This is a genomic window from Streptomyces sp. NPDC048258, from assembly GCF_043201995.1.
In the GTDB taxonomy this organism is placed as follows: Bacteria; Actinomycetota; Actinomycetes; order Streptomycetales; family Streptomycetaceae; genus Streptomyces.
In genome coordinates this window covers 110,226-222,548 of sequence record NZ_JBICZH010000009.1, presented here as the reverse complement: position 1 = coordinate 222,548, position 112,323 = coordinate 110,226, and the positions used below count along the sequence as shown (strand labels likewise).

General features: G+C 72.2%; 96 protein-coding genes and 2 pseudogenes (2 of these 98 running past the window's edge). 47 read left to right on the top strand and 51 right to left on the bottom strand.

The features are described from left to right. Positions 1–182: the 3' end of an FAD-dependent oxidoreductase gene (locus tag ACGFYQ_RS21895; protein ID WP_393746323.1), read on the top strand. 1,459 nt of this gene lie to the left of the window's left edge; the window shows 182 of its 1,641 coding nt (coding positions 1,460–1,641); its start codon lies off the left edge, out of view; it ends in the stop codon at positions 180–182. A 96-nt stretch (positions 183–278) separates the two neighbouring features. On the opposite strand, the gene ACGFYQ_RS21890 is transcribed toward ACGFYQ_RS21895, so the two are convergent. Then, positions 279–815: a type 1 glutamine amidotransferase domain-containing protein gene (locus tag ACGFYQ_RS21890; RefSeq protein ID WP_393746321.1), complete on the bottom strand. Its 537-nt coding sequence runs from the start codon at positions 813–815 to the stop codon at positions 279–281. Between the two features lie 369 nt (positions 816–1,184). Here ACGFYQ_RS21890 and ACGFYQ_RS21885 point away from each other — a divergent pair, with 369 nt between their 5' ends. Both ACGFYQ_RS21885 and ACGFYQ_RS21880 read left to right on the top strand, forming a co-directional pair. Then, a complete protein-coding gene (locus ACGFYQ_RS21885) occupies positions 1,185–2,300 on the top strand; it encodes a glutamate--cysteine ligase (RefSeq protein ID WP_393746319.1) in 1,116 nt (371 codons plus the stop codon). 49 nt (positions 2,301–2,349) lie between these two features. Then, positions 2,350–4,767 carry a SpoIIE family protein phosphatase gene (locus ACGFYQ_RS21880; RefSeq protein ID WP_393746317.1) on the top strand — a complete coding sequence of 806 codons (2,418 nt, stop codon included), beginning with the start codon at positions 2,350–2,352 and terminating at the stop codon, positions 4,765–4,767. On the opposite strand, the gene ACGFYQ_RS21875 is transcribed toward ACGFYQ_RS21880, so the two are convergent. Together ACGFYQ_RS21875 and ACGFYQ_RS21870 are read right to left on the bottom strand one after the other, a co-directional pair. Beyond that, positions 4,764–5,372 (bottom strand): TetR/AcrR family transcriptional regulator, encoded by a 609-nt coding sequence (locus ACGFYQ_RS21875; RefSeq protein ID WP_393746315.1) that lies wholly within the window; start codon positions 5,370–5,372, stop codon positions 4,764–4,766. The genes ACGFYQ_RS21880 and ACGFYQ_RS21875 overlap by 4 nt on opposite strands. Before the next feature lie 24 nt (positions 5,373–5,396). Next, a complete protein-coding gene (locus ACGFYQ_RS21870; protein WP_393746313.1) occupies positions 5,397–7,472 on the bottom strand; it encodes a discoidin domain-containing protein in 2,076 nt (691 codons plus the stop codon). 167 nt (positions 7,473–7,639) lie between these two features. Between ACGFYQ_RS21870 and ACGFYQ_RS21865 the strand changes: the two genes are divergently transcribed. Both ACGFYQ_RS21865 and ACGFYQ_RS21860 read left to right on the top strand, forming a co-directional pair. After that, positions 7,640–7,882, top strand: a complete 243-nt coding sequence (locus ACGFYQ_RS21865; RefSeq protein ID WP_393746311.1) for a hypothetical protein — start codon at positions 7,640–7,642, stop codon at positions 7,880–7,882. Between the two features lie 96 nt (positions 7,883–7,978). Next, on the top strand, positions 7,979–9,382 hold the full coding sequence (locus ACGFYQ_RS21860; RefSeq protein WP_393746309.1) for an NADP-dependent succinic semialdehyde dehydrogenase: 1,404 nt from the start codon (positions 7,979–7,981) through the stop codon (positions 9,380–9,382). Here the strand turns inward: ACGFYQ_RS21860 and ACGFYQ_RS21855 are convergent. From ACGFYQ_RS21855 to ACGFYQ_RS21825, 7 genes are all read right to left on the bottom strand, one after another. Continuing rightward, complete coding sequence (locus ACGFYQ_RS21855) at positions 9,379–10,452, bottom strand: iron-containing redox enzyme family protein (RefSeq protein ID WP_393746307.1); 1,074 nt, start codon at positions 10,450–10,452, stop codon at positions 9,379–9,381. The genes ACGFYQ_RS21860 and ACGFYQ_RS21855 overlap by 4 nt on opposite strands. Beyond that, positions 10,367–10,702 (bottom strand): CDGSH iron-sulfur domain-containing protein, encoded by a 336-nt coding sequence (locus ACGFYQ_RS21850; RefSeq protein ID WP_393746305.1) that lies wholly within the window; start codon positions 10,700–10,702, stop codon positions 10,367–10,369. Before ACGFYQ_RS21850 ends, ACGFYQ_RS21855 begins: the two co-directional genes overlap by 86 nt. Beyond that, positions 10,686–11,372, bottom strand: coding sequence for a HemK2/MTQ2 family protein methyltransferase (locus ACGFYQ_RS21845; RefSeq protein WP_393746303.1), 687 nt, complete (start codon positions 11,370–11,372; stop codon positions 10,686–10,688). Before ACGFYQ_RS21845 ends, ACGFYQ_RS21850 begins: the two co-directional genes overlap by 17 nt. 43 nt (positions 11,373–11,415) lie before the next feature. Continuing rightward, positions 11,416–12,018 carry a hypothetical protein gene (locus ACGFYQ_RS21840; RefSeq protein WP_393746301.1) on the bottom strand — a complete coding sequence of 201 codons (603 nt, stop codon included), beginning with the start codon at positions 12,016–12,018 and terminating at the stop codon, positions 11,416–11,418. A 1-nt stretch (position 12,019) separates the two neighbouring features. Continuing rightward, entirely contained in the window at positions 12,020–12,562 is a 543-nt protein-coding gene (locus ACGFYQ_RS21835; RefSeq protein WP_393746299.1) for a hypothetical protein, read from the bottom strand. A 92-nt stretch (positions 12,563–12,654) separates the two neighbouring features. Continuing rightward, on the bottom strand, positions 12,655–13,005 hold the full coding sequence (locus tag ACGFYQ_RS21830; protein ID WP_393746297.1) for an STAS domain-containing protein: 351 nt from the start codon (positions 13,003–13,005) through the stop codon (positions 12,655–12,657). 89 nt (positions 13,006–13,094) lie between these two features. Then, on the bottom strand, positions 13,095–13,526 hold the full coding sequence (locus tag ACGFYQ_RS21825; protein WP_393746295.1) for an Hsp20/alpha crystallin family protein: 432 nt from the start codon (positions 13,524–13,526) through the stop codon (positions 13,095–13,097). 102 nt (positions 13,527–13,628) lie between these two features. Between ACGFYQ_RS21825 and ACGFYQ_RS21820 the strand changes: the two genes are divergently transcribed. Beyond that, on the top strand, positions 13,629–14,327 hold the full coding sequence (locus tag ACGFYQ_RS21820; protein ID WP_393746293.1) for a hypothetical protein: 699 nt from the start codon (positions 13,629–13,631) through the stop codon (positions 14,325–14,327). Positions 14,328–14,333: 6 nt separating this feature from the next. On the opposite strand, the gene ACGFYQ_RS21815 is transcribed toward ACGFYQ_RS21820, so the two are convergent. The 3 genes from ACGFYQ_RS21815 to ACGFYQ_RS21805 form a co-directional block, all read right to left on the bottom strand. Then, on the bottom strand, positions 14,334–16,715 hold the full coding sequence (locus ACGFYQ_RS21815; RefSeq protein WP_393746291.1) for a polysaccharide lyase 8 family protein: 2,382 nt from the start codon (positions 16,713–16,715) through the stop codon (positions 14,334–14,336). A gap of 282 nt (positions 16,716–16,997) precedes the next feature. Next, positions 16,998–18,266 (bottom strand): Gfo/Idh/MocA family protein, encoded by a 1,269-nt coding sequence (locus tag ACGFYQ_RS21810; RefSeq protein WP_393746289.1) that lies wholly within the window; start codon positions 18,264–18,266, stop codon positions 16,998–17,000. Positions 18,267–18,341: 75 nt separating this feature from the next. Then, positions 18,342–19,271 carry a LysR family transcriptional regulator gene (locus ACGFYQ_RS21805; RefSeq protein ID WP_393746286.1) on the bottom strand — a complete coding sequence of 310 codons (930 nt, stop codon included), beginning with the start codon at positions 19,269–19,271 and terminating at the stop codon, positions 18,342–18,344. 72 nt (positions 19,272–19,343) lie between these two features. Here ACGFYQ_RS21805 and ACGFYQ_RS21800 point away from each other — a divergent pair, with 72 nt between their 5' ends. Continuing rightward, on the top strand, positions 19,344–20,804 hold the full coding sequence (locus ACGFYQ_RS21800) for an aminotransferase class I/II-fold pyridoxal phosphate-dependent enzyme (RefSeq protein WP_393746284.1): 1,461 nt from the start codon (positions 19,344–19,346) through the stop codon (positions 20,802–20,804). Here ACGFYQ_RS21800 and ACGFYQ_RS21795 read toward each other — a convergent pair. Together ACGFYQ_RS21795 and ACGFYQ_RS21790 are read right to left on the bottom strand one after the other, a co-directional pair. After that, positions 20,779–21,459: a M15 family metallopeptidase gene (locus ACGFYQ_RS21795; RefSeq protein ID WP_393746282.1), complete on the bottom strand. Its 681-nt coding sequence runs from the start codon at positions 21,457–21,459 to the stop codon at positions 20,779–20,781. The genes ACGFYQ_RS21800 and ACGFYQ_RS21795 overlap by 26 nt on opposite strands. Positions 21,460–21,502: 43 nt before the next feature. Next, positions 21,503–25,519 carry a tetratricopeptide repeat protein gene (locus tag ACGFYQ_RS21790; protein WP_393746280.1) on the bottom strand — a complete coding sequence of 1,339 codons (4,017 nt, stop codon included), beginning with the start codon at positions 25,517–25,519 and terminating at the stop codon, positions 21,503–21,505. A 183-nt stretch (positions 25,520–25,702) separates the two neighbouring features. Here ACGFYQ_RS21790 and ACGFYQ_RS21785 point away from each other — a divergent pair, with 183 nt between their 5' ends. The 4 genes from ACGFYQ_RS21785 (at position 25,703) to ACGFYQ_RS21770 (ending at position 31,736) form a co-directional block, all read left to right on the top strand. After that, positions 25,703–26,647 carry a nucleoside hydrolase gene (locus tag ACGFYQ_RS21785; RefSeq protein ID WP_393746278.1) on the top strand — a complete coding sequence of 315 codons (945 nt, stop codon included), beginning with the start codon at positions 25,703–25,705 and terminating at the stop codon, positions 26,645–26,647. A gap of 206 nt (positions 26,648–26,853) precedes the next feature. Further along, a complete protein-coding gene (locus ACGFYQ_RS21780; RefSeq protein WP_393746276.1) occupies positions 26,854–27,981 on the top strand; it encodes a sensor histidine kinase in 1,128 nt (375 codons plus the stop codon). Next, on the top strand, positions 27,969–28,643 hold the full coding sequence (locus ACGFYQ_RS21775) for a response regulator (RefSeq protein WP_393746274.1): 675 nt from the start codon (positions 27,969–27,971) through the stop codon (positions 28,641–28,643). The genes ACGFYQ_RS21780 and ACGFYQ_RS21775 overlap by 13 nt, the downstream gene beginning before the upstream one ends. A 111-nt stretch (positions 28,644–28,754) precedes the next feature. After that, the gene (locus ACGFYQ_RS21770; RefSeq protein ID WP_393746272.1) at positions 28,755–31,736 is read left to right on the top strand and encodes an AAA family ATPase; all 2,982 of its coding nucleotides are present in this window, start codon (positions 28,755–28,757) and stop codon (positions 31,734–31,736) included. On the opposite strand, the gene ACGFYQ_RS21765 is transcribed toward ACGFYQ_RS21770, so the two are convergent. From ACGFYQ_RS21765 to ACGFYQ_RS21755, 3 genes are all read right to left on the bottom strand, one after another. Continuing rightward, entirely contained in the window at positions 31,733–33,253 is a 1,521-nt protein-coding gene (locus ACGFYQ_RS21765) for an ATP-binding cassette domain-containing protein (protein WP_393746270.1), read from the bottom strand. The two genes, ACGFYQ_RS21770 and ACGFYQ_RS21765, sit on opposite strands and share 4 nt — an antisense overlap. Continuing rightward, the gene (gene lanKC, locus ACGFYQ_RS21760) at positions 33,250–35,940 is read right to left on the bottom strand and encodes a class III lanthionine synthetase LanKC (protein WP_393746268.1); all 2,691 of its coding nucleotides are present in this window, start codon (positions 35,938–35,940) and stop codon (positions 33,250–33,252) included. The genes ACGFYQ_RS21765 and lanKC overlap by 4 nt, the downstream gene beginning before the upstream one ends. A 103-nt stretch (positions 35,941–36,043) precedes the next feature. Next, a complete protein-coding gene (locus ACGFYQ_RS21755; RefSeq protein WP_393746266.1) occupies positions 36,044–36,154 on the bottom strand; it encodes a class III lanthipeptide in 111 nt (36 codons plus the stop codon). 287 nt (positions 36,155–36,441) lie between these two features. Here ACGFYQ_RS21755 and ACGFYQ_RS21750 point away from each other — a divergent pair, with 287 nt between their 5' ends. Beyond that, a complete protein-coding gene (locus tag ACGFYQ_RS21750; RefSeq protein ID WP_393746264.1) occupies positions 36,442–37,308 on the top strand; it encodes a YhjD/YihY/BrkB family envelope integrity protein in 867 nt (288 codons plus the stop codon). A gap of 42 nt (positions 37,309–37,350) precedes the next feature. Here ACGFYQ_RS21750 and ACGFYQ_RS21745 read toward each other — a convergent pair whose 3' ends face one another. From ACGFYQ_RS21745 to ACGFYQ_RS21735, 3 genes are all read right to left on the bottom strand, one after another. Next, complete coding sequence (locus ACGFYQ_RS21745) at positions 37,351–38,568, bottom strand: DUF2254 family protein (RefSeq protein ID WP_393746262.1); 1,218 nt, start codon at positions 38,566–38,568, stop codon at positions 37,351–37,353. A 216-nt stretch (positions 38,569–38,784) separates the two neighbouring features. Then, positions 38,785–40,071: a pyroglutamyl peptidase gene (locus tag ACGFYQ_RS21740; RefSeq protein ID WP_393746260.1), complete on the bottom strand. Its 1,287-nt coding sequence runs from the start codon at positions 40,069–40,071 to the stop codon at positions 38,785–38,787. A 124-nt stretch (positions 40,072–40,195) separates the two neighbouring features. Then, entirely contained in the window at positions 40,196–40,786 is a 591-nt protein-coding gene (locus tag ACGFYQ_RS21735; RefSeq protein WP_393746258.1) for a cysteine hydrolase family protein, read from the bottom strand. A gap of 134 nt (positions 40,787–40,920) precedes the next feature. On the opposite strand from ACGFYQ_RS21735, the gene ACGFYQ_RS21730 reads away from it, so the two are divergent. Next, positions 40,921–41,910, top strand: coding sequence for a GlxA family transcriptional regulator (locus tag ACGFYQ_RS21730; protein ID WP_393746256.1), 990 nt, complete (start codon positions 40,921–40,923; stop codon positions 41,908–41,910). Here the strand turns inward: ACGFYQ_RS21730 and ACGFYQ_RS21725 are convergent. The 5 genes from ACGFYQ_RS21725 to rpmG form a co-directional block, all read right to left on the bottom strand. Next, a complete protein-coding gene (locus ACGFYQ_RS21725) occupies positions 41,907–43,451 on the bottom strand; it encodes a flavin-containing monooxygenase (RefSeq protein WP_393746254.1) in 1,545 nt (514 codons plus the stop codon). The genes ACGFYQ_RS21730 and ACGFYQ_RS21725 overlap by 4 nt on opposite strands. 201 nt (positions 43,452–43,652) lie before the next feature. Then, positions 43,653–43,889, bottom strand: coding sequence for a 30S ribosomal protein S18 (gene rpsR, locus ACGFYQ_RS21720; protein ID WP_393746252.1), 237 nt, complete (start codon positions 43,887–43,889; stop codon positions 43,653–43,655). A 28-nt stretch (positions 43,890–43,917) separates the two neighbouring features. Beyond that, on the bottom strand, positions 43,918–45,060 hold the full coding sequence (locus tag ACGFYQ_RS21715; protein ID WP_393746250.1) for a CobW family GTP-binding protein: 1,143 nt from the start codon (positions 45,058–45,060) through the stop codon (positions 43,918–43,920). Then, on the bottom strand, positions 45,057–45,305 hold the full coding sequence (locus ACGFYQ_RS21710; protein WP_254380669.1) for a type B 50S ribosomal protein L31: 249 nt from the start codon (positions 45,303–45,305) through the stop codon (positions 45,057–45,059). Before ACGFYQ_RS21710 ends, ACGFYQ_RS21715 begins: the two co-directional genes overlap by 4 nt. Positions 45,306–45,335: 30 nt before the next feature. Next, positions 45,336–45,500 (bottom strand): 50S ribosomal protein L33, encoded by a 165-nt coding sequence (rpmG, locus tag ACGFYQ_RS21705; protein WP_030718078.1) that lies wholly within the window; start codon positions 45,498–45,500, stop codon positions 45,336–45,338. A 69-nt stretch (positions 45,501–45,569) separates the two neighbouring features. On the opposite strand from rpmG, the gene rpmB reads away from it, so the two are divergent. The 3 genes from rpmB (at position 45,570) to recQ (ending at position 48,375) form a co-directional block, all read left to right on the top strand. Continuing rightward, positions 45,570–45,806: a 50S ribosomal protein L28 gene (gene rpmB, locus ACGFYQ_RS21700; RefSeq protein WP_393746247.1), complete on the top strand. Its 237-nt coding sequence runs from the start codon at positions 45,570–45,572 to the stop codon at positions 45,804–45,806. Continuing rightward, the gene (gene rpsN, locus ACGFYQ_RS21695; RefSeq protein ID WP_393746244.1) at positions 45,806–46,111 is read left to right on the top strand and encodes a 30S ribosomal protein S14; all 306 of its coding nucleotides are present in this window, start codon (positions 45,806–45,808) and stop codon (positions 46,109–46,111) included. Before rpmB ends, rpsN begins: the two co-directional genes overlap by 1 nt. Before the next feature lie 221 nt (positions 46,112–46,332). Next, entirely contained in the window at positions 46,333–48,375 is a 2,043-nt protein-coding gene (gene recQ / locus ACGFYQ_RS21690; protein ID WP_393746242.1) for a DNA helicase RecQ, read from the top strand. A 30-nt stretch (positions 48,376–48,405) separates the two neighbouring features. On the opposite strand, the gene ACGFYQ_RS21685 is transcribed toward recQ, so the two are convergent. The 3 genes from ACGFYQ_RS21685 to ACGFYQ_RS21675 form a co-directional block, all read right to left on the bottom strand. Then, entirely contained in the window at positions 48,406–49,059 is a 654-nt protein-coding gene (locus ACGFYQ_RS21685; protein ID WP_393746240.1) for a DUF4389 domain-containing protein, read from the bottom strand. A gap of 162 nt (positions 49,060–49,221) precedes the next feature. Further along, on the bottom strand, positions 49,222–50,016 hold the full coding sequence (locus ACGFYQ_RS21680; protein ID WP_393746238.1) for a DUF72 domain-containing protein: 795 nt from the start codon (positions 50,014–50,016) through the stop codon (positions 49,222–49,224). 59 nt (positions 50,017–50,075) lie between these two features. Continuing rightward, on the bottom strand, positions 50,076–51,482 hold the full coding sequence (locus tag ACGFYQ_RS21675; RefSeq protein WP_393746236.1) for an MFS transporter: 1,407 nt from the start codon (positions 51,480–51,482) through the stop codon (positions 50,076–50,078). A 503-nt stretch (positions 51,483–51,985) separates the two neighbouring features. Here ACGFYQ_RS21675 and ACGFYQ_RS21670 point away from each other — a divergent pair. Next, positions 51,986–52,549 (top strand): DM13 domain-containing protein, encoded by a 564-nt coding sequence (locus ACGFYQ_RS21670; protein WP_393746234.1) that lies wholly within the window; start codon positions 51,986–51,988, stop codon positions 52,547–52,549. A 60-nt stretch (positions 52,550–52,609) separates the two neighbouring features. On the opposite strand, the gene ACGFYQ_RS21665 is transcribed toward ACGFYQ_RS21670, so the two are convergent. Together ACGFYQ_RS21665 and ACGFYQ_RS21660 are read right to left on the bottom strand one after the other, a co-directional pair. After that, complete coding sequence (locus ACGFYQ_RS21665) at positions 52,610–53,005, bottom strand: hypothetical protein (protein ID WP_393746232.1); 396 nt, start codon at positions 53,003–53,005, stop codon at positions 52,610–52,612. 32 nt (positions 53,006–53,037) lie between these two features. Continuing rightward, positions 53,038–53,838, bottom strand: coding sequence for a hypothetical protein (locus ACGFYQ_RS21660; RefSeq protein ID WP_393746230.1), 801 nt, complete (start codon positions 53,836–53,838; stop codon positions 53,038–53,040). Between the two features lie 329 nt (positions 53,839–54,167). Here ACGFYQ_RS21660 and ACGFYQ_RS21655 point away from each other — a divergent pair, with 329 nt between their 5' ends. The 10 genes from ACGFYQ_RS21655 to ACGFYQ_RS21610 all read left to right on the top strand — a co-directional run bounded on the left by ACGFYQ_RS21655 (position 54,168) and on the right by ACGFYQ_RS21610 (position 63,101). Beyond that, entirely contained in the window at positions 54,168–54,830 is a 663-nt protein-coding gene (locus ACGFYQ_RS21655; protein WP_382728298.1) for a hydrolase, read from the top strand. A gap of 5 nt (positions 54,831–54,835) precedes the next feature. Beyond that, the gene (locus ACGFYQ_RS21650; RefSeq protein WP_393746227.1) at positions 54,836–55,357 is read left to right on the top strand and encodes a DoxX family protein; all 522 of its coding nucleotides are present in this window, start codon (positions 54,836–54,838) and stop codon (positions 55,355–55,357) included. 82 nt (positions 55,358–55,439) lie between these two features. Further along, positions 55,440–56,024, top strand: coding sequence for a Dps family protein (locus tag ACGFYQ_RS21645; protein ID WP_393746225.1), 585 nt, complete (start codon positions 55,440–55,442; stop codon positions 56,022–56,024). Next, positions 56,024–57,451: a dihydrolipoyl dehydrogenase family protein gene (locus tag ACGFYQ_RS21640; protein WP_393746223.1), complete on the top strand. Its 1,428-nt coding sequence runs from the start codon at positions 56,024–56,026 to the stop codon at positions 57,449–57,451. Before ACGFYQ_RS21645 ends, ACGFYQ_RS21640 begins: the two co-directional genes overlap by 1 nt. A 55-nt stretch (positions 57,452–57,506) precedes the next feature. Beyond that, a complete protein-coding gene (locus ACGFYQ_RS21635; protein WP_393746221.1) occupies positions 57,507–58,334 on the top strand; it encodes an alpha/beta fold hydrolase in 828 nt (275 codons plus the stop codon). A gap of 35 nt (positions 58,335–58,369) precedes the next feature. After that, positions 58,370–59,323: an alpha/beta hydrolase gene (locus tag ACGFYQ_RS21630; RefSeq protein WP_393746219.1), complete on the top strand. Its 954-nt coding sequence runs from the start codon at positions 58,370–58,372 to the stop codon at positions 59,321–59,323. Continuing rightward, the gene (locus tag ACGFYQ_RS21625) at positions 59,320–61,206 is read left to right on the top strand and encodes an amidohydrolase (RefSeq protein WP_393746217.1); all 1,887 of its coding nucleotides are present in this window, start codon (positions 59,320–59,322) and stop codon (positions 61,204–61,206) included. The genes ACGFYQ_RS21630 and ACGFYQ_RS21625 overlap by 4 nt, the downstream gene beginning before the upstream one ends. A gap of 16 nt (positions 61,207–61,222) precedes the next feature. Beyond that, positions 61,223–61,963 (top strand): acetate uptake transporter family protein, encoded by a 741-nt coding sequence (locus ACGFYQ_RS21620; RefSeq protein WP_393746215.1) that lies wholly within the window; start codon positions 61,223–61,225, stop codon positions 61,961–61,963. A gap of 44 nt (positions 61,964–62,007) precedes the next feature. Continuing rightward, entirely contained in the window at positions 62,008–62,322 is a 315-nt protein-coding gene (locus tag ACGFYQ_RS21615) for a GNAT family N-acetyltransferase (RefSeq protein WP_393746545.1), read from the top strand. A gap of 53 nt (positions 62,323–62,375) precedes the next feature. After that, entirely contained in the window at positions 62,376–63,101 is a 726-nt protein-coding gene (locus ACGFYQ_RS21610; protein ID WP_393746213.1) for an alpha/beta fold hydrolase, read from the top strand. 115 nt (positions 63,102–63,216) lie between these two features. Here the strand turns inward: ACGFYQ_RS21610 and ACGFYQ_RS21605 are convergent, their stop codons facing one another. From ACGFYQ_RS21605 to ACGFYQ_RS21595, 3 genes are all read right to left on the bottom strand, one after another. After that, the gene (locus tag ACGFYQ_RS21605) at positions 63,217–64,176 is read right to left on the bottom strand and encodes a helix-turn-helix domain-containing protein (RefSeq protein ID WP_393746211.1); all 960 of its coding nucleotides are present in this window, start codon (positions 64,174–64,176) and stop codon (positions 63,217–63,219) included. Positions 64,177–64,572: 396 nt separating this feature from the next. Beyond that, the gene (locus ACGFYQ_RS21600) at positions 64,573–65,559 is read right to left on the bottom strand and encodes an alpha/beta hydrolase (protein ID WP_393746209.1); all 987 of its coding nucleotides are present in this window, start codon (positions 65,557–65,559) and stop codon (positions 64,573–64,575) included. A gap of 58 nt (positions 65,560–65,617) precedes the next feature. Beyond that, the gene (locus ACGFYQ_RS21595) at positions 65,618–68,455 is read right to left on the bottom strand and encodes an AAA family ATPase (RefSeq protein ID WP_393746207.1); all 2,838 of its coding nucleotides are present in this window, start codon (positions 68,453–68,455) and stop codon (positions 65,618–65,620) included. 206 nt (positions 68,456–68,661) lie between these two features. On the opposite strand from ACGFYQ_RS21595, the gene ACGFYQ_RS21590 reads away from it, so the two are divergent. The 6 genes from ACGFYQ_RS21590 to ACGFYQ_RS21565 all read left to right on the top strand — a co-directional run bounded on the left by ACGFYQ_RS21590 (position 68,662) and on the right by ACGFYQ_RS21565 (position 77,471). Beyond that, complete coding sequence (locus ACGFYQ_RS21590) at positions 68,662–71,442, top strand: AAA family ATPase (RefSeq protein WP_393746205.1); 2,781 nt, start codon at positions 68,662–68,664, stop codon at positions 71,440–71,442. A 171-nt stretch (positions 71,443–71,613) separates the two neighbouring features. Continuing rightward, positions 71,614–72,450, top strand: coding sequence for an alpha/beta fold hydrolase (locus ACGFYQ_RS21585; RefSeq protein ID WP_393746203.1), 837 nt, complete (start codon positions 71,614–71,616; stop codon positions 72,448–72,450). Between the two features lie 161 nt (positions 72,451–72,611). Beyond that, positions 72,612–73,709, top strand: coding sequence for an LLM class flavin-dependent oxidoreductase (locus ACGFYQ_RS21580; RefSeq protein ID WP_393746201.1), 1,098 nt, complete (start codon positions 72,612–72,614; stop codon positions 73,707–73,709). Beyond that, entirely contained in the window at positions 73,706–74,320 is a 615-nt protein-coding gene (locus tag ACGFYQ_RS21575) for an FMN reductase (protein WP_393746199.1), read from the top strand. Before ACGFYQ_RS21580 ends, ACGFYQ_RS21575 begins: the two co-directional genes overlap by 4 nt. Positions 74,321–74,983: 663 nt before the next feature. Continuing rightward, positions 74,984–76,498 carry a DHA2 family efflux MFS transporter permease subunit gene (locus tag ACGFYQ_RS21570; RefSeq protein ID WP_393746197.1) on the top strand — a complete coding sequence of 505 codons (1,515 nt, stop codon included), beginning with the start codon at positions 74,984–74,986 and terminating at the stop codon, positions 76,496–76,498. A gap of 289 nt (positions 76,499–76,787) precedes the next feature. Continuing rightward, positions 76,788–77,471, top strand: coding sequence for a hypothetical protein (locus ACGFYQ_RS21565; protein ID WP_393746195.1), 684 nt, complete (start codon positions 76,788–76,790; stop codon positions 77,469–77,471). A 19-nt stretch (positions 77,472–77,490) separates the two neighbouring features. Here the strand turns inward: ACGFYQ_RS21565 and ACGFYQ_RS21560 are convergent, their stop codons facing one another. From ACGFYQ_RS21560 to ACGFYQ_RS21535, 6 genes and pseudogenes are all read right to left on the bottom strand, one after another. Continuing rightward, positions 77,491–78,606, bottom strand: coding sequence for an AI-2E family transporter (locus ACGFYQ_RS21560; protein WP_393746193.1), 1,116 nt, complete (start codon positions 78,604–78,606; stop codon positions 77,491–77,493). A gap of 150 nt (positions 78,607–78,756) precedes the next feature. After that, on the bottom strand, positions 78,757–80,265 hold the full coding sequence (locus tag ACGFYQ_RS21555; RefSeq protein ID WP_393746191.1) for a DUF4246 domain-containing protein: 1,509 nt from the start codon (positions 80,263–80,265) through the stop codon (positions 78,757–78,759). Between the two features lie 142 nt (positions 80,266–80,407). Beyond that, positions 80,408–80,539 (bottom strand): annotated as a pseudogene (locus tag ACGFYQ_RS21550) (aldehyde dehydrogenase family protein); the annotation flags it as partial. A gap of 87 nt (positions 80,540–80,626) precedes the next feature. Beyond that, positions 80,627–81,004, bottom strand: a complete 378-nt coding sequence (locus ACGFYQ_RS21545; protein WP_393746189.1) for an FKBP-type peptidyl-prolyl cis-trans isomerase — start codon at positions 81,002–81,004, stop codon at positions 80,627–80,629. A 294-nt stretch (positions 81,005–81,298) separates the two neighbouring features. Then, entirely contained in the window at positions 81,299–82,822 is a 1,524-nt protein-coding gene (locus ACGFYQ_RS21540) for an aldehyde dehydrogenase family protein (RefSeq protein ID WP_393746187.1), read from the bottom strand. A gap of 53 nt (positions 82,823–82,875) precedes the next feature. Then, the gene (locus ACGFYQ_RS21535) at positions 82,876–84,204 is read right to left on the bottom strand and encodes a GAF domain-containing protein (protein ID WP_393746185.1); all 1,329 of its coding nucleotides are present in this window, start codon (positions 84,202–84,204) and stop codon (positions 82,876–82,878) included. Positions 84,205–84,664: 460 nt separating this feature from the next. Here ACGFYQ_RS21535 and ACGFYQ_RS21530 point away from each other — a divergent pair, with 460 nt between their 5' ends. Further along, positions 84,665–84,847, top strand: a complete 183-nt coding sequence (locus ACGFYQ_RS21530; RefSeq protein WP_215150480.1) for a hypothetical protein — start codon at positions 84,665–84,667, stop codon at positions 84,845–84,847. 200 nt (positions 84,848–85,047) lie between these two features. Here the strand turns inward: ACGFYQ_RS21530 and ACGFYQ_RS21525 are convergent, their stop codons facing one another. Beyond that, positions 85,048–85,827 (bottom strand): hypothetical protein, encoded by a 780-nt coding sequence (locus ACGFYQ_RS21525; protein WP_393746182.1) that lies wholly within the window; start codon positions 85,825–85,827, stop codon positions 85,048–85,050. 135 nt (positions 85,828–85,962) lie between these two features. Here ACGFYQ_RS21525 and ACGFYQ_RS21520 point away from each other — a divergent pair, with 135 nt between their 5' ends. Beyond that, positions 85,963–86,877, top strand: a complete 915-nt coding sequence (locus ACGFYQ_RS21520; protein WP_393746180.1) for an oxygenase MpaB family protein — start codon at positions 85,963–85,965, stop codon at positions 86,875–86,877. A 66-nt stretch (positions 86,878–86,943) separates the two neighbouring features. Here the strand turns inward: ACGFYQ_RS21520 and ACGFYQ_RS21515 are convergent, their stop codons facing one another. Continuing rightward, a complete protein-coding gene (locus ACGFYQ_RS21515) occupies positions 86,944–87,543 on the bottom strand; it encodes a class I SAM-dependent methyltransferase (protein WP_393746178.1) in 600 nt (199 codons plus the stop codon). 179 nt (positions 87,544–87,722) lie between these two features. On the opposite strand from ACGFYQ_RS21515, the gene ACGFYQ_RS21510 reads away from it, so the two are divergent. From ACGFYQ_RS21510 to ACGFYQ_RS21490, 5 genes are all read left to right on the top strand, one after another. Further along, positions 87,723–88,502 carry an MHYT domain-containing protein gene (locus tag ACGFYQ_RS21510; protein ID WP_393746543.1) on the top strand — a complete coding sequence of 260 codons (780 nt, stop codon included), beginning with the start codon at positions 87,723–87,725 and terminating at the stop codon, positions 88,500–88,502. Positions 88,503–88,582: 80 nt separating this feature from the next. Beyond that, positions 88,583–91,204 carry a nitrate- and nitrite sensing domain-containing protein gene (locus ACGFYQ_RS21505; protein ID WP_393746176.1) on the top strand — a complete coding sequence of 874 codons (2,622 nt, stop codon included), beginning with the start codon at positions 88,583–88,585 and terminating at the stop codon, positions 91,202–91,204. Continuing rightward, complete coding sequence (locus ACGFYQ_RS21500) at positions 91,204–91,647, top strand: roadblock/LC7 domain-containing protein (protein WP_393746174.1); 444 nt, start codon at positions 91,204–91,206, stop codon at positions 91,645–91,647. Before ACGFYQ_RS21505 ends, ACGFYQ_RS21500 begins: the two co-directional genes overlap by 1 nt. Positions 91,648–91,664: 17 nt before the next feature. Then, complete coding sequence (locus ACGFYQ_RS21495) at positions 91,665–92,045, top strand: DUF742 domain-containing protein (protein WP_328924407.1); 381 nt, start codon at positions 91,665–91,667, stop codon at positions 92,043–92,045. After that, positions 92,045–92,743 (top strand): ATP/GTP-binding protein, encoded by a 699-nt coding sequence (locus ACGFYQ_RS21490; protein WP_393746172.1) that lies wholly within the window; start codon positions 92,045–92,047, stop codon positions 92,741–92,743. The genes ACGFYQ_RS21495 and ACGFYQ_RS21490 overlap by 1 nt, the downstream gene beginning before the upstream one ends. A gap of 46 nt (positions 92,744–92,789) precedes the next feature. On the opposite strand, the pseudogene ACGFYQ_RS21485 reads toward ACGFYQ_RS21490, so the two are convergent. Continuing rightward, positions 92,790–93,226 (bottom strand): annotated as a pseudogene (locus tag ACGFYQ_RS21485) (PPOX class F420-dependent oxidoreductase). Between the two features lie 105 nt (positions 93,227–93,331). Between ACGFYQ_RS21485 and ACGFYQ_RS21480 the strand changes: the two are divergent. Together ACGFYQ_RS21480 and ACGFYQ_RS21475 are read left to right on the top strand one after the other, a co-directional pair. Next, positions 93,332–93,730: a roadblock/LC7 domain-containing protein gene (locus ACGFYQ_RS21480; protein WP_328924404.1), complete on the top strand. Its 399-nt coding sequence runs from the start codon at positions 93,332–93,334 to the stop codon at positions 93,728–93,730. Between the two features lie 271 nt (positions 93,731–94,001). Next, a complete protein-coding gene (locus ACGFYQ_RS21475) occupies positions 94,002–94,769 on the top strand; it encodes a DUF6397 family protein (RefSeq protein ID WP_393746169.1) in 768 nt (255 codons plus the stop codon). Here ACGFYQ_RS21475 and ACGFYQ_RS21470 read toward each other — a convergent pair. The 3 genes from ACGFYQ_RS21470 to ACGFYQ_RS21460 form a co-directional block, all read right to left on the bottom strand. Then, a complete protein-coding gene (locus ACGFYQ_RS21470) occupies positions 94,733–95,134 on the bottom strand; it encodes a YchJ family protein (RefSeq protein ID WP_393746167.1) in 402 nt (133 codons plus the stop codon). The genes ACGFYQ_RS21475 and ACGFYQ_RS21470 overlap by 37 nt on opposite strands. Before the next feature lie 68 nt (positions 95,135–95,202). Further along, a complete protein-coding gene (locus tag ACGFYQ_RS21465) occupies positions 95,203–96,111 on the bottom strand; it encodes an acyl-CoA thioesterase (RefSeq protein WP_393746165.1) in 909 nt (302 codons plus the stop codon). A 106-nt stretch (positions 96,112–96,217) separates the two neighbouring features. Then, complete coding sequence (locus tag ACGFYQ_RS21460) at positions 96,218–98,740, bottom strand: DEAD/DEAH box helicase (protein ID WP_393746163.1); 2,523 nt, start codon at positions 98,738–98,740, stop codon at positions 96,218–96,220. A 145-nt stretch (positions 98,741–98,885) separates the two neighbouring features. On the opposite strand from ACGFYQ_RS21460, the gene ACGFYQ_RS21455 reads away from it, so the two are divergent. Then, positions 98,886–99,677 (top strand): metal-dependent hydrolase, encoded by a 792-nt coding sequence (locus ACGFYQ_RS21455; protein WP_393746161.1) that lies wholly within the window; start codon positions 98,886–98,888, stop codon positions 99,675–99,677. Positions 99,678–100,055: 378 nt separating this feature from the next. After that, positions 100,056–100,583, top strand: coding sequence for a hypothetical protein (locus ACGFYQ_RS21450; protein ID WP_393746159.1), 528 nt, complete (start codon positions 100,056–100,058; stop codon positions 100,581–100,583). A gap of 87 nt (positions 100,584–100,670) precedes the next feature. Here the strand turns inward: ACGFYQ_RS21450 and ACGFYQ_RS21445 are convergent, their stop codons facing one another. The 4 genes from ACGFYQ_RS21445 to ACGFYQ_RS21430 all read right to left on the bottom strand — a co-directional run bounded on the left by ACGFYQ_RS21445 (position 100,671) and on the right by ACGFYQ_RS21430 (position 107,870). Beyond that, positions 100,671–102,452, bottom strand: a complete 1,782-nt coding sequence (locus tag ACGFYQ_RS21445; protein ID WP_393746157.1) for an ABC transporter ATP-binding protein — start codon at positions 102,450–102,452, stop codon at positions 100,671–100,673. Next, positions 102,449–104,287 (bottom strand): ABC transporter transmembrane domain-containing protein, encoded by a 1,839-nt coding sequence (locus tag ACGFYQ_RS21440; protein WP_393746155.1) that lies wholly within the window; start codon positions 104,285–104,287, stop codon positions 102,449–102,451. The genes ACGFYQ_RS21445 and ACGFYQ_RS21440 overlap by 4 nt, the downstream gene beginning before the upstream one ends. Positions 104,288–104,435: 148 nt before the next feature. After that, a complete protein-coding gene (locus ACGFYQ_RS21435) occupies positions 104,436–107,372 on the bottom strand; it encodes an FAD-binding and (Fe-S)-binding domain-containing protein (RefSeq protein ID WP_393746153.1) in 2,937 nt (978 codons plus the stop codon). 39 nt (positions 107,373–107,411) lie between these two features. After that, complete coding sequence (locus tag ACGFYQ_RS21430; RefSeq protein WP_393746151.1) at positions 107,412–107,870, bottom strand: MarR family winged helix-turn-helix transcriptional regulator; 459 nt, start codon at positions 107,868–107,870, stop codon at positions 107,412–107,414. A gap of 95 nt (positions 107,871–107,965) precedes the next feature. Between ACGFYQ_RS21430 and ACGFYQ_RS21425 the strand changes: the two genes are divergently transcribed. From ACGFYQ_RS21425 to ACGFYQ_RS21415, 3 genes are all read left to right on the top strand, one after another. Then, positions 107,966–109,825, top strand: a complete 1,860-nt coding sequence (locus ACGFYQ_RS21425) for an ABC transporter ATP-binding protein (RefSeq protein WP_393746149.1) — start codon at positions 107,966–107,968, stop codon at positions 109,823–109,825. Positions 109,826–109,888: 63 nt separating this feature from the next. Beyond that, positions 109,889–110,755 (top strand): endolytic transglycosylase MltG, encoded by an 867-nt coding sequence (mltG, locus tag ACGFYQ_RS21420; RefSeq protein WP_393746147.1) that lies wholly within the window; start codon positions 109,889–109,891, stop codon positions 110,753–110,755. A gap of 177 nt (positions 110,756–110,932) precedes the next feature. Continuing rightward, positions 110,933–111,754, top strand: a complete 822-nt coding sequence (locus ACGFYQ_RS21415) for a hypothetical protein (protein ID WP_393746145.1) — start codon at positions 110,933–110,935, stop codon at positions 111,752–111,754. A gap of 16 nt (positions 111,755–111,770) precedes the next feature. Here ACGFYQ_RS21415 and ACGFYQ_RS21410 read toward each other — a convergent pair whose 3' ends face one another. Next, positions 111,771–112,323, bottom strand: the 3' portion of a protein-coding gene (locus ACGFYQ_RS21410) for an FAD-dependent oxidoreductase (protein ID WP_393746143.1). 530 nt of this gene lie beyond the right edge of the window; only the last 553 of its 1,083 coding nucleotides appear in the window; its start codon lies beyond the right edge, outside the window; the stop codon is at positions 111,771–111,773.

Here is a 112,323-nt window from a genome sequence, read left to right as displayed (position 1 = left end):
GCCCGGAGGCCGATCTGGCCACGGAGGAGGGCGCCGACTGGGCCGAGGTCCACGGCACGACGAAGACCGGGGCGGTCGTCGTCCGCCCGGACGGCTTCGTGGCCTGGCGCTCGGCGGAAGCCGTGGCCGATCCGGAAGCCGTCCTCCACGAGGTCCTGAGCGCGCTGCTGTACCTGTCCTGACCGACCGGCACCCGGCCCTCCGCACCGCCCCCGGCGGTGCGGAGGGCCGGTCTCCTTTCGCCGGTCGGGCTCCGCGCCGACCCGCGTGCGTGGTGTTCAGCCGGCGCCGAACTCCTCGACGAATGTGCCGCAGAAGGCGTTCAGGTCGCCGGGCTTGCGGCTGGTGACCAGCGTGGCCGGCGCCTCGCGGCAGACGTGCACCTCCTCGTCCACCCAGGTGCCGCCCGCGTTGCGGATGTCGGTCGCCAGGCTCGGCCACGAGGTCAGCGTGCGGCCCCGTACGACATCGGCCTCCACCAGGGTCCAGGGGGCGTGGCAGATCGCGGCGACGGGTTTGCCGGCCTCGAAGAAGCTCCGCGTGAAGGCGACGGCCCGCTCGTTCAGCCGCAGGGCGTCGGGGTTGGCGACCCCGCCGGGCAGCACGAGCGCGTCGAAGGCGTCCGCCGTGCCACCGGCGAGGACGTGGTCGACGGGATAGGTGCCCGCCTTTTCGAGATGGTGGTAGGCACGGATCCGGCCGGCCTTCGTGGAGACCAGCTGGGGGTTCCAGCCGGCCGTCAGTACGGCTTTCCAGGGCTCGGTGAGTTCGATCTCCTCGACGCCTTCGGGCGCCATGAGAAAGGCGATGCGCACCGGGTTCATCTCCTTCAGTCGGGGGGTTCCGGGACCGCCGGCGGCTCGCCGGGAGCCGGGCGGCCGGGAGCCGGGCGCGGTCCGCGGGGCTCAGGTCCCGGGTCGCCCGGCGGCTCGGGATCGCGGGGCACCGGATCCGGGCTGCCGGGGGTGGGACCGGGTCCCTCGGGTTCCGGTTCGCTCGACCAGTCCATGCGGCTCACCTCGGGGTTTCCTCGGGATCCAGGCCGTACGCGCTGCCCGTACGGCGACTGCGGTACCCCTTGCCCCTGCCCGGCTCCGGGCGGCTCATGTGCGGACGGGCCGACCGGGCGGTGTACTGGGGGGACGGGCGGGTAGGCGCCGGGCACCTTCTGCAGAGGAGAGCCGATGGACGTTCTGACCATGGGTGTCGAGGAGGAGTACCTGCTGGTCGACCGGGTCGGCAGGACGCCGGTGAACCGGGCACCCGAGGTGATCGGCGCCGTTACGGCCCGGCTGGGCGACCAGGTCCAGGCGGAGTTCTACAACGCGCAGGTCGAGGTCTGTACGCAGCCGACCGCCGACCGCGCCGACCTGCGACAACAGCTGGTGCGACTGCGGGGGACCGTCGCGCGGAGCGCGAGCGACGCGGGCTGCCTGCTGGTGGCCTCGGCGGTCCCGGTGATCGCACCGCAGGAGCCGCTGACGGTCACCGACTGTGAACGCTACCGCCGCATGGCCCGCCGTTTCGCCTCCCTCGTCGGCCCCTCCCGCCTGGTCTGCGGATGCCACGTCCACGTCGGCGCCCTGGAGCGGGGGCGGGCGCTGACCCTCTCGAACCACATGCGCCCGTGGCTGCCGGTGTTCCAGTCGCTGACCGGGAACTCGCCCTTCGCCTGCGGCCGGGACACGGGCTTCGACAGCTGGCGGTCGGTCGCCTTCTCCTGCTGGCCCACGGTGGGGCCGCCCCCGCTGCTCGACGAGCCCGGGTACCTCGAATACGTCGACGGCCTGGTCGGCTCCGGAGTGCTGCTCGACCGCCGCATGCTCTATTGGTACGCCCGGCCCTCCGAGCACGTGCCGACGCTGGAGTTCCGGGTCGCCGACGTCAACGCCGACCTGGACACGGTCGTCCTGCTGGCCGCACTCATACGAGGCCTCGCCGGGACGCTCCTGGCCGAAGTCGACGCCGACGTGCCGCCGCCCGAACCGGCGACGGCCATGCTGCGCAGGGCGCACGAGCTGGCCGCGGCGCACGGCATCGACGGACCGGGCCTCGACCCGGTGAGCGGCCTGGAGCACCCCGCCGCCGTGCTCGTCGAGCGGCTGCTGGAGCGTGCCGCGCCCGGGCTGGCAGCGGCCGGCGACCTGTACGCCGTGCACTCGCTGTGGGACGGGCTGCGGCGCCAGGGCACGGGCGCGAGCCGTCAGCGGGCGGCCCTGGAACGCACGGGCAGCCTGCGGGGAGTCGTGGACAGCCTCGCGGTGTCCACGGCCACCGCCGCCGCCCCGCTCGCCCACTGATCCCGCGGCCCGAGCCGTGGCGGGCCCCGAGCCGTGACATGCTCAAAGGATGACGAGCGATTCCGCGCTTCCCGGCGGCGGCGCCGCACCCGAGGTGCTCGCACTGGCCAAGGTCGTGGCCAAGCTGCGCGCGGAGGTCGTGGGCCTGGAAGGCCTCGCTTCGACCACGGCCGTCCTGGAGCGGGCCAAGGGCGTGCTGATGGCCCAGGAGGGCCTGTCGGAGGACGCGGCGTACGAGACGCTGCTGCGGCGCGCCAACCGGCGCGAGCGGACGCTCATGGAGGAGTGCTGGATCACGCTGGGCCGGATCCCCTCGCGTCCCGCGTCACCCCCCGGCCCCGCCGCGCAGGCCTGCCCACCCCCGGCGCCGGGCCTTACGGGCCTGTCGGCCTTCGGCCCCGACGGCCACCCGGCCGGCTTCCGCCGCGGCGGAAGCCGGCCGATCCTGGCCCGGCTGGCCGACGGCCTGGCCGGCGCGCACGACCCGGACGACGTCGCCGAACTGCTGCGGTCCTCGCTCGGCGACCCCGTGGGCGTGGACGGTGTGATGATCTACGCCGTGGCGCCCGCCGGGAGCCTCGAACTGGCCGGACACGCCGGCGTCGGCGAGGAACTGGCCGCACAGTGGCGCCATGTCCCGCCGCTGAGCGGGTTGGCCGCCCTGGAGGCCATCGACGGCGGACAGCCGCTCTGGCTGGAGGATCCGGCGCGGGACGGCATCCGCTACCACCTCATCGGGGATCCGCCCGAGCGGTGGCCGACGCGTGCCTGGCTGCCGGTACCCGGCCACCGGCCGGTGACGGCCGCCATCGGGTTCTTCCGGACCCGGCAGGCCCCCTTCGACGCCGACACCCGCACCCTGCTGCTCCGTGCCGTACGGCTGTGCGCGGCCCCCCTGCGCCACCTCGGGCGCCAGCCGGACCCCGACGAGCCGGGCGAGGTGGAAGCCGTCCAGCGGATCCTGGACGCGTTGTCCGGAACCGCGATACTGCTCACCCCGTTGCGCTCCGCGACGGGGGAGGTGGAGGACTACCGGATCGACGCGGCGGCGCCGGCATCGGTCGACGTGGCCGGACGGCGGGGCAAGGAGCTCGTGGGCCGCCGCATCCTGGAGACCTATCCCACGGTGGCGGGAACGGCCCTGTGGGAGGGCTACCTGGACACGCTGACCACCGGAACCGTCTACGAGGGCGAGCCGTTCACCTACGAGGAGGTCACCGCCGGAGTTCCCCGCCATTCCTCCTACTCCGTCCGGGCCACCCGGCTGGGGGACCGCCTGATCGTGTCCTGGGTCCGGCACGACTCCAGCGAGCGCGAGGTCCGGCGGCTGGACGACATGCAGCGCCTGGGCAACCTCGGGTGGGCCGGCTGGCATCTGGCGACGGACACCATCACCTGGTCCGAGCAGGTCTACGCCGTCTTCGGCCGTGACCCCGCGCTGGGCCCGATCGGGCTGGAGGAACTGCCACGGCACGTCGTCCCCGACGACCTTCCGGGGCTGGGCGCGGCCGTGCGGCGGCTGCTGCGCGACGGAACCGCCCTGGACCAGCCCTTCCGCGTCACCACCACCGAGGGGGTACGGCACCTGCGGCTCGTCGCCGAGGCGCAGTCCGACGCGGACGGCACCCCCGTCGAGGTACACGGCTTCTTCCAGGACGTCACCGCGCAGCGGGACGCCGAACTCGCCCTGCACGAGAGCGAGCGCGCCGTCCTCGTGGAGCGGGGCATGCTCCAGGCCGAACGCACCCTCGCCGCCCGGCTCCAGCACGCGCTGCTGCCGATCCCCGAGCAGTCCCTGGAACTCGCCGGCCTCTGCATCGATGTCGCCTACGTACCCTCCGAGAGCGGGGTCAACGTCGGCGGCGACTGGTACAGCGCCATAGAACTCCCCGACAAGAGCGCGCTCTTCGTCGTCGGCGACGTCGCCGGCCACGGCCTCGACGCGGTCGCCACCATGGCCCAGCTCCGCTTCACCACCAAGGGCATGACCATCACCGGCTCGGCGCTGCCCGACGTACTGAGCAGGCTCAACACCCTCCTGCTGCACACCGCTTCGGACACCTACGGCGCCACCGCCACCATGATCATGGGCCGCTACCAGCCCTGGGACCGCCGTCTGACCTGGGTACGGGCCGGACACCTGCCGCCCCTGCTGATCCGCGGCGGCGAGGCACGGTTCCTCCCCCTGCCCACGGGCAGCCTCCTCGGGGCCGGCTTCGACTCCGTCTACACGCAGGACGTCCTCGACCTGGAACCCGGCGACCACCTGGTGCTCTACACCGACGGGCTCGTCGAGGAACCGGGGGAGGAGCTCGACGCGGGCCTCGCCCGGCTCGCCGCGACCGCCCTGCGGTTCCTGGAGGAGGGCCGGGGCGAAACCCTGGCCCGCACGCTGGCCGCCCAGCGCCAGGGGCACCGGGACGACATCTGCGCCCTGGACATCCACGTCCCGGACGACCCCTCCTAGGGGATGTGGGCCTCGTCGCCGACGAGGCCGGCGACGTGGTCGGTGATGGTGTCGAGGACGGCCGCCGACGCCGCGTCATGGCCGAGGACCAGGAGGCTCAGCGTCAGCCCGTCGGTCATGGCCGCCAGGTAGCGGGCCAGCGCGGGGACCGGGACGCGCAGTTCGAAGCCCATGGTGCGGCGCAGCTCTTCGAGGAGTCCGGTGTAGGTCTCGGTGTACAGCTCGTACTGCCGCCGGGCCAGGTGCTCGAAGCCCGGCTGGCGCAAGGCGTACTGGGTGAGTTCGTACGTGAGCATGTGCTCGCCCGGGTGGGCGGCCACGTGGTCCCAGTACGCCTGGAACCCGGCCCGCACGGTCTCCCGGAGGGTGGCCTTCGGCCGGATCGCCTCCTTCACCACGGCGATGTAGTGAGCGGTGATCGTCTCGATGACCGATTCGAGCAGGACCTGCTTGGAGTCGAAGCAGTAGTGGAAGACGCTCAGCGAAACACCGGCCTCGGCGGCGATGGACCGCGTCGTCGTCCGGGCGACGCCGTCCCGGGTCATGGCACGGATGGCCGCTTCGGTCAGCTGCCGGCGCCGCTCGGCCGAGGCCATCCGTGCCATGGGGTTCCCTCCGGTTCCGTGCCGTCAGCTGCTGTACACGCCGACCTCGTGCAGGGAGTAGCCCCACTGGGTGCCGCGCTGCAGCCCGTGGACGCGTACGTAGCGGGCGGGGGTGCCCGCGAACAGCGCCGTGTCCAGGCCGCCGTCACCGGTGGTCGTGGACCACGCGGTCTGCCAGTTCGCGCCGTCGGCCGAGAGCTCGACGCGGTACGACTTCCCGTACGCGCGCTCCCAGTCGAGGGTGACGCGCTTGACCAGGCTCGCCGTCCCGAGGTCGATCCGGAGCCACTGGTCGTCGCTCCAGTCGCTGGCCCAGCGGGTGCCCGTACTGCCGTCCACGGCCCGGCCGGGTGCGTAGCTGGTGAACGGGTTCCACTCCGCGGAGGAGGCCGAGGCGGCGGAGCCGGCCGCGAGGTTCACGCCGGCCTTGTGCTTCTCGGACCCGCCCCAGGTGGTCAGGTAGGACTCGGCGCCCTTGAACAGGTCGTCCACCACGTCCTGGCCGCCGACGATGCGGACGTCCTCGATCCAGTCGGGGACCAGGCCGTAGTGCGCGGCGCCGTCGGTGTTGAGGTCCCAGGTGCGCACGCCGGTGGTCTGCCGGTCGATGACGGAGCCGCCGTCGGTGCTGCGGAAGGGGTAGCGCACCGGGTTGGGGGTGTCGGCGCCGCGCGGGCCGGGCCAGCCGCCGACGCCGTTCATGTCGGTCCCGTAGCCGTAGCCGACGTTGTACTTGTCGCGCAGGGCGTCCGTGCGCTCGGCCTCCGCGCTGAACGCCTCGGCGCCGCTCATGTACTGGGCGACGAACCCGCCGAGGCGGTACACCCGCTCGGTCCAGTCCAGGTCCATCCAGCTGTGCGAGGAGATCACGCCCGGGTACGACTCGGACTCCAGGATGTCGAAGGCCTGTCCCGCGGCCTTGACGCCCATGTGGTCGATCTCCAGCATCATCTTGCGTTTCATCATGCCGCGCACCGCGTACTCGCCGAGCTCGGTCAGACCGCGGGTGTTGCACTGCGCGTCCGCCGCGTACGAGGGGACCGTCACCCCCGCCGGGAGCTCCTTCTGGGCCGAGGGCGCCGCCGCGAGGCCGATGGGGTTGTCGTGCTGCGGGCCGGCGCACTTCTCGGTCTTCCAGAACGTGCCGGTCGACAGGAACTGGCCCACGTTGATCGCCGTACCGAGGGCGCCCTGGTCGAAGCGGACCCCGCACAGCGCGTTGTCGAACTTGTGGCACAGGAACATGCTGCGCACGCCCAGCTTGTGCAGCTCGTCGAGGCCGCGGTCGATGTCGGCCTTGCTGCACTGCGCGATGTCCAGGATCTGCTTGCAGCCGAACGGCTCGGAGGTCTCGACCCCGAGGACGACGGCCAGCTTGCCCTGCCGGATGACCTCGCGGGCCTGCGCGGAGTCGGTGACGATCCGGAACCAGCCCTTGCCCGGGCCGCCGTACATCTTGTCGACGTAGGCCTGCATGTCGTACGACTTCTGGGCCTCCAGGCGGATGGCGGTCATCTCGTCGCAGCCGCGGTCCTTGAAGAAGTAGACCGAGCAGATCACGCCGTTGGTGACGAGGTCGTTGACGAGCACGCGCTGGCCGCCGCGCCAGGCCCGTTCGACCCAGGCGTAGTAGTTCTGCTGGTGGGTCAGCGAGTCGTGGGCGGGCCAGTCCTTGAAGGTCGGCCAGCCGTTCGGGTCGTGCTTGCCGTCGCCGCCCTTGGTGATGAAGTCGAAGATCGCGAGCGAGCCGTCGGGGTAGTGCTCGGGGCAGTCCTTGAGCGCGTCGGCGACCCCCAGGTCGGAGAACGGCTTGCCGCAGATGAGCCGGCCGCCGAAGCCCTCGTTGGACATCAGGTGGTCGTGCGCGTCGACGAAGCCGCGGACCCGCCCTTGGGCGTCGGTCCCCTGGAAGGGCTCGCCCGTCACGTTGATCTCGGAGTCCGGCGCGGGCCGCGCGACCGGGTTCCACCAGCCGGGGTCGGCCGAGGAACTGGCCGCGGGGCCGAGCACCATGGCCACCACGGCGAGGAGCAGCGACAGCACCGCGAGGGGCCTGCGCCTGTTCCCGTGCCTGTGGTGCGGGTGTGCAGTCATGGTCATCACTCACGTCTTCGTGGTCGGCGGAAACGGCGCCTGACTTGTCATGGCCCGCCCAAGCATGGGGACGAGAATCGCCACTGCCGCATGCAGAGTCAAGAGTCCGGGACACTTGACCTGATGAATCGTCAGAACGCGCGTGCCGCCGCCCGGCCGCCTACCGTCGAGGTATGAGCGGGAATGTGGTCGTGTACGAGGTCGGCCAGCCGGAGGCGTCCGTCCGACGCGTGCACGCGGCGCCCGCCGCCCCCGGCACCACCAAGGTCCCCGGGCCGAGGACCTTCTGCGGCAAGGACACGTTCGCCATGGAAACGGCCTCGTGGACGCCTTCCGGAGACCCCGGTTCCGCCTGGTACCCCGCGCAGTACGCGGACCGGGTCTGCGCCGCCTGCGAGGACGTGGTGGGCGGCTAGGGTCCTGTTCCGGGAGCCCGGCGGCGCCTCGCGTTGCGCTGCCCCGGCCCACGGGGCAGGGTCGAGGGGAGGCGGCCCCTGCAGGAAGGTCCGACCATGCCCATCGCCACCGTGAACCCCACGACCGGCCAGACGCTGCGCACCTTCGACGAGCTCGACGCCGCGGGCATCGAGCGCTGCCTGGCGGACGCCGCCCGGGCGGCGTCCACGTACCGCCGTACCGCGTTCGCGGAACGGAGCGACCTGCTGACCCGCGCGGCCGCGCTCCTGGAGGCGGAGACCGAGGACATCGCGCGGACCATGACCACGGAGATGGGCAAACCGCTGGCGGCGGCCCGGGCCGAGGCCGCCAAATGCGCGAAGGCCATGCGCTGGTACGCCGACCGCGCGGAGTCCCTCCTCGCCGACGAGCACCCCGCCGCCGGCGACGTGCGCGACGCGGGCGCCGCGGCCGTCCGGGTGGCCTACCGGCCGCTCGGGGTGATCCTCGCCGTCATGCCGTGGAACTTCCCGCTCTGGCAGGTCGTACGGTTCGCAGCGCCGGCGCTCATGGCCGGCAACGTGGGCCTGCTCAAGCACGCCTCGAACGTCCCCCAGACCGCGCTCTACCTGGGCGAGCTCTTCCACCGGGCCGGGTTCCCCCGCGGCTGCTTCCAGACCCTGCTCATCGGCTCGGCGGCGGTGGAGGACGTACTGCGCGACCCGAGGGTGGCCGCGGCCACCCTGACGGGCAGCGAGCCCGCCGGGCGCGCGGTCGCGTCCATCGCCGGGGACGAGGTCAAGAAGACCGTCCTGGAGCTCGGCGGCAGCGATCCGTACATCGTGATGCCCTCGGCCGACATCGACAAGGCCGCCCGTACCGCCGTGACCGCCCGCGTGCAGAACAACGGGCAGTCGTGCATCGCCGCCAAGCGCTTCATCGTCCACACCGACTGCCACGACGAATTCGCCGAGCGCTTCACGGCCGGTATGGCGGCGCTCACGGTGGGCGACCCGATGGAGGAGTCCACCGATGTCGGCCCCCTGGCCACCGAAGCCGGCCGGGAGGACCTGGAGCAGCTCGTGGACGACGCCGTACGGCACGGCGCCACGGTCCGGTGCGGCGGCCGGCGCCCGCCGCACCGCGAGAACGGCTGGTTCTACGAGCCGACGGTCCTGGCCGACGTCACCCCGGCCATGCGCATCGACCAGGAGGAGGCGTTCGGGCCCGTCGCCACCCTCTACCGGGTCGGGAGCCTGGAGGAGGCCGTCGAACGGGCCAACAACACCCCCTTCGGGCTCAGCTCGAACGTCTGGACGCGCAGCGAGGAGGACATCGCGCACGTCGCGCGCGACCTGGAGGCCGGCGGCATCTTCGTCAACGGCATGACCGCCTCGCACCCGGCCCTGCCCTTCGGCGGCGTCAAGCGCTCCGGATTCGGGCGCGAGCTGTCCGGGCACGGAATCCGGGAGTTCTGCAACATCACCACGATCTGGCAGGCGGCGGACGGCGCGCCTTAGGTCCCGGACAGGGCCTGGGCGGTCCGCGTCGACGGGAGGGGCGTGCGCAGGGCGGAGCGGTCCTGGTCCCAGGCCGCCCCGATGTGGGCGGCGAGCCGCTCCTCCAGGAGGACCGTCGCAGCGCAGCCGAAGGCGACGTCCGGCTCCAGGTCCGGTTCGTCTTCGAGCAGCCCGCCGACGACCTCGCGGCGTACGACTTGCTCGTGGACGGCGTCGGCCTCGACGTGTTCGGCGTAGAAGTGCTCGGCCGCCGGACCCGCACCGCACCTGCGCATCGCCGCGGCGAGGCGGCGGGAGCCGGGGGAGGAGGTGACCTCGACGCAGGCGAAGTGCCCGACCAGCGCCCCGCGCAGCGCCCGGTGCAGGCCGAAGAGGGACATCAGGTTCACGGTGGCGAGCAGGGCGGCCGGCGCCTGGTCCAGGTACCTGCCGTACGCCGGGTCCAGGCCGAGGTCCGTCATGAGGTCGGCGAAGAGCCGCGCGTGGATGTCCTCGGCGCGGCCGGCGCCGAACTCGTCGTACTCGACGGCCACCATGCCCGCCTTGGCCCGGCCGTACAGGCGCGGGAGCACCCAGGCGTGCGGATCGGCCTCCTTGAGGTGGTACAGGGAGCGCAGCGCGGCGTACTCGCGCAGCTGCCACAGGGCGCCCCCGGTCTCCAGACGGTGGCTGAGGCTGCCCGTCAGGTCGACCGGTTCCACGAGCAGCGGGGCGAAGGCGTCCTCGACGGTCCGGGGCGCGTCGGCGAGCTCGGCCCGCAGGGCGCTCAGCACCTCGGCCTCCACGGCCCGGCGCAGGCGCAGCAGGTCGGGATCCCACTCGCGGTCGTCGGCCACGCCGGCGAAGCCGCGGTAGTGGAGTTCGTACAGCAGGTAGAGCGCGAGCTGGAGGTCCTCGCCCCACGGATCGGCCGCCGGGACGGACGCGGCGCGGTAGGCGGGCGGCCGGGCGGCACGCAGGGCTTCCACGACGGCGCCGGACAGCTCACCCCGTGCCCGGGGGAGGCACGGGCCGGTGCCGCTCGGGCCGATCCTGCCCGGGCTGCTGCTGTTCGGGCCGGCCGGGGGCATCGGGGACTCCTTCCTGGGGGCGCGCGACGGCGCGCCGGCGGGGGCGGTGACTGGTGTCGCACCAGGGATACGTACGGCTGCGGCGGCAGGTGCAGAGCGCGACCACGAAGCGGTCGGAGCGGGCCACCGTCCCGTCGTCCAGGACGATCTCCACGGGCCCCTCGACCAGGACCGGGCCCTGCGGGTCCACCGCCACGCGCCGGGCGCGGCCCGGGGTGCCGCCCGCGGTGCCGTCAGAGGCGCTGGGCACGGATCACCACCAGCTCTTCCCATTCCTCGCCCTCGTGGGCGAGGCCCCGGCTCTCCAGCCAGTCACGCCGGGAGCGCAGGACGGGACCCCAGGGCACGGACGCCCTCATCCGCACCTGCGCCGACATTCCGGCCCGCTCCAGGCGGTCCACCGTGGTCCGGGGGCCGCACATGGCGGAGTGCACCATGAGCAGGACGCCGCCGGGACGCAGCCGGGCCGAGGCCCGCGCGCAGATCCGGTCGATGACGGCGCGGCCCGCCGGGCCGGCGTCCCAGGCCCGCTCCGGGCCGTGCGAGGGCAGCCGGGCGTGCGGCGAGGGGACGTACGGCGGGTTGGCCAGGATCAGGTCGAAGCGGCGGCCGCGGGTGCGGGCCGCGAAGTCCCCGTGGAGCACCCGCAGCGGCAGCCGCCGCCGGAAGGCGTTCACGCGGGCGGCGAGCACGGCGGGCCAGGACACGTCCACCGCGGTGACCCTGGCTCCGCGTACCGCCGCGCGGAGCGCGAGCGCACCCGAACCGGTGCCGATCTCCATCACTTCCGCGGCCGGTCCCAGCTCCTCGTGGGCGAGGGCCTCCGCCAGCAGCCTGGTGTCCGCCTGGGGGCGGTAGACACCGGGCGGGACGAAGAGCCTCGCCGGGGCCGTCGCGACGGTCAGGCCCGTGCTCGTCATCTGCTCACCTCCTGGCTCGGCCGGGTGCGCCCGTCCGTACCGCTCACGTCTTGAGCAGCCGGTTGAAGAACGAGCGGTAGTGCTGCAGCGCCAGCCGCAGGTCCTCGGTGGCCACCTGCTCACCGCGGTCCCACTGGCCCTCCAGCCCCTGCTTGTGCGTGGCGAAGGTGCCGGCGAGGTTCTGCATGACCTCTGCCACCAGCGAGTCCGCGGACCTGACCGCGTCCTGCGGGTCGTCGACGAAGCGGCCCTGGATCTCGCTCCACTTCGTGCGGTACTCCTCCGCCTCCGCGCTGCCGAGGAGCGGCTCGGTGGCGCCTTCCTCCGTGTCGGTTCCGGCAGTGCGGCCTTCCGCCGTGCCGCCTTCCAACGTGGTGTCTTCGGCCGTGGTGTCTTCGGCCGTGGTGCCTTCGGCCGTGGTGTCGGCGGGCGTGGTGTCCGCGGGCGTGGTGTCCGCGGCCGTGCCGCGTTCACCGGCGTCGGCCTCGACCGCGCCGCCTCCGACCGCGTCGTCGTCCTCCGTGGGGAAGGCCTCCCCCGGGTAGACCGCCGAGCCGCGGTCACCGGCCGCGTCCGTGCGGGCGAGGTCCTCCGTGGTCAGGCCGGGCTCGCGGGCGGGGTCCTCCCTGTCGTCGTGGGTCTGCATGTCACCGGCTCCTCTGATCGGTGAGCAGCTCCTCGAACAGGGCGCGGTAGTGCACCATCGCCCCGCGGAGCTCCTCTGTCGTCGCCTGTCCGCCGCCGCTGCGTTCCTGGACGTGATGGGCGGCGCGGTAGTGCTCCAGCGTGCGTCCGTGCTCGACCGACAGGTCGCGGAGCTGCCCGCTGTAGCCGTCGGTGGGGTAGCCGCGCTCGCGCATCAGCCGGGTCACCAGTTGGTCGGCCTCGGCGACGGCACCCTCCGGCCGGTCCACGAAGTGCTCCTGGACACCGCTCCACTCCTCGGTGTAGTGGCGCCGGCGTTCGGGCGGCAGTTCCTTGATGTCGAGCTCGTCGTGCCGTTCCTCGCGGGCCCGCAGGTCGCGCTCGGCGGCCAGCTTCCCGCCCTTCTCCTCGACCGTGCGCTCGTACTCGGGCCCGAACCGACTGCGAAGGTGCCGTCGGCGCGCCATCATCCACAGCATCAGGCTGAGCGCGAGCACCACGATTGCCGCCACGACGATCACGGCTATGAGGGTGGTTGTCGACATGTCCGGCCTCCGTTCCGGGGCCTTTTCCTGTGTGCTCAGGCGGCTGCCCGCGCTGCCGCCGGACAAACCCGCGCTCCCGCAAAGCCGCGACGTCAGGCCGGGGGCGAGGGGTCGATCCGGAAGAGGTGCTCGGACTCGGTGAGCTCCAGCAGGCGGCGGATCTGCCGGGTCGGGGCGGCCAGCCGCAGCGTGCGGCCGGATTCACCGGCGATCATCCGTCCTCTGAGCAGAGCGTTCAGTCCGGCGGAATCGCAGAACGTGAGACCGCTGAGGTCCACGACGATGTCCGTGGGACCGCCGGCGTGCGTGAAGGCGGTGAGCAGGGCCGCCCGCAGTTCCTCGGCGTGCTCGATGTCCATCGCGCCGGTGGGGCGGACCGTGATCACATCCGGCCCGACATCGACGGTGACGGGCGGGGCGCCGACGGTGGATTCCTCGCTCATCACAACGCTCCTTCGTTTCGCGCTGCGGGAGGGGGTGCGCAGGACGGGGCGCGCCGGAGGGGTTCGGGTCCCCGTCCTCCGCGGCCGGTTCAGGCGTCGATCTGCTTGCGGTCGCCGACGGGGCCGATGCTGATCTTGCGGGGCTTGGCGCGCTCGGCGATCGGGATGCGCAGGGTCAGGACGCCCGCGTCGTAGTCCGCCCTGATGCGCTCTGTGTCGAGGGAGTCGGCCAGCACGATCTGTCGGGAGAAGACGCCGAGCGGACGCTCGGAGAGCTCCATCTGCACGGTGTCGGCATGCTCGACGGGGCGCCGCTCGGCCTTCACGGTCAGCATGTTCCGTTCGACGTCGATCTCGATCGCCTCGGGGGTCACACCGGGCAGGTCGAAGGCCACGACGTACTCGTCGCCCTCGCGGTAGGCGTCCATCGGCATCGCCGTCGGCGCGGACCATGTGCCGGGGCCCAGCAGCTCGCGGCTGATCCGGTCGAACTCGCGGAACGGGTCGGTGCGCATCAACATCGCGAAACACCTCCAGTCGCTTCGGGCAGTCATTGCCAATGCGCTGCAACTCGACACCGTTGTAACATGTCATCGAAACGATGACAAGCAGGAAGTCGCCTGATGGATGACAGCGAATTCCAGGAGGTCCCCGTGGCCCCGGACGCCCCGCACGGCTCCCTTTCCGCTCCCGCGGCGGCCGCCGCCCTGGGGGCCGTCGAGGACGCCCTGAACACCGCGCGGTCCCGGTCACGGGACGGCGGGCCGTACCCCGCCGACGGCGACGGAGCTGCGGACCCCAGCGAGGCCTTGGCCGCCCTGTTGCTCCTGCGCCAGGTCCGCGAGCGGCTGGCCGGCTGGGAGAGCGGGCTCATCGAGGCGGCCCGGGACGCGGGAGCGAGCTGGGCCGACCTCGCCCACCCCCTGGGCGTCGCCAGCCGGCAGGCCGCCGAGCGCCGCTACCTCCGCCTGCGCCCGGGAGCCGCCGGGAGCACCGGCGACCAGCGGGTACGGGCCACGCGCGACCACCGCGCCGCCGAGCGGACCGTCACCGCCTGGGCCCGCGCCAACGCCGCCGAACTGCGCCGGCTCGCCGCGGCGATCACCGCCGCGACGGGCCTGCCCGGCGCCGCCCGCGAATCCATCGCCCGCCTGGACGAGGCCCTCGGCGCGGACGACGCCGCCGGCATGGTCGGCCCGCTCGTCGATGCCCGGCCCCACCTCCGGCCCGGCCACCCCGAACTCGCCGCCCGTATCGACGAGCTGACCCGGCACACCGACCGGCTCCGCAAGGACAGCCACGACCAGCGCAGGTCCGGCTGAGGCGGCTCAGCCCAGGGCGACCCTGATCCGCTGGGTGGCTCCGGCCTGGCCGGTGAGGTCCGCGAACGTGAGGGAGAGGGCGGAGCCGGTGGTGGCGGAGGTGACCGTGACCGGCGTGGAGAGCACCGAGGCGACGGGACGGTTCCATGTCACCGTGAGGCCCGTCCGCATCCGCATCGGGTCCGAGACGCAGACGGTGGCAGTGCCGTCGCCGTGCTCCCGGACCAGGACGCAGGCGGGTCCGTCGGCGGTGAGGGTGCCGGCCGTCCCCGCGAACCAGAAGTTGACGGCGGTGACCCCGAGCGAGCCGACCCTGACGCCCTGCTGGTTGTTGTCGTTCGCCAGGACCGTCAGCCAGCCGGTGTCCGCGGCCCGGGCGGCCGTGGCGCCGGCGGTGGCGCCGGGCATCAGGAGGTAGGAGCAGGCGGCGTCCACCGGGTCGACGCCGTGGTCGAACCACAGCGTCAGGTAACGGCGGGTGATCGGGTCCGTGGTGCCCCCGGTGTTGATGTCGTGCCAGGAACCGGTCCGGGCCTCCCGCAGCGCCTTGACCGTGGCCCCGCCGGGGAACACGTACCCCCCGTGCCCGGCGATCTGCGCCCACCTGGCTCCGCTGAGGGTGGCGGACCAGCCGAGGGCGGTGGGCTGGGCGGCGCCGTTCACGGTGAGGGCCTGGGTGCCGGTGGCGCCGAGGTTGCGGTTCTCGACCACGGTCTCGACCGCGGCGCCGTCGGTGCTCCGCACGGCACCCGCCAGGCAGACGACCGCGTCGGCCAGGCAGAACCAGGACTTCTTCGCGTACAGGGAGCTGGACAGGCCGCGCAGGAACTGCCCCAGGGCGGCGTACTCCCCGTCCGTGGCGCCGCCGACCCAGTTGGCGTCCGGCCTCGGCAGGCCCCAGGCGCCGCCCTCGGCATCGGCGAGCACCTTGCGGGAGACGGTCGTGCCCGGCAGCCGGTACGGGTCGACGGTGGGCCAGAAGCCGTCGGTGTACTGGCCGTTGGCGTACGTGTCCCCCCACCACTGGAGCATGCCGGCCCCGGCGTGCCAGCCGCGGAGGTTCTCGCCGTTGCCCGTCTCGTAGAAGCCCATCCGTTTCGAGGCCATGCTGAACGAGGCGGCCCAGCCGGGGCGTCGGTGCACGGCGCGGTCCATGCTCGGGAACAGTCGGTGGCCCGTCGGCTCGGGAAGGGCTATGACAGCGTTGTCGTCCAGTACGGCCTTGATCCGGGCCAGCGCCGCGACGCTCAGGTCGGTGTCCGTGAGCACCGGGCTGTAGTAGTCCCGCTGCGTCCAGCCCTTCACCAGAGCGCGCCAGCGCTGGTTCTCCGCGCCGCTCGCGGCCGTGCCCAGCAGGGCGATGGAGGCGAGGACGCCGTGGCCGCGGCCGTGGTCACCGCCCTGGAAACCGTACGAGTTGGTCCTCGGGTTGCCCCGGCTGGTGGAGCGCCCGGAGACCGCGTCCATCATCAGGCCGTTGTGGAGGAAGGGGGCGTAGGACTTCTCCACCGAGTCGAGGACGATCTGCCGATGGGGGTCGGTGACTGCCCAGGTCGATCCGCTGAGCAGGGAGAAGAGGACCGCCAGGCCGCCGAGCAGTACCGCCCCGTAGGAGCCGGTGTAGGAGAGGTAGGTGTGCTGGACGAAGGACCCGTCGGCGTAGAAGCCGTCCCCGCTGCTGACGAAGGGGAAGACGGGGGAGAGCGCGTCGCGGGCGAGCGCGATCTTGGCCGCGTTCTTGCCGAGGACGCCGCGCAGGGCCAGCGAGCGGCACAGGTCGACCCGGTTGGCGCCCGTGCTGGTGCCGGTGTAGTGGGCGACCGCGGAGTCCGGGACGAACCGGTCGACGGCGGCGAGGTAGTTGGCGAGCCGGGTGGCCGACAGGTGGTCGTGGAGGAGCGTGCTGATGTCCAGCAGGAGCTGCGGGGAGCCGATCTGGAAGTCCCACCAGTTGCCGAACTGGCTCTTCGCCGGGTTGTAGGCCTGGTCGTAGAGGTGGTCGAGGCCGGTCCTGATCTCGGCGGCCAGCGCGGTGTCGCCGGTCAGGCCCGTGCCGGGCTGGGCGTACGCCTGGGCCATCGTGGCGAGCCGGGCGTAGCTGCCGGTGATCGAACTGGAGACGGTCAGAGGCAGGTCCGGCCAGAGCGACCCCGCGACGGCCGCCATGGCCGAGCGGTGGTCGGCGGCCTGACTGCCCAGCAGCGCCAGCTTCCCGGCGAAGGGGGCGGCGGCCGGGTCGAATCCGCTGCCCAGCAGCATCTTCCGCCACGTGCCGCGGAGGGTGTCGAACTCGTCGCCCGCGGCGAAGGCGAGGGAGGGGATCGCGGTCAGCAGGGCGGCGTTGCCGGAGAGCCGGAGGAAGGAGCGGCGGGACCATGGGGTGGACATGGAGCCTCCTGAGCTGGGGCGCGGACCGGCTCGTCGGGCAGCGGGCCGCGGCGTGCACGCGTTCGTGCGCAGCAGGAGGCGACCGCTCGGCAGTGAGGCGGCGACGCGCGTGGGGGGCGGGGTGGGAGGATGGCCCGTTGACCGGTTTGTAGCACGCGCGTGATTGAACGCTCAAGAGATACGACACGGATCGATACGCTCAAACAGACAGGCTGAGTGGAAGTCATATCGCCTTGCTGTCACCATGGTTGAGCGTATTGATCGATCGATCGATCGCGACGTTCATGGCTGGACGGTCTCGACGGTGCCGTCGCGCCGGGCGCGTTCGGCGGCGAGCACGGTCAGGTGACTGGTGAGGGATTCGCGCGGGCCGGACTTCACCAGGCCGGGGTTCCCGGTCGCGACTGCCCCGACGAAGGTGTCCATCAGGCCGGCGTCGCCGCCCCCGTGGCCGCCCGCGGCGTCCATCGACCCTCCGCCGCCGAGTCCGCCGCCGAGTCCGATGACCTCCTCCGTGCGGGTCAGGAAGTCGTAGACCCGCAACTGGCTGCCGTCCCCCCGCAGTTCCCCGCGCGTGCCGAAGATCCGGGTCTGGCGGTCCGCCTGCTCGGTGAACGCGGTCATGGTGAAGGTGGCCGTCGCTCCGGAGGCGAACTCCATGGCCACCACCTGGTGGTCGACCACGTCGTTGTCGCAGGCGTACACGCAGCGCCCGTACGGGCCCTCCCGCAGCGCGGTTTCCAGGGCCCGCGGGGTGAAGTCCTCGATCAGCACGCTCAACGGCCAGCCGTGCCTGCCCTGGGCGAGCCGGTCGCCGTAGTCGCGCTTGGCGGAGTAGGGGCAGGTTGCCTCCACCGCGCAGTCCAGACAGCGGTCGGCTGCACCGGCGGGCTTGTTCCCGGGCCGGAAGTGCGACAGCCGCCCGAAGCTGGAGACGCGCACCGGCGGCCGGCCGAGCACGTACTGCAGCCAGTCCAGGTCGTGGCAGGACTTCGCCATCAGCATGGAGGTCGCCTCGTCCTCGCGCCGCCAGTTGCCGCGTACGAACGAATGGGCCTGGTGCCAGAAGCCGACCGGCTCCAGGTGCTGGACGCTGACGACGTCGCCGATGCGGCCGGAGTCGAGGACGCGCTTCAGTGCCCGCGTATACGGGGTGTACCGCAGGACGTGGCCGACGGCGAGGATCACTCCGGCCTCCTCCACCGCGGCCACGATGCGCCGGCACTCGTCCTCCGTCAGCGCCATCGGCTTTTCGAGCAGGATGTGGTGGCCGAGCGCGGCGAACGCCAGGACCGGCTCCAGGTGTTCCCGGTCCAGCGTGCAGACCAGCACCGCGTCCGCGACGCGGCCACGCGCCGCCAGCGTCCGCCAGTCGTCCACCGCGGCCCCTGCATCCAGGGCGTGGACGGCCGCGAACCGGTCCCGCCGCACCTTCCGCGGCTCGGCCACCGCGACGACCGTGGCCCGCTCCGGATGGGCGAGCGCCCAGCGGGCGTACCCGGTCCCGCGCTCCCCGGCACCGACGACGGCAAGTGTGATTCCAGAGGCCATCAGCTTTCCCTACGTGGGGGTGACGTGCCGGACCCGCGCGGAAAGCGCTCGGAGCGCGAGGCTAGCGATCCCGTATCACCGGGGCAAGACCCCCTGGGCCCACTGCGCCGTGATGCGTGCGGCCTGCCGGGTCAGGGCGGTGACCAGGTCGTGGGCGCTGCGGGACGCGGTCGGGCGCAGTACGGCGACACTGATCTCCCGGGCCAGCGGCGGACCCTCCAACGGGCGTACCACGAGGTCCTCGCGCGGCGCTCCTAGTGCGAGCCGGGGCACCAGCGCCACGCCGGTGCCGGCGGCGACGAAGCCCTGGACCACGGCGTAGTCGTCGCTGCGCAGCACGTGCACCGGTTCGAAGCCGTACTGCGCGCAGGCCCACGACAGCAGCCGGTCGCAGGGGTCGCGGGAATCGGCCGCGCCCACCCAGTCGTCGTCGCGCAACTCCTCCAGCGGTACCCGCTCCAGCCGCGCGCAGCGGTGGTCCTCCGGCATGACGAGCAGCAACGGATCGGTGAGCAGCGGATGCAGCTCGAACTCGTCCTCCAGGTCGAGCCGGTCACCCGGCTGGGAGAACACGAGCGCGGCCTGGAGCTCGCGTGACCGCAATCCGCTCAGCAGCGCGGGCAGTTCGCCCTCGGTCAGCGAGACGTGCACTCCGCGCTGGTGCAGGGCCTTCACGGCGGGCGGCAGCAGCAGGGCCCCGGCGGTGGGGAAGGTGCCGATGTGCAGGGTGCGGGCGCCGCGCTCGGCCAGACCGCGCACCTCGCGTTCGGCGAGCTGCAGCCGGGACAGCACGGCCTCCGCGTGCGGCAGCAGCGCCTCGCCCAGCTCGGTGAGCGCGGCGCCGCGCGGTCCGCGCTGAACCAGCCGGGCGTCGAAGTGGGCTTCGAGGACCGTCAGGTGGTGAGTGATCGTCGGCTGCGCGTAGTGCAGGGCACGGGCGGCGCCCGCCAGGGACCCCTCCTGCGCGATGGCCCTCAGGACGAGGAGGTGACGGAGTTCGAGCATATAGACACAGTATGGAGGTACCCAGAGAACTGCAGTATTCCTCGATGATCCGGGCGCTGCCACTCTGACGCGGTGAACAGCACCGCACAGCTCCGCGCCCCGTACGCCGACGCCCTGCGTTCCCACGCCGGGCGGGGCTGGCTCCGGCTCAACGTCCCCGGCCACGCCGCCGACACCGCCACCACCTCACCCCTCGTACGGGCCTTCGGAGCCGACGTACCGCTCCTGGACTTCCCGCCGCTGCTCGACGGGATCGACCTCGGTACGGACACGCCGATGGACGAGGCGCTGGCCCTGGCCGCGGCGGCGTGGGGAGCCCGGCGTACCTGGTTCCTCACCAACGGGGCCTCGCAGGGCAACCAGATCGCCTCGCTCGTCGCCCCGGCCCTCGGGCGCACCCTCGTCGTCCAGCGCAGCGTGCACTCCAGCGTCATCGACGGCCTGGTGCTGTCCGGGCTGGAAGCCGCCTTCGTCCACCCGTCCGTCGACACGGAGCAGGGCATCGCCCACGGGGTGACGGCGGCGGATCTGGCCGGCACCCTCGCCCGGCATCCCGACGCGGCCGCGGCGTACGTCGTCTCCCCGAGCTATTTCGGCGCGGTCGCCGACATCCGCGCCCTCGCCGACGTGGCCCACGCCGCGGGTGTGCCGCTGATCGTGGACGAGGCCTGGGGCGCGCACTTCGGATTCCATCCGGACCTGCCGGGCGGCGCGCTCGCCCAGGGCGCGGACCTGGTGACCTCCAGCACGCACAAGCTGGCCGGCAGCCTCACCCAGTCCGCGATGCTGCACCTGGCGCACGGCCCGTTCGCCGAGGTGCTCGAACCCCTCGTGGAGCGTGCCCACCGCCTCGTGCAGTCCACCAGCGCGAGCGCCCTGCTCCTGGCCTCCCTGGACCTCGCGCGGAGGACCCTGGTGAGCGGCCGTGAGGCCATCGGGGCCTCCGTCGGGGCGGCCGACAAGATCCGCGGAGTGATCCGCGCCCTCGGCCGGTTCGCCGTCGTCAGCGACGGCTTCGGCCGGTTCCCCGACATCGTGGCGGCCGATCCGCTGCGCATCGCCATCGACACCCGCGTCGGCGGGATCCCGGGCCACGAGGCCAGGCGACGGCTGTCGCGCGACCATCGGATCATGGTCGAGGTAGCCACCGATTCGGCGGTCGTCGCGGTGGTGGGAGCGGGCGCCTTCCCCGACGCGGACCGGTTCGTCGAGGCGCTGCACAGCCTGCCGTCCCCGCTCGGGGGCGCCACGGACGAACCGCTTCGGCTCTCCCTGCCCCGGCCCGGGCCCACGCGCCTCACCGCCCGGGAAGCCTTCATGAGCCCCACCCGGCTGGTGCCGGCGGCCGAGGCCGTGGGCCTGGTCTCCGCCGACACCCTGGCCGCCTACCCGCCGGGCATCCCCAACGTGCTGCCGGGCGAGGTCGTCACCGCGGAGACGGTGCGCTTCCTCCAGCGCACCGCGGCGGCGCCGGGCGGGCACGTCCGCGGCGCCGCCGATCCGGGTGTCACGCGTCTGCGGGTCGTCGGCTGAGGGGCGGCGGGGACGCGGGGCCGTAGAGAGCCGCGGGTGAGCCGGTGGTGAGGGCCCAGTAGCGGTCCCCGTAGGACCAATGCCACCACTCCGTGGGGTAGTTGACCAGGCCGGCGGCGGTGAGGGCGGCGCCGAGGATCTCCCGGTGCGCGCGGGCGGCGGGGCCGATGTCCGTGGCGTGGGTGTAGCAGGCGCCCGCGCTCTCCTCCGGGTCGGCGTTCACGCGGGTGCCGAGGTCGAGTTCCTTCCCGTACCCATCGGCGAGGGTCAGGTCCACCGCCGCGCCCGCGCTGTGCGGGGCGATCTCCGGAGGGGACACGTAGCGGCTCGCCATGGCGTACAGCTCCGCCTCCGGAAGGCCGGGGCGCTCGGCACGCAGTCCGCCGAGGTACTCCTCGAAGTACCGGCGCTGGAGGGCCGGCGGCCGGTACCCCTCGACGAACAGCAGGCGCAGGCCGCCGGGGAGCAGTTCCTGGGCGTGCAGCAGCCGTTGGAGTACGCCTTCCCGCAGCAAGGCGTAGGAGCCCGCCTCGTCGGCCTTGCGGGGGTCGACCAGCAGGAGCCCCTCGTCCCGTACGTCGACGAGGGGCTCGCCGCGCTCCCGGACGGCTATCGCGGACACCTTGGGGTCCGCCATCAGGATGATCTCGTTCATGGCCGGATCGTCCCACCGTCCGGATCCGGCGCGGGTAAGGGCTTCAGTCGGGCCGGCGGATTCCCCAACGCCTCCGAGTCTTGGGCCCGGTGGCCCGGCCTGTCGCGAACAGCGGGCCGCGGAGCACCTCGACGGCGTCCGTGTCGCCCGCGGCCGCGGCGCGCCGGTACCACTCCTCGGCCTCTCCCCGCCGGCCGGTGCGCAGCAGCACCAAGCCCAGGTTGACCATGGAGTTGACGTCGCCCGCGTCTCCCGCGCGCCGCAGCCACGGTTCGGCCTCGCGCAGCCGGCCGGCCTCGCAGAGCAGGCCGCCGAGCGGGCCCGCGGCCTTGACCTCCCCGGCTTCGACCGCGCGCCGCAGCCACGACTCGGCCTCCCCGGACCGGCCGGTCCTGTCCAGCAGGAGCCCCAGGTTGATCATCGAGCCGGCGTTCCCGGCATCGGCGGCGCGCCGCAGCCACGGTTCGGCCTCCTGCAGCCTGCCGCTCTCGCACAGCCGGGTGGCCAGGGCGGCGGTGGCGAGGAGATGACCGGTTTCGGCGGCGCGCCGGTACCACTGCTCGGCCTCGTCCGCCCGCCCGGTGTTCTCCAGCAGGACGGCGATGTCGTACAGGGCGCGGTCGAACCCGGCGTCGACGGCACGCCGGTACCACTGCTCGGCCTCCTCCATCCGGCCGCCCCGGTACAGCAGGGTGCCGAGGTTGCTCATCGAGGCCGCGTCACCGGCTTCGGCCGCGCGCCGCAGGAACTGCTCGGCCTCTCCCGCCCGGTTGCCCTCGTACAGGATGACGCCCAAGGCGCTGGCGGCCCGGAGGTGGCCCGCCTCGGCGGCGCGCCGGAACCACTGCTCGGCTTCGTCCGCCCGGCGGGTGGATTCCAGCAGGACGCCGAGCTCGTACAGGGCGGCGACCTCACCCGCGTCGGCGGCCCGCCGCAGCCAGGGCTCGGCCTGGCCCTTCCGGCCGGTCCTCGCCAGTTGTTCGCCGAGCCGGCCCATGGCCCTGACGTCGCCTGCCCGGGCGGACCGCTCCAGCCACGACTCGGCTTCATCGGCCCGGTCCATGAGCAGCAGGGTTCCGGCCAGCAGGGCGATGCCCGTGGGGTGGCCCGTTTCGGCGGCGCGCCGGTACCACGGCTCGGCCTCCTCCAGCCGCTCGGCCTTCGCCAACAGGTACCCGAGGTCGATCATCGCGGGTACGTGACCGGCTTCGGCCTCGGCCCGGAAGACCCGTTCGAGCTCCTCGGTCTCGCGCGGGCCCCCGCCTCCCGCCTTAGCCCGCTGCTTGGCGGCGCGGATTCGGTACTCGCTCGCTTCGTCGGTACGGCCGAGCCGCGCCAGCAGGTCGGCGAAGATGTCGTAGCCGCCGAGCAGGTCGTCGGTGAACTCCTCCGGATCGTGCTCGGAGAGATCGCGGTAGATCAAGGCCGCCCGGGCGGCCGCCACGAGCGCGTGGTCGAGATCGGTGTCCAGTTCGCTCCTGACCAGCGCGAAACCCGTCAGGGCACGGGCCAGGCCGGGGAGATGGGCATCGCGGTCGGCCTGGACCAGCTCCTCGCACAGGTCGACGGCCCATCGGGAGTGGTCCAGGGCCTGCGCCCGCCTCCCGGCTCGTGCCAGGTCTCCCGCGTGGTTGCGCTGTGCCACCGCCAGGCCGGGCAGGTGGATGCCGGGGTCTGCGGCGCCCTCCGCCGCCTTGTGCCACACCTCGATGGCGCGTCGGGACCACTCCAAGGACTCCGACCCGCGCTTCCCGGCCTTCCACAGGTGGCCCACGTGGGTGGTCAGTGCCTCGGCCAGGTCGGGCAGGTAGGCGTGGCTGGTCTCGGCCAGCATGCGGAAGTTCTCGACGGCCAGTTCAGAGCTTTCCACGGCTTCCGACGGATGCCCGGCGGACGACAGCCGGATCGAGTCGTTGTACAACAACCGGGTCATCATGGGCCAGTAGGCCTCCGGATCGGCCTCGGCCAGGGTCCAGTAGTGGTCGCCGGCCCGCCTGGAGTGGTTCCGGGCCTCCTCGTGCCGTCCGGCTTCCGCCAGCAGGGTGGCGTGGTTGGCCAGTGCCCCCGCCAGCGACGTGCGGTAGGTCTCCGGGGCGTCGCGCGACAGCGTCTCCAACAAGTCGACGGCGCGCTGGGAGGCGTCCTGAGCCTCCGCCCGACGCCCGGCGTGCACCAGCCTGTTCGCGTGATTGGCCAGCGCCTCGGCCAGGAGCGGCAGGTGTGCCTCGGGGTCGGCCCGGGCCAGTGCGCCGTAGCGGTCGACGGCCTTTTGGGAGTGGTCCAGGGCATCCTCGTGCCGCCCGGCGTGCGCCAGATCGATCGCGAGGGCGGACAGCGTCCCCGCCAGATCGCGCGAGTGGGTCTCCGGGTCGGCCCGGGCCAGTTCGCCGTAGAGGTCCGCTGCCCGCTGTGCGTAGTCCAGGGCCTCCGCCCGCCGCCCGGCGTTGCGCAGTTTCATCTCCAGGTGCCGGTACAGCCGGGCCCGTTCGGCGTCGGTGGAGCCGGGCTCGGTGAGGGCGGCGAAGCGCATGGCGACGGCGGCGAGGCCGGCGTCGAGGTTGATGTGCGGCAGCACGCCCACCTTGGCGAACGCGGCGGCTTCGATGGCCCTGAGGACGTCCCTGTCCGCCCCGTCGATACCGGCGACGGCCACCAGTGCGGCGCTGCCGGCGTCGATGGCTATGTCCGCCCTCTCCCGCAGCAGGGGGAAGAGGACCTTCTCGCCGAGGTGGGGCCACCGGTCGGCCGCCGAGGCCAGCAGGGTGACGGCGCGCGGGGCGCACGCGGCGGTGCCGGGCGAGGTCAGCAGCGCCTTCGCAACCCCCGTCGCCCAGGGGTCCGCGCGGTATCCGGTGACAGCGTGGCCCGGCACGGTCAGGGCCAGGAAGTCCTCGGCCAGCCGGTCGGGATAGAGCGGTTCGAGCACGCTCTGCGGGTCGAGTGGCGGGTAGCAGCGCGCGTGGTCGCGCAGCAGGGACCGTACGGTCCCGGGCGCGGTGGCCACGGCGGCCCGCTCCAGCGCCGCCGCACCGTCCTCCCAGGTCGACGCCCCGGTCAGGGAGGCGACGAACGCCACGCTCGCCATGTCGTCCGGTGAGGTACGGAAGTCCAGCCCGGCCGCGGCGTTCTCGTACAGCCGTCTCCAGTGCTCGTGTTCCCGTTCCAGCAGATAGGCCGACAGGCCGGCCGTGTCATGCGGTGGCCTGCGGCCGTGGACGTGCGCGTCGACGGCGACCAGGGCGGCCATGTGCACGGTGAGGGTGAGCCCGAAGGCGGGGTGTTCCAGAGGGAGGGACGAGGGGGCCGTGGCGGCGTCGGGCCGCCGGTACAGCTCGGAGAACCTGGCACGGGCGGCGGCGAACACGTACTCCCGTCCGCCGGGGTCTCCGGGCAGGGCCGCCAGCTCCCGGTCCGAGGTCGCGGCCCGGTCGCCGATCATCGACTTCACCGCGGGCCACGCGTGGGCGGTGCGGGCCAGCAGCAGCACGCGCACCGGTGTCCGCCGCCCGGAGCCGCCGCCGAGCACGCTGTTCGCGAACAGCCAGGCCAGGTCCCGCAGGGGCCAGCGGTCGGCGTAGTCCACCAGGACCAGGAGCCCGCGGCGGTCCCCGACGCGGCCGTCATGGCTGCCCCCGGACTCCGGGACCACCGCGCCGCCGTGCCGGGCGACGATCGTCTTCCAGCCGCGCCGGGCGGAGGTCGCGGCCAGCTCATCGGCCAACCGGGTCTTGCCCCGCCCGCCGGGGCCGTGCAGCCAGCGGACCGCCAGGCCCCCGTCGCCGCCGTCGCGCCAGTCGGCCAGCTCGCGCAGTTCGGCCTCGCGGCCGGTGAAGGGCACGACCGCGTTGCCCGCGTTGAGCAGCCGACTGGGCTGCCCGGCCCACGCGGGGTCGGGTTCCCCGGCCGGCGGCTGGTGCTCCGTCAGGAGGTACACCGGCCGGCCGTCGCCGTACACGTGCACGTCCGCGTGGATCGCACCGTACGCGAACCCGCCGAAGGCGTAGACGTTCTGGACGATCGTGGCCTGTCCCTCACCGTCCGGTAAGCCGGGAGCGGTCACCTCTGCCCTCCGTGTCCTGTCGGGGGAGCGGCCTAGGCGGCCACCTCCTGCCCGACGCTACGAGGCCGCCCCGCCGCGACGCAGCCGGATCGGCAAAAGACCCGCGAAGATCGACCGGAGTACGCGGCGCGGGGCGAACGGGCAGACTGGTGGCTCGAATGCCCGAGATGTCGAGGAGTGAGCGTGCCCGTTCCGATCATCATCGACTGCGATCCCGGCCACGACGACGCCCTCGCGATCATGCTGGCGGCGGGCGATCCCGCGGTCGACCTGCTCGCGATCACCACGGTCGCCGGCAACCAGACGCTCGCCAAGACGACCTTGAACGCGCGCCGCGTCTGTACGGTCGCGGGCATCACCGGCGTGCCCATCGCGGCAGGCTGCGACCGCCCGCTGCTCCAGCCGCTGGTGGTCGCCGACGACGTCCACGGAGAATCGGGCCTGGACGGGCCGCGGTTCCCCGAACCCACCGTGGACGCGGTCCCCGGACACGCGGTGGACCTCATCCACCGGATCCTGACCACGCATCCGGAGCCCGTCACCCTCGTACCGACCGCGCCCCTGACCAACATCGCCCTGCTGCTGACCCGGTATCCGGACGTGGTCCCGCACATCCGCGAGATCGTCCTCATGGGCGGTTCCACCGAGCGCGGCAACCGGACCCCGGCCGCCGAGTTCAACATCCGGACCGACCCCGAGGCCGCGGACATCGTCTTCCGCAGCGGTGTGCCGATCACCATGTGCGGCCTCAACGCGACCCACCAGGCGCTCGCCACCCCCGAGGTGCTGGCGCGTTTCGAAGGGCTCGGTACGGATCTCGGGCGCGTCTGCGCCGAGTTGATGACCTTCTTCGCCTCCACCTACCGCCGGCTGTGGGGCTTCCCGAGTCCGCCGCTGCACGACCCGGTCGCCGTCGCCCGCGTCATCGATCCGGACATCGTGCGCTGCGTCCCGGCGGGCGTGGTCGTGGAGCTGCGCGGGCAGTACACGCGCGGGGCGACGGTCGTCGACCTCCACCGGTCCCTGGATCTACCGGAAAACGCGCAGGTCGCGGTGGCCGTGGAGGCCGGCCTGTTCTGGGACCGGATGCTCGCCGCGGTGGCGGCGCTCGGCTCCCGGACCGCCTGAAGCGGTTTCCGGATACCACTCTCCGCATGTACATGCTGGGGCACAATGCGTGACGTCAGTGACCATTTGTGGGCAGCGTGGCCCCCCACACCGTTTCGCACGGGATGACTCCGGGGTCCTGCGGTGCCCCGGTTCGGGGAGGCGTGGTTGTGGCGGTGGGTTCCTTACCGATACGGCGGTTACGGGTACGGCGGGGGACGACGGAAGTGGGGTCGGGACTGCAGCGCGCCCAGTCCTTCATGATCGTGGCCACCTCGCTCTACCGGGCGAGCCATCTGACCGTCGGCGTCCTCGCGGTGGCCCAGCGCCAGCGGGACCTTCCCCTGCAGTACGTGGGGCTCGCCACTGCCCTGGGGCTGAGCGCGCTGGGCTACGGCACGGCCCGGAGGCGAGGCTGGTTCGACCGGCGGCACGTCTGGGCGGACGTCCTGGTCGTCGGGTGCGCGCTGCCGTACGCCCTCATCGCGTGGGGCGGTGTACGGGAGCCCGCCCTGCTCGCCTGGGCGATGCTGCTCGGCGGGTCGGCGAGCGCCGTCGCGGCCATCGCCCTCGAACGGTCCCACGCCCTCGCCGCCATCGCGCTCCTCGTGGTGACCCACTTCCTCGGCTACCGGGCGGTGAACGCGAACCCCGCGATCGTCGTCGGCCACATCAGCTCGCTGCTGTCCTCGGCCGTGATGGTCTGGGTCTTCTGGTGGTACCTGCGCCGCCAGGGACGTCTCCTCGACGAGGCCAACGCCCGTGCGCTGGCCGCCGAGGCGCACAAGGCGCGCTACGCCGAGCGGCTGGAGCACCACCGGGCGCTGCACGACACCGTCCTCGCCACGCTGACCACCCTCGCGGCCGGCGGGGTCGACGCCAACGCCCCCGAGGTGAGGGAGCGGTGCGCCCGCGAGGCCGCGTACCTGCGCCGGCTGATCCAGCAGACCGCCGACGAGGTCCACCACCGGGAGATCGGTGCCGCCTTGGAGGAGGCGGTCGGGTCCGTGGAGAGCCTGCAACTGCGGGTCACCGCCCAGTACCACGACCTGCCGAAGGTGCCGCCCGAGGTCGCCGCCGCGTTCGGGGACGCGGCGCGCGAGGCCCTCAACAACGTACGGCGGCACGCGGGCACCGGGCACGCCTACCTCACCGCGACCGGGGACACCGACGGGCGTGGGGGAGCGGTCGTCACCGTCGTCGACCAGGGTCCCGGTTTCGACCCCGAGCGGTGCGTGCCCGGCCTCGGGCTGCGCGGTTCGGTCCGCGGCCGGATGGCGGAGGTGGGCGGCCGGGCGACCGTGGACACCGCCCCCGGCGAAGGGGTAAGGGTGGAGCTGAGATGGCCCGGGTGATCGCCGTCGCGGTGGTCGACGACGACCGGATGCTCCTCGACGGCATGCGGGCCTGGCTGGGCGGGGTCCCGGAGCTGCGGCTGGTGGCGACCGCGGCCACCGTCGGGGAGCTGCTCGGGACGCCGGACACGGAACCCCCGTACGGGCCGGGCGGGTCGGCGTACGACCCGCCCGACGTGGTCCTCCTCGACCTCGCGCTGCGCGACGCCTCCGCCCCCGCCGACAACATCCGGCGGCTGTTGCGTTCCGGAAGCCGGGTCCTGATGATCAGTACCGTCCCGGACCGCTCCCGGATCATCGAGTCGGTCCGGGCGGGCGCCGACGGCTACCTGACCAAGGACAACGACCTGCCGACCCTGGTCGCCGCGATCAAGGACGTCGCGGCGGGCCGGGGCGCCCACTCCGTGGAACTCGCCTTCGCCTGCGCGCACGACAACGGTCCCGCCCGTCCCCGGCTCTCCCCCCGGGAGCGGCAGATCCTGCTCGACTACGCCTCGGGGCTGACCCTGAAGTCCGCCGCCCGGCGCGCGGGCATCACGGTCTACACGGCCAAGGACTACCTGGACCGGGTCAAGGCCAAGTACCAGCAGGCGGGCCGCCCCACGCACACCAAGGTGGACCTGGCCCGGCGGGTACGCGAGGACAGCCTCGAAGGGGGCTGACCACCCGGCGCAAGCCCCCCAAACGGGCGGCTGTCGGCAAGGACCGCCCCCTCCCTATCGTCGTCCCCGGCGGCGTCGGGGAAGGCCCGCCGGGGGTGGGGGGATGAGCCGGTGTCCGACTTCTGGCCGACCTTGACGGACGACGTGTTCCGCACCGCGACGGGCCCCGACGGCCGTCAACCGGGACGGGGGGAACTCCTCGGCCGGGAAGCCGAGATGGGGGAGGTGGCAGCCTCGCTGGCCGCCGCCCGGTCGGGGCGGGGCGGAGCGGTCTTCGTCACCGGCGAGCCGGGCGTCGGCAAGACCCGGCTCGCCGCCGAGGCCGTCGCCGCCGCGGGGGAGGCGGACATGGTCACGGCGCAGGGGCGGGCGAGCACAGTGGGCTCGCCCGTCCCGTACCGGCCGCTGGTCGAAGCGCTGCTCTCGCTGGCCCGTGCCGGCCTGCTGCCGGACCCGGCCGAGCTGGGCCGCTACGGGCCGGTCGTCGCACGCCTGCTGGCCGACACCGGGGGCCCGGGAGGCGCCGCCGCGTCACACCTCGTGGTCGCCGAGGCGGTGCTGCGCCTGATCGCCGTCATCGGACACCGGCGGGGCTGCCTGCTCGTCCTCGACGACCTGCACGACGCCGACGCCGGGACGCTCGCCGTCGTCGAGTACCTGCTGGACAACATCGGGCAACAGCCCGCCGTGCTCCTGCTCACCGCGGGGCGCGAATCCTGCGTGGCGACCGAGCTGGCCGCGCGGGCCCGCCAGCGCGGGGCGGCGGCGATCCTCGACCTGCGCCCCCTCGGCCGCGCCGACGTGCACGACCTCGTCGCGGCCGAGCTGGGACTCGCCCCGGCCGAGGTCGGCCCCGAGCTCGTCGAGCGCGTGCTGGGCGGCAGCGCCGGGATCCCGTTCGTGGTCAAGGAGCTCGTCCAGGACCACGGCCCGATGGACGGCGGCGCCGTCGGCGGCAGCCGGACGAGCCGGACGCGGACCGTCCCCCTCGCCGTCCCCGCCTCCGTCGCGGACAGCGTCCGGCGCCGGGCCGAGCAGCTCGGCCCGCCCGGCGTGGAATTCCTGGGCATGGCCGCCCTGTTCGGGCAGCGCTTCCCGCTGCCGGTGCTGCAGCACGCGCTCGGCTGTCACCACAGAGAGCTGTCCGCGATCCTGCGCGCGGGGGCCGCGTCGTACCTGATCGTGCCGGACGGGTCGAGCGCGCACTGGTACGCGTTCCGGCACCGGCTGGTCGCGCGGGCCCTGCTGGACGACCTCGGACCGGGTGAGCGCGCCGGGTACGCGACGAGGGCGGCGCGCGCCCTGGCCGAGCTGCACCCGGGGCTGCCCGGAGCGTGGTGCGCGCACGCCGCCGGGCTGTACGGGCACGCGGGCGACACCCCGGAGGCCATCCGCCTGTACTGCGAGGCGGCGGGGCGGGCGATGACCGAGGGCTCGGTGGAACGGGCGGTGGCGCTGCTGACCCGGGCACACCGACTCGTCGACCCGGGTACCGCACCCGAACCGCACGCCACGGTGCTGGAGCAACTGCTCGACGCCGTCACCTGCTCGGCCCGGTTCGACCGGGTACCGGCGCTGGCTGCCGGCCTGGAAGCCCTGGGCGGCGACCACGGCGTACCCGCGCAGCGCCGGGCCGGGCTCCACGCACGACTCGCCGACATCGCCACCCTGATGGGGCGGCCGGCGGAAGCCCACCGCCACGTCGACATCGCCCGCTGGCTGCTCGGCGGCAGCCCGGCGCCCGCCCACGCCGCCCTCGTGGACCTCGCCGCGGCGCACGTGGAGCTGAGCCGGTTCGCGCCCGACCGGCTGGCCACCGCAGCCGGGTTCGCCCGCCGGGCGGCGGACGCGGCCCAGCGCGCCGGTCTGCCGGACGTGGCCTGCAGAGCTCTGCTGGTGCTCGGGGAACTGGCCTGGGAGCGGGACGAGCCGACCGCGACGGCACACTTCACGCGTGCCTGTGCGATCGCCCACGCGCGCCGGCTCCCCGTACTCAGGGTGTCCGCCGAGACGTACCTGGCCAGGATCGCGGCACGGCGCGACGGCCGGTCCGCCCGGGTCGAGCAGGCCCGGCAGGAGGCCCTGCGGATGGGCGTACTGCCCCTGGCGCAGGAGACCGGTTTCGTCCTCGCCCTGGACCAGATCCAGCGCGGCGCGTTCGAGGCGGCCCGGGACCGGATCCACGAGGGACTGGCCGAAGCGACGCGGCTGCGGCTGGGCCGGGCCCAGTCCCTGCTGCGGCTGGCCGACGCGGTGCGCTGCGCCCACCAGGGCCGGCGCGCCGAGATGCAGGAGGCGCTGGAGCTGCTGGCCCCGCTCATCGACGCCGCGCCGGGCCTGCGGTCCATGGCGTACGGGCTGGCGCGGGCGTTCTGTTCACTGCTGGAGGAGAGACACGACGCCGCCGAGCAGGAGTTCGCACAGGCCCTCGCGTACGACGCGGAGAATCCGGCGACCGGCGAGTTCGGCAAGCACGGCGTCATCCTGCTGCTGGGGGTGCTGGCCGGGCGCATGGGCCGACGGCACTACACGGGCGTGGTGGAGGCCGACGTCAGCGGTACCCGCTGGAACCGCCAGTTCACCGGCCTGGCACACGCCGTACTGCTGGGCCGCGAGGGCCGCTCCGGCGAGGCGACGGCCGCCGCGGCCGGGGCGCTGGAGGCGGCCGAGCTCTACCCCGTGGCGCGCCACCTGTGTCTGCGTCTGGTCGCGCGGTCGGCGTACGAGGACGGGTGGGGCGCGCCGGTCGACTGGTTGCGCGAGGCGGAGGAGTACTTCCACGGCGCCGGCCTCCCGGCGGTCGTCGGCGCCTGCCGGGCCCTGCTCCGCGGGATGGGCGCGCCGGTCCGGCAACGGCGCACGGGCACCGAGCAGGTGCCGCCGGACCTGCGCCGGTGCGGCATCACCGTCCGCGAGTTCGAGGTGGCCCGGCTGCTCGCCGAGCGGATCGGCAACAAGGACATCGCCGGCCGGTTGCACATCTCGCCGCGCACCGTGGAGAAGCACGTGGCGAGCCTCCTCCAGAAGACCGGCCACCCCAACCGGTCGGCCTTCGCCTCGGCCGCCCGCGACCTGGTCATGCGACCCGTCTAGGACAGCGCGGGCGTCCCCGCCAAGGTCGCCACCCGGTCGAAGCGGCCGTCGAGATCCTCGTCCCCGTGGTGCACGACGAGCAGGGCGCGGCCCTCGGTCCGCTCCCGCAAGGTGCGGAGCACCAGGTCCCTGCCGTTCTCGTCGAGGTTCGAGAACGGCTCGTCGGCGAGGTACACGTCCGCGTCCTCGCACAGGAGCGCGGCGACCCCGACACGTTGGCGCTGGCCGGACGACAGCTCCGAGGGCAGCTGGGCGGCCAGGGCGTCCAGGCCCATCGAGGTGCGCACTCGCTCGTCGGCGACCAGTTCGCGCACCGGCAGCGGCGGCAGGTTCACCGGACTGGTCAGGCTCACCACCCGGGGCGGCAGGATCACCGCGCCGGCGTCGGGGGCGAGCGTCCCGGAGATGATGTGCAGGAGCGTGGTCTTCCCGCAGCCGTTGGGGCCGCGGAGCAGCACGTGCTCGCCGGCGCGCAGCTCGAAGTCGTCGATCGACACCTCGGCGCCGTCGCCGTACCCGACCCGGGCGCCGCGGACCAGCACCACGGATCCCTCGTCGTGGTACGGCGCCCGGCGCGAACCGCGCAGCGTCTCGATCCGCTTGAGGACGGCGGAGTTCCGGCGGACCTGCGGAATCATGTTGATGAGGTCGAAGATCCCGGTGACGGCCCGCCACAGCGAGTTCACGAACGCGAGGAAGCTGCCGAAGGACATCCTGCCCGAGAAGACGAAGAAGGCTCCGATGACCATCGAAGCAGTGTCCGACAGGTTCATGACCAGGTCGCTGAGGGTCCGCTGCTTCAGCGACAGCCGGTAGTTGACGAAGGTGATGCCCAGGAATCCGCGCAGCGCGTCCTGGTTCGCCGCGCGGGTGCCGGGCAGCAGCGACGGCAGGCCGCGCAGCGCGTGGAAGGACTCCAGCGTGCGGGTCAGCTTGTTGATGTACCGCGCCTCCGCCTCGCGTTCGGGTTCGGTGTTGTCCTCGATCCGCTTGGCCAGCCGGTTGCTCACGAGCACCAGCGGCGGCACGATGACCAGCAGGATGAGGCTGGCCTGCCAGGACAGGTACAACAGCACGCCGAGGAAGACGACCGACGCGACCGTCTGCCGGGCGATGCGGATGCAGACGTCGACGGCCGGCAGGACGCCCTCGGAGACGTCGTTGTGGATGCGGCTGACGTAGGAGGCGTTGCCCGCCTCCGACACCGTGCGGCCGTCCAGGCCGAGCGTGCGGCCCAGCAGCTCCGTCTCCAGCACCAGCGTGAACGCGTTCTCGTACCGCTTGCGCCACCAGGAGACCCAGTAGCCAGCGAGGTTGAGGGTCAGGCCGAGCAACAGGTAGCAGGCGCCCAGCACGAGGAACCTGCGGAAGTCCGCGGTCAGGATCGCCTGGTCGAACAGGGCCTTGAGCAGGAGCGGGTGCAGCAGGGCTTCGAGCCCGCCGGTGGCGGCCTCGGCGGCGAGGATCACGACGAACGGCGCCCGGTGACCCCGCAGGGTGCGCCACAGCTGGTTCACCGGGCCGCCTCGTCGAGCAGGAAGTCGGCCGGACCGCCGCTGTTCACGCGGTGGAGCACCCGCAGCACGCCCGCCGAGCCCGTCAGGTAGTCGGTGGAGCAGCGCAGCAGCCCCTCACCGGGGACGCCCAGCAGGGTCTGCCCGTCGCGGCGCGGCACCGCGAAGTGCTCGGCGGGTTCGAACAGGAACACCTTCCGGACGAAGTCGAGCTGGCGCAGCGCGGTGTCGCGGTACGAACGGTCGCCGGTGAACCGGGCCGCGTCCAGCAGCGCGTCGGCGACCCCGCTCATGCCGAAGGCGTATCCCGGCAGCACCGAGTGCCTGACGTCCAGCCCGCGCAGGACCGTTCGCGCGGAGTCGAGGTCGCCGTAGCGCAGCAGCACCTGCACCACGCCCGCGGACCCCACCTCGATGTACGGCTCCATGGTCCCTTCGTGCTCGAACATGATCGGGCTGCCCTCGACATCGGCGTCCAGCGGCTTGGCATGGGCCATCTCCCAGGCGAGCGCGTCCCGCCCGAGCCGCAGATAGCGTTCCTCCCCAGTGACCTGGTGCATCCGCAGCAGGAACATCGCCACACCGGCCTGGCCGAAGCCGAGGCCCGTCAGCGGTTCCTCGGTCGCGAACTCGTTCAGCCAGTAGGCCTGTCCGCCGTCACGGTGCGCGGAGTCGCACAGCGCACGCGCGCACCCCGTCGCGGCGGCGAGATCGCGCGGGTCGCGGCCGTGCAGGAAGAAGCGCAGATTGGCCATCCCCAGCCCGGAGAGGCCGTAGTAGAAGGTGTGGTCGCCGGTCTTGGGCGCGCGCCGGTTGGCCTGTGCCAGCAACTCCCTGGCCTGGGTCCGGAGCCCGAGCGAGTCGGCCGCCCAGGCGATGCCGGCCAGACCGTTCATGAGGCCGTCCGGGTACTCCGCCACGTCCATGCCGGCCAGCTTGTCGCGCAGCCAGTCACGCCATTCGGGCCGGATCGGGACACCGGAGGCGTTCAGCGACCACAGGACGCCGCTCGCCCCGAAGCCGAGGCTCAGCGGGTTGGTGACGTGCGCGAACGGGTCCACGGGGAAGAGCGATTCCCGGTCGGGGTCGGCGACGGCGCCGACGAACGCGGCCACCCCGGCCTCGGCCTCCACCAGCCCGAGCCGCTCCTTGACGACCGGTCGCGGCGGTGCGTCCCGGACCTGCCCGAGCAGCTCCTCCTCGTCGTCCAGGGCTTCGAGTACCTCGTCGAGGGTGATCCGCGCCTGTGCCAGGTCGGTGAGCAGCCGGTGGATCCGCTCCGGCCAGCCCAGACCGTCGATGAAGATCCGGTACGCGTCGAGGACGTCCTCGCGCAGGTACGACATCGCCGCGATCGGGAAGATGAAGTACGCCATGGTGTTCGCCAGGCCGTACAGGTCGCCCTCGGTTCCGAACGCCTCGAAGCGGCTCCGGGACAGGCTGAAACCCGGTGTGAAGAGCTCGACCGGCTTCTCCAGCGACGCCTCGCCGCCCCCGCCCCCGGCCAGTCGGCACGCCTCCAGGTCGACGATGGTCACCGCGTAGGTGTCGGGGTCGATGAGGAGGTTCGCGGGGGTGAAGTCGCCGAGGATCACCTGGCGCTCGTGGGCGGCCCGGATCGCACGCGCCAGCCCGCGGAAGACGGCGATGAAGATCTTCAGGAACTCCCGCGACTGCTCGATGTCGAACCCCGGCCGCGCGAGCGGATTGCGTTCGAGCAGGACCGAGCGGATGTCGGAGCCGTCGATGAACTCCTCGGCTATGTAGTGGTGCTCCCAGTGCTGGAACAGGGCGATCGGAGCGGGATACGAGCCGACGTCGGCCAGCCGGTTCAGGAACATCCACTCCCGGGCGAGGATGTCCACGGCGTCGTGGTCCTGACGCGGGTTGATGTTGGTGTGCGGGCGGGCCTCCTTGAGCACCACCGGCCGGTCGCCGTCCGCCGTGTCCTCGGCCGTGTACACGCCGCCGCTGTTGGAGAACTGGAGCGCCCCGGTCACCCGGAACCGGCCCCCGAGCAAGCCGTCCTCCTCACCGTCGTCGGCGGGCTTCCAGTCGGTGAACGGCCAGGGCACCCACCACGGCTGTGCGGAACCGGGGCGCCGGTCGTCCGGGACGGCTCCGTCCGGTCCGTCGATGTGCGGCACCCGCCGGCCGAGGACGTCGACGGTGTGGGCGGGGAGGAACTGGCCGTACCGGAAATAGAGCGCCTTGTTGTCGCGGTACCGCAGGTCCGACAGGACGTAAGCGCCCTCGGCGCCCTCCAGGATGCGGGCCAGGTCGGCCAGGCACGCCCGGAACTCGTCGTCGTCGCGCGGGTAGACGGTGACGAGCTTGCCGCCGCTGCCCCGGGACATGGCCTTGGAATTGAGCATCTCGAACACGTTGAGGTCGAGAGCGATCTTGAAGTCGATCTCGTGTGCCACGAGATGTCCGATCACCGAGGAGGCGACCTCGCGCACGTTGTGCTGACTCGCCGACACGTGGATCTTCCAGCCCTGCGCCGGCAGGGCCGGGTTGTGCCGATGGCTCCACCAGATGCCGCTGCGGACGAATCGCGCCCGCACCCGCTCGTCGAGTTCGGCGAGGAAGTGGTCGGCCCTCGGCTCGTAGTCGACGTCGAGCGGGTCGAAGAACAGCGTGTCGTTCCAGGCGAAGAGGAATCGGTAGACCCATCGTTCGTTGCGCATCTCAGCCTCTGTGTTCGTCCGGGGGCCGCCGCCGGCAGCGGCTGATGAGAATGGCGGATCCGTGCGGGGACGCAGCGCGTCCTCGCACGGATCGCCGTCAGGGTTACACCGGCTTGCTGTCGCAGCAGGTGCTGCTGCTGCTCGTGATGCTGAGGACGGCAGTGCTGCTGGTCGTCGCCACGGGCTGCAGGTTCTGGAGCTTGAGTACGCTCATCGGGGTCACCTCCTCGGAGGTCGAGTGGAGTCGGGTTCCGTACCGGCCGGCCGATCGGCATGCCCGAGTCAACGCCATGCACCTGACACGCACATGGGAGTTCCGCCCCCATAATTTCCGCGCGCGGCCCCCAGACAAGGGCCGGCCCGGGCAGGGGCGAATGGTGGTGGTCCCACCCTGCGCGCCCTCCGGCGCGGCGGAAATGCCGGACATTCCCCTCTCCCGCATTCTTCTCATGGAGAGGTAGCCGCAGCCGGCCGGCGCCGCCCACGGAAGGAGCCGCCACCGTGCCCGGACCGCAGGCCCCACGGCGCCGGTTCGTCGTGCCGGGCTGGATGCGCAAGTACACGCCGATCCTGGGCCGGACCCTCGAACAGCTCACGGCCGTCAACGTGCTGGACTGCGCCACCCGGATGGCGGCGCAGGCCTTCCTCGGCGCGATCCCCGCCATCTTCGTCATCGGCGCCGTCGCCCCCGACTGGGTCCAACAACAGCTGATCTCGACGATCAGCACGACCCTGGGCCTAACGGACCCCGCGCTGGACGAGGTGCGCGAGGTGTACGACGCCGGCAGCGCCACGGCCGTCGCGAGCACCGGAGCCGTGGGCGTCGTGGTGACGCTGCTGTCCGCCACCGCGTGCAGCCGCGCCCTGCAGAAGACGTGCGAGCGGTCCTGGCACCTGCCCAAGGCCGGAGCCCGGCTCACCGCCTGGCGGTGGGTGGCCTGGCTCGCCGTCTGGCTGGCCGCCCTGATCTTCCAGGGACCGATCCAGGACGCCTTCGGCGTCGGCCGTGCCCTCGGCGCCGTCATCGCGCTGGTCAGCGGCACACTGCTGTGGTGGTGGACCCAGCACCTGCTGCTCGGCGCCAGGGTTCCGTGGCTGCCGCTGCTGCCCGGTGCGACCCTCGTCGCCGTCGGGGCGCAGGCGGTCACCTGGGGTTCGAGGTACTACGTGCCCCGCGCCGTGGACCACAGCCTGGAGCAGTTCGGCGGCCTCGGGCTGGTCTTCGTCCTGCTGTCGTGGCTGATCGGGTTCTTCATCGTCGTCACGGTGGGCATCGCCGTGGGCTACGTACTGGTCCACGAGCCGCTCCCGGCGCGCTGGCTGGGAACTCCCGCCGACGCGCCCGAAGGGACGGACACCCGGCGGTGAGCCGGAGGTGACCCGGCGGCGACCCGGCGGGGGAGGACCGGCTCATCCGGCAGGGGGCGACGCCTCGTTCATCTCCTGCCACAACGAGGAGAAGCGGCCGCTCAAGCCGTCCTCCACCCACGTCAGCCGACGCGCCAGCAGCGCGTGACAGCGAGGGTGGACCCGGGCCCGCAACCGCCCCAGCAGCGTCCGGACGCGGATCAGCACCATCGGGGAGCCCATGGCGGCGTGGATGACGTCGTCCACGCCGGTCCGGAGGAAGTCCTCCCAGCCCGGCAGCGGGACCACGACCCGTACCGCGCCGTCGGCGTCGCCGATGTGCCGCGGGCCTCCCCGCGCCCCGGCGGACCGGCTGAGCAGGTCCTCGATGCCGTCGAGAGCCTGGACCGCGGTGGCGGGATCGTTCACCGCGGGGGAGAGCGCCCTCAGGGCGATGTCGGCGAGCAGCCGGAAGGCGAGCATCGGGTCCTGGTCGAAGGTCCGCTCGTCCCCGGCCACGAGGCCGCGGAGTACGGCGGAGGCCGGGAGCTCCCCCTCGTGCACATCGGCGAGGGCGGTTCCGTGCCGCAAGGTGGCGCCCGGGATCTCACGCAGCACGATGACGGCGTCCGCGGCCCGCGCGACGCCGAGCAGCAGCTTCACGTCGACCTGCTGCAGCACGGCCGGAGCGTGCGGCCAGGTGACCGTCGAGCGGACCGGGGGCAGGGGCGCCGAGGAGGGCGCCCGGCTGCCCGCCGGGTAGAGGGAGTCGAGGATGACGCGGCCCCGTTCGGTCACCGAGTAGAGGACCGGTCCCAGCTGGATCGAGGCGAAAGCCCTCAGCAGCAGGTTCCGCAGCATGACGAGCATCGTGAGCAGCAGCAGTCCGGCGATGGCGGGTACGGCCACCGGGACCACCGTACGGGTGCCCATGGTCAAGGCCGCCGTGACACAGAATGCGGCCAGGCCGAGGGCCGAGGCGAAGGTCCGCCAGACCACCGGCGCGTCCCGGAACAGGGTCAGGCGCGGAGTGAACGTGGTCGCCGCCCACTGCACCACCAGGAACAGCATCGAGAAGATGATGGTGGTGGCGCCCAGCAACCCGAGGCCGACCGCCATCAGCAGGTCCACCACCGGCTGGCTCGCCGTGACCGGGCCGGTGCCGATGTGGGGGACCGCGAGCCCCAGGCCCAGCCCGATCAGCACGAAGAGCAGCTGGGTGAGGCCGGCACGCAGGCGTCGCCGTCGAGGGGGGATCGAGTGGGCCACGGCGGGGGTCATCGTCCCTCCAGGAGCGACAGCGCACCGGCGGCCGAGAAGCCGAGCACGGCGTACGGGCCGGCGAGCCTCCATTGGACACGCACCGCGGCGACCTCCGCACCTTGGACTGCGCTCACCGGACGAGCCGTGATCACCCTCTTCGGGTGATCACGACCGTCGTCCCCCCGTCACTCGTGGGCGGCTGCCTCCGGGGCGGGCGCGAGTACGGCCCCGGTCTCAGGGCCGGACGGCGGCGCGTTCGAGGACCGCGCGGACCTCCGAGGCGATGGCGCTCTCGTTGCCTTCGAACTCCGGGCCGGTCAACAGCTGCGGATCCGTCGGCAGGCCGGTGAGTACGGGGGTGTGCAGATGGCCGCCGGGCAGCCGCGGGGCGAGTTCGCCGCGCAGCCGGTTGGAGCGGTAGGCCACCTCGTTGGACAGGTAGCCGCCCCCACCGCCAGCCACGGCCCGCGACCCGGGGGTCGGGCCGTCCTCCCGGTCGACCGGCTCCGTCCCGCCGGCCGGTATCTCGGTGACGGCGGTGTTCAGCAGCACCGGGTACGGCGTTCGGACAGTGTCCGTCACCGCGTCCGCGGGCAGCGTGGTGCGGATGAACTCGGGGCCCGCGCCGAGGCCGGGGGCGGCCACCGGGTGGCTACGGGTGCCCCCGGAGAGGGAGCCGGTGTTGTCGGGGTAGGGATCCGCCGACCGGGCCCGGCCCGCCCACGCCTCCAGGGTGAAGATGCCGGGGTAGCCCTGGCTGACGGTGGTGATGAGGTCCGCCGATCCGGGACCGCCGGCCGTCAGGCGGGGGGTGAACGCCCGCTCCACGATGCCGGCGTCGAAGTCGGCGTACCGCACGGGGAGGACGACCGCGCGTATCTCGGCCGCGCTGCCGTCGGCGAGGGTCACGCGCCTGCCGTTCAGCTGGAGGGCGGCCGAGCCGGAAGGATTGGCGCGGCGGATCTCGGTGTCGAGCCCGAAGGGGTCGAAGCCGCTGATGAAGACGCGCCGTACGCCCGGCGCGCTGGTGAAGCCGTTGTCCGTGAGGCCGCGGGAGGCGTCCTCGAAGCGGGCGCGCAGCGCGGGACGGTCGACCGGGAATCCCGGTTCCCAGCGGGCGAGTGCGGCGGTCATGGCCAGCCGCGCCCAGTACAGCGGCCGGTCGTCGCCGGTCGCGAGATCGCCGCCGGGCCGCCGTCCCTGGGCCCGACGTACGGATGCCTGCCACAGCGCCTCGCCCCACACGTCGAGCAGCCGGGCGGCCTCGGCGGGTCCCCGGGCGCCGCACAGCGCGGCGGGAAAGCGCTGTACGAAGCTCGCCAGCCCGCCCCGCTCGACGAGCGCCGAGGTCCGGGGATCGGCGAGCCGTGCCTGCTCGGGGTCGAGGGCTACGGAGGTGGAGGTGGACGGGGACGTGGAACAGGAGGAACCGTCAGCCGCGTGCGCGGGGGCGGCGATTGCCGTCGGAAGGAAGGTGGCGAGGAGGACCGCGGCCGTCGCGGCACGACGTAAGAGCATCATGCGATGTGACATTACATAGCCGTTATGGGCCCCACCAGGCGTCTTTTGCCCATTGCCCATCACGGCTCGCCGCCGCCGGAACCGCCGCCGCCACGCCCACGAGCTGTTCCGGTTCTGCCGGTGCTCAGCTCATGGACGACCCGGACGGCACGACGACCCCGTACAGATCGGCGATCGTCGCGAGCGCACTGTGGTGGATCTGTTCGGCGGTCAGGTCGGCGACCGCCGACCGCAGAGGCCGGGTCGCGCAGGCGTCGGCGACCACCGTGGGCCGGTTGCCCCGCAGGAACGCTCCTTCCGCCGTGAAGGTCACACACATGTGGGTCATGAACCCGACGACGATGACGTTCTTGTTGCCGGCGGCGTCGACGTGCTCGCCCAGGTCGGTGTCGACGAACGCGTTGGGAACCGTCTTGACGACGACGGGTTCGCCCTCCACGGGAGCCACGTCGGGGTGGATCCGGCCGATCTCGGTCTGGATGTCGTACGGGGTTCCCACGCCGCCGTCGTTCACGACATGGATGACCTTCGCGCCGGCCTCCCGGGCCCGGGCCAGCAACGCGGCGGCGGATTCGAGGGCCGGCTGCCATCCCGTCAACTCCATCACGCCACGGGTGTAGGTGTTCTGGTAGTCGACCAGGATCAGCGTGGCGTCGGCCGGCGAGGCCGGAGTCTGATCGAAGCCGTTGAGCTCACGCAGGGTTGTCGTAGCCATGGAAATACCCTCCACGGGCGTCGTATCGAAAGGGGGCGGCCATCACGCGGTGGCTGTGTATGGAACGCTACGACCCACCAGATGTGTCGGCAATGTCATCCAACTTGCAGATACGGACATCCCGTGGAGATCACTTGAGTACCGTCAAACGCTTCATCGTCGTCATCCTCTTCGACGGCGTCGACCTGCTGGACGTCACCGGCCCTCCGGAAGTGTTCTCCCTGCTGCAACGCGAGGTGGACGACGCCACGGGTTACGACGTGGTCCTGGCAGCCGAGACCAAGGACCCCGTCACCACCTCCGCCGGGGTGCGCGTCCTCCCCGACCTCACCTTCCAGGAGGTGTCGGGGAGGAGCATCGACACCCTCCTGGTGCCCGGCTCGGTCGAAGTCGACGGCCAACGGCGCGTACGCGCCGTCACCGATGCCGCCGTGGTCGACTGGGTGAGGACGCTCGCCGGCACGTCACGGCGTGTCGCATCCGTCTGTGTCGGGGCGCACATCCTCGCGGCCGCCGGGCTGCTGGACGGCAAGCGCGCCACGACCCATTGGTCGACCGCGCAGCAACTCGCCGCCGATCACCCTTCGATCGAGGTCGACGCCGATCCGATCTTCATCCGCGATCAGGACGTGTGGACCGGCGCGGGAATCAGTGCCTGCCTCGACCTGTCACTCGCCCTCGTCGCCGACGACTTCGGCGAGGTCGTCGCGCTCCGTGTCGCCCGGCAGCTCGTGATGTACCTGAAACGGCCGAGCGGGCAGAGCCAGTTCAGCGTCCCGCTCGAACCCGTCTCGACGACCCGGCGCATCGAAGACCTCCGCCTCCACATCACGCGGAACATCGCCGAGCAGCTCACGGTCACCGATCTCGCCGGGCACGCCCACGTGAGTGAACGCCAGCTCACCCGGATCTTCAAGACCGAACTCGGTATGACCCCGGCCGCGTACATCGAATCGGCCCGTGTCGAAGTGGCCCGCAATCAGCTCGAATCCACGGACGCCACCCTGGAACGCATCGCGTCCACCTGCGGTTTCAACACGACCGACACCCTCATCCGCGCGTTCCGCCGGAAACTCGACACGACACCGACGGAATACCGCAACCGATTCCGGTCCCCCGTCTAACGCTCCCCGTGCGCCGGAGCCACGCGCTCCTCGCTGGGCGGTCCCGGTTGAGCGGGCAGGGACACGGGGTGGACCGGCGGGCCCCAGGTGTACGACGCCGGGTCGAGGCGGCTCAGCCGGCGGACCAGGCGTCCGGTGGACCAGGGCCAGGCGAAGGTGTTGCGTCCGCCGGAGGAGAAGTAGTAGCTGGTGCAGCCGCCGGAGTTGTACACCGTGGTCGCGAGCGCCTCCTGTACCGAGGCGTTGTGCGCGGCCTGTGCGGCGTGGTGGACCTCCAGGGAGCGGTGTCCGCCGCGGTCGAGGTGGGCGAGGGCGGAGACGAGGTAGTCCAGTTGGGCTTCCAGGACGGTGATCGCGGAGGTGGAACCGCCGAGCAGGTTCGGCCCCAGCAGCAGGAAGAGGTTGGGGAAGCCGCTGACGGTGGTGCCGAGGTAGGCCTGCGGCCGGCCTCCCCAGGCTTCGTCCAGGGTCCGGCCGTCCGTGCCGTGCAGGGTTCGGGCCAGCGGCAGCTGACCGACGCGGAAGCCGGTGGCCTCGATGAGTACGTCGGTCCGGACCGCGGTGCCGTCGGCTCCGACGACCTCGTTGCCGCGTACGGCGGTCACCGCGGTGGGGTGAAGGCGTACGTGCGGCTGGGCCAGAGCGGGGTAGAAGGTGCTGGACGTCAGCAGGCGCTTGCACCCCAGCCGGTAGTCCGGCGTGAGGTCGCGGCGGAGCGTCCGGTCGGGGACGGCCAGGCGCAGGTGGGCGCGGGCCCCGGCCTCGAGGAGGCGGGCGACACGGGGGTGGCGGAAGGCGTAGCCGAAGCCCTCCTGGAGTGCGTACTGGCCGCCGCGCAGGGCGGTACGGGCGCCGGGCAGGCGGTCGAGCAGCCGGTTGAGCGCGGCGGGGAGCGGCAGGTCGGGCTTGGGCAGCACCCACTGCGGTGTGCGCTGGAAGAGGTGCACGGCCGCGGCCCGGGCCTGGACGGCCGGGACGACCTGGACGGCCGACGCTCCGCTCCCCACCACGGTCACCCGGCGCCCGGTCAGGTCCACGCCGTGGTCCCAGCGGGCGGTGTGGAGCACGGGCCCGTCGAAGTCCTCGATCCCCGGCACGTCGAGGCGGTGCGGGACGTGCCAAGGCCCGGTGGCCACCACCAGCACGGCGGCGCGACAGAGCCCGTCGCTGGTCTCCACCAGCCAGCGGCCCGCCTCCTGATCCCACCGGGCGCCGCGTACCCGGACGCCGCAGCGCAGCATGTCCCCGATCCCGTAGCGCTCGGCCGTCGCCTTCAGATAGGCATGGATTTCCGGCTGCCCGGCGAAGACCCTGCTCCAGGCGGTGTCCGGGGTGAAGGAGTAGCTGTAGAGCGTCGAGGGCACGTCGCAGGCGGCGCCCGGATAGGTGTTCTCCCGCCACGTGCCGCCGAGTTGCGGCCCCTGCTCCAGGATGAGCACGTCGCGGAACCCCGCTTCGCGCAGCCGGATGGCGGCACCGATCCCGGAGAAGCCTGCTCCGACGACCAGGACACGCACGTCCTTCGGCGGACGGACCTGCATCAATGTGTCTCTTCTCCTGTCACGGGTGCACGCTCCCTCGCACCGGGCACCCGATGATCCTGAACGGAGAACACCCGCCGCACATGCACCACCCGCACCATCAGAAGGTGAAGAAACCTCACACGCTGCGGTTCTCCCCCGACTCCGGCCGGGGCACCGTCACTCGAAGGAAGCAGGGCCGTACGTCTCTTTCGAAGGGAACTACCGGCTGCCGTAGGGGAGCAGGGCCATCTCGCGGGCGTTCTTGATCGCTGCGGCGAGGCGGCGCTGCTGCTGGGCCGTGACGCGGGTGACGCGGCGGCTGCGGATCTTGCCGCGGTCGGAGATGAACTTCCGCAGCAGGTCGGTGTCCTTGTAGTCGATGTACGTGATCTTCGCGGCGTCCAGCGGGTTGGGACGGGACGCGAGCGGCTTGTGGGGGGTCCGGCGGCGGGCCATGTGGGTTCCTTGTGGGTCGTGGGGCGGGTCAGGAGACGGGGTCGAGGAGGGAGTCGAAGGCAGCGGGGAGCGTTCTCCACGCCTCGGGTCCTGCCGCGTATTCGGCGTCGGTGAGCAGGCAGGACTCGAGGAGGTGCGCCAGGCCCTCGCGGTCGAGGCCGGGTGAGGTGAAGACGAGGTGCTGGCAGCAGTCGCCGTGTTCGGGATGCCAGTCGAGGGAGGCGGCCGCTCTACGCATCGGGGGGACCAGTTCCCAGGCGGCCTCCGGGAGGGAGGCCAGCCAGGGTCCGGCGTTCTCCACGCAGAGGGCGCCGCCCGCGGCGTCCCAGGCGAGCAGGGTGTCGGGGCGGTCGGCGAGCCAGAACCGCCCGCGGCTGCGGGCGGCCGCGCAGCAGAGGTCTTCCAGCGCCTCGTAGAGGCGTTCGGGGTGGAAGGGACGGCGGCGGTGCCAGACGAAGGTGGTGACTCCTGCTTCCTCCGCCTCCTGGGGGAGCAGGGCGCAGGCCGGGTGCTGGGCGGCGGCCGCCGTCTCCACGTCGAAGCCGGCGAAGGCCAGTCGGGCGAGTTCTCCGGATCCGGCGGGCACCTGGCGGGCGGTCGGGTGGAGCTGGGCGAGCAGCGCGCGGTCCTCGTCGTCGGCGTCCCCGCTGTCGACGAGGGCGAGTACGGGGGCGTACTCGAGCTGCCGCGCCCAGGTGTCTCCGACGGTGCGCCGGTCGGTGGCGGCCGCGGCGAGGCCCACCTCGGCCAGGTCGTCGCCGTTGACGAGGTACGGGAGCACGAGCGCCGGGTCGACCGCGGTGATCACGCCGGTGAGGTCGAGGACGCCGGCGCCGTGCGCGGTGACGACCTCGGCCATCGCCTTGGGTTCGACGGAGTCCCACAGCTCGACGACGGCCAGCCGCGTCAGACCGCTGCCGGCCATCCGTTCGAGCTCGGGGACCAGGTCCTCGCGCAGTGCGCAGCAGGCGCAGTCGTCGACGAGGGGCGTCTCGCCCCGGGACAGCTCGCCCGAGGCGTCGCGCACCACGCGCTGGACGGTGCCTGTCGCTGCCGTGGCCAGGTCGTGGTGGAGGGCGACGCTGCCCGGGACGGTACGCAGCAGCCGGTCCACGACCTCTCCGCGGGCGTCGGAGTGGAGCCCGCCGACGATGACGACGGGCAGGCTCATGCCGTGCTCCCGTAGCGGCGCTGGAAGCGCTCGACGCGGCCGGCGGTGTCCAGGACGCGTGCGGTGCCGGTGTAGAAGGGGTGGCTCTGCGAGGAGATCTCGACGTCGATGACGGGGTAGGTGTTGCCGTCCTCCCAGTCGACCGTCTTGTCACTGGTGGCGGTCGAGCGGGTGAGGAAGGCGAAGTCGGCGGCCTTGTCGCGGAAGACGACGGGGCCGTAGGCGGGGTGGATCCCAGGCTTCATGGCGGTGTCCTTCGGGCAGGGGGGCGGGGGTCAGCGCTCTTCGCGGAAGTCGACGTGCCGGCGCGCCACCGGGTCGAACTTGCGCAGCACCATGCGGTCCGGGTCGTTCCGGCGGTTCTTGCGGGTGACGTAGGTGTAGCCGGTGCCCGCGGTGGAGCGGAGCTTGACGATCGGGCGTACTTCGTTGCGTGCCATGCCGCTACTATACGGGAATGGAAATCGTTTCCAATAACGGTTTCGGTTCAGAGAGAGGCAGGTAACACCTTGTCCGCCCACTGCCAGCTGACCGGCGCCCAGCCGGGCTTCGGCAACACCATCTCCCACTCGCACCGGCGTACGTCCCGCCGCTTCGACCCCAACATCCAGAGCAAGCGCTACTGGCTGCCGAGCGAGGGGCGCCACGTGCGCCTGACCCTGAGCGCGAAGGCGATCAAGACCATCGACAGCATCGGCATCGAGGCCGCGGTGGCGCGGATCCGCGCGCGAGGGGTCAAGGTCTGATGGCCAAGAAGAGCAAGATCGCGCAGAACGAGAAGCGCAAGCGGACCGTCGAGCGGTACGCGGCCCGGCGTACCGAGCTGAAGGAGGTCCTCCGGCGGCCGTCCTCGACCGGGGCCGAGCGCCGGGCCGCGCTGGAGGAGCTGCGCAGGCAGCCCCGCGACGCCAGCGCCACCCGGGTGCGCAACCGGGACGGCGTCGACGGCCGGCCCCGCGGACATCTGCGGAAGTTCGGGCTCTCCCGCGTCCGGATGCGCGAGCAGGCGCACGCCGGATTCCTCCCCGGAGTCACCAAGTCCTCCTGGTAGCACCCGCACCCGCACCTGCGGCGAGCACGCACCGGCCCGCATCTCCGGCGGGGTGCGGGCCCGCGTGCCGCCCGGCCGGTGCGAGGCGTGTGGCGGTGTGCGGTGTGCGGTGCGGGGGCGCCGGCGAAGGCCCGGTGCGCTGACGGCCCGGGCCGGGGAGTTGTCCACAGGTTTCCGGTGAGCGGGGCCGGGGTGTCGGCGGGTGACGTTACGCTTCGTGAATGGCCCTTCCGGACGCTTCCCCCGAGATCTCCGATGCTCTGCAGGTGCTCCACCGCGTATTCGGTTACAACTCCTTCCGCGGCGAGCAGCAGCAGATCATCGAGCAGGTCGTCGACGGCGGTGATGCCCTCGTGCTCATGCCGACCGGCGGCGGCAAGTCGCTCTGCTACCAGATCCCGGCGCTCGTCAGAGAGGGCACGGGCGTCGTGATCTCGCCGCTCATCGCACTGATGCAGGACCAGGTGGACGCGCTCACCGCCCTGGGCGTGCGGGCCGGATTCCTCAACTCGACGCAGGCCCCGCACGAACGGCAGGCGGTCGAGCAGGCCTTCCTCGCCGACGAGCTGGACCTGCTCTACCTGGCTCCCGAGCGGCTGCGCACCGAGAGCGCGCAGCGGCTGCTCGACCGGGGCAAGGTGGCGCTCTTCGCGATCGACGAGGCGCACTGTGTCGCCCAGTGGGGTCACGACTTCCGGCCCGACTACCTCGCGCTGTCCATGCTGCACGAGCGCTGGCCGAAGGTGCCGCGGATCGCGCTGACCGCGACGGCCACCGAGGCCACCCACGCCGAGATCGCGGCGCGGCTCGGTCTGGAGGATGCCCGGCACTTCGTCGCCGGCTTCGACCGGCCGAACATCCAGTACCGCATCGTCGCGAAGGACAACCCGCTCAAGCAGCTGCTGGCGCTGCTCCGCACCGAGCACGACGGGGACGCCGGAGTCGTCTACTGCCTCTCGCGGTCCTCGGTGGAGAAGACCGCGGCCTTCCTGGTGGAGCAGGGCATCGACGCCGTGCCGTACCACGCCGGAATGGACGCCCGAGCACGTGCGGCGAACCAGTCGCGCTTCCTGCGCGAGGACGGGGTCGTGGTGGTGGCCACCATCGCCTTCGGCATGGGCATCGACAAGCCGGACGTACGCTTCGTGGCCCACCTCGACCTGCCGAAGTCGGTCGAGGGCTACTACCAGGAGACCGGCCGGGCCGGCCGCGACGGCGAGCCGGCCACGGCCTGGCTGGCGTACGGCCTGCAGGACGTGGTCCAGCAGCGCAAGCTCATCGACGGCTCCGAGGGCGACGAGGCGCACCGCCGCTCCCTGGCCATGCACCTGGACGCCATGCTCGCGCTGTGCGAGACGGTCAACTGCCGTCGGGTGGGACTACTGGAGTACTTCGGGCAGTCGGGCGAGCCGTGCGGCAACTGCGACACCTGTCTGACGCCGGCGGAGTCCTGGGACGGCACGGTCGCGGCGCAGAAGCTGCTGTCGACGGTGTGGCGGCTGGCGAAGGAACGGCGCCAGAAGTTCGGCGCGGGCCAGATCATCGACATCCTGCAGGGCAAGAAGACGGCCAAGGTCATCCAGTTCGACCACGACGCGCTCTCGGTGTTCGGCGTCGGGTCGGACCTGAGCACCGCGGAGTGGCGGGGGGTCGTCCGGCAGCTGCTGGCGCTGCGGCTGCTGACGGTGGAGGGCGACTACGGGACGCTCGTGCTGACGGACGGCAGCGGCGAGGTGCTGGGAGGGCGCCGCAGCGTCCTGATGCGGAAGGAGAAGCCGACTGTCGGCCCGCCCCGGAAGGAGTCCGGGTCGCGCTCCGGCAAGGGCGCCCGCGTGCCCGTCGACCTGCCGGCGGCCGCGGTACCGGTCTTCGAGGCCCTGCGTGCCTGGCGGGCCGCGACGGCCCGCGAGCAGGGTGTACCGGCGTACGTCGTCTTCCACGACGCGACGCTGCGGGAGATCGCGACGCGGTTCCCCGCCACCGTCGAGGAGCTGGCCACGATCGGCGGGGTCGGGGAGGCCAAACTCACCAAGTACGGCGAGGGCGTCCTCGACACCCTGGCGGAGTGCGACGCCCCCGCCTCTGCCCCTGCTGCCGCTGCCGCTGCCGCCGTTCCCGCCCTCCCTGCCGAGTCCGTTCCGCCGTCCTCTGCCGGCCCGGCCCTCGCACCGCCCGTGCCGGGGGCGCGGCCCGCGGCGTCGCACGACGACGAACCGCCTTTCGACCTGGACGAGATGGACCCGCCCTGGGACGACTGGCAGTAGCCGGTCGCGGGGAGCGGCCCGGCCGCGTGGTCAGCCTGGGGCGGTCCGCTCCTCACCGCCCATGTCGAGCCGGAAGGGCGGGTACTCGTCCGTCATGAGAGCGGCGTACGCGGTGACGCGGAGCACCCACCGGTTGAGCCCGACCACAAGGTCGAACAGATCGCGCGGGTACTTCTCGGTGAAGGCGAGCGTGACGACCGCGATGAGCGCGAGGAGACCGATCAGACCGCCACCGCACCACCCACCTCGCGGGGCACCGGTGAAGAAGCCGATCACGAGGTAGTGCGGGATGGCGAGCAGCCACCATTTCACCAGCACCAGCCCTCGGGACAGGCGTTCCGGGTACGCGATGTCGAGCCGGGCCGGGTATCCGGGTTCGGGGCCGAGGCTGAACGGCGGGTACCGGTCGGTACCCAGCGCGCCGTACGCGTAGTACGAGACCCGCCAAGACCAGCGCAGCACCCCGAGGTTGAAGTCGAAGAGCGCTCGTGGGTAGCGCTCGGTGAAGAGGATGGCGAAGAACGCGATCAGGCTGACCACGAGGAAGGCGATCCACAGGAAGAAGAGCACGATGAAGTGGGGGATCGCGAGGATCCACTTGACCAGCCACAGCCAACGCGAGAGCGGCGTGTCCAGTGCGGCTGTCACGTGGACCGGTCTGTAGGAGTCGGCAGCTGTCGTCATGTGACTCACGCTTTCGATGCGTGTGACCTTGCCCTCCTCCATCATCCGCGCTCGAGTCGCCGGTGCGCCCGTGGAGGAACCTCCGTGCTGCGCTACGCCACCGGTCGGGCGCACTCCGTGACGTCCCCAACGTCGGCGTTCCGTGCACCGGTGGGCTCGCTCTCACTCAAGGCGGCCACGTCGACCGGTCCGCGGGGACGGAGGCGTACGGCTCACCGTCCTGCCCATCGCGGCCGCCGTGCGGGCGAATTTCACGGCATCGACGACGGCCGCACCACCGAGGTCGTTGTTGAAGTACACGTACACATCCGCCTCGTCCGGCCAGCCGTCGGCGATGCGTCCTGCCCAGGACTTCAAGGCTTGCCGGCCGTAGCGCGGCGGCGGTTCGGCGATGCCGCCGTGGAATCGGACGTACCCCCATGGCGCGGTACGCCACAGCGGCGTCACCGGGCGGGACCACCTGTCCGCCCAGCACAGCGCGCTGCCATGCCGCTCCAGCACCGCCCGCACCTCCCGCTCCGCCTCCCACCACGAGGCGTGGCGGAATTCGACAGCCACCCGGACCGTGTCGGGAAAGCAGCTGAGGCACGTGTCCAGCGCCCCGACGTCCTCCCGGAAGTTCGGCGGCAACTGCAGCAGGACGGGCCCCAACCGGTCGCCGAGGCCCGCGGCGCGTTCCATCAGCCGGTGCACCGGCTCCTCGGGGTCGTGCAGCCGCTTCAGATGGGTCAGGTAGCGGCTGGCCTTGACCGCCATGACGAACCCGTCGGGTGTCCGCTCCCGCCAGGACCCGAAGACCTCCGTCGTGGGAAGCCGGTAGAAGGCGTTGTTGTTCTCGACGGTGGCGAATTGCCGGGCGTACTCCTCCAGCCACAGTCGCTGCGGCTGCTCGGGCGGGTAGAGAACGCCGCGCCAGTCCTTGTACTGCCACCCCGAGGTTCCGACAAGCATGGGCATGGTCCGATCCCTGCCAAGGTCGACGAGATCGTTCGGAGGACTCAGAACGACAGGACCGCCTAGGGCGGAGAGCCCGCCGCGCCGGGTCCGGCCGGGGCCTTGGGGAGAAGGACCGCGGCAGCGAGTCCGACGAGCCCCAGGGCGGCGAGTGCGATCATGGCGGCGGCGTAGGCGCCCCTGCTGAGTCCGGCGACCAGGATCGTGCCGGCCACGGCGGTGCCCAGTGAGGAGCCGAGGTTCGACATGCTGCGGGACAGGCCGGAGATCTCGCCCTGCCGCTCCTCGGGGAAGCTCGACTGGACGATGTTGACCGATGGGGTCAGCATCACGCCCAGGCCCAGTCCGAGCAGGAGGAGTCCGGGGGCGAAGGCCCAGGCGCTCGGGAAGCTGTCGACCATGGCGATCAGGACGACGATGCCGGCGATCGTGACGACGAATCCCGCCGTGATGAGGGTCCGCTGGGGCCGCCGTTTCGCGAGGCGTTCGGCGGCCAGGGAGGAGGTGAGCAGGCCGAGGGTGGCCGCGGTGAAGATCACGCCGGTCTCGATGGCGTCGTAGCCGCGCACGACCTGCAGGTAGGCCGCCACCGTGAAGGAGGATCCCATGAGCAGCAGCCATTGCACGTTCTGGGTGACGAGGCCGAGGTTGGAGGTGCGGTTGCGGAACAGACTGGTGGACAGCAGCGGTTCCTTGCCGGCCGTCTCGCGGGCGCGTACGTAGCGGAAGAACCACAGCAGCGTGAGCGCGCCGAGCGCGAGCAGACCGATCATCAGCCAGACGTTGTTGTCGGCGGCCAGGATGCCCATGACGACGAGGACGAGCCCGGCGGCCGACAGGACGGCTCCGACGGTGTCGAAGGGGCGTGTCGGATCCGGTGGCAGGGGATCCTCGAGGTGACGGCTCAGTACGATGATCAACGCGATCACCAGGGCCTGGAACACGAAGGCGGCCCGCCAGCTGAGCCACGAGGTGATGAGCCCGCCGATCAACGGACCTGCCGCAGCGCCGATGCCGCCCAACGCCATGATGGTCCCGAACGCGCGGGCCCGGGAGGTCATGTCCGTGAAGAGGAGCGTCGTGAGGATGTACACGGGCGGGATGAGCAGGGCCGTACCGACACCCTCGAGGATCGAGTTGCCGAGGATCAGGACGCCCAGGCCGGGGGCGGCGGCGCTCAGCAGGGCGCCGATCCCGTACACGGCGAGGCCGGCCAGGAAGCAGCGCTTGCGGCCGTAGCGGTCGGTCAGCTTGCCGCCGGGGATCATCAGCGCGGCCATGACGAGCAGGAAGATCGTGATCGCGACCTGCACGCCCTGCACGGTGGTGTCGAGGTCCGTGCTGATGTCGTTGATCATCACATTCATGTTCGAGCCGGCGAAGCTGCAGATGAACTGCGCGAGTGCCAGCGGGGCGAGGACCCGCCGCTGTGCCCTCGACGCATCTCCCGGCGTCCTTGCGTCAGCCACCGGCTTCGCCTCCCCGCCTCGGCGGGCGAGGGCGTCCGGTGCCGGTTCCCGGCCGGGTCTCCGCCGTGCCGACCTGTTCGTCGAGGGCCATGGCATCGGCGATGGGCCGGTAACGGTTCACAAGCTCTCCTTCGCCTTGCCGAAGGGCCCCGGAGGTTCAGGAAGGCCGTTGCCGACTGCGCGAGCCACGCACCCGGCGGCCCTGGGGCCCGCGGCCTCACCGATGGTGGGTGGGGCACCGCGTCACCGGGAGCGGGAAGGACCATCTCGCTCCGGTAGCGCTCCCACGCTCAAGCGTGCGCCGAACGTCAGCACAGCGCATGCGGAGGAGGCGCGTCCCCGGGAGCCATGGACCGCGCCCAGGCTGCGGCCAGGTGCTCCTGTGTCAGTCGGTCGTCGCGTACACGGTGCGCGACGACGTAAGGGTTTCGTCACCGGTGCGGATGTGGCGCCCCCCTGTCTCCACCGCGTTGAATGCGTGTGATGATCCGCGAGGGAGAGGGATGACAGTGCGAAACACGAGGTTGCGAGGCCGGTTGCTGGCCGGAGCGGCGATCGCGGCCGTGGTGGTGCTGGGCGTCGGGCTGTACTGGTTCCAGCCGTGGAAGCTGTGGCAGAACGAGACCGTGCGCGAGGCACTGCCCGCCGCGACAGCCGCACCGACGGCCTCGGCCCGGCCGGGAGCGGGTTCCGCTCCGCCGGCCGCGGCGGGTCCGCGGACGGTCGCCTCGGGCGAGCTGATCAGCCACGAGCACGCGACGACCGGGTCGGTGAAGATCGTCCGGCTGCCCGACGGCTCGCACACGCTGCGCCTGGAGAACCTCGACACCAGCAACGGTCCCGACCTGCGGGTGTTGCTGAGCGATGCCCCGGTCAAGGAGGGCGTGGCGGGCTGGCGCGTCTTTGACGACGGCAAGTACGTCACCCTGGGCAAACTCAAGGGCAACAAGGGCGATCAGAATTACGAGCTGCCCCCCGGTATCGACCTTTCCCAGTTCACCAGCGTGAGCATCTGGTGCGACCGCTTCGACGTCTCGTTCGGAGCCGCAGCCCTCGCGAAGGCGTGAACCGCCCCGCTGCTCCTGGAGGCGCTCACACCCGCTGGCCGCGCGCTCGTGAATTCGCGTTCACGGAGGAGAGATCAGCGTGCTGTGGTGGAAGCCGAGCCGCGGGTCGTGCCTCCAGGAGAGGCCGTCGACGTACTGCCGCAGCTGCGGCATGCGCACCCGCTGCCGGACAGTGTTGGCCGGATAGTCGTAGACGGTGATGGTGTTGAGCCCCCGGTTGGCGGTGAACAGCAGGGTCTGGTCGGCGGAGAGCTGGCAGGCGTACACCGAATCGAGCAGAGTTCCGCGCGAGACCCGCAACGCTGCGAGGAAGTGCCTGCTGCTCGCGGTCGGCGAGCCGCGGGTGAAGGCGTCGGTCACCTGGTGCAGTGCCTGCCGGCCGGCGAGCAGTTGCTCGGGCAGGGCGGGGCGCTCGTCGATGATGCGGTGGGTGGTGAAATCGTCCAGGTCGATCATGACGATGGTGCCGCTGCCGCCGTTGCAGTAGATCAGTTCGCGATCGGAGACGCAGACGTCCGAGTTGATGTGTGCCGGGGTCTCACGGGGGGCCGCCCAGTGGCGCAGGACCTGTCCGTGTTCGGCGTCGATCTCGAAGACGTATTCCTTGAGGTAGGCCATGGCCCATTCGTGCCAGTCATGTCCTTCCTGGGGCAGGACGCGGAAGGAGAGGGCGTAGAACCGGTCTTCGCGGGGATGGACGGCCACGTGCCAGCAGGTGGCCGGTAAGTCGACGCGGTGGCCTCGCCGGTGTGCAGGTCGAAGATGCCGACCTCGCGGGCCTCGCCGCGGCCGGGGTGGTCCATGCCGCCGTAGACGAGATAGCGGCCGGAGGCCGTGGTCTTCATGGCGTGGGGCAGCTTCAGGCCGTGCGGGCCCAGGCGCTCGGGACGGCCGGGCTTGTCGATGTCGAACCGCCACAGGTGCTCGCCGATCGCGCCGACGATGTCCCGGTCGCCGAGCCGGGCGATGTGCGTGGTTCCTTTGATGGACGAGTCGGTGGGCTCGATCCGCAGGGTGGACAGGCGGTCGGCCTCGTCCAGCGTCGCGGCGTCGTAGAAGAGCAGGTGCTGGCCGGTGTTGCCGAGTAACCCGAGCGCGTGGTCCGGGCTGACGCTGACGGCGTGGCCTCCGGCGACGCCGTCGTAGTACTCGATCTTGTACGCGTACCGGCCGGTGGCGGGGTCGTAGCGGAAGACGCAGACGCCCGCCCGGCCTTCCAGGCCGTTGAGACCGTTGCCGTCGAGGGCGATGTGGAAGGCGTACGGATACTCGTGCTGCTGGGTGCCCAACGGGGGCAAAGGGGCTGCCTTTCCGGCCTGAAGTGGCGGAAGCCGGAACTGTCGGTGTACTCGGGCCAACCCCCGGCGATCCGCAGCGCCGCTCCTGCAGCACCGGCGGCCTCGAACCGCCGGGTCTGGTCCTGAATGATGTCGGGGGCGTGCGTGCTGCCGATCCGTCCGGTCCAGCCATCGCCGAGCACCGGCGGGGTAGTGCGCTGTCGTGCCAACTCCTGGGCACAGGGAGCAAAGTCGGTCGGTTGTGCCGGTCGTACTTTCGGGGTGTGCCCGGCCGTGAACGCGGCGGGCGCGATACCGATCGCTCCGAAAGGACACCCCTCATGTTCGACATCACCAAGGTGCAGGCCGCCCCGAGCGCGGACCTCCTCACGCCCGACAACGCCGTCATGCTCTTCGTGGACCACCAGCCGCAGATGTTCTTCGGCACCGGGAGCGGCGACCGCGCCGCGATCATCAACAGCACCGTGGGTCTCGCCAAGGCGGCTCAGGCGTTCGACGTGCCGGCCGTCCTGACCACGGTGGCCGCCGAGTCGTTCTCCGGGCCCCTGCTGCCGCAGCTCGCCGAGGTGTTCCCCAAGCACGAGGTCATCGACCGCACGACGATGAACGCCTGGGAGGACGAGGCGCTCGTGGCGGCGGTCAGGGCGACCGGGCGCAAGAAGATCATCCTCTCCGGCCTGTGGACCGAGGTCTGCTTGGTGCTGCCCGCGCTGTCCGCGCTGGAGCAGGGGTACGAGGTGTACGTGGTCTCCGACGCCTCCGGCGGCGTCAGCCCGGCCGCCCACGAGCACGCGCTCCAGCGGATGATCGCCGCCGGCGCGGTCCCGGTGACCTGGGTGCAGGTGCTCCTCGAGCTGCAGCGCGACTGGGCGCGCCAGGAGACGTACGGCGCGGTCATGGAGATCGTCAAGGCCCACGCGGGCGCCTACGGTCTGGGTGTCGTGTACGCGCAGAGCGTCATCGGCGCACACGCGGCCGGCTGACCTCCGTGGACACCGGCATTCTGATCCTGCGACTGCTGGTGGGCCTGCTCGTCGCCGGCCATGGGGTGCAGAAGATCAGCTCGCACCTGGGCGGCAGGGGACTCGAGGGTGGCACCGAGGAGTTCCGCGCCGACGGATTCCGCGGCGGAGCCCTCACCGCGCTGGCGGCGGGCGGTGGCCAGATCGGATCGGGTCTGCTGCTCGCCTCCGGCTTCCTGACCCCGCTCGCCGCGACCGGGGCCATCGGGGTCATGACCGTCGCCCTCACCGTGAAATGGCACAACGGCCTCTGGGTGCAGAACGACGGCTACGAGTACCCGCTTGTCCTCATCGGCACCGCCGCCGCTCTCGCCGCCACCGGACCCGGTGCCTGGTCCCTCGACGCGGCCCTCGGCCTCACGCCGTACCCGCTGTGGTGGACGGCCCTCGTGCTCGCGTCGGGCGTCGCCAGCGGGCTGCTCACCCGGCTCGTACTGCACGGGCAGGCGCCGGCGGCGCCGCAGACCGTCGCCCGAGGCGAGCGCTGACCGCGAGCCACACAGACCGGGTCCGGCCGCTCCGCGCCCCCCGACCGGACGGCCGGGCCCTCCCACCTTCCAGGAGAACCCGATGGAAGCCACAACCACCACACCCCCACACGGCGGCGGCCAGCCGCTGCTGCACCAGAAGGGCGCCGAGACCCAGGCGTTCGGCTCGCTCAAGCAGCTGCCGATCGGCCTCGGCCACGACACGCGCATGTACGCCTGCCAGCGGCTGAACCGCGTACTCGCCGACACACAGATCCTGTACTCCCTCTACAAGAAGCACCACTGGCTCATGCGCGGGGCGACCTTCTACTCGCTCCACCTCATGCTGGACAAGCACGCGGAGGCCCAACTGGCCATCGTGGACGCGCTGGCCGAGCGGGTCCAGAGCCTCGGCGGCGTCGCGGTCGGAGACCCGCGCCACGTCGCGGAGCTGACTGCCGTTCCCCGGCCGCCGGACGGCGTGGAGCCGGTACCCGTCATGCTGTCGCGGCTCCTCGACGCGCACGAGCGGATCCTGATCGACGCGCGGGACGCCGCCGCCCGGATCTCGGCCGAGGGCGACGAGGGCAGCACCGACCTGCTCGTCTCCGACGTCATCCGCACCGGCGAGGCGCAGGTGTGGTTCCTGGCCGAGCACCTGGTGGACACCCCCCTGGTGCGCGGCTGATGGAGGACACGTACGACGTCGTCGTGGTCGGCGGCGGGCCGGGCGGCGAGGTCGCCGCCGACCGGATCGTCCGGTCCGGACTGACCGCCGTCGTCGTCGAGGCCGAGGCGGTCGGCGGCGAGTGTTCCTACCGGGCATGCGTGCCGAGCAAGGCCCTCTTGCGTCCCGGTGCGGCCAGGGAGGCCGCACGGTCGGTCGACGGGGCACGGCAGGCGGTGAGCGGGGCGCTCGACCCGGCGCAGGTCCTGGCCCGCCGCGACCGTTTCACCGGCCGTGGCGACGACACCGGGCAGACCGACTGGCTGAACGGCGCCGGCATACCCCTCGTACGAGGGCACGGACGGCTCGCCGGAGAGCGCCGGGTGGAGGTGACCGGAGCCGACGGCGCGGTCCGTACCCTGCGGGCGCGGCTCGCGGTCGTCCTCAGCACCGGCACGGAACCCGCCTTGCCGCCGGTCGAAGGGCTCGACCGGATCGGTGTGTGGACCAACCGGCAGGCCACCACGGCCGATGCGGTGCCGGAGCGGCTCGTCGTCATCGGCGGGGGAGTGGTGGCCTGCGAGATGGCCACCGCGTGGCGTTCGCTCGGCTCCTCCGTCACCCTGCTCGTCCGCGATCAGGCCCTGCTGACCGGCTGGGAGCCGTGCGCCGGCGAGGAGGTCACCCGGGGGCTCACCGGCCTGGGCGTCACGATCCGCTTCGGGGTCTCGGCCACTCGGGTCGCCCGTGACGAGACCACCCGTACCGTGACCGTGGAGACCGACGACGGAGCCGCCTTCGTCTGCGACGAGGTACTTGCCGCCACCGGCCGCCGCCCGCGCACTTCGGACCTGGGCTTGGAGACCGTCGGCCTGCCGGCCGGCGACTGGCTCCCGGTCGACGACACCTGCCGCGTCACCGCCCTCGACGGGGACTGGCTCTACGCCGTCGGCGACGTGAACCACCGCGCGCCGCTGACCCACATGGCCAAGTACCAGGCCCGCGCCTGCGCCGCGGCGATCGCCGAGCGGGCCGCGGGCCGCCCCGCCGACACCGGTCGCCGGCAGGCCTGGAGCGCGGAGGCCGACCGCATCGCCGTCCCCCAGGCCGTCTTCACCCACCCCGAGGTCGCGAGCGTCGGTCTCACCGAACGCGCGGCACGCGAAGCGGGAGTCGCGGTACGCGCGGTGGAGTACCGCATCGACGACGTCGCCGGAGCCGCACTGTACGCGGACGACTACCGCGGCCACGCCAAGCTCGTCGTCGACGAGACCCGCGGAGTCGTCGTCGGCTGCACCCTCACCGGCCCGATGGCGACCGAACTCATCCACACGGCCACCGTCGCCATCGTGGGAGAGGTCCCGCTCGAGCGGCTGAGGCACGCCGTCCCCGCCTTCCCGACGGTCAGCGAGGTCTGGCTGCGCCTCCTTGAGGCGTACGGCCTCTGAGGCGACCGCCGCCCGTCCCTCCGCACCAACACAAGCACCCGACAAGGAACCGCACATGCTTCCCACGAAGCGCGCCCTCACGCTCGCCCTCGCCCTGCCCGCGACGCTGGCCTCCCTGATCGGCGCCGCACCCGCGAGCAGCTCGCCCGCCGCCGACACCGACCGGCACGCTCCCAAGCCCACCATCGTCCTCGTGCACGGGGCGTTCGCCGACGCCTCCAGCTGGAGCGGCACGATCAGGCGACTGCGCCGCGCGGGCTATCCCGTCGTCGCCACCGCCAACCCGTTGCGCGGTCTCTCCGACGACACCGCCTACCTCCGCGGAGTGCTCGCCGGCGTCGACGGCCCCGTCGTCCTGGTCGGGCACTCGTACGGCGGCGCCGTCATCAGCGGCGCCGCCGCGGGCGACAGCCGCGTGAAGGCCCTCGTCTACATCGCCGCCTTCACCCCGGACAAGGGCGAGAGCGCTGCCCAGCTGGCTGCCAAGTTCCCCGGCTCCACCCTCGGCGAGACGGTGAACCCGCAGCCGTACCCGCTGCCCGGCGGCGGCACCGGCACCGAACTCGTCATCGACCAGGCCGAGTACCACCGCCAGTTCGCCGCCGACGTCCCCGCCGCCGACGCGGCGGTCATGGCCACGACCCAGCGCCCGGTCTCCACCCTCGCGCTCGAGGAGACGGCCCAGGACGCGGCGTGGAAGACGATCCCGTCATGGGCGCTGATCGCCACCGCCGACAAGAACATCCCGCCGGCGGCCGAGCGGTGGATGGCCCGGCGCGCCGGCTCGCACACCACCGAGGTGGACGCGTCGCACGCCGTGGCCGTCTCCCGCCCGACCGTGGTCACCGACGTGATCCTCGACGCCGCGCGCGCCACCCGCTGAGCACCCGCCCGTACGTCCCAAGAAGGAGAACCCTCATGCCGAACACCCCGACCCTCGAACCCGCCGCCCAGGCATTCGCCGACGCCACCGCCCAGCCGCCGTTCCTCTACCAGATCCCCGTGGCGGACGGCCGCAAGGCCGTGGACGACGTCCAGAGCGGTGAAGGTGTCCCGTTGCCCGCCGTCGACGAGGAATGGGTCACCGTCCACGGTGGTCCCACCGGCGACGTCCGCACCCGGATCGTCCGCCCCCGCGGCGCGACCGGCCTGCTCCCCGTCATCCTCTACATCCACGGTGCCGGCTGGGTCTTCGGCAACGCCCACACGCACGACCGGCTCGTCCGCGAACTCGCCGTCGGCACCGGGGCGGCCGTCGTCTTCCCCGAGTACGACCTCTCGCCCGAAGCCCGCTACCCCGTCGCCATCGAGCAGAACTACAGCGTCGCCCAGTGGATCGCCCGCGAGGGACACCACAAGGACCTCGACGGCACTCGGATCGCCGTCGCGGGCGACTCGGTCGGCGGCAACATGACCGCCGCCCTCACCCTCATGGCGAAGCAGCGCGGCGACGTTCGCTTCACCCACCAGGTCCTCTTCTACCCGGTCACCGACGCCGGCTTCGACACCGACTCGTACCACGCCTTCGCCGAGGGCTACTTCCTGCGCCGCGACGCCATGAAGTGGTTCTGGGACCAGTACACGACCGAGGAGGCCGAGCGCGCGCAGATCACCGCCTCGCCGCTGCGCGCCACCACCGAGCAGCTCACCGGTCTGCCGCCCGCCCTGGTCATCACCGCCGAGGCCGACGTCCTGCGCGACGAGGGCGAGGCGTACGCGGCGAAGCTCCGCGCCGCCGGAGTCCCCGTCACCGCCCTGCGCGTCCAGGGAGCCATCCACGACTTCGTCCTGCTGAACGCACTGCGCGAGACGCAGGCCGCCGAACTCGCCATCGGCGTCGCCACCGACACCCTGCACAAGGCCCTCGCATGACCGGGCCGTCGACCAGCATGCCGGTGGCGGGCCTCGTTCCCGCCCCGCGGCGGGAACACGCGCAGGCCGATCTCCTCGTCCGCAACGCGAAGGTGTTCACCGGTGACCCCGACCGCCCCGAGGCCCGCGCCGTCGCGATCCGCGACGGCCGGGTCGCGGCCCTCGGCGACGACCACGACCTCGCCCACCTCGTCGGGCCGGGAACCAGAGTCGTCGACGCCCTCGGCCGCCGGGTGATCCCCGGGTTGAACGACTCGCACCTGCACGTCATCAGGGGCGGCCTGAACTACGTCCTGGAACTGCGCTGGGACGGCGTGCGCAGCCTCCGCCACGCGCTGGCCATGCTGCGCGAGCAGGCCGGCCGGACCCCCAAGGGGCAGTGGATCCGCGTCGTCGGCGGCTGGACCGCCGAACAGTTCGCCGAGCGCAGGATGCCGACCGTCGCCGAGCTGAACGCCGCCGCCCCCGACACCCCGGTCTTCGTCCTGCACCTGTACCAGTCCGCCCTGATGAACCGGGCCGCTGTGCGGGCCGCCGGATTCACCCGCGACACCCCCGACCCGCGCGGCGGCCAGATCGTACGGGGCCGGGACGGCGAACCCAACGGCGTCCTCCTCGCGGCGCCGAGCGCGCTCATCCTGTACTCGACGCTGGCCAAGGCGCCGCCCCTCGACGAGGCGGACAAGCGGACATCGACACGACACTTCCTGCGCGAGTTGAACCGCTTCGGGCTGACCTCCGCGGTCGACGCCGCTGGCGGGTTCCAGAACTTTCCCGACAACTACGCCACGGTCGTCGACCTCGCCAGGTCGGGGGAGCTGTCCCTGCGGATCGCCTACCACCTGTTCCCGCAGACGGCCGGTCAGGAGCTCGCCGACCTGAAGCGCTGGACCGAAATGGTCAGGCCCGAGGACGGGGACGAGTGGCTCCGCCTGAACGGCGCCGGCGAGAATCTGACCTGGGCCGCCGCCGACTTCGAGAACTTCTCCGAACCCCGTCCCGAGCTCGCCGAGGGGTACGAGGCCGAGTTCGAGCAGGCCGTCCGGCTCCTGATGGAGAACGGCTGGGGCTTCCGGCTCCACGCGACCTACGACCAGACGATCCGCCGCGACCTGTCCGTCTTCGAAAAGCTCGCGGCGGAAGGACTCTTCCCCGGCGGCAACCGCTGGCTCTTCGACCACGCGGAGACCGTCTCGGCCGACAGCCTGGACCGGATCGCGGCCCTCGGCGGCGCCCTGTCCGTCCAGAACCGCATGTCCTTCCAGGGCACCGCCTTCCGCGACCGCTACGGTGCCGAGGCCGCCGCCCACACCCCGCCGGTCCGGGCCATGCTCGACCGCGCCCTGACCGTCGCCGCGGGAACCGACGCCACCCGCGTCTCCTCGTACAACCCGTGGGTCGCGCTCCACTGGCTGGTGACCGGGCGCACCGTCGGCGGCACGGCGCTCTACCCGGCCGGGAACCTGATCGACCGGGCGACCGCTCTCGACCTCTACACCCGTGGGGGAGCCCGGCTCACCGGCGAGCAGGACATCAAGGGAAGCCTGCGGGAAGGCTGGTACGGCGACCTCGCGATCCTGTCCGACGACTTCCTGACCGTGCCCGAGGACGTCATCCCCGAGATCGAGTCCGTGCTCACCGTCGTCGGCGGCCGCGTCGTCTACGCGAGCGCGGAGTACGAGGGACTCGACGAGGCCGTCCCGCCGGTCAGCCCGGAGTGGAGCCCGGTGGCCCACTTCGGCGGCTACCAGAGCGGTGCCCGCCAGGCGACGCTCGTGGCCGAGGCCGTCGCCGAGTCCGAGCAGCACCGCCGGTGGCGCGTCGCCCGAGGCTCCACTCCCGAGACGCCTCCGCCGTTCCTCGACCCCTGCTTCGAGCACTGAACGAGAGATCCCCACGATGAGTACAGACTCCGCCTCCGCCGGCGGCGCCGACGACGGGCCGTCCGGCCGACCGGACGCTCCCCCGGGACGCCGCTTCGAACCGGACCTCCGGTCGATGACCCGCATCAACCTGCGCCCCATCGCCTCACCGATGCCGCTGGGCTTCTTCACGGTGGCGATCGCCTCCGTGATGACGGGATGCATGCAGCTCGGGCTCTTCGAGGCCGAGGCTCGCGGCGCCGTCGCCCTGTGCGTACTGCCCGCCTTCGCCCTGCAGTTCCTGGTGAGCATCCTGGCCTTCGGTGCCCGTGACGTGATCGCGGCGACGCTCATGGCCGTCTTCGCCGGCAGCTGGCTGGCCTACGCACTCGTCATGTTCAGCGGCGCGGCCGACGGCCTTCGGGTGCTGGGCGTGTTCAATCTGGCGCTCCTCTGCTTCGGGGCGCTGATGACCGCCGTGACCCGGCCCAAGCGCGCGCTGTGGCTCGTCCTGGTGGTCTCCCTGCCCCGCTGGGCGGCCACCGGTCTGTCGGGTCTCACCGGCGCCGAATGGCTCACGCGCACGTCCGGGGTCCTCGGCCTCCTGGTGGCGCTCGTCGCGATGTACGCGGCGTTCGCCCTGATGTTGGAGGACATGCGCAGCGAGGAAGTCCTGCCCATCGGCCGCAGTGGCCCCGCCCACGCCGCCGTGGAGGGTGACCTCGCGGTCCAGCTCCGGAACCTCGAACGCCAGGCGGGCGTGCGCCGCACGCTCTGAACACCCACATGCCGACCCACGATTTCCACAACCGCACAGCACCCATGGAACCGCAGGTGGTGGACCGCCCCGAGAAGTCCCGGTACGAGATCCTCGCCGGTGACGACGGCACCGAGACCGCGGGCTTCGCCGAGTACTTCCTCTCGGAGGACGAGATCGCCTTCATCCACACCGAGACCGGTCCCCGCTTCGCCGGCCGGGGCCTGGGCGGGCTGCTCGCCCAGGGAGCCCTCGACGACGCCCGCGCCCGCGGGCTGCACGTCCTGCCGTACTGCCCCTTCATCCGGGGGTGGATCGGCAAGCACCCCGAGTACGCCGACCTGGTGCCCGAGGCGCGCCGCGCACGGTTCGGCCTCTGAAGCACGACGATTCCGCCTTCCACACCGCTACCCACGCACCGAGGAGTTCCCACATGTCCCGATCCGTCCGCCCCACCGTCGTGCTGGTCCACGGCGCCTTCGCCGACGCCTCCAGCTACGCCCGTGTCATCCCCGAACTGACCGCCGCCGGCCTGGAGGTGGTGGCTCCGGCGGTGCCCAACCGCAGCCTCGTCGACGACGCCGCGTACATCGCCTCGGTGATACGTGCCGTCGACGGCCCCGTGATCCTCGTGGGGCACTCCTACGGCGGCGCCGTCATCACCCTCGCAGGCACGGAGGACAACGTCCGTGCACTGGTCTACCTGGCCGGATACGCCTTGGAGGAGGGCGAGAGCCTGGGCGAGCTGCAGGGTCGCTTCCCCGACTCCGGCCTCGCCGACGCGCTCGTCCACACGCCGTTCCCCGTGGCGGGGTCCGACGAGACCGGCACCGACGTCTCGGTGGAGGTCGGGAAGTTCCCCGCCCTGTTCGCCGCGGACGTCGACCCCGAGCTCGCCGCCGTGCTCGCCGTCTCCCAGCGGCCCCTGGCCGCACGGGCCTTCAGCGAGGCGGCGCCGGTCGCGGCGTGGAAGAGCAAGCCGTCATGGGGCCTGGTCGCCTCCTCCGACCGGACCATCAACCCCGATGTGGAGCGCTACGGCTACGAGCGCGCCGGCATGACCACTGTCGAGGTCGACTCCTCGCACCTGGTCATGCTCGCCCAGCCGAAGGCCGTGGCCGAACTGATCCAGGACGCGGTCCGCTCCACCGCCCACTGACCCGCGCCCCGGCCCGGAGCCCGTGCCGATCCCACCCCCCCGGGGCGGGGTCGGCACGCCCGCGCGAGGCAGTCGGCCGGTCGGTACGGTGACGCCGGGCGAGAACCGCCTCGGTTCACGCGTGACGCGTGCTCGACTGCCATTCCCGGGGCGACATCCCGTACGCGGTGCGAAAGGCGCGACTGAAGTGGGACGGGTTCACGAAGCCCCAGCGCTGGGCCACCGCGGAGACGGCGGGTGCGGTCCTCGACTGGCTGGACAGCTCCCGTCGGCACCTCTCCAGGCGCTCGCGATGGATCCAACGGCTCACCGTGGTCCCGTCCGACTGGAAGAGCTTGTGTAGATACCGGACGGACATGTGGTGCGCGCACGCGATCATCTCCGGAGAGAGACCTGGATCGGCCAGGTGTCGCAGGATGTACTCCTTGATGCGGGCCAGCATCCCGCGGGCCAGTTCCGACGCGTGGGGGTTCAGCAGTCCCTGCCGCTCGCGCACCAGCACCGTCAGCAGATCGACGGCGGTCATCGCGAGTTGCCGGCCTGTGTACGGGTCGAATCCGGCCGCCCGGTCCGCCAGACGCTGAAGATGGCCGGCGACCACTCCGGACGTGCCGCAGTGGCTGTCGAAGACGGTCCCTGTGATCGCCCGCAGTTCGGTGTCCGTCACGGCCAGCACCTCCTTCGGCATCCGGATCGACGTGAATCGGTAGATGTCCGGCTGTTCCCTGCCGTAGGGCCGACCGGCGTCGGAGCAGGTGAAAGTGCCCGGGCGGACCAGGGCCTGGCGCCCGTCCTGGGTGAGCCGCCCGGTTCCCTGGTGCTGGAGCGTGATGGTCAGGTACTCCCCTCCGCCCCTGGAGATCAGGGAGGCATGGCGCGACACGCTCGCCGGGCCGCCCTCGACCACCGAGATCTGGAGGGGGCCGAGTGTGTCGATGGTGATCGTCCCCACCGCGGGCTCGCGCTCGCGCAGCGTGACGTCCATGGGAACCAACGTGTCGGAGACAATGCTCTGCCAGTAGTCGGCCCGCTCGGACGGGGGGAGCGGCAGAATGGAGAGTACGACGGACATCATGACCCCTCGTCATGGTCGTGCTGACGCTCCCTGGAGAGCGCCGGAACAGCGGAACGTGCGCCGGCGACCGGTGCGAAGCCCGTTCTCGCGTGGCTCGGGGACGCCGCGGACCGACGGCGGAGGGGCGGGCTGTGTGAGGGCGGTGGTGCGACGAGGACGTCATACGACGACCGGGCGCGACGGCTGTGCCTCACACGAGGCTCACGGGACCTCCGACGGGGATGCGACTGTCTCCTGCGTCCAGTCTCGGACCGCCTGCCGTCGCTGCCATCAGTCACCCGACTGGTGCTCTGTCCGGTACTCCCGCTCAGGTTCCTGCGACGGCGCGCCGGGCCGGTCCCCGCCGGGCGCGTCGGCAGGGACGCGCCTGGCGCCCCCGGCCGCCCGCGGCCGCCCTCACCTCAGGCGAGCGCGCAGGAACCTGCCGCCGAGTCGCACCGCCGCACGTGTCGACGGGCTGTTGCGCAGAGCGGTCAACGACACGAAGTCGTGGACCGTGCCGTGGAATCGTGCCGCGGTCGCGGCGACACCGGCCCGGCGCAGCCGGGCCGCGTACTCCTCCGCTTCGTCCCGGGTGACGTCGGCCTCCGCCGTCACGACCAGCGCCGGCGGCAGCCCCGCCAGCGCGGCCGTACTCGCGCGCAGCGGGGCCGCGGTCGGCTCGTCCCGCCGGCGGGGATCGACCACGTACTCCCGCCAGTAGGACCGGACGGCATCCCGGGTGAGCGGATATCCCGTGGCGAAGAGCCGTTGCGACGGGCTGTCACAACGGGCGTCGGTCAGTGGGTAGTACAGCAGCTGGGCCCGGATTTCCGGACCCCCGCGCTCCCGCGCCAGCAGCGTGAGCGCCGTGGCGAGGGTGGCCCCGGCGCAGTCGCCGGCGACCGCGAGCCGGTCGGTGTCGAGTCCGAGCGGTTCGGCCTGTCCGACCGTCCAGGTCAGCAGGGCGTAGCACTCTTCGAGGGCGACCGGATAGCGACTCTCGGGCGTGCGGCTGTACTCGGGAACGACGGCCGCGACACCGGCTTCGCGCACCAGCTCGCTGACGAGCCATGCGTGCGTCTGCGCGTCGCCCAGCATCCAGCGGCCCCCGTGGAGGTAGAGCATGGTCGGGGGCCGGCCCGTGACACCGGTCGGCCGGAAGACCCAGAAGCCCACCAGACCGGTCGGCCCCACGGGCGCCGCATGGAAGGTGGCGTCCACGTCGAAGTCTTCGATCCGATCGCCCTGGGCCTCTTGCAACGCCTGGCGCGCGGTCTCCGGTTCCAGCTCGTGGAGGAAGGGCGGTGTCGTCGAGGCGTCGACGAGCCGCTGCACCAGAGGATCGAGGATCACCGGCCGCGGCTGCTCGGCGCGCGCCTCCCGGTCAGGCTCCGGCCGCATTCGTTCCGCCTCTCGCTCGGGCCCCTCTGGGTGGTGGTGGGTGGTGGTCGTTCGCACGTCAGACGTCGTGCAGGAGGTCCCGAAGTTGATGGCGGCTGCTGATGCCGAGCTTGGGATAGACGTTGTAGAGGTGCGAGCCCACCGTACGCGGCGACAGGAACAGCCGATCGCCGATCTCGCGGTTCGACAGGCCGACCGCGGCGAGCCGCGCTATCTGTTGCTGCTGGGCGGTCAGCTCGGTCAGCCGCTCGGCCGAGGTGGAAGCGGAGGCGTCGGCGACCCCCGTCGCGCGCAGCTCGCCGCGGGCCGCGTCCGCGAGCGCCCGGGCATCGAGCCGGGCCGCCACCTCGAGGACCGCGGTCAGCTGGGCGCGGGCCTCCAGAGGCCTACGGCGCCTGCGTAGCCAGATCGCGTAGTGCAGACGGGCCTGTGCCCGTTCCATCGGCCAGGTGTCGCCCTCGGGGTTGACCAGAGCCAGCCGGAAGTGGTGCTCGGGGTCCGCTACCTCGTCGACAAGCGCCGTCGCGTGGTGCATCAGGAGCGTCACGCGGGTGGTCGGCCGCTCGCCCAGGCCCGCCCGCACCGCGCCGAGGACGCGTGCCGCCTCCTCCTTCCGGCCGACGCGCTGTGCGGCGGCGGCCAGTTCGCCGACGGAGCGCGGAGACAGGAAGGGGACGAGCGGCGATCCGTCTTCGCCGAACAGGGACCTGAAGTGGCGGAACGCGCGCTCGGCGTCCCCCAGGGCCAGCGCGTGGAGGCCACTGGCGCGCAGCATTCTGGCCCGAGTGGCGCGGTTCTCGCCGAGGTTGACGGAGCGCCAGTGGGGGCTGGTGAACGGAATGTCCGGCAGCCCGTCGCCGCGCAGTGCCCGCAGAGTCGCCTCCAGCGCCTCGAGGTCCATGTCGACACAGGGCAACCGGTGGACGACCGCGTCGGAGCGCCCCTTTTCGATCAGGGCCTGGGCCTGCGGCCATCGGCCCATGGCGATGAGGGCGTCCACGTGGTTCGGAAGCGTCCACACCCGCGAGCCCCACGCCCCGCGGGCGCCGTGCAGGGTGCTCGCCTGCCGGTACATCTCGGCGCACTGCTCCGACTCATCGGTGTAGTACGCCACCGAGGCGTGGGCCAGCAGCCGGGTCGGTGGAGTCGGTCCGTCCAGCGGTTCGGACGGCGGGACGGGCACCCGGCGGGGCGTGCCGCCGCCGTGGGCATCGGCATCGAGACCGACCGACACATAGGCTTCCAGGGCCGCCAGGACTCCGGGCCCGGTGAGCCTGGGGACCTCGCACGGGCCCACGGGTCCGGAGCGTCCGGTGGGTGTGACGCTTCCGGAGATCTCGGCATGGTCGTCGCCCGACCCGGATGTCGCCCGGGCCAGCCGGCGTGCGTGGTCGAGCAGGCGCGGCAACTCCGTGCGGTGCTCCGGCAGACCGGACTGATGGGTGATCGCCGCCGCGAGCGCCGTGAGCGCGAAAGAGGTGGTGGCGGTACGCGGGGGAGCGTGCCGCCACATGTCCAGCAGGAGCCCGAAGGCTTCCCGCTGGAACGAGAGCAGCGACAGCGCGGCGGCCATGGCACAGGCCGCGTCGCATCGCAGGTCCGGGTCGGCGCCGACCCGGGAGAACTCCGCGTACAGGTCGCGGACCCACTCCGGATCCCCGAGAGTGCTCGCCGCCGTCATGGCCGCGGCGAGGCGGCGGGCCCGGTCCACGTCGTTCCCGCTGAGCCGTGCCGCCTGCTCCAGTGCCTTCGCCGAGGCGAAGTGGTCTCCCGAGCGCGCGGCGTGAACGGCGGTCGCCCGCTCCAGGGGCGAAGCGACCTCCTCGTCGGGGCCGATCGCGGCAGCGGCCAGATGCCAGGCCCGGTACGCCGTGCTCTGGCCCACCGCCGCCGCCAGGTCCCGGTGGGCCCGTTGCCGAAGCTTCGCGGGCTGCCGGTGGAAAGCCGCCGCACGCACCAGCGGGTGACCGAACGCGAGACGGCCGTCGGCGATGCCGATCAGGCCGGCCTCCTCCGCCGGGGTCCACACGGTGAGGTCGTCGGTGCCCAAGGCGGCCATCACGATGCGGAGTTCCTCCTCCCGCAGCGCGGCCGAGGCGTAGAGCAACGCGCGCTGCGTGTCCTCCGGGAGAACGTCCAGAACCGACGCGTACACCGGCGGGGCCGAGGCCGGCCCGGCACCGACGCGGGATGCCCGGTGCAGGTCGACGATCGCGAGCGGATTACCCTCCGCCTGCCGGAGCAGGTCCAGCCGGAGCCGCCCCCGAGGCGCGTCGGGCCGCGCGTCCAGCAGCCGGGCTGCTGCCCCGGGGGACAACGGCCCGAGCCTCAGGACGGGAAGATCCGCCGGGACTCCGGGCGGGGGACCTTCGCCGCGTGCGGTGAACAGCATGGTCACCGCCTGGTCGGTGAGCTGCCGCCGTACGGAGAACAAGACATCCAAGGAGGCGTCGTCGCAGTCCTGGGCGTCGTCCACCGCCACCAGCAGCGGGTTCGTCCGGGCGACGCGGGTCAGGAGTGCCAGCGTGACGGCGCCCAGCACACGTCGCTCCTGCGGCCCGGCTCCCGAGCCCGGCTCGAATGCGGTACGCAGCACCGACCACCAGTCCTTCGGAAACATGTCCGGCACGTCCAGCACCGGCAGAAGCAGCCGGTGCAGCGAGGCGAAGGGCGCCGGTTCCTCGCCGCCCCACCCCCGCGCCGACAGGACCCGGGACCCGCGTGCCGCGGCCGACTCCTCGGCGAACCGCAGCAACAGGGACCTGCCGGTGCCGGTCTTCCCGAGTAGGAGCAGACTCCGCGGACCGGAGCGCATGTCCAGGCACCGCAGGATCCGGCCGATCTCCTCCTCACGGCCGATCGGCACAGCCGCGCGTTCCGCTTCGAACTCCGTCATCGCACTCCGACTCCCGGGGCGAGGCGGCTTGTTCCCGCCCCTGCCGAGATGCTGTCAGGAGGGCGGACAGGCCGCTTCTGTCATGTGACCAGTCATGCCGCAAGAGCGCCTGGCAAGATGGCGTCAACGCTGTGAACAGGCATTTCACGGCTGACCCCGCTCCATTGGGCGGTCCGGGGCGGCCGTGGGGGCGGGACGAGGGAGACATGGACGTCGGCGCCGTAGAGGCACGCACGCGGGGCATCCGGGGCAGGGACCGCGAACTGGAGTGGATCGGCAGGCTCGTCGACGCCGCGGACGGCCCCGGCTCGAAGGTGCTCGTGCTGACCGGTCAGCCGGGCGTCGGCAAGAGCACCCTGCTGGACCACGCCGCCGAGGTGGCCGCGGCACGAGGCAGGCGGGTGCTCCGCGTACGTGGCTGCGAGGGGGAGCAGGGCCTCGACTTCGCGGGATTGCACCAACTGCTGCGCCCCGTCCTCCGCGACCTCGACCGGCTGCCGACACGTCAGCGCGACGCCCTGCGGCACGCGTTCGGCACGGACGACGGCGACGGACAGCAGATCCCGGAGCCGCTCGTGATGAGATCCGGCGTGCTCACCCTCCTTTCGGAGGCCGCGACGGAACGGCCCCTGCTCATCGTCGTCGACGACGCCCAATGGCTGGACCTCTGCTCCCTGGACGTGCTGGCGTTCGTCGCCAGGCGTCTCGAGGGCGAACGGATGGCCCTGCTGCTCGCGGCACGGGACGAGTCGGTGCCCGCGCGCTTCGACCGCGACTTCCCCCATCTGCCGACCGGCCCCCTCGACCGGGCGGAGGCGGGCCTTCTGCTGGACGAGCAACCGCGTCCGCCGCGCGGCAAGGCCCGGGCCCAGATCATCGAACAGGCCGCCGGGAACCCGCTCGCACTCATCGAACTCGCTCGGGCGTTCGCCAAGGGACCGGGACTCCAGAGGCCCGGCGCGATCGACGCCCTCCCCCTCACCACCCGGCTCGAGCGGCTGTTCGCAGCCGACCTGCCCGGCCTTCCGCCAGAGACCCGGCATGCGCTGCTCCTGGTGGCAGCCGCCGGCACGGACCGGCTCTCCGACGTCCTGCACGCTGTCCCGGGCCTGGACGATCCCGAGGTCTGGCGGCCCGCCGAGGAGGCAGGGCTCGTGCGGGTCGAGAACGGCGACGTCCGGTTGCGTCATCCGCTGATCCGCTTCGCGATCCACCAGGACGCCTCCTTCGCCGACCGCCGTGAGGCCCATCTGACGCTCGCCGCCGCGCTCGCACACGAACCCGACCGTCGGGCCTGGCACCTAGCCGCGGCCGCGTTCGGGCCGGACCAGGAGGTCGCCGACGCCCTGGCGGAGAGTGCCGAGCGCTCCCGGCGGCGCGGCGGATACGCGGCCGCGGCCACCGCGCTGGAACGAGCGGCCGAACTCACCCCGGACACGGAGCGTCGCGCCGGACGCCTGCTCGCCGCCGCCGTCTCCGCCATGTACGCCGGGTACCCCCAGTGGGTCGGGGAGATCGCGGCCCGGGTGGGCCCCCTGACGCACGATCCAAAGCTGCTCGCCGAGGCCTCTCTGTGCGGAGGCTGGTCGCTGTCCGTCACACTCCGCCATGCGGACGCGCTCGGATTCCTGCTCCCCGTTGCCGAATCCATGGCCACCGCGGCTCCCGCCCTGGCGCTGGACGCGCTGGGAACGGCGGCGACCCCGGCCTACAACTCCGGCGACCCCGCCTACCGCGTCGAACTCCAGCGCGTCGGTGACCTGATCCCCCTGCAGCCGGACCGGAGCGACCGACTGTGGGCGGAGGCGGTCGCCCGCCCCTTCACGGAGCGGGAGAAGGCACTGAAGCGCCTGCGCGACGTGGCGGGCCCGTCGTGGGAAGGGCCGGTCTCGGATCCCACCACCCTCGGCGACCTCACCATGCTCGGCGCCACCGCCTGGATCCTGGACGAGACCGACCTGTCCGTACGTCTTCTCGGCCGGGCCATGGACCACTTCCGCCCGGCCGCCACGGCCGGCACCAACTGCACGGTCACCCAGGCTCTCGCCCTCGCCCTGTTCGACAGCGGAGCATGGACGGCAGCCGGGTCCGCGGCCGAGGACGCCTACTGCCTGGCCGTGGAAGCGGGGGCGGAGAACGTCGCCGTGGGTGCACCGATCCTCCAGGCCACGCTGCGCGCCGTCCGCGGCGACCACACCGGCGCGCGGGAGCGGGCCGCCGAGGCCGTCCGCGGCATCGAGCTGAGAAAGTCCCGCAGTCTGTACGTCCGTCACTGCCAGGCGCTCGGCATGGCGGCGGTCGCCGAAGGCGACCACAGGACGGCGTACGAGCACCTCCGCCGCGTCTTCACGCAGGATTCCCCTCCCGTCCCCGTGCACCACCACGCTTCGCACTACTACCTCGCCGACCTCGCCGCGGCCGCCGTGCGCGTCGGCCGCGCGGACGACGCCCGCGCCGTGCTCCGAGCCGTCGAGGACCTCCTGGGCACGCCCCGTTCCAGCCGTCTGGACGCGATCGTGCACCGTGCCTCGGCCCTGCTGAGCCATTCCGGCGACGCCGAGCCGCACTTCCTCTCGGCGCTCGCCGACCCCGCGGGCGCGCGCTGGCCCTTCGAACGCGCCCTTACGCAGCTGGACTTCGCCGAGTGGCTACGACGCCGCCGACGGGCCGCGGAGGCACGCCCCCTGCTCGCCGCCGCCCTGGAGGTCTTCGAACGGCTGAACGCCCGCCCGTGGATCGAGCGCACCACTGCCGAACTCCGCGCGGCCGGCGTGACCGTGGCGGGCTCCGCCGCCCCGGAGACCGTGGCCGGCCTGACGCCGCAGGAGCTGCAGATCGCCCAACTGGCCGCGGAGGGACTGACGAACCGGGACATCGGCGCCCGGCTCTATCTGTCCCCTCGCACCATCGGCTTCCACCTGCACAAGATCTTCCCGAAGCTCGGCATCACGGGACGCGCCCAATTGCGGGACGCCCTCGGCCCCTGACCTCGAACCGGGCGGGCGAACGGTCAGTGGCCGACCGGGCAGAACGCTGCGCTCACGGGCAAGACGTAGTGCGTGGGGGGACAACAGGCGGCGCTTCCCCGACCGTAGCGTGACGGCGTTCCGTACCGCACAGAGGCGCGGACCAGCCACTTCGCATCGAGGAGACAACCCATGCCGTACATCACCGTGGGCCAGGAGAACACCACCGCCGTCGACCTCTACTACGAGGACCACGGCACGGGGCAGCCGGTCGTCCTCATCCACGGCTTCCCGCTCGACGGCCACTCCTGGGAGCGACAGACCGCCGCGCTGCTCGACGCCGGCTACCGCGTGATCACGTACGACCGCCGCGGATTCGGGCAGTCCTCCCAGCCGACGACCGGCTACGACTACGACACCTTCGCGGCCGACCTGCACACCGTGATGGAGACCCTCGACCTGAACCACGCCGTCCTCGTCGGCTTCTCCATGGGCACCGGCGAGGTCGCCCGCTACGTGTCCGCGTACGGCTCCGCCCGCGTCGCCAAGGTCGCCTTCCTGGCCTCGCTGGAGCCCTGCCTGCTCAAGACCGACGACAACCCGGACGGCGTGGCCCCGAAGGAGTTCTTCGACGGAGTCGTCGCCGCCGTCAAGGCCGACCGCTACGCCTACTACACAGCCTTCTTCAACGACTTCTACAACCTCGACGAGAACCTGGGCACCCGGATAAGCGAGGAAGCGGTCCGCAACAGCTGGAACACCGCGGCCGGCGGCGGCTTCTTCGCCGCGTCCGCCGCACCGTCGACCTGGTACACCGACTTCCGCGCCGACATACCGTCCGTCGACGTGCCCGCCCTGATCCTGCACGGTACGGCCGACCGCATCCTGCCCGCCGAGGGCACCGCGCGCCCCTTCCACAAGGCGCTCCCCTCCGCCGACTACGTCGAGATCGAGGGCGCCCCGCACGGCCTGCTGTGGACCCACGCGGAGGAGGTCAACACCGCCCTCCTCGCCTTCCTGGCGAAGTGACGCCCCGCCCGCCGGTTCACACGGGGTGAGCGCATCGCCGCGCGGCAGCCGGGGGGAACCGGCCCGGCTGCCGCGGTGGGTGGTGCCGAAACCCCGGCGTCACCCCGCCTTCCACGGCCACCGCCGCAGGATCCAGACAGGACCAGGAGAACAGAGACCTCATGCAGTTCGGCATATTCACAGTCGGTGACGTGACCCCCGACCCCACCAACGGCCGTACACCGTCGGAGCACGAGCGCATCAAGGCGATGATCGCCATCGCGCTCAAGGCCGAGGAGGTCGGCCTGGACGTCTTCGCGACCGGCGAGCACCACAACCCGCCGTTCGTCCCGTCGTCCCCGACCACCATGCTCGGCTACATCGCCGCCCGCACCGAGAAGATCATCCTGTCCACCGCCACGACGCTGATCACCACCAACGACCCGGTGAAGATCGCGGAGGACTACGCGATGCTCCAGCACCTGGCCGACGGCCGGGTGGACCTCATGTTGGGGCGCGGCAACACCGGCCCGGTGTACCCGTGGTTCGGGCAGGACATCCGCCAGGGCCTCCAACTCGCCAAGGAGAACTACGCACTGCTGCGCCGGCTGTGGCGCGAGGACGTCGTGGACTGGGCGGGCACGTTCCGCACGCCCCTGCAGGCCTTCACCTCAACACCCCGGCCGCTGGACGGCGTCCCGCCGTTCGTCTGGCACGGATCCATCAGGTCCCCGGAGATCGCGGAGCAGGCCGCGTTCTACGGCGACGGCTTCTTCCACAACAACATCTTCTGGCCGGCCGACCACACCAGGCGCATGGTCCAGCTGTACCGGCGCCGGTACGCCCACCACGGTCACGGCCGTCCGGAGGACGCCATCGTGGGTCTGGGCGGACAGGTCTTCATGCGGAAGAACTCCCAGGACGCCGTACGGGAGTTCCGCCCCTACTTCGACAACGCGCCCGTGTACGGCCACGGCCCGTCCCTGGAGGACTTCACCGAGCAGACCCCGCTGACGGTGGGCTCTCCCCAGCAGGTCATCGAGCGGACCCTGTCCTTCCGGGAGACCGTCGGCGACTACCAGCGCCAGCTCTTCCTGATGGATCACGCGGGGCTTCCCCTGAAGACCGTCCTGGAACAGCTCGACATCCTCGGCGAAGAGGTCGTGCCCGTGCTGCGCAAGGAGTTCGGATACGGACGCCCGGCCGACGTGCCGAACGCGCCGACGCACGCTGCGCGGGTCACCGCCGCCGCGACCCCGCAAGGAGTGATCGCCGCATGAAGCTGATCGCCGTTTCCGCGGGGCTGAGCACCCCCTCCTCCACCCGCTTGCTCGCGGACCGGCTGGCCGAGTCGGTCCACGGCGAACTCGCCGGCCAGGGCCACGCCGTGTCGACCGAGGTCATAGAGCTGCGCGAACTGGCCGGCGACGTCGCCAACCATCTCGTGACCGGCTTTCCACCACCGCGTCTGGCCGCCGCGATCGAGGCGGTGACGGGAGCCGACGGACTGATCGCCGTGACCCCTGTGTTCACGGCTTCCTACAGCGGACTGTTCAAGTCCTTCTTCGACGTGATCGCCCCGGACGCCCTCACCGGGAAGCCGGTCCTGGTCGCGGCGACGGGCGGTACCGCTCGCCACTCCCTGGTCCTGGAGCACGCCATGCGCCCGCTCTTCGCCTACCTGCGCGCCGCCGTCGTTCCCACCGCGGTGTACGCGGCGTCCGAGGACTGGGGATCGGGAGGAGACGAGTACACCGACGGCCTGCCCGCGCGCATCGGGCGGGCGGGCGGCGAGCTGGCCGCGCGCATGGCCGCCCGCCCGCCCCGGGGCGAGCCCGAAGACGAGGTCACCGCCCTCGAACGGCAACTCGCCGACCTGCGCTTCGACTGAGGCCAGACGGTCCTTCAGACTGTTCCGCCGTGCCGCACGCGGAATCGAGTCTCATGCCGTGCGGCCCTGGCCCGCGGTACGGCTGCGCGGCTGACCGGCCGCTGGACGTGCGGATTCCTCTCTTCCCTGGCGTCGTCGGGACGACTGCAGGCGTCCTGACGACGACGATCGGGCAACGGGCCGGCGGGAGATTCGTCCCCTTGTTCGTGCACCCTCGGTAGCCGCTCGTGGGCCAGGAGGGAGGCTTCCCCGCGTACAGGGCGCCGCCGTGGAAGCGTGTGTCGCCGACGCGCTCGGGCAGCGGCAGATGGCCGAGCTCGGCGATGATCAAAGCTTCGGGCCTGCCAAGCAGCGCATGCAGATCTTCCAGCGGCCTTCGAGGGCGGCCTGGTGGCACTTGGCTGGGGGTCCGGCAGTGGGGCCGCATGGGGGCGGCAGTGCGGCCGATGACCCTGGTCCAGGCGACCGGAAGGAAGGGTGTGCTTGCTGCCGGTCGTCGTAGATCTCGGCGCCGGCCTGCTTCAGAAGGCATGTCCTGGCCGTTCCGGGTCGGCAAAATGGTTTGAGCTTGGGCGGCGGCACCGACAGGATCGGGGAAGACCGATGAGTTCTTCCCGGCGCCGCAGTCTGTCAGTGTGACCGCCACGCGCGGAGGACACTCACATGACGGAAGGCACCATGCCCGCACCACACGAAACACCCATCCCCTCGCCCGCCCGCGTCACCGCCGTGCTGCGGATTCTCGTGCTGTCCACGTTCGTCGTCTTCCTCAACGAGACGATCATGGTCAACGCGATCCCGCGGCTCATGCGCGAGTTCGAGGTCACCGCAGCCGCCGCAGGGTGGCTGTCCACGGCCTTCATGCTCACCATGGCCGTCGTCATCCCGGTGACGGGGTGGTTCCTCCAGCGCGTGACGACTCGGACCGCCTTCAGCCTGGCCATGGCGCTGTTCCTCGCCGGCACGGCTCTGGCCGCGGCCGCGCCCGCCTTCCCCGTGCTGCTGGCCGCCCGCGTCATCCAGGCCAGCGGCACCGCCGTCATGATGCCGCTGCTCATGACGACGCTGATGACCCTCGTGCCCGCGCACGACCGCGGTCGTGTCATGGGCAACATCACCCTCGTCATCTCCGTCGCACCCGCCCTCGGCCCTGCGGCCTCCGGTGTGCTGCTGCAGCTGGGGACATGGCGCCTGCTGTTCCTGGCCGTGCTGCCCATCGCCGGAGCCATGGCCGTATTCGGTCGGCGCAATCTGGTCAACATCGGCGAGCCGCAGGCCGGCCCGATCGACTGGTTGTCCGTCCCCCTGGCGGCAGCGGGCTTCGGCGCCCTGGTCTACGGCCTGAGCGGGCTCGGTGCCGGGAACGCAGCCCAGGCCCCCGTGCCCCCGGCGGCCACGACCCTGGCCGGCGCCGTGCTGGTAGGCCTGTTCGTATGGCGGCAGCTGGCACTGCAGCGCTCGTCCACACCGCTGCTGGACCTGCGCGCCCTGACATTTCGTCACTTCTCCGTGGCACTCGGCCTGATGTGCCTGTCTTTCATGGCCCTCATGGGCGCGTTCATCCTGCTGCCGATCTATCTGCAGGAGGTGTGCGGCCTGACCTCACTGCAGACCGGGCTGCTCCTCATCCCCGGCGGCCTGACCATGGGCCTGCTCGGGCCACAGGTCGGCAAGCTCTACGACCGACTCGGCGCACCACGCCTGGTCGTACCCGGAGCCGTACTCACAGCGCTTTGCCTCGCGCTGTTCGCCCTCACAGGCGAAGAGACCTCGCCGTGGTTGGTGCTCGCCCTTTACGTGGCCCTGAGTGCCGGCATGGCGTTCGTCTTCACCCCCGTCTTCACCTCCGGCCTGTCCGTACTGCCGCCGCACCTCTACCCCCACGGCTCCGCCATCCTGGGCTCGCTCCAACAGGTCGCGGCCGCCGCCGGCACCGCCCTGGTCATCAGTGTCATGTCGGGACACGCCGCCACGGCAGCAGCCGATGGCGCCGACACCACCGGCGCCCTCGCCACGGGCATCCGGTGGGGGTTCGGCATCGGCGCCGTGCTCGGCGCCCTGGCCGTGCTGGTCGCGCTGCTGGTCCGCACCCCGCCCGCTCCGCAACAGCCTGCTGCGTCGGAGGCCCAGGACGAAGACGGCACCACGACGAACAAAGGCACCCACACACCCGCCTGACGCCCTGGACGATCGGCCCGGTGCTCGCCGCGACGAAGGGGCAGGGTTCGACTGCGGCCAATGGTTCGTCCGGTAGTACACGGCGACCAGCAGCGCCCGGTCCGCCGGCGGCAGAGCCGGTGCTGCGGCGCCTGCTGCCGCCGGCCAACCCCAGCCTGGAGCCCAGGGCTGTCTGCGGTGCCCTCTTCCCTCGAGCGTACGAGCGCAGGCCATGTGAGTACGCGTACTCACTCCGAGCCCGGTAACCGCACCCATCCGCCGCGCATCCCCGCTCGCATAGTGTCCTCGCATGCCCGACGAGACCGTGCCAAGCGCCGCCACCCCTGACCCGACCCAGTCCAGGGCCTCCTCCTGCCTCCTCGGCGCCCTGGGATGCGGCGGCGCCGCGCTCGTCGGCGTACTCGTTCTGGTCGGCACGCTCGCATGGGGGTCATGGGGGTCGACGGACTTCCCTCGTGTCGCACCCGAGGAGATGGCGAACCGCGCCCTCCAGCGTTCCCAGCAGGCCTACGAGGCCATGGGGTTCAAGCGCACCATAGAACCCGGAGTCGAGGACATCGGCGTCAGCACGGAGAACACGTTCGGCGCCGGCTTCTGTTACGACGGGGGCCTGCTGGGGCTGGAGGACAAGACCGTCGACGGCGCCTACTCGATGAGCCACAACTGGGCACTGGACCACGTGCCGGCGAGCCAGGCGGTCCCCGGCCTCCGCCGACTGCACCAGTTCTTCAAGGACAACGGCTGGAAGGTCACGTCCTACGGCGAAGGCGAGCAGGGCAGGGACTGGGACTTGTTCGTCCAGCGGAACGACGGCGACGAGCGGATGTCCTTCACCTGGTACCCGGACCGGGAGTACTTCACCGGCAGCGCCAGCATGCCCTGCGCCTACGACCCGGAGTGGAAGAACGGCGACGTCGGCCCCGCCGGGGACGACCAGAGGCCACCCGCCTTCGGGCCCGCACAGCGGGACTAGCGGGCGGCCCGCCGTCGGGTCACGACGTGACGGGGACCGGGGTGTGTGCCTCGTCGGGCTCCGGTTCCGGCCTTGCGTCACCGAGCTGCTCACGCAGGTAGTTCCAGAACACCGCGATGAGCGCGGCCAACGGGACGGCGAGCAGACTGCCCACGATGCCGGCCAGGCTGCCGCCGAGCGTCACCGCCAGCAGGACGACGGCCGCGTGCAGGCCGAGTCCGCGACTTTGGATCATGGGCTGGAACACGTTTCCCTCCAACTGCTGTACCACGACGATGATCGCCAGAACGATCAGCGCGTCGGTGACGCCGTTCGACACAAGCGCGATGAGAACCGCGACCAAGCCGGCGAACAGGGCGCCCACGATCGGCACGAACGCGGAGACGAAGGTCAGCACTGCGAGGGGAAGGACCAGGGGGACGTCGAGAATCCACAGACCCAGGCCGATGAACACGGCGTCGAGGAGTCCGACGAGGGCCTGGCTGCGCACGAACGCTCCCAGGGTGTCCCAGCTCCGCTCCGCCACGATCGGGACGTCGACGGCGAGTCGCCCGGGGAGCTGGCGGGTGAGCCACGGCACGAACCGGGGGCCGTCCTTCAGGAAGAAGAACATCAGGAAGAGGGCAAGGAAGGCCGTGACCAGTCCGTTGAATACCGTGCCCACGCCGGTCGCGACCGCGGTGACCATGCTGCCGATGCTGTCCTGGACGCGGGCCATCGCCGTGTCGAAAGCGCCGGAGATCTCGTCGTCGCCGATGTTCAGAGGCGGCCCGGCCGCCCACTCACGCAAGCGCTGGATTCCCTCGACCACGCCCTTGGAAAGCTCCCCGGACTGGGATGCGACCGGCACCGCGATGAGCGCGATGATGCCGGCGACGACCAGCATGAACGAGACGGTGACGACTCCTGCCGCCAACGCGGGAGGCCAGCCGTGCCGCCGCAGGAAACGAGTCGGCGGCCAGGTCAGGGTCGTGAGAAACAGCCCGACGACGAGCGGCCAGACGACCGACCACATGCGACCCACGATCCACAGGGCCACCCCGGCTATCAGCAGGACCAACAACGACTCGGCGGACACGCGAGCCGCCGTGCGCAGAGCGGCGGCGGCTTTCGTGGAACTCAACGTGGCAGACATGGGCCCACCCTACGGACTCCGCACTCCGGCCCGTGCCCGGCACCGGCAGCAGATCCTCCTGCTCCGGACCAGGCCTGTCAGGGAATCCGCGCCATCGTCCAGGCCGTCCACACACCCCCCTGACCTGCACGTATTCCGGATGAGCGGGGTTCAGTGCTCGCAGAGGGAAAATTCTCGTTCGTAGAGCTGCTCGTTGTGTTCGTCGACGAAGAACTTGCGTTCCTGCATGAGTTGTTCGCGGTAGTTCTTTGCCTGTTCGAGCGTCATGGTCGAGGTGTCGGACCATGGTTGTTGCGGTGGTACGTCGGATGTCGAGACGATCCTTTCCGACGGGTCGACCAGGAAGAACGCGAGAATCTTGCGATATCCCGGGCGGGTGGTGTCCGTGAGGCGGAATGAGCCGACGCGGTGTTGCAGGATGTTCGGGAACGCCAGGCAGCGGCCCGCTGGGGTCGATGCCGATCCCAGTATCTGGTTCAGTGCGTCCTCGTCCTCCAGGCCGTAGACCTCACGCAGACCGTTGTCGTCGTTCTGTTCGTAGTTCGGGTCGTCGAGTGCCGCCCGGAAACTCAGCCGGCTTTCGGTGATGTTCTCGCTGTCCCAGTAGTAGATGCCGGTGGAGACGATCCGCTCGTTCATCATCCCCTCGACGTGCCAGGAACCGCCGGGGTACTCGGGCTTGTCCGGGGTGAGATGAATGGTGGCGAGCTTGACGATGACCTGGAGACGGCGACCGCGCAGGTCGACTCGCGCGGATGCATCGGGCAACTCGGGCGGGGTGAAGGCCGGGGCGTCCGGGATGACCGGGCGGCGGTTCTCCCACCAGTCGTCCTGGGCCTGTTCCCACGCGCGAAGGGCTTCCGCGTGGGCCTCATCGTCACTGTAGGAGGATTTGTTCGGATACTCCGGCTCCGAGTCGTACCACCCGTAAGGATCGGCCTCGATCCGCAGCGGCCGGGGGTGGCGCAGATCGGTGAGTACGTTCTCCAGCAGCGGGCGCATGCGCGCGAACAAGTCCGCCAGGGCGGAGACAAGTTCGCGGTGGGTCTCGGGGTGGACGTTGTTGATGTACGAACGGAAGGTGACATCGCCGTCGTCACTGACGCCGACGTCCGTGGGCAGCCACTGGAATTTCTCCGAGAACTCGTACTTCGAGTAGCGGTCCGTCGGGTTCTGCCAGGCCCGCTCGGGCGCGCCGCTCACCTTTCTCACCAGGCAGAACAGTGAGGGATGGACCAGATCCAGTACCTGGCCGTCGGATCCGGGATGCCAGTCCTGTTCTGCTTCGGGGACCTGTTCCAGAACCTGAACCGCCTCGCGCAGCCGGGACCTGAGCTTGTCGTCGACCAGTGTGTCCGACTGCCATACCCCGTCGACGGCGGACACCTCGACGCCGGTTCGTCCGTCCCGCAGCGCGGCGTAATGCTCGAGTTCGGCAAGCACGTAACGAACCTGCGCTTCGGTGAGGCCCTGGGCGACCGCTTCCTGCGTCCACCGGGCGACGATGTCGGCATCGTTCATCTTGTCGAACCACCCCGACTTCGCCCGTATGTGTGAGCTGCACTGCATCATCTCAAGTTCCCGCAGCGTTCGGGGTGTCGCGAACGCCAGGGAACGGGATGCGTGAAACGGCAGCGGGAAAGCAGACAGGCCAGTCAATTCTCTTGGTCCTCCCAGTCGGTGTGCGGTGGCGGGAAGGATACTTCAGCGGACTGACACCCCAGCCGTGGTCCCCGTCATCGACGGACCGGGAGCCAGGGCTTCGACGTGGTCGCGTGATGCCCAGTTCGCGCGAAGACGCTCAGAAGAAGCCGAGCTTCTTCGGCGAGTACGACACGAGCAGATTCTTCGTCTGCTGGTAGTGCTCCAGCATCATCTTGTGGGTTTCGCGGCCGATGCCGGACTGCTTGTAGCCGCCGAAGGCCGCGTGGGCAGAGTTCGACAGAACTCCGTAACCATGGAGGGAGGCTGACCTGGCCTGATGACGGACACAGAGTGGCCGGGGAGAAGCAGGCCTTCTTCAGACTACGGAGAGCAGGTCCACCACGAAGACGAGCGTGGAACCCGCCGGGATCAACGGCGAGGGGGACTGGTTGCCGTAGCCGAGGCGCGGGGGAACGATGATCTCGCGCCGGCCGCCGACCTTCATCCCCCTGAGTCCCCGGTCCCAGCCCTTGATGACCCTGCCACCACCCACGGCGAACTTGAACGGCTGGCCCCGGTCCCAGGAGGCGTCGAACTCCATTCCGGACTCGAAGGTGACCCCGACGTAGTGAACCCGGACAACCCTGCCCGGCTTCGCCTCAGGCCCGTCCCCGACGACGAGGTCCCGGATGGTCAGCTCCTGGGGAGCGTCACCCCCCGGAAGTTCGATCACGGGCTTCGTCAGTTCACTCATCGCAGCCTCATTACTCTCCGCCGGAATCTCTCGTACGGACCAGCCGGGCGCATGGTCACTTCACGCAGTAGATGATCACGCTACCGAGAACGCTGATCGACTGAAGTACATCAGACCCCACGGAGCACGGCGCGGCGTGACCGGGCGTGCTACGTCTTCGGTACGGCGATGGCGAGGCCTGAGCTGAGTCCGCTGAGCCCCCCACGCCACCCGAGCCACGCTGCCCTGGCCCGGGCGAACAGGCTTGGCGATCGCAGCGGAGGGGAGAGTAAGCCGATGTGGCTTCCGAAGACGTTAGAAGAAGCCGAGCTTCTTCGGCGAGTACGACACGAGCAGATTCTTCGTCTGCTGGTAGTGCTCCAGCATCATCTTGTGGGTTTCGCGGCCGATGCCGGACTGCTTGTAGCCGCCGAAGGCCGCGTGCGCCGGGTAGGCGTGGTAGCAGTTCGTCCAGACGCGGCCCGCCTGGATCGCGCGGCCCGCGCGGTAGGCGGTGTTGATGTCACGGGTCCACACGCCGGCGCCCAGGCCGTACGCCGTGTCGTTCGCGATCCGCACCGCGTCGTCGAAGTCCTGGAACGAGGTCACCGACACCACCGGCCCGAAGATCTCCTCCTGGAAGATCCGCATGCGGTTGTCGCCCTCGAAGATGGTCGGCTGGACGTAGAAGCCGCCCGCCAGATCGCCGTCGAGTTCCTGGCGCCGGCCGCCGGTGAGGATCTTCGCGCCCTCCTTCTGGCCGATCTCCACGTACGACAGGACCTTCTGCAGCTGCTCCTCCGAGGCCTGCGCGCCGATCATCGTGTCCGTGTCCAACGGGTGGCCCGGCACGATCAGTTCCGTCCGCGCCACCGCCGCGTCGAGGAAGTCGCCGTACCGGCCCCGCTCGATCAGGGCGCGCGACGGGCTCGTGCACACCTCGCCCTGGTTGAGGGCGAACATGGTGAACCCCTCCAGGGCCTTGTCGCGCAGGTCGTCGTCGGTCGACCAGATGTCGTCGAAGAACAGGTTCGGGCTCTTGCCGCCGAGTTCCAGGGTGACCGGCTTCAGGTGCTCGGCCGCGTACTGCATGATCAGCCGTCCGGTGGCGGTCTCCCCGGTGAAGGCGATCTTCGCCACGCGCGGGCTGGAGGCCAGCGGCTTCCCGGCCTCCTCCCCGAAGCCGTTGACGATGTTCACCACGCCCGGCGGCAGCAGGTCCGCCACCAGGCTCAGCCAGTAGTGCACCGACGCCGGGGTCTGCTCGGCCGGCTTGAGCACCACCGTGTTCCCCGCCGCCAGCGCCGGAGCGAGCTTCCACACCGCCATCAGGATCGGGAAGTTCCACGGGATGATCTGGCCGACCACGCCCAGCGGTTCGTGGAAGTGGTACGCCACCGTGTCGTCGTCGAGCTGGCTCAGGGCCCCCTCCTGCGCGCGCAGGGCTCCCGCGAAGTAGCGGAACTGGTCGACGGCCAGCGGCATGTCGGCCGCCAGGGTCTCCCGTACCGGCTTGCCGTTCTCCCACGTCTCCGCGACCGCGAGCGCCTCCAGGTTCTGCTCCATCCGGTCCGCGATGCGCAGCAGGATCGTGGACCGCTCCGTGACGGAGGTCCGCCCCCAGGAGGGCGCGGCCGCGTGTGCCGCGTCCAGCGCCCGCTCCACGTCCTCCGCCGTACCGCGCGCGACCTCCGTGAAGGTCTGTCCGTTGACGGGGGAGGGGTTCGCGAAGTACTGGCCGCGTGCGGGCTCGACGTACTCGCCGCCGATGAAGTGGCCGTAGCGGGACGCGTACGACATGAGCGCCCCCTCGGTACCGGGCGCAGCGTAACGGGCCATGGTGTCCTCCCTTGCCGGGCGCCGCCCACCGTCGGACAGCGCTCGCCGGGAGGCTAGGAGCGGGCAGGTTGCGGATACGTTGCACGCCCGCGGCCACCGGGGCGAGCGAGCCCCCTTACGTCGGCCCCGCGCGCGCCGAGCTCCCGGTCCAGGGCGTGTACGCGGGCCAGCGCGGCCGGCCGGCCCTCGGGCGGCAGCGCCGTCGCCAGCGCCCGCCACGCCTCCCGGTCGTCCGCGCCCCACGGGCTGCACACCCAGTCGGTCAGCAGCCCGGTGTCCGCGCGGGCGATCACGGCCGCCCGCGCCTGGTCCTCGATCCGCCGGCGCAGCCGGACGATTCCCGGCGCGGTGGAGGCGGGCAGGAGGGGGCCGGAGTAGTGGTGGAGGGCGGCGGAGACCGCACCGGCGGCCAGGTGACGGGTCAGTGCGGTGAAGTCGGCGTCGAGCGGACCGGGTGTGCGGTAGGGCCGTGAGAGCGGGGCGACGGGCCCCAACAGCGCGCGCAGCCGGGAGATTTCGGCGCGTAACGTCACCGGTGACACCGACTCGTCCTCGTACAGCTCGATCGCCAGCTCCTCGCCCGACAGCCCTTCCGGGTGCTGCGCGAGCAGCACCATGATCTCGCTGTGCCGCCGCCCCAACCGCACCTGGTGCCCCCCTGTCACCAGCAGCGCCTCGTCCTGGCCGAGCGCGGTGAGGGTGTCCCGGGCGGCTGGCGGGCCGGAGTCGACCAGGGCCAACTGGGTCTCCGCCGCCCGCGCCACAGCCTGCACGAAGGCGAGGGAATGGGGGTGGGCGAGTCCGTCGCCGCCGGTGATGTCCACCGCACCCAGCACCCTGCCGGTCCGGGGATCGCGGACCGGGGCCGCCGCGCAGGTCCACGGATGGACCCGGCGGCTGAAGTGCTCCGCTCCGAAGACCTGCACGGGCTCGCCGACCGCGACCGCCGTACCGGGGGCGTTGGTCCCCATCGCCGTCTCCGCCCAGCGGGCGCCCGGGACGAAACCGAGCCGTTCCGCCCGCCGCAGCGTGCCCGGTTCGCCCTCCACCCACAGCAGGCTGCCCCGCGCGTCGCACACCGCCAGCAGGTGCGCCCCGTGCGCGGCGAACGCCCCGACGAGGTCCCGGAACAGCGGCATCACCCGGGCCAGGGGGTGCTCCTCGCGGTACGGCCGCAGCTCCGTCTCCGCCAGCTCCACCCGGGCCGCGCAGTCCGGGCTGACCCGAGCCCGGGCACACCGTCGCCAGGACTTCGCGATGACCGCCCGGACCGGCGCCTCGACCCGTCCCTCCAGGGTGAACGCGGCATGGGCCCGCCGCAGTTCCCGTGTCCGCTCGGCGGGATCGGCCCCGCCCGGCAGCGCCACCGAAGGATCGTCCATGTCACCCTCCCGTGGTGCCGCGGTACCCGGAGCGCCCCCATCGTCGTCCCGGCACCGGCCACCGGCAAGCGGTACGTCGGCCACTACGCAGGCCAGTCCGCGCCGAAGCGTTGCCAGGCCGTGCCCGGGCCTCCGGATTCGGAGCTACCAGCTGAAGCGGGGACCGGGGACCGGGGAGCTGGGTGCGGGGTCCGGGGTCCGTCCACGTCCAGCCCGTCCAGCCCGTCCGGCTCGTTCGCCGACGGACGGCGGATGGTGCCGGAGATCTCGGAGAGCACGCGTTCGGCGCACGCGACTACCGGGGGTTACGGGACGGCGCCGAGGCTACCCCGCTGCGCGCGGGCCGGCTCGGGCCGCGTCTGACCCAGGTCGCTTCGCAGCCGTCCGTGCGCTCGGGAACGCGCGGTCGCGGCGGTGCGTTGAGGGGGTAGTGGTCGACGGCAGGAGGAGGTGTCCGCAGATGTCCACGAGCGGAAAGGTCGCGGTTGCCGGAGTAGTGGCAGCCATCGTGTTGTTCTGGGCGGTCGGGTTCTGGGCGGGGCTGCTGGTGCTGATCGGCGTGCCCGCGGCCGCCTATCTTCTGCTGGACTCCTCTCAGCGGCGTCGCCTGCGGGGTATATCCAGGAAGCAGATCGGCCGCTAATGGCGGCCGGCCCGGCCGGGCTCCGCCTTCGGCGCGGAGCCCGGCCGGCCCGAAGGCAGGGCGGGTGACGCGGGCCGGTCCGGGACCGGCGCGATCAGCGCCCCCAGTCGTCGTCGGCCACCTCCGCGCGGCCACCCGCCACCACGCCCACCGGCTGGCACTCCACGGTCACGACTCCCCCTCGGGACTTCCGCTGACGGTCAGGCCGGGCGTACCGCGACGCGGTCCAGCGCCGCCAGCAGCCCCGGCAGATCAGTGTCACCCTCTCGGGGGACCGAAAGCACCTCGCTCGGCTCCTCGTCGAGCAGGACGAAGGCGGCATCTCCGGTACGGGCCACCAGCGACCAGCCCGGCCCGTCCGCCCGCAGGGTCCGCGCCCCCTCACCCGCGAAGGAGGACCGCACCCGCCCGGGCGGCGGCGGGGTGAGCGTGTACTCCTGGGCCTCCTTCAGCGCCCGCGCGAGCCCGGGATGCGCGGCGGCCGCGGCCCCGCCGTCCGTCGCCACGCGCTCGCGCCAGTCGGCCCACTGCCGCGCGATCTGGTCCGCGGCCATCCGTCGCTGCACCGGACCCCAGGCCTCGGCGGAAGGCGGTGCCAGCGGCACCCGTCCCGTGCCGTCCGCGCCCTGCTCCGGATCGTGCGGTTCCGGGATCCCCGACGCGGCCACCGACAACTCCAGCGGCCAGCCGGCCAGCGAGACCACGATCGACCGCTCGTCGGGCGACAGGTCGTACTCCATCCCGCAGTCCCACGAGGCGATGGCCGCGGCCACGAGCGAGACGTCGTCCACGACGACCGTCCAGCGCGCGCCCTCCTCGTCCTGGCCGAGCACCAGCCCGTACCCGTCCCCGGCCGGCTCCACGCCCAGCAGGGAGCAGGCCTCGGGGAAGTCGTCGCCCAGGATGCTGGGGAACTGCGCGGGGGTCAGCAGCACGGCGGTCAGCACGTACAGCGAGCCGCCACCCTCGTCGTCGGACACCTGGCCTCCTGGTAGCTCTTTCGTCGGCGCACCTTAACCAGCGGGTAACCCGCGCGTCGAGAGCTCGCGGCCGACGATTTCCAAGGCCGCTGCCTGCACGTAGAGTTGGGAACCCGCCACAGAAAGGGACACCCGGTGCAGCGTTACGACCGGCTGAGGGAGATCCTCCGTCTCGACCCCGACAAGGATTTCCTCGCCATCTACCGGCTCACCGCCACCTACGAGTTCCCCTGGGACTTCACCCGCGCCCTGGAACTCGCCCTCTTCCGCACCTACGCCGTCCCCTCCATCGGCGGCCTGCTGGCCGATACCGCCGAGTTCACGGACCGCACCCAGAAGCGCTACGACGACACCGCGCTGCTCCTCGACGCGGTCGTGGAGCACGGCTTCGAGAGCGACACCGCGCGCACCGCGATCCGCCGCGTCAACCAGATGCACCGCAGCTACGACATCTCCAACGAGGACATGCGGTACGTCCTGTGCACTTTCGTGGTCATTCCGGCGCGCTGGCTGGACGCCTACGGCTGGCGTCCGCTGACCCACCACGAGCGAAGGGCTTCCGCGAACTACTACGCCACCCTCGGCCGCCACATGGGCATCACGGACATCCCGGGCTCCTTCGAGGAGTTCGAGACCACCCTGAACGCCTACGAGGAGGCCCACTTCGGCTGGGACGAGGGCGCCCGGGAGGTCGCCGATTCCACCCTCGACCTGATGGCCTCCTGGTATCCGGCGCCGCTCGCCCCCGCCGTCCGCGGCGCGAGCCTGGCCCTCCTCGACGAACCGCTGCTGAGCGCCTTCCGTTACGAGCGCCCGCGCCTCCCGGTCCAGCGGCTGGTCCGGGGCGCCCTGCGGCTGCGCGGGCGCGCGGTGCGGCTGCTGCCCCCGCGCAGAGCCCCGCACTACGCCCGCCAGAACCCGGAGATCAAGAGCTACCCCGGTGGCTACGACGTGGGCGAGCTCGGCACGTTCCCCGTGCCCGGCTCGGGCGGCTGCCCCGTTCCCCATCCCCGCCGGCCGGCCGGAGCCGAGGCCCAGCCTCCGGCGTGATCCCGATGGCCTCCGCGCATCCCGAGCGCGGTGCCGACGTACACGCTTTTGTCGCGTTTCGTCGTGTCACGGGTGACGTACGGCCAGCACCAGGAAGCGGGCGTCCTCGTCGGCGTACGAGGTCATCTCCCAGCCCGAACGGGCGAGCAGGGGACCGAGGTTGGCCTCGGCCCGCAAGTCCTCCGGGGTGAGCTCGCGGCCGTGGCGGGCGGCGAGGGCCGTTCGCCCGATCGGGTGAAACAGCGCGAGCCGGCCGCCGGGGCGGACCACCCGGGCCAGTTCGCGCAGGTTCGCCTCCGGGTCGGGCAGGTGGGCGATGAGGCCGGCCGCGAACACCGCGTCCAGCGCCCCGTCGCGCAGCGGCAGCCGGGCCACGTCCGCGAGCAGCAGCGCGCCCTCCGCGGCCCGCCCGGCCCGCTGCGCGGCGGCCAGCATCCCGGGGGTGAGGTCGGCGCCGAGCACGATGCCGGTGGGCCCGACCGCGGCGCGCAGCGGGGTCAGGGCCCGCCCGGTGCCGCACCCCGCGTCGAGCACGCGGTCGCCGGGCCGCAGGCCGACTTCGGCCACGGCGGTCGCGAAGGCGGGCGCGTCCTCGGGGAACTTGCGGTCCCAGTCGGCGGCGCGCGCTCCGAAGAACTCCTGCACGTGTGTGTGGTCTTCGCTCATGCGCCCATGATCCACCACCGCCGCACCCCCGTGCGGGTCTGCGGACCGTGCGCAAGGTGGCACGTGGCGTGATCGAAGATGAACGTATCTCTGTCATATTCCAGCAGTTCCAGCGTCTTTCGAAATGCGCCCCTTGTTCGTGCCCTCACCCGGACTAGCGTCCGGTGGCCATGGGACACCTGGGACATCTGGACCACGCCGCCTATGGCTGGCTGACACCCGCGCTGTCATACGTGATGGCATCGATCGGCGCCGCCCTCGGGCTGCGCTGCACCGTCCGCGCGCTCGCCGCGACCGGACCCTCCCGGCGCAACTGGCTCCTCACCGCCGCCTCCGCGATCGGCACCGGCATCTGGACGATGCACTTCGTCGCGATGCTCGGCTTCGACGTCACCGGCACCGAGATCCACTACAACGTGCCGCTCACCATCCTCAGCCTGCTCGTCGCCATGCTGGTCGTCGGCGCCGGCGTCTTCGCCGTCGGCTACGGCAAGGAACGCGGCCGGGCGCTCGTCCTGGGCGGCCTCACCACCGGCCTCGGCGTCGCCAGCATGCACTACCTGGGCATGGCGGCCCTGCGCCTGCACGGCGACGTGTCCTACGACCCGCTCACCGTCGGACTCTCCGTCGCCATCGCCGTGGTCGCGGCCACCGCCGCCCTGTGGGCCGCGCTCAACATCAAGTCACCGGTGGCCGTGGCCGTCGCCTCCCTGGTCATGGGCGCCGCCGTCAGCAGCATGCACTACACCGGGATGATGGCCGTCGCCGTCAGCGTCAGCCCCTCGGACACCGCCCTGCCCGGTGCCACGGCCATGCAGTTCATCTTCCCGCTCGCCGTCGGGCTGGGCTCCTACCTGTTCATCACGGCCGCCTTCGTCGCGCTCTCCCCGACCGCCGACGAGCGGGCCGCCTCCGCCTCCGCCCGGCACCTGGGGGAGCACGCCGCGGCGGTCCGGTGAGCACGCCGACCGCCCGGACGTTCGAACGCACGCACACCGCACGACCGCACCTGTAGGTACCGCCCCGGAACGAGGAGCCCATGCGCACACCCCGCAGAAACCCGGAAGCAGCGGCGCCGCGGCTGCCCGCGCCTGCGGACGGCCGCGCCCCGGGAACGGGCCGCCGGGCCCACGCCGGGCCGCCGGCCGACGAACCCGCGGAGCAGGTGGTCCCCCAGCCCGCCCCGGCCGCCCCCACCGACCCGCACGCCCGCGGCCCCCGGCTGCGGCTGCGCCCCGCCACCGTCCGCGCGAAGATCGTCTCGCTGCTGATGGTCCCGGTCGTCTCGCTGCTCGCCCTCTGGGCCTTCGCCACTGTCAGCACCGCCCAGGACATCGCCCGGCTCAGCCGCGTCCAGCAGGTCGACACAGAGATACGCACCCCCGTCGCCGCCGCCGTCACCGAGCTCCAGGCCGAACGGCGCGCCGCCGTCCGCCTCCTCGCCGACCCCGCCGCCGACCCGGCCGCCCTGGACCAGCAAGCCCGCCGCACCGACACCGCCGTCGCCCGGCTCCGCCTCGGAGACCGCAACACCATCGCCGACTCCGGCGACTACGGCTCCGACATCGTGGTCCGCCTGGGCGCCTTCGTCGCCGACGCCGAGGCGCTCGCCTCGGCCCGCAAGGACGTCACCGGCCGCCGCGCCACCCCCGAGGCCGCCTACGAGATCTACACCCGCGTCGTCGACTCGGCCTTCGCCGTGGGCGGCGCCCTGACGGGCGGGGGAGACGCCGAACTCGGCCCCGGCTCCCGCGTCCTGCTCGAATTCGCCCGGGCCGGGGAACTCCTCTCCCGGGAGGACGCGCTGCTCGCGGCACCGGGCCCGCGCACCGCTGAAACGCTTCGGCAGCTGACCGGGATCATCGAGACCCGGCGCGCCCTCACCACCACCGCGGCCGGCGACCTCCCCGCCGCGCAGCAGGACGCCTGGCAGTCCGTCGCCAAGAGCGCCGCCTACGCCGACCTCACCGCCGCCGAGGACCGCGCGCTGGCCGCGGGCACGGCCAAGGAGGCCCGCGGGGTGCCCGCCGGATGGGAGGCCGCCCACGCCTCCATCAGCGTCTCCATGCGGGAGATCGAGGGAGCCGCGCACGCCGCGGCCGCCGACCGGGCCGACCCGCTCGCCGAAGGGGCGCTCAGCCCGGCCGGCGCCGCCGTGCTGCTGGGCCTGGCCGCCGTCGCCGCCTCGCTGGTCATCTCCGTCCGTATCGGCCGCGCCCTGGTCGTGGAGCTGGTCTCGCTGCGCAACACCGCCCTGGAGATCGCCCACCGCAAGCTCCCGTACGCGATGGAGCGGCTCCGCGCTGGCCGGGACATCGACGTCGCCGCCGAGACCCCGTCCGGGCCGCCGGCCGACGACGAGATCACCCAGGTGGGCGAGGCGCTCGCCACCGTCCACCGGGCCGCGCTCAGCGCCGCCGTCGAGCGGGCGGAGCTGGCCAGCGGGGTCTCCGGGGTGTTCGTCAACCTCGCCCGCCGCAGTCAGGTCCTCGTCCACAAGCAGCTGACCCTGCTCGACTCGATGGAACGCCGCGCGGACGACCCGAACGAGCTCGGCGACCTCTTCCGCCTCGACCACCTGACCACCCGGATGCGCCGGCACGCCGAGAGTCTGATCATCCTCTCGGGCGCGGCCCCGGGCCGGGCCTGGCGGATGCCGGTGCCGCTCACGAACGTCGTACGGGCGGCCGTCTCCGAGATCGAGGACTACCCGCGGGTGGAGGTCCGCCAGCTCGCGGAGGCCGCCGTGGTCGGGGGAGCCGTCGCCGACCTCACCCACCTGCTGGCCGAACTCATCGAGAACGCCGCCCAGTTCTCCCCGCCGCACACCAAGGTCCGGGTCAGCGGCGAGCCGGTCGGGGCCGGTTACGTACTGGAGGTCGAGGACCGGGGGCTCGGCATGGGCCGCGAGACCCTGAACGACGCCAACCGGCGCATCGAACAGTCCGAGGCGCTCGACCTCTTCGACAGCGACCGGCTCGGGCTGTTCGTCGTCAGCCGCCTCTCGGCCCGCCACGGCGTGAAGGTGCACCTGCGCACGTCCCCGTACGGGGGCACCACCGCCGTGGTGCTGCTGCCGAACTCCATGCTCCAGAGCGCGATCACGGCCGGCGCCCCCGGCCCGGAGCCCCGAGCGGGGACGGGCGCCGCCTCCGAGGCTCCGGCCCCGGTCCCGGTCTCCGCGGCGGCATCGGAGGCGGCTGCGAAGGCTGCGGAGCGGGCGGCCGCGGCGCAGGGGGCCGCACGGACGGAGCAGCAACCCGCCATGACCGTCGTACGGGAGGACACGCGCGGCCCCGTGGGCCGGGACCCCGAGCGCACCCCCGCACCGGAGCAGCCGCGTCCCGCCCCGGTGGCGGCGCTGCGGCCGCGCGCTCCCGGCGGCGCGGTCACCCGTACGCAGGTGGCCGGCGCCCCCACGGCCCCCTCGGCCTCCGCCGCCTCGGTGACGGAACTGCCGCGCCGGGTACGTCAGGCCAGCCTCGTCCCGCAACTGCGCGAGGCCCCCGCCGCCAAGGCCCCGGCCGGCGTACGGCTCCCCGAGGACCCGCCGGGCCGCAGTCCGGAGCAGGCCCGGGACCGGATGGCGGCCTACCGGGCCGGCTGGGTCCGCGGCGCCCAGGAGCACTCCCCTCACGCAGGCAGCGAAGGAGAACTGTGATGATCGAACACCAGAGAATCGACCTCAACGGAGTCCGCAGGTCGGGCGAACTGGACTGGCTGCTGGACGACCTGGTGGTCCGGGTCCGGGAGGTCCGGCACGCAGTGGTCCTGTCCAACGACGGGCTGCCGGTCGGCGCTTCGAGCGCCCTGAGCAGGGAGGACGCGGAGCACCTGGCCGCCGTGGCCTCCGGCTTCCACAGCCTGGCCAAGGGGGCGGGCCGGCATTTCCACGCCGGGGGCGTGCGCCAGACGATGGTCGAGATGGACGAGGGCTTCCTCTTCGTCGCGGCCGCCGGGGACGGCTCCTGTCTGGCCGTGCTCAGCGGGGCGGACGCCGACATGGGGCTGATCGCCTACGAGATGGCCCGGCTGGTGAAGCGCGTCGGTGAACACCTTTACACCCCGCCCCGGTTCGCGGCGCGGCCGCCGGCCGCCGGCTGAGGGCGGCGGTCCGGCACATGAACGGCCAGTGGTACGACGCCGACGCGGGCCCGCTCGTCCGTCCGTACGCCATGACCGGCGGGCGGACGAAACCGGGACCCCACGGGGTCCGCTTCGACCTGATCGCTCTGGTCGTCGTGGATCCGCAGGGCACCGACGAGGCGGCCGAGTCGCTGCTCGGCCCCGAACACCGGGCGCTGCTCGGACTCTGCCGGTCCGAGACCCAGTCGGTGGCGGAGCTCGCCGCCGACGCGGACCTGCCCGTGGGGGTGGTGCGGGTACTCCTCGGCGACCTGCTGGAGGGCGGGCACGTCAAGGTCAGCAGGCCGGTACCGCCCGCGCAGCTGCCGGACGAGCGGATTCTGCGGGAAGTCATCGAGGGATTGCGAGCGCTGTGATGGGACAACACGACAACGGACCGGCCCCGGCCCCTGCCCCGGCCCCTGCCCCGGCCCCTGCCCCGGCCCCTGCCCCGGCCCCGGGCGCGGATCCCGGCGAGGACACCGAACTGGCCTCGCTCGCACTGAAGATCCTGGTGGCGGGCGGCTTCGGGGTCGGCAAGACCACGCTGGTGGGCGCGGTGAGCGAGATCAGGCCGCTGCGGACCGAGGAACTGCTGAGCGAGGCGGGTGAACTGGTCGACGACACCGGCGGGGTGGACCAGAAGACGACCACGACCGTGGCCATGGACTTCGGGCGGATCACCATCCGGTCCGGCCTCTCCCTGTACCTGTTCGGCACGCCGGGGCAGGACCGGTTCTGGTTCCTGTGGGACGAACTGTCGCAGGGAGCGCTGGGCGCCGTGGTGCTGGCCGACACGCGTCGGCTGGAGGACTGCTTCCCGGCGGTGGACTACTTCGAGCACCGGCGCATCCCGTTCGTGGTCGCCGTCAACTGCTTCACGGACGCGCGGCGGTACGGGGCGCACGACGTATCGCGGGCGCTGGACCTGGACCAGGGGACGCCGGTGGTGCTGTGTGACGCGCGGGACAAGGACTCGGGGAAGGAAGTGCTGATCAGGCTGGTCGAGTACGCCGGGCGGGTGCACACCGCACGGCTGCTGGACTCGGTGGAGCCGCAGGCCGACTCGGTGTGAACCCGACCGGTCCGCGGGGGCGTCGGGCGGGTGGTCCTGCTTCCCGTCAGTCCACCACCCCGCCGATGGCGATCACCTTGTCGATGGGGACCCGGACGAGGAGTTCGCCCGGGACGGCATTGCGGCGGCCGAAGGCCTCCGCGCGCCTCTCGCCCATGTAGCGGGCGCCGATCGTCGTCGTCCAGGCGAGCATGTCGTCCTCGTTCCCGGCGTACTCGCTGGTCTCGGCGCGACCCTGGAGCACGACGTAGGCGTACGGCGGCCGGTCGTCGTCCACGCACAGCGCGACCCTGCCGTCACGGGCCAGGTTCCGTCCCTTCACCGTGTCCTTGCCGGTGGTGAAACGAAGGAGTCGCCGTCGAGCACGAACCAGATGGGAGCGATGTGCGGGCCTCCGTCCTCACGGATGGTGGAGAGCTTTCCGGTGCGAGTGGAGCGGGAGACGAACGCCCGCCATTCCTCTTGAGTCATCTTCTTCGTCATGGGGACATCCTCCTTGCCGGAAAGGGGCTGGTGGGGAAGGCTTGCGCCACGACTACGCGGGGTGGGCGCGGCCATGGCGGCCGCGTCTACGGGGAGGGGTTCGCCATGGCACTGGACAAGCAGCTCGACTGGCTGCTGGACGACCTGACGCGCAGGGTCCAGCAGGTGCGGCATGCGGTGGTGCTGTCCAACGACGGCCTGGTGACGGGCGCGAGCGCGGGGCTGGCGCGGGAGGACGCGGAGCACCTGGCGGCCGTCGCCGCCGGACTGCAGAGCCTGGCGAAGGGGTCGGGGCGGCATTTCAGGGCCGGGGAGGTCCGGCAGACCATGGTCGAGTACGACGAAGGGGTCCTCTTCGTCATGGCGGCGGGCGCGGGCAGTTGCCTGTGTGTGCTGAGCGCCTCCGAGGCGGACATCGGGCAGGTCGCGTACGAGATGACGCTGCTGGTCAACCGGGTGGGTGAGCACCTGGGCGTCGCGGAGCGGCGCATCACCGGCGGCTGAGTTATCCACAGGCCCTGCGGGGTGTCGTCGCACTGAGTTACGGTCTTCACGCAGAGTAATCAATGCTCGTGGGGAGACCGTGATGATGATGCAGATGGGGACGACCGTGCTGCGGGACGCCGTGACCACCGAGGCGGGGGCGGAGGCGGCTGCGGATGGCCGTCGGGGCGGGCCGCGGGGCGGGCTTCGGGGCGGCAGTCCGGATGGGTGTCGGGATGGGCGTCATGACGGGCATCAGGACGGCCGTGCGGACGCGCATTCCGAGGTGCTGGTGGGCGGTGTGCGGGCCGCCGGGGAACTGGGGCTGAGCCGGGGCGAGTTCGCCAGGGCCGTTCAGCTGGGGATCGTACGGGCGGCCGGGCCGCCCGTGTCCGGCGGGGCGGCGCGCTACACGCGGGCCGAGCTGGACCGGGTCAGGTCGGCCGAGGACCGGCCGGGCACGGAGTGGCCGGACGCGTTGCGCGAGCGGGTGGCCACCGTGGCCGGAGCGGAGGCGGCGGGGGTGCTGGGGGTCGGCCCGAGCCGGTTCACGCGGCTCGCGCGCTGCGGGCACGTCGTCCCGGTCGGCTACCGGATCAACCGCTACCGGGCGGTGGTGTGGCTCTACCTGGCCGCGGAACTACGGGAGTTCGCGGCGGGGGAGCCGGCGATGCTGCGCGGGATCGCGCCTCCGGCGGACCGGGAGCTGATGGCGGCCAAGGCGGACCTGCGCCCGCGGAAGTGGCGCGGGCGGCATGTCGGGCTGCTGCTGAGACGGACCACCGACCCCTGGGAGCGCGCCGCCGTACTGGCGTCCGTACTCCCGGAGGAAGAGCTGCGGCAGGCCGTGCCCGACCCGGCGGAGCGGATCGTACTGGCCGCCCTCGCGCCGCCCCCGCCGTACGGACACCCGCAGGTTCCGGCGGCCGCGGCCGTGGCGCTGCCGCTGCTGAAGGCCGAGCCGCCGGAGGAGATCCACTGGTACCGCACGAGCCTGGACTTCGCGCTGACCGGGGCGCGTGGTCAGTCGAAGTCGACGGGGGAGAGGGGGCCGACGTAGACCCAGGCCCCGCCCTCGCGGGAGAAGGCGCTGTGCTCGTGCAGGGAACCCGTGTGCCCGCCCTCGCGGTAGTGCGCCCGGAACTCCACCGAACCCTCCGTCTCGAACATCCCGCCGCGCTCGGTGGCGAGGATCTCCAGCCGCTCCCAGCGCTGCCCGGGATCCAGGTCGAGCCGGGCCGGCCGGGTGGAGGGGTGCCAGGAGCGCAGCAGGTAGGCGGTGTCGCCGACGGCGAAGGCGCTGAACCGGGAGCGCATCAGCTTCTCGGCGGTGGGCGCCTGCTGGGCACCGGAGTGGAAGCGGCCGCAGCACTCCGGGTAGGTGGCGGGCAGCCCGCAGGGACAGGGGAGGGCCGGGGTGGGCATGGGTGTGCTCGGTTCCTCGTGGAGGGCGGGGACTACGGGGGTCGCCTGGACCATGGGGGTTGCCTCGACTACGGGGCCGGCGGGGCCGACTCGGCGGGCCGGGGCGGCTTGGCGGGGTACGGGCGGAAGAGACCTTCCTGGACCACGGAGACCAGCAGTCTGCCCTCCAGGTCGTAGATACGGCCCCGGGCCAGGCCCCGGCCGCCGTGCGCGATGGGGGACTCCTGGTCGTACAGGAACCACTCGTCCGCCCGGAAGGGGCGGTGGAACCACATGGCGTGATCAAGGCTCGCCATGTCGAACCCGCGCATCCCCCACAGGGGTTCCACCGGGATGCGCACGGCATCGAGGAGGGTCATGTCACTGGCGTAGGTGAGGGCGCAGGTGTGCACGAGCGGGTCGTCGCCCAGTGGGCCGACCGCCCGCATCCACACCGCGCTGCGGGGATCGGCGTCCTTGAGCTCCTCGGGAGTCCAGCGGAGCCGGTTCACGTACCGGATGTCGAAGGGCTGGCGGCGGGCCATCCGCTCCAGTGCCTCGGGCAGGGCGCCCAGGTGCTCGCGGATCTCGTCCGCGACCTTCGGGAGCGTGTCCGGATGAGGAACGTGGTGAGGAGGCAGCTGGTGCTCGATGCCGCCCTCCTCCGGATGGTGGAAGGAGGCGGTGAGATTGAAGATCGTCTTGCCCTGCTGGACCGCGGTGACACGGCGCGTGGTGAAGGACCGCCCGTCGCGCACCCGCTCCACCTGGTACACGATCGGCACCCCGGGGATGCCGGGGCGCAGGAAGTACGCGTGCAGCGAGTGGACCGGGCGGTCGCTCTCCGTGGTGCGGCCCGCCGCCACCAGCGCCTGGCCGGCGACCTGGCCGCCGAAGACGCGCTGGAGGGACTCCTGCGGGCTGGCGCCGCGGAAGATGTTGACCTCGATCTGCTCCAGATCGAGCAGGTCGACCAGTCTCTCGGCGGGGTTCGTCATCAGAGGTTCTCCACTGTCAGGTCCGGGCGGAGCCGGCGGGAAACATGAGTCGGTGGGTCAGGTGGGTCAGGTGGGTCCGGTGGGTCGCCGGGGGCGGTCGGCGGTCTCAGAGGGCCCCGAGCTCGCCGACCGAGGTGACCCGGATGACGGCCCGGCCCTCCTCGTCGGAGGCCGCGAGATCGACCTCGGCGCTGATGCCCCAGCCATGGTCCCCGTTGGGGTCGGCGAAGGTCTGGCGGACGCGCCACAGGCCGTGCGCCGGGTCCTCCTCGATCTGCAGCAACTTCGGGCCGCGTGCGTCGGGGCCGGTGCCGAGGTCGTCGTACTCGTCCCAGTACCCGTCCATCGCCTCGCCCCAGGCGTCGGCGTCCCAGCCGGACTCGGCGTCCAGCTCCCCCAGCACGTTGACGTGGTCGAGGGCGGCCAGCTCCACCCGGCGGAACATCGCGTTGCGGACCAGGACGCGGAAGGCGCGCGCGTTCGCGGTGACCGGCTTGACCTGGTCGGCCTTCTCCTGGGCCTGCTCCGCCGTCTCCACCTCCGGGTTCGCCAGCTGCTCCCATTCGTCCAGCAGGCTGGAGTCCACCTGGCGGACCAGCTCGCCGAGCCAGGCGATCAGGTCCTCGAGGTCCTCGGACTTGAGGTCGTCGGGGATCGTGTGGTCCAGCGCCTTGAACGCGCCGGCCAGGTACCGCAGCACGATGCCCTCGGTGCGGGCCAGTTCGTAGTAGGAGGTGAACTCGGTGAAGGTCATCGCGCGTTCGTACATGTCGCGGATGATCGACTTCGGCGAGACGGGGTGGTCGCGCACCCACGGGTGGCTCTTGGCGTAGACGTCGTAGGCGTGGAAGAGCAGCTCTTCGAGCGGCTTGGGATAGGTGACGTCCTGGAGCCGCTCCATCCGCTCCTCGTACTCGATCCCGTCGGCCTTCATCTGGCCGACCGCCATGCCGCGCTCCTTGTTCTGCTGGGCGGCCAGGATCTGGCGCGGGTCGTCCAGCGTGGACTCCACGACGGACACCATGTCCAGCGCGTAGGAGGGGGACTCCGGGTCCAGCAGGTCGAAGGAGGCGAGCGCGAAGGTGGACAGCGGCTGGTTGAGCGCGAAGTCCTGCTGGAGGTCGACGGTGAGCCGGATGGTGCGGCCCTCCGCGTCCGGGGTGTCGAGCTTCTCCACCACACCGCCGTCCAGCAGCGAGCGATAGATCGCGATGGCCCGGCGGATGTGCCGCAGCTGGGCCTTGCGCGGCTCGTGGTTGTCCTCGAGGAGGTGGCGCATCGCCTTGAAGGCGTCGCCCGGCCGGGCGATGACCGACAGCAGCATGATGTTGGTGACCTTGAAGCGCGAGGTCAGCGCCTCCGGGTCGGCGGCGATGAGCTTCTCGAAGGTGGTGTCCGACCAGGCGACGAAGCCCTCGGGAGCCTTCTTGCGCACCACCTTGCGGCGCTTCTTCGGGTCGTCGCCCGCCTTGGCGAGGGCCTTCTCGTTCTCGATGACGTGCTCGGGCGCCTGGGCGACCACATAGCCCGCCGTGTCGAAGCCGGCCCGGCCGGCGCGGCCGGCGATCTGGTGGAACTCGCGGGCGCGCAGGGTGCGGACCCGGTTGCCGTCGTACTTGGTGAGCGCGGTGAACAGCACCGTGCGGATCGGGACGTTGACGCCGACGCCGAGGGTGTCGGTACCGCAGATGACCTTCAGCAGACCGGCCTGGGCCAGCTTCTCGACCAGGCGCCGGTACTTGGGCAGCATTCCGGCGTGGTGCACGCCGATGCCGTGCCGGACGTAGCGCGACAGGTTCTGGCCGAACTTGGTGGTGAAGCGGAAGTTGCCGATCAGGTCGGCGATCTTGTCCTTCTCCTCGCGGGTGCACATGTTGATGCTCATGAGCGATTGCGCCCGCTCGACCGCCTGGGCCTGGGTGAAGTGCACGATGTAGACGGGGGCCTGCCGGGTCTCCAGCAGCTCGGTGATCGTGTCGGTGATCGGCGTGGTGACGTACTCGTACGAGAGCGGGACGGGCCGGGTCGCGGAGCGGACCACCGAGGTGGGCCGGCCGGTGCGCCGGGTCAGGTCCTCCTCGAACCGCTTCATGTCGCCGAGGGTCGCGGACATCAGGATGAACTGCGCCTGCGGGAGCTCCAGCAGCGGGATCTGCCAGGCCCAGCCGCGGTCCGGCTCGGCATAGAAGTGGAACTCGTCCATCACGACCTGGCCGATGTCGGCGTGCTTGCCGTCACGCAGGGCGATGGATGCCAGCACCTCGGCGGTGCAGCAGATCACCGGGGCGTCCGCGTTCACCGAGGCGTCGCCGGTCAGCATGCCGACGTTCTCGGTGCCGAAGAGCTTGCACAGGTCGAAGAACTTCTCCGACACCAGCGCCTTGATCGGGGCGGTGTAGAAGGTGACCTTGTCCTGGGCCAGGGCGGTGAAGTGCGCGCCCGCCGCGACCAGGCTCTTGCCGGAGCCGGTCGGGGTGGAAAGGATCACGTTCGCCCCGGAGACGACCTCGATCAGCGCCTCCTCCTGAGCCGGGTACAGGGTGATGCCCTGGTCCTCCGCCCACGAGGAGAAAGCCTCGAAGAGGGCGTCGGGGTCGGCGTTCGGCGGGAGCTGATCAATGAGGGTCACACCCCCCATCTTGCCTGGCTTCCCCCCGGATCAGGGAACCGGCCGACGGAGGGAAGATCATCGACGGTACGCTGTGCCGTCGATGCGGCCCGAACGAAACAGTCGACCGGGCCCGACCAGCACACCACCGGGGCGGGGAACGACCATGATGGGTCCGGCGCATTCACTCTCCGGGGCAGCTGCCTGGCTGGGGGTGGGCGCGGCCACCGCGGCTGCCGGGCACCCCATGCCGTGGCCGGTCCTGGTCGTCGGCGCGCTGATCTGCGCCGGAGCCGCCCTCGCCCCCGACCTCGACCACAAGTCGGCGACGATCTCCCGCGCCTTCGGCCCGCTCTCCCGCGGCCTGTGCGAAGTGGTCGACAAGATCTCCTACGCCGTCTACAAGGCCACCCGCTCGCCGAAGGACGCCCGCCGCACCGGGGGCCACCGCACCCTGACGCACACCTGGCTCTGGGCCGTCCTGATCGGCGGTGGTGCCTCCGTGCTCGCCGTGACCGCCGACCGCTGGGGCGTGCTCGCGCTGCTCTTCGTCCACATGGTGCTCGCGGTCGAGGGCCTCCTGTGGCGGGCCGCCCGGATGTCCAGCGACATCCTCGTCTGGCTGCTCGGCGCGACCAGCGCGTGGATCCTGGCGGGCGTGCTCGACCAGCCCGGCAACGGCGCGGGCTGGCTGTTCACCGCACCGGGCCAGGAGTACCTCTGGCTCGGCCTGCCGATCCTGCTGGGAGCCCTGGTCCACGACATCGGCGACGCCCTGACCGTCTCCGGCTGCCCGGTCCTGTGGCCCCTCCCGATCGCCGGCAAGCGCTGGTACCCGATCGGTCCGCCGAAGATGATGCGCTTCCGGGCCGGCAGCTGGGTGGAGCTCAAGGTCCTCATGCCGGTGTTCCTGCTGCTCGGCGGCTTCGGCGGCGCCTCCGCCCTCGGGTTCGTCTAGGTCCTGCCCGGGCGATCTTCGTGGGTCGGCCCGCGTGGTCTGGTGCGGTGCATCGCAAGGCGGTGGGGGCACCTCCCAGCGGTGGCTGGGGGAGATCGCAGCTCGTACTTGGCCGTACTTGCGCGATGCGACAACGCGGCGAGGTGCCGTGCCAGGCCGGGCGGGCCCGCGAAGACCGCCCGGACAGGGCCTAGTAGTGCTTTGTCGGGTTCCGCTGACCAGGGGCGATGCGACGGGGCTGGCGCTTTGGCAGCGGCGGGCCGACGCCCTCAGCCGCAGGTCGCGGGCATAGCCCGGCGCCGCCGAGTGAGGGCGCCGGGGGCCGAAGCCCAGACCCGACAAAGCACTACTAGTGGTGTGGCCGGAGGTGTCCCGTCCGTGAGGTTCGACGTCGCGTTCGCCGGTGACCGGATCCTCCTCCCGGACGGCGTGCTGCGCGCATCCGCCGTCCGGGACGCCGACCCCACCGCCGCCCCGCCGGAGATCCGCACCGTCTCGGGAGAGACGGTCTTCGTCCCGGCCCCGCAGCGCGCCGGGCTGGAGCGGTTCTGCGAGGACAACGGGATTCCCCGGCTGCGCAGGCCCGACGTGTGGGGCGACCTCCTCGAACCCTTCCTGGACACCGTTTTCGACCCCCGGCACCAGGCCGCCACCCTGGACCGCCTGGAGCGGCTCGGCGTCGGCCGGGCGGAAGCGGCGAGCATCCGCGACCGGGTCGCCCCGCTCATGACCGCCTACAACGCCGTCCACGGGGACTGGCACCACCTGGGCCTGGCCGACCTCCTCGACGCGGCCTCGGCCGCCGTGCCTCCCGGACACCCGCACGCCCGGCCCGGCGATCCGGCTGCCTTCCGCTCCTGGGCCATGGCCATCGCGGACCGCGGCCGTTCCCCCGACGAGCCCTGAAGCGCCGGCCGAGCCGCCGGCGTGGCCCGGCCCACCCCCTCCGTGGGCCGACGGACCGGCAGCTACGTCGGCCCACACCTCGGCGGGTCAGCCGTGCCAGGACCGCCACAGCGCCGCGTACGCGCCGTCGGCGGCGACCAGCTCGTCGTGCGAGCCGAGTTCGCTGATCCGGCCGCCCTCGACCACCGCGATCACATCCGCGTCGTGCGCGGTGTGCAGCCGGTGGGCGATCGCGATGACCGTACGGCCGTCCAGGACCCGGGCCAGCGAACGCTCCAGGTGCCGTGCCGCGCGCGGGTCCAGCAACGAGGTCGCCTCGTCCAGCACCAGCGTGTGCGGGTCCGCCAGCACCAGCCGGGCCAGCGCGACCTGCTGCGCCTGAGCCGGGGTCAGCGCCGTGCCCCCGGAGCCGACCTCGGTGTCCAGGCCGGCCTCCAGGGCACGCGCCCAGCCGTCCGCGTCCACCGCGCCCAGCGCCGCCCACAGCTCCGTGTCCCCGGCGCCCGTCCTGGCCAGGCGCAGGTTGTCCCGCAGCGAGCCCACGAACACGTGGTGCTCCTGGTTGACGAGCGCCACGTGCTCGCGCACCCGCTCCGCCGGCATCCGCGACAGCCGCGCCCCGCCGAGGGTGATCTCGCCGGTCCGCGGCGCGTAGATGCCCGCGAGCAGCCGGCCCAGTGTGGACTTGCCCGCGCCCGAGGGGCCGACGAGCGCCATCCGGGTGCCCGGCGGCACGGACATCGACACCTCGTGCAGGACGTCCACGCCCTCCCGGTAGCCGAAGTGCACCTCGTCCGCCCGCACGTCCCGGCCCTCGGGCCCGACCTTCGGGTCCCCGGCGTCCGGCTCGATCTCCCGCACGCCGACCAGCCGGGCCAGCGAGACCTGGGCGACCTGCAACTCGTCGTACCAGCGCAGGATCAGGCCGATGGGATCGACCATCATCTGGGCCAGCAGCGCACCCGTGGTCAGCTGTCCCACCGACATCCAGCCCCGCAGCACGCAGTACCCGCCGACCATCAGCACGGAGCCGAGGATCGTCACGTACGTGACGTTGACGACGGGGAAGAGGACCGTTCGCAGGAACAGCGTGTACCGCTCCCACGCCGTCCACTGCTTGATCCGGCGCTCCGACAGCGCGATCCGGTCCTCACCGAGCCGGTGCGCCTCGACCGTGCGGCCCGCGTCCACCGTCTCGGTGAGCGCGGCCGCGACCGCCGCGTAGCCGGCCGCCTCCGAGCGGTACGCCGACGGAGCCCGCCGGAAGTACCAGCGGCAGCCGATCACCAGCACCGGCAGAGCCACCAGCGCGGCCAGCGCCAGCTGCGGCGCGGTCACCGCGAGCGCGCCGAAGAGCAGCCCCGCCCACACCACGCCGATGGCCAGCTGCGGCACGGCCTGGCGCATCGCGTTGGCCAGCCGGTCGATGTCGGTGGTGATCCGCGACAGCAGGTCGCCGGTGCCCGCGCGCTCCAGCACACCCGGGGGCAGCCCCACGGACCGCACCAGGAAGTCCTCGCGCAGATCGGCCAGCATCTCCTCGCCGAGCATGGCCCCGCGCAGCCGGACCAGCCGGACGAAGAGGGTCTGGACGGCGAGCGCCAGCGCGAACAGCAGTGCCACGCGCTCCAGATGGAGCTCGCGCGCCCCCGCCGCGAGGTCGTCCACGACCTGGCCCAGCAGATAGGGGCCGGCCATGGAGGCGATCACCGCGACGGCGTTGACGCCCACCAGGACCCCGAAGGCCCGCCGGTGTCGCCGGAACAGGCCGCGCACATAGCCCCGTACGGTCGCCGACGTGCCCACGGGCAGGGTCGCGGCCGACTCCGGGGCCGCCGGATCGTATTCCGGCGGTGCCACGCCGATCATGCGGTTTCCTCGATCTCTGTGAGTGCTTCTTCCAGGTCTGTCAGTCCGAGCCGCGCGACCCGCTGCTCCTCCTCGGTCTCGCGGGTGACGACCGCGCGGTAGAGCGGTTCGCCGTGCAGCAATTCGCGGTGCGTACCGACCGCCGCCACCGAGCCCTCGTGTATGAGGACGACCCGGTCGGCGCGGTCCAGCAGCAGCGGCGAGGACGCGAGTACCACAGTGGTGCGCCCGGCCCGCAGGGCCGCCACCCCGTCCGCGATCCGTGCCTCGGTGTGCGAGTCGACCGCCGAGGTCGGCTCGTCCAGCACCAGCACCTCCGGGTCGGTCACCAGGGAGCGCGCCAGCGCGAGCCGCTGGCGCTGCCCGCCGGACAGCGACCGGCCGCGCTCGGTGATCCGCGCGTCCATCGGATCGTCGACCCCGTCCGGCGCCGACTGCAGCAGCGCGTCCAGGACGTCCGCGCACTGGGCCGCCGCCAGGGCGGCACCGGAGTCGACGGCCCCGGAGGACGGTACGTCGAACAGCTCGCGCAGGGTCCCGGACAGCAGCACCGGATCCTTGTCCTGTACGAGGACCAGCGTGCGGGCGGTGTCCAGCGCGAGCTCGTCCAGTGCGACTCCGCCGAGGAGCACCGAGGGTCCGGCGGCGGTATCGGCGTCCCCGTCCATCGGGTGGCCGCCGAGGCGCTCGGCAAGCCGGCCCGCCAAGTCCGGGTCCCCGCACACGACGGCGGTGAACCGGCCTGCGGGGGCCAGTAGTCCGGTCCGCGGGTCGTACAGGTCCGCGCCCGGGGCCGGAGCCTTGGCCGCCTCGGCGGCCGGCCGCCCCTCGGCGGCGTCCGTACGGGTCAGTGACAGCACCCGGGCGGCCCGCTTGGCCGAGGGCCGCGAGAAGGAGTACGCCTGGGCGATCTCCTCGAAGTGCCTGAGCGGGTACAGCATCGTGGCCACCGCGCTGAACACCGCGACGAGTTCACCCACCGCGATGCGGTCGTCCGCCACGAGCGCGGCGCCGTACCAGACCACCGTGATCAGCAGCGCGCCCGGCAGGAGCACTTGGATCGCGGCGATCAGCGCCCACATCCGGGCACTGCGCACGGCCGCCTTGCGGACCTCCTGCGAAGCCTCGCGGTAGCGGCCGAGGAACAGCTCCTCGCCGCCGATGCCGCGCAGCACCCGCAGACCCGCGACGGTGTCGGAGGCCAGCTCGGTGGCCTTGCCCGCCTTCTCCCGCTGGACGTCGGCGCGTCGGGTGGCACGGGGCAGCAGCGGCAGCGCCGCCAGCGCGACCAGCGGCACGCCGATCGCCACGACCAAGCCCAGCTCGGGCGCGTAGAAGAGCAGGCCGACGCAGATGAGCACGACGGTGAAGGCGGCGGCGAGGAAACGGGAGACCGCCTCGACGAACCAGCCGATCTTCTCCACGTCGCCGGTGGAGACCGCGACCACCTCGCCCGCGGCGACCCGGCGGGTCAGGGCGGAGCCCAGCTCGGCGGTCTTGCGTGCCAGCAGCTGCTGCACGCGCGCGGCGGCGGTGATCCAGTTGGTGACGGCGGTCCGGTGCAGCATGGCGTCGCCGAGCGAGATGGCGGCGCCGAGCAGCACGAGAAGCCCGCCGACGAGGAGCAGCCGGGTGGAGTCGCGGTCGACGACCGCGTCGACGCCCGTGCCCAACGCGTACGGCAGACCGGCGATGCCGCCGAAGTGCACCAGCCCCCAGCACAGGCTCTTGAGCTGTCCGCCGAGCTGACCCCGGCCCAGCCACACCAGGAACCGAGGCCCGGAACGGGCGTCGGGTACCCCGGGGTCCGGATACGGAAGATCGCTGATCTGCATGACGCCCCATGACTGGTCGAGTGGTCCAAACCGTGCAAGGTTCGCCTTCCGGACCGGAGTCGGGCAATCGATTTTCCGTCGCCCAAGCCCCTTCGCAGAGAGGTTTGCGGCCGCGCCGGGCGGCGTAGCGCCAGGTCAGGAACGTGCGTCAGAGGCGGGTGGCGTGCTCCAGTTCGAGCAGAACCGAGTAATAACCGCGCCCGGTCGCCCGGTCCATGCCCACCTCGCACATCCGGTTCGCCGACAGGTGCGCGTCGAAGGGCCGCGCCCTCACCGCTGCGGCCTCGCGCGCCGTCGCCGAAGCCGTCAGCTCGGGGTGCAGCATGCCCCGGTCGCCCGCGAACGCGCAGCACCCCGCGTCGTCCGGGACCACGACCTCGTCGGCGCACGCCTCGGCGACGGCCCGCAGCTGCGCCTCGTCGCCCAAGTGCCGCATCGAGCAGGTGGGATGGAGGACCGCCGAGCCGACCGTGCGGCGGATCTCCAGGTGCGGCAGCAGCTCCTCGGCCGCCCAGACCACCGAGTCGACGATGCGCAACTCCGCGTGCAGGGCCCGGTTCTCCTCCGTCAGGTACGGAACCACCTCGTGGGCGATGCCCAGCGTGCAGGAGGAGGCGTCGACGACCAACGGCAGCCGCCCGCCCGCGGTCCAGCCCCAGGCAGCCTCCACGATGCGGTTGGCCATCACCCGGTTCCCGGCGTCGTAGCCCTTGGAGTGCCAGATCGTCGCGCAGCAGGTGCCCGGCACGTCGCGGGGGATCCACACGGGCTTCCCGGCCCGCTCCGACACGGCCACCACGGCCTCCGGCAGGGAGGGCCCGGGCCGGCCGTCGGGACCGCCGAAGATCCGGTTGACGCAGGACGGGTAGTACACGGCCGCGGCGCCCACCCGCCGGGTGGCGGGCAGTCTCCGCGCGGCGGCTCCGGGGATCTGCGGCAGCCATTGGGGAACCAGCTCCGGTCGTACGGCCTTGCGCGCGGCCCCCGTGACCGCCTCCAGCAGGCGGTCCCCGAGCCGGTCGGCCAGCTTGTCGGCGGTGGCCACGGCCAGCCGGGCGGCGGCCTCGACGGCGCGGAATCGCCGCGCGGCCAGCGCGGCGGCCCGCTCCTCGCGGGCGCTGTGCCGGCGGTGGCGGAAATCCCTCATCAGCGCGCCGGTGTCGATGCCGACCGGGCAGGCGAGCTTGCAGGTGGAGTCGACCGCGCAGGTGTCGACGGCGTCGTAGCCGTAGGCGTCGAGCAGCCCGTCCAGCACCCTGGAGCCGGGCTGCTGGCGCGTCATCTCGCGGCGCAGCACGATCCGCTGGCGCGGAGTGGTCGTCAGGTCCTGGCTGGGGCAGGTCGGTTCGCAGAATCCGCACTCGATGCACGGGTCGGCCACCGCCTCCACCCGCGGAATCGTCTTCAGGCCGCGCAGGTGCGCCTGCGGGTCGCGGTCGAGGAGGATCCGCGGGGCGAGCACCCCCTCCGGGTCGACGACGCGCTTGGTGCGCCACATCAGTTCGGTAGCCTTGGCGCCCCACTCCAGTTCCAGGAAGGGCGCCATGTTGCGTCCGGTGGAGTGCTCGGCTTTCAGGGAGCCGTCGAACCGTTCCACGGTGAGCCGGCAGAAGGCGTCCATGAAGGCCGCGTACCGCTCGACGTCCGCCGGGTCGGCGGCGTCGAAGGCGAGCAGGAAGTGCAGGTTGCCGTGGGCCGCGTGACCGGCGACGGCCGCGTCGAAGCCGTGCTCCGCCTGGAGTTCGAGGAGCGCCTCACAGGCCTCGGCCAGCCGGGACGGCGGTACCGCGAAGTCCTCGGTGATCAGGGTGGTGCCGGAGGCACGGGCGCCGCCGACGGCGGTGACGAAGGCCTTGCGGGCCGTCCAGTAGCCGCCGATGGTCCTGGGGTCCCGGGTGAAGGCGTTGGTGACCGAGGCCACCGGAGCGACGAGGTCGAGCCCGGCGAGCAGCCGCGTCGCGCGCCGCTCGTGGGCGTCCCGGCCGGCCTCGTCCGGGGCGCGGAACTCCACCAGCAGGGCGGTGGTGTCCTTGGGCAGGTCCGCCCAGTCGGCGGGGACGCCCGCGACGCTGACCGAGGCGCGCAGCGTGTTGCCGTCCATCAGCTCGACGGCGAGGGCGCCGGCCTCGTTGAAGAGCGGCACGGCCGCGGCCGCGGCGGGCAGCGAGGGGAAGAACAGCAGGGCGGAGCAGAGTTCGCGGTCCAGCGGGAGGGTGTCGAACACGACCTCGGCGATGAAGCCGAGGGTGCCCTCCGATCCGACCATCAGCCCGCGCAGGATCTCCACGGGGGTGTTGCCGTCCAGATAGGCGTCGAGCCGGTAGCCGGTGGTGTTCTTGATCTCGTACTTGGCGCGGATCCTGGCGACCAGCGAGGGGTCGGCCTCGATCTCCGCCTTGATCTCCATGAGCCCGTGGCACAGGGCCGGCTCGGCGCGCGCCAGCTCCTCGTCGGCCAGCGGGTCCGCCGTGTCCACCACGGTGCCGCCCGGGAGTGCGAGCGTGAGGGAGGAGAGCGTGCGGTACGAGTTCCTCGTGGTGCCGGCCGTCATGCCCGAGGCGTTGTTGGCGACGACTCCGCCCAGGGTGCAGGCGATGGCGCTGGCCGGGTCGGGGCCGAGGACGCGGCCGTGCCGGGCGAGGGCGGCATTGGCCCGGAAGACGGTGGTGCCGGGCCGGATCCGGGCTCGCCGGCCTCCGTCCAGCACCTCGACGCCGGCCCAGTGGCGGCGTACGTCGACGAGGATGTCCTCGCCCTGGGCCTGGCCGTTGAGCGAGGTGCCGGCGGCGCGGAAGACGACCTCGCGCTGCCGGCCGTGCGCGTACGAGAGCACCGCGGAGACGTCGTCGATGTCCTCGGCGATCACCACGACCTGCGGGACGAAGCGGTAGGGCGAGGCGTCGGAGGCGTAGCGGACCAGGTCGGAGACCTTCCACAGCACCTTCTCGGCGCCGAGCAGCTCGGCCAGCTCGGTGCGCAGCGGTTCCGGGGTGCCGGCGGCCCGATGCTCGGGCACCCGGTCGGGGGCGGGGCCGCTGATGCCGCGCGGGCGCAGGGCTCCGGGCTTCGGTTCCAGCAGCGGCATGTGCGATCCCTCGCCTCGTCGCGGGCCACGCGGGCCCTCTCAGCAGCGGCGCTCCGCCGGGGCGTCCGACAGGGCGTTCAGCAGCCCGCCGAGCACCTCGCGCTGTTCGGCGGTCAATGGAGCCAGGATCTCCTCCGCCGCGTCGGTCCGCGCGTTGCGCAGACGGCGCAGCGTGGCGCGGCCGGTGTCGGTGAGCTCGATCCTGATGACGCGGCGGTTCGCGGGGTCGGGTGCGCGGCGCACGCAGTCGGCCGCCTCCAGGCCGTCCACGAGGGTGGTCACCGCGCGGGGGACGACCTCCAGGCGGGCGGCGAGATCCGCCATTCGGGGTGCCTGGTCGCCCTCGTAGTGCGAGACGAGGCGCAGCAGCCGACTCTGGGCGGGAGTGATCCCGAGCGGCTCCATGTGGCGCTTCTGGATCCGGTGGAGCCTGCGCGTCAGGCGCAGCAGCTGTTCGGCGAGGAGGCGATCGGTGTCGGAGGCGGAGGCGGAGCTCATGCCGGGAACAATATCAGGACGCCGTTCATTGTGAGTATAGGTAACAATGATCTATGCTCCAATGGTCTTGACTTCCGACCCCCGAGAGGGTGCCCATGCGCGACGAACCGAAGTGGACCCCGTCAAAAGACCCCCTGGACCCCAACCGCCCGGCCCCGGCGGAGCAGCCGCGTGAGCTGCGCCGCATCGTGGGCCTCTTCCGGCCCTACCGCGGCCGGCTCGCCGTCGTCGGCCTGCTCGTCGGCGCCTCCTCGCTGGTCGGCGTCGCCTCGCCGTTCCTGCTGAAGGAGATCCTGGACGTCGCGATCCCGCAGGGCCGCACCGGGCTGCTCAGCCTGCTGGCGCTCGGCATGATCCTCACCGCCGTCGTCACCAGCGTCTTCGGCGTGCTCCAGACCCTGATCTCCACCACGGTCGGCCAGCGCGTCATGCACGACCTGCGCACCGCCGTCTACGCCCAGCTCCAGCGGATGCCGCTGGCGTTCTTCACCCGGACCCGCACCGGTGAGGTGCAGTCCCGCATAGCCAATGACATCGGCGGCATGCAGGCCACCGTCACCTCCACCGCGACCTCGCTCGTCTCCAACGTGACGGCCGTCATGGCCTCCGTCGTCGCCATGCTCGCGCTCGACTGGCGGCTCACCCTGGTGTCGCTGCTCCTGCTGCCCGTCTTCGTGTGGATCAGCCGGAGGGTCGGCCGCGAGCGCAAGAAGATCACCACCCAGCGGCAGAAGCAGATGGCCGCCATGGCAGCGACCGTCACCGAGTCGCTGTCGGTGAGCGGCATCCTGCTGGGCCGCACCATGGGCCGTTCCGAGTCCCTCACCTCGGCGTTCTCCGAGGAGTCCGAGAAGCTCGTCGGTCTCGAAGTGCGCTCCAGCATGGCCGGACGCTGGCGGATGTCCACCATCGGCATCGTCATGGCCGCCATGCCCGCGCTCATCTACTGGGCCGCGGGCATAGCCCTCCAGACCGGCGCCCCCTCGCTCTCCGTCGGCACCCTCGTCGCCTTCGTCACCCTCCAGCAGGGCCTGTTCCGGCCCGCCGTGAGCCTGCTGTCGACCGGTGTGCAGATCCAGACCTCGCTCGCCCTCTTCGCCCGCATCTTCGAGTACCTCGACCTGCCGGTGGACATCACCGAGCGTGAGTGTGCGGTGCGCCTGGACCGGGCCAAGGGCGAGATCCGGCTGGAGGACGTGCACTTCGCGTACGACGCCAAGAGCGGCCCGACCCTCACGGGGATCGACATCACCGTCCCGGCCGGCGGCTCCCTCGCCGTGGTCGGCCCGACCGGCTCCGGCAAGAGCACACTCAGCTACCTGGTGCCCCGGCTCTACGACGTCACCGGCGGGCGCGTCGCCCTCGACGGGGTGGACGTGCGCGACCTCGACTTCGACTCGCTGGCCCGCTCCATAGGCGTGGTCTCCCAGGAGACCTACCTCTTCCACGCCTCGGTCGCGGACAACCTGCGCTTCGCCAAGCCGGACGCGACGGACGAGGAGATCGCCGAAGCCGCCCGCGCCGCCCAGATCCACGACCACATCGAGTCCCTGCCCGACGGGTACGAGACCCTCGTCGGCGAGCGCGGCTACCGGTTCTCCGGCGGCGAGAAGCAGCGCCTCGCCATCGCCCGCACCATCCTGCGGGACCCGCCGGTGCTGATCCTGGACGAGGCCACCAGCGCCCTCGACACGCGCACCGAGCACGCCGTCCAGCGGGCCATCGACAACCTGTCCCAGGGCCGCACCACCATCACCATCGCGCACCGCCTCTCCACCGTCCGCGATGCCGACCAGATCGTGGTCCTGGACGCGGGCCGGATAGCCGAGCGCGGCACCCACGAGGAACTGCTGAAGGCCGACGGCCGGTATGCGGCCCTGGTCCGCCGCGACCGGGACGCGGCGCAGCCGCCGGACTCGGTGCAGGATGCCGAGCTGGCTCCGGTGAATGTGTGACCGTATGACCGGCGCACGGGCTGGATGCCGGGAATGTGGTGATGTGCGGGTTAGCGTTCCCGCATGCGTCATGAGTACCGGCCGCCTCAGCGCCGCTCCCGGCTCACCCGCCGGGGCCGGCTGGCGCTGCTCTTCCTCGGAACGCTGGTCGCGGTCGCGGCGGCGGTCCTGGTCCCGCTGCTGCGGGGCGGTGAAGAGCCCGAGAAGCCACGTCGGTTGGTGATCCCCGAGGGCTGGCGGGCACCACGGGTGTACGCGGCCGTCGACCGCGAGCTGAAGCTCCCGCCGGGATCCACGAAGTCGGCGGTGGCCACCGCCGGGCTGGCTCTGCCGGCGGAGGCGAAGGGCAACCCGGAGGGCTACCTCTTCCCGGCGACGTACCCGGTGACCTCGAAGTCCACCCCGGCCACGCTCCTCGCGTACATGGTGCGCACGGCGAACGAGAAGCTCGCCACCAAGGCCGTCGCGGACGGCGGCAAGGCCCACGGGATGACCCCGTACCAGACGGCCACCCTGGCAAGCATCCTCGAGGCGGAGGCCGAGAACCGCGCCGACATGGGCAAGGTCGCACGGGTGGTGCACAACCGGCTGGCGAAGTCGATGCCGCTCCAGATGGACTCCACCATCAACTACGCGCTGAACCGCAGCACCGTGGACACCACGCTGAGCGAGACCCGGATCGACAGCCCCTTCAACACGTACGAACGCCAGGGACTGCCGCCCACGCCGATCGACAGCCCCGGACTGGAGGCCATGGCGGCCGCGGTCGCGCCGACGCCCGGCGACTGGCTGTTCTTCGTCACCGTCAAGCCGGGGGACACCCGCTTCTCGGCCACGTACGAGGAGCACAAGAAGAACGTGGCGGAGTTCAACCGGGTCCGCGCCCACGCGGGCTCGCGCGCGGCCCGGGGGGCTGCCGCCGGGAAATGAGGGGCGGGGGCCCCGGGATCGGTCCTACGATCGGCGGCCTGCCGGACGTGTGACCGAGGGGGCTCAGCCGTGAAGTGGCCGTGGAGAGCACAACCGAAAGCCGGAGCGAAGTCAGAAGCGGAAGCGGAAGCGGAGGCGGAGGCGGAGGCGGAGGCGGAGGCGGAGGCGCCGGAGAGCGTGTCCGCCGGCGAGGGCGAGGCACAGGACGCCCCACCGCCCGTGGACGCGGCTGCTGTGGCCGCTGCCGCCGCCGAGCGGGCAGCGCGGAAGAGGGTGGCCGAGCGGTGGGGCCGCAGCGCGGCGGGGTGGCAGCACTGGCTGGCCCGTTCCCCCGTCGGAGTCGACCTGCTGCACTGGTGGTTCGACGAGGCCGACCTGACCGCTCTGGTCGGCGAGGACCGGTACGTGGAACGCCTGGCCGAGTTGCTCTCGAAGGCGGCGGCGCGCGATGTGGCGGCGATGGGGCTCGGCTGCCACCGAGATGTCGAGCGGGCCTGTCGCTTCCCCGAGGTCTGCAGTCTGGATCCCGTCGTGCCGCCGGGCGGAGAGATCTCGAGCTATCGGCACGGAGGGGTGCCCGGGGCGTGCAGTGGCTTCATCGACTGCTGGAGCCGGCACGAGATCGAGGTGGACTTCACCGCCGGGGACCGCCACCGCGCGGTGCTCCTGTTCCGCGGCGGTCCGAGCGAAGCGCGGCTCTGGGTGGACGGAGTGCCCGTGGGGGAGGGCGAGCTGCTGGACAAGGGCGGCCTCTGGGAAGAGGAACGCTTCTTCGCCATCCGCGTCGAGGGCCCGGAAGACCATCCCCAGCAGGGGCTCGGCCACATCGGCGCCCAGCTCTACGCGATCGTCTCGCTCGTGGTCCACGACGCGGAGCGGGGCACCACTCAGGTCTTCGTACCCGACGACTCCGAGGGCTACGTGTACGCCACCCCGGAGGCGTGCGCGGCCGGTACCCCGGACCGGGAGTTCCAGATCGAGGCGCCGGGGGCGGCCTGAAGGGCCCACCGACCCGTCAGGCCGTGGGCGCGCCCACCCGTTCGCGGGCCAGCAGCCGGCGGATCTCGCGGACCGCCGCCCCGCCCGCGCGGTTGGCGCCGATGGTCGACGCCGACGGGCCGTAGCCGACGAGGTGGATCCGCTCGTCGCGTACGGCCCTGGTTCCCTCGACGCGGATGCCGCCGCCGGGCTCGCGCAGGCGCAGCGGGGCCAGGTGGTCGACGGCCGCGCGGAACCCGGTCGCCCACAGGATGACGTCCGCCTCCACCCGGCTGCCGTCCGCCCAGGCGGCGCCCGTGCGGGTGATCCGGCCGAACACGGGCCGGCGGTCCAGCACTCCTGAGTCGAGTCCGGCCCGTACGGCCTCGTTCAGCGGGAGCCCCGTCACGCTGACCACGCTCTGCGGCGGCAGTCCCCGGCGGACGCGCTCGTCCACCAGGGCGACCGCCGCCCGGCCCTCGGCCTCGCCGAAGCTTCCGTCGCGGAACACCGGGGGCCGCCGGGTCACCCAGGTGGTCTCCGCGGCCACCTCCGATATCTCCAGCAGGTGCTGCACCGCCGAAGTGCCG

Coding starts and splice junctions, on each gene's coding strand:
- ACGFYQ_RS21885 (WP_393746319.1), top strand. CDS start 1,185: ATGGACGTTCTGACCATGGGTGTCGAGGAGGAGTACCTGCTGGTCGAC.
- ACGFYQ_RS21880 (WP_393746317.1), top strand. CDS start 2,350: ATGACGAGCGATTCCGCGCTTCCCGGCGGCGGCGCCGCACCCGAGGTG.
- ACGFYQ_RS21875 (WP_393746315.1), bottom strand. CDS start 5,372: ATGGCACGGATGGCCTCGGCCGAGCGGCGCCGGCAGCTGACCGAAGCG.
- ACGFYQ_RS21870 (WP_393746313.1), bottom strand. CDS start 7,472: ATGACCATGACTGCACACCCGCACCACAGGCACGGGAACAGGCGCAGG.
- ACGFYQ_RS21865 (WP_393746311.1), top strand. CDS start 7,640: ATGAGCGGGAATGTGGTCGTGTACGAGGTCGGCCAGCCGGAGGCGTCC.
- ACGFYQ_RS21860 (WP_393746309.1), top strand. CDS start 7,979: ATGCCCATCGCCACCGTGAACCCCACGACCGGCCAGACGCTGCGCACC.
- ACGFYQ_RS21855 (WP_393746307.1), bottom strand. CDS start 10,452: ATGCCCCCGGCCGGCCCGAACAGCAGCAGCCCGGGCAGGATCGGCCCG.
- ACGFYQ_RS21845 (WP_393746303.1), bottom strand. CDS start 11,372: ATGACGAGCACGGGCCTGACCGTCGCGACGGCCCCGGCGAGGCTCTTC.
- ACGFYQ_RS21840 (WP_393746301.1), bottom strand. CDS start 12,018: ATGCAGACCCACGACGACAGGGAGGACCCCGCCCGCGAGCCCGGCCTG.
- ACGFYQ_RS21835 (WP_393746299.1), bottom strand. CDS start 12,562: ATGTCGACAACCACCCTCATAGCCGTGATCGTCGTGGCGGCAATCGTG.
- ACGFYQ_RS21830 (WP_393746297.1), bottom strand. CDS start 13,005: ATGAGCGAGGAATCCACCGTCGGCGCCCCGCCCGTCACCGTCGATGTC.
- ACGFYQ_RS21825 (WP_393746295.1), bottom strand. CDS start 13,526: ATGTTGATGCGCACCGACCCGTTCCGCGAGTTCGACCGGATCAGCCGC.
- ACGFYQ_RS21820 (WP_393746293.1), top strand. CDS start 13,629: ATGGATGACAGCGAATTCCAGGAGGTCCCCGTGGCCCCGGACGCCCCG.
- ACGFYQ_RS21815 (WP_393746291.1), bottom strand. CDS start 16,715: ATGTCCACCCCATGGTCCCGCCGCTCCTTCCTCCGGCTCTCCGGCAAC.
- ACGFYQ_RS21810 (WP_393746289.1), bottom strand. CDS start 18,266: ATGGCCTCTGGAATCACACTTGCCGTCGTCGGTGCCGGGGAGCGCGGG.
- ACGFYQ_RS21805 (WP_393746286.1), bottom strand. CDS start 19,271: ATGCTCGAACTCCGTCACCTCCTCGTCCTGAGGGCCATCGCGCAGGAG.
- ACGFYQ_RS21795 (WP_393746282.1), bottom strand. CDS start 21,459: ATGAACGAGATCATCCTGATGGCGGACCCCAAGGTGTCCGCGATAGCC.
- ACGFYQ_RS21775 (WP_393746274.1), top strand. CDS start 27,969: ATGGCCCGGGTGATCGCCGTCGCGGTGGTCGACGACGACCGGATGCTC.
- lanKC (WP_393746268.1), bottom strand. CDS start 35,940: ATGCGCAACGAACGATGGGTCTACCGATTCCTCTTCGCCTGGAACGAC.
- ACGFYQ_RS21755 (WP_393746266.1), bottom strand. CDS start 36,154: ATGAGCGTACTCAAGCTCCAGAACCTGCAGCCCGTGGCGACGACCAGC.
- ACGFYQ_RS21745 (WP_393746262.1), bottom strand. CDS start 38,568: ATGACCCCCGCCGTGGCCCACTCGATCCCCCCTCGACGGCGACGCCTG.
- ACGFYQ_RS21740 (WP_393746260.1), bottom strand. CDS start 40,071: ATGATGCTCTTACGTCGTGCCGCGACGGCCGCGGTCCTCCTCGCCACC.
- ACGFYQ_RS21735 (WP_393746258.1), bottom strand. CDS start 40,786: ATGGCTACGACAACCCTGCGTGAGCTCAACGGCTTCGATCAGACTCCG.
- ACGFYQ_RS21725 (WP_393746254.1), bottom strand. CDS start 43,451: ATGCAGGTCCGTCCGCCGAAGGACGTGCGTGTCCTGGTCGTCGGAGCA.
- rpsR (WP_393746252.1), bottom strand. CDS start 43,889: ATGGCCCGCCGCCGGACCCCCCACAAGCCGCTCGCGTCCCGTCCCAAC.
- ACGFYQ_RS21715 (WP_393746250.1), bottom strand. CDS start 45,060: ATGAGCCTGCCCGTCGTCATCGTCGGCGGGCTCCACTCCGACGCCCGC.
- ACGFYQ_RS21710 (WP_254380669.1), bottom strand. CDS start 45,305: ATGAAGCCTGGGATCCACCCCGCCTACGGCCCCGTCGTCTTCCGCGAC.
- rpmG (WP_030718078.1), bottom strand. CDS start 45,500: ATGGCACGCAACGAAGTACGCCCGATCGTCAAGCTCCGCTCCACCGCG.
- rpsN (WP_393746244.1), top strand. CDS start 45,806: ATGGCCAAGAAGAGCAAGATCGCGCAGAACGAGAAGCGCAAGCGGACC.
- recQ (WP_393746242.1), top strand. CDS start 46,333: ATGGCCCTTCCGGACGCTTCCCCCGAGATCTCCGATGCTCTGCAGGTG.
- ACGFYQ_RS21685 (WP_393746240.1), bottom strand. CDS start 49,059: ATGACGACAGCTGCCGACTCCTACAGACCGGTCCACGTGACAGCCGCA.
- ACGFYQ_RS21680 (WP_393746238.1), bottom strand. CDS start 50,016: ATGCCCATGCTTGTCGGAACCTCGGGGTGGCAGTACAAGGACTGGCGC.
- ACGFYQ_RS21670 (WP_393746234.1), top strand. CDS start 51,986: ATGACAGTGCGAAACACGAGGTTGCGAGGCCGGTTGCTGGCCGGAGCG.
- ACGFYQ_RS21665 (WP_393746232.1), bottom strand. CDS start 53,005: ATGATCGACCTGGACGATTTCACCACCCACCGCATCATCGACGAGCGC.
- ACGFYQ_RS21655 (WP_382728298.1), top strand. CDS start 54,168: ATGTTCGACATCACCAAGGTGCAGGCCGCCCCGAGCGCGGACCTCCTC.
- ACGFYQ_RS21645 (WP_393746225.1), top strand. CDS start 55,440: ATGGAAGCCACAACCACCACACCCCCACACGGCGGCGGCCAGCCGCTG.
- ACGFYQ_RS21640 (WP_393746223.1), top strand. CDS start 56,024: ATGGAGGACACGTACGACGTCGTCGTGGTCGGCGGCGGGCCGGGCGGC.
- ACGFYQ_RS21635 (WP_393746221.1), top strand. CDS start 57,507: ATGCTTCCCACGAAGCGCGCCCTCACGCTCGCCCTCGCCCTGCCCGCG.
- ACGFYQ_RS21630 (WP_393746219.1), top strand. CDS start 58,370: ATGCCGAACACCCCGACCCTCGAACCCGCCGCCCAGGCATTCGCCGAC.
- ACGFYQ_RS21625 (WP_393746217.1), top strand. CDS start 59,320: ATGACCGGGCCGTCGACCAGCATGCCGGTGGCGGGCCTCGTTCCCGCC.
- ACGFYQ_RS21620 (WP_393746215.1), top strand. CDS start 61,223: ATGAGTACAGACTCCGCCTCCGCCGGCGGCGCCGACGACGGGCCGTCC.
- ACGFYQ_RS21615 (WP_393746545.1), top strand. CDS start 62,008: ATGGAACCGCAGGTGGTGGACCGCCCCGAGAAGTCCCGGTACGAGATC.
- ACGFYQ_RS21610 (WP_393746213.1), top strand. CDS start 62,376: ATGTCCCGATCCGTCCGCCCCACCGTCGTGCTGGTCCACGGCGCCTTC.
- ACGFYQ_RS21605 (WP_393746211.1), bottom strand. CDS start 64,176: ATGATGTCCGTCGTACTCTCCATTCTGCCGCTCCCCCCGTCCGAGCGG.
- ACGFYQ_RS21600 (WP_393746209.1), bottom strand. CDS start 65,559: ATGCGGCCGGAGCCTGACCGGGAGGCGCGCGCCGAGCAGCCGCGGCCG.
- ACGFYQ_RS21595 (WP_393746207.1), bottom strand. CDS start 68,455: ATGACGGAGTTCGAAGCGGAACGCGCGGCTGTGCCGATCGGCCGTGAG.
- ACGFYQ_RS21590 (WP_393746205.1), top strand. CDS start 68,662: ATGGACGTCGGCGCCGTAGAGGCACGCACGCGGGGCATCCGGGGCAGG.
- ACGFYQ_RS21585 (WP_393746203.1), top strand. CDS start 71,614: ATGCCGTACATCACCGTGGGCCAGGAGAACACCACCGCCGTCGACCTC.
- ACGFYQ_RS21580 (WP_393746201.1), top strand. CDS start 72,612: ATGCAGTTCGGCATATTCACAGTCGGTGACGTGACCCCCGACCCCACC.
- ACGFYQ_RS21575 (WP_393746199.1), top strand. CDS start 73,706: ATGAAGCTGATCGCCGTTTCCGCGGGGCTGAGCACCCCCTCCTCCACC.
- ACGFYQ_RS21570 (WP_393746197.1), top strand. CDS start 74,984: ATGACGGAAGGCACCATGCCCGCACCACACGAAACACCCATCCCCTCG.
- ACGFYQ_RS21565 (WP_393746195.1), top strand. CDS start 76,788: ATGCCCGACGAGACCGTGCCAAGCGCCGCCACCCCTGACCCGACCCAG.
- ACGFYQ_RS21560 (WP_393746193.1), bottom strand. CDS start 78,606: ATGTCTGCCACGTTGAGTTCCACGAAAGCCGCCGCCGCTCTGCGCACG.
- ACGFYQ_RS21545 (WP_393746189.1), bottom strand. CDS start 81,004: ATGAGTGAACTGACGAAGCCCGTGATCGAACTTCCGGGGGGTGACGCT.
- ACGFYQ_RS21540 (WP_393746187.1), bottom strand. CDS start 82,822: ATGGCCCGTTACGCTGCGCCCGGTACCGAGGGGGCGCTCATGTCGTAC.
- ACGFYQ_RS21535 (WP_393746185.1), bottom strand. CDS start 84,204: ATGGACGATCCTTCGGTGGCGCTGCCGGGCGGGGCCGATCCCGCCGAG.
- ACGFYQ_RS21530 (WP_215150480.1), top strand. CDS start 84,665: ATGTCCACGAGCGGAAAGGTCGCGGTTGCCGGAGTAGTGGCAGCCATC.
- ACGFYQ_RS21515 (WP_393746178.1), bottom strand. CDS start 87,543: ATGAGCGAAGACCACACACACGTGCAGGAGTTCTTCGGAGCGCGCGCC.
- ACGFYQ_RS21505 (WP_393746176.1), top strand. CDS start 88,583: ATGCGCACACCCCGCAGAAACCCGGAAGCAGCGGCGCCGCGGCTGCCC.
- ACGFYQ_RS21500 (WP_393746174.1), top strand. CDS start 91,204: ATGATCGAACACCAGAGAATCGACCTCAACGGAGTCCGCAGGTCGGGC.
- ACGFYQ_RS21495 (WP_328924407.1), top strand. CDS start 91,665: ATGAACGGCCAGTGGTACGACGCCGACGCGGGCCCGCTCGTCCGTCCG.
- ACGFYQ_RS21490 (WP_393746172.1), top strand. CDS start 92,045: ATGGGACAACACGACAACGGACCGGCCCCGGCCCCTGCCCCGGCCCCT.
- ACGFYQ_RS21480 (WP_328924404.1), top strand. CDS start 93,332: ATGGCACTGGACAAGCAGCTCGACTGGCTGCTGGACGACCTGACGCGC.
- ACGFYQ_RS21470 (WP_393746167.1), bottom strand. CDS start 95,134: ATGCCCACCCCGGCCCTCCCCTGTCCCTGCGGGCTGCCCGCCACCTAC.
- ACGFYQ_RS21465 (WP_393746165.1), bottom strand. CDS start 96,111: ATGACGAACCCCGCCGAGAGACTGGTCGACCTGCTCGATCTGGAGCAG.
- ACGFYQ_RS21455 (WP_393746161.1), top strand. CDS start 98,886: ATGATGGGTCCGGCGCATTCACTCTCCGGGGCAGCTGCCTGGCTGGGG.
- ACGFYQ_RS21445 (WP_393746157.1), bottom strand. CDS start 102,452: ATGATCGGCGTGGCACCGCCGGAATACGATCCGGCGGCCCCGGAGTCG.
- ACGFYQ_RS21440 (WP_393746155.1), bottom strand. CDS start 104,287: ATGCAGATCAGCGATCTTCCGTATCCGGACCCCGGGGTACCCGACGCC.
- ACGFYQ_RS21435 (WP_393746153.1), bottom strand. CDS start 107,372: ATGCCGCTGCTGGAACCGAAGCCCGGAGCCCTGCGCCCGCGCGGCATC.
- ACGFYQ_RS21430 (WP_393746151.1), bottom strand. CDS start 107,870: ATGAGCTCCGCCTCCGCCTCCGACACCGATCGCCTCCTCGCCGAACAG.
- ACGFYQ_RS21425 (WP_393746149.1), top strand. CDS start 107,966: ATGCGCGACGAACCGAAGTGGACCCCGTCAAAAGACCCCCTGGACCCC.
- mltG (WP_393746147.1), top strand. CDS start 109,889: ATGCGTCATGAGTACCGGCCGCCTCAGCGCCGCTCCCGGCTCACCCGC.